The sequence below is a fragment of the Helicobacter sp. T3_23-1056 genome, from assembly GCF_053654535.1.
The window spans coordinates 1-115343 of record NZ_JBSIUU010000005.1; the positions used below are offsets into that span (position 1 = coordinate 1).

At 39.1% G+C, this 115343-nt stretch carries 120 protein-coding genes, 1 tRNA gene and 5 pseudogenes (1 of these 126 running past the window's edge); 57 read left to right on the top strand and 69 right to left on the bottom strand.

Features of this window, described 5'->3' with window-relative positions; all coding sequences use genetic code 11:
• Nucleotides 1-283: 283 nt before the first annotated feature.
• The 5 genes from ACWIUO_RS03375 to ACWIUO_RS03395 all read left to right on the top strand — a co-directional run bounded on the left by ACWIUO_RS03375 (nt 284) and on the right by ACWIUO_RS03395 (nt 4119).
• The gene (locus ACWIUO_RS03375) at nt 284-505 is read left to right on the top strand and encodes a hypothetical protein (RefSeq protein ID WP_454176531.1); all 222 of its coding nucleotides are present in this window, start codon (nt 284-286) and stop codon (nt 503-505) included.
• Complete coding sequence (locus tag ACWIUO_RS03380; RefSeq protein ID WP_454176532.1) at nt 498-1505, top strand: DNA adenine methylase; 1008 nt, start codon at nt 498-500, stop codon at nt 1503-1505. Before ACWIUO_RS03375 ends, ACWIUO_RS03380 begins: the two co-directional genes overlap by 8 nt.
• Nucleotides 1506-1674: 169 nt before the next feature.
• Nucleotides 1675-2274 carry a threonine/serine exporter family protein gene (locus ACWIUO_RS03385; protein ID WP_454176533.1) on the top strand — a complete coding sequence of 200 codons (600 nt, stop codon included), beginning with the start codon at nt 1675-1677 and terminating at the stop codon, nt 2272-2274.
• A gap of 503 nt (nt 2275-2777) precedes the next feature.
• Nucleotides 2778-3740: a hypothetical protein gene (locus ACWIUO_RS03390; RefSeq protein ID WP_454176534.1), complete on the top strand. Its 963-nt coding sequence runs from the start codon at nt 2778-2780 to the stop codon at nt 3738-3740.
• Between the two features lie 118 nt (nt 3741-3858).
• Nucleotides 3859-4119: a TauD/TfdA family dioxygenase gene (locus ACWIUO_RS03395; protein ID WP_454176535.1), complete on the top strand. Its 261-nt coding sequence runs from the start codon at nt 3859-3861 to the stop codon at nt 4117-4119.
• A 334-nt stretch (nt 4120-4453) separates the two neighbouring features.
• On the opposite strand, the gene ACWIUO_RS03400 is transcribed toward ACWIUO_RS03395, so the two are convergent.
• On the bottom strand, nt 4454-4870 hold the full coding sequence (locus tag ACWIUO_RS03400; protein WP_454176536.1) for a DUF4156 domain-containing protein: 417 nt from the start codon (nt 4868-4870) through the stop codon (nt 4454-4456).
• A 492-nt stretch (nt 4871-5362) separates the two neighbouring features.
• Here ACWIUO_RS03400 and ACWIUO_RS03405 point away from each other — a divergent pair, with 492 nt between their 5' ends.
• Both ACWIUO_RS03405 and ACWIUO_RS03410 read left to right on the top strand, forming a co-directional pair.
• Nucleotides 5363-6793 carry an SLC13 family permease gene (locus ACWIUO_RS03405; protein WP_454176537.1) on the top strand — a complete coding sequence of 477 codons (1431 nt, stop codon included), beginning with the start codon at nt 5363-5365 and terminating at the stop codon, nt 6791-6793.
• 221 nt (nt 6794-7014) lie between these two features.
• Nucleotides 7015-7239: pseudogene (locus ACWIUO_RS03410) on the top strand (type II toxin-antitoxin system RelE family toxin); the annotation flags it as partial.
• 258 nt (nt 7240-7497) lie between these two features.
• Here ACWIUO_RS03410 and ACWIUO_RS03415 read toward each other — a convergent pair.
• Both ACWIUO_RS03415 and ACWIUO_RS03420 read right to left on the bottom strand, forming a co-directional pair.
• Complete coding sequence (locus tag ACWIUO_RS03415; protein WP_454176538.1) at nt 7498-8133, bottom strand: hypothetical protein; 636 nt, start codon at nt 8131-8133, stop codon at nt 7498-7500.
• A 96-nt stretch (nt 8134-8229) separates the two neighbouring features.
• Nucleotides 8230-11988: a type IIG restriction enzyme/methyltransferase gene (locus ACWIUO_RS03420; RefSeq protein WP_454176539.1), complete on the bottom strand. Its 3759-nt coding sequence runs from the start codon at nt 11986-11988 to the stop codon at nt 8230-8232.
• Between the two features lie 251 nt (nt 11989-12239).
• Here ACWIUO_RS03420 and ACWIUO_RS03425 point away from each other — a divergent pair, with 251 nt between their 5' ends.
• The 5 genes from ACWIUO_RS03425 to ACWIUO_RS03445 all read left to right on the top strand — a co-directional run bounded on the left by ACWIUO_RS03425 (nt 12240) and on the right by ACWIUO_RS03445 (nt 17914).
• Nucleotides 12240-13697 (top strand): DEAD/DEAH box helicase, encoded by a 1458-nt coding sequence (locus tag ACWIUO_RS03425; protein ID WP_454176652.1) that lies wholly within the window; start codon nt 12240-12242, stop codon nt 13695-13697.
• 84 nt (nt 13698-13781) lie between these two features.
• Nucleotides 13782-14723: a branched-chain amino acid transaminase gene (locus ACWIUO_RS03430; protein ID WP_454176540.1), complete on the top strand. Its 942-nt coding sequence runs from the start codon at nt 13782-13784 to the stop codon at nt 14721-14723.
• An 86-nt stretch (nt 14724-14809) separates the two neighbouring features.
• Nucleotides 14810-15919 carry a prohibitin family protein gene (locus ACWIUO_RS03435; RefSeq protein ID WP_454176541.1) on the top strand — a complete coding sequence of 370 codons (1110 nt, stop codon included), beginning with the start codon at nt 14810-14812 and terminating at the stop codon, nt 15917-15919.
• A 61-nt stretch (nt 15920-15980) separates the two neighbouring features.
• Nucleotides 15981-16928 (top strand): bifunctional phosphoribosyl-AMP cyclohydrolase/phosphoribosyl-ATP diphosphatase HisIE, encoded by a 948-nt coding sequence (hisIE, locus tag ACWIUO_RS03440; protein ID WP_454176542.1) that lies wholly within the window; start codon nt 15981-15983, stop codon nt 16926-16928.
• Nucleotides 16928-17914 carry a DUF2393 family protein gene (locus ACWIUO_RS03445; RefSeq protein WP_454176543.1) on the top strand — a complete coding sequence of 329 codons (987 nt, stop codon included), beginning with the start codon at nt 16928-16930 and terminating at the stop codon, nt 17912-17914. The genes hisIE and ACWIUO_RS03445 overlap by 1 nt, the downstream gene beginning before the upstream one ends.
• A 118-nt stretch (nt 17915-18032) precedes the next feature.
• Here ACWIUO_RS03445 and thiH read toward each other — a convergent pair whose 3' ends face one another.
• The 6 genes from thiH to ACWIUO_RS03475 form a co-directional block, all read right to left on the bottom strand.
• On the bottom strand, nt 18033-19217 hold the full coding sequence (gene thiH, locus ACWIUO_RS03450; protein WP_454176544.1) for a 2-iminoacetate synthase ThiH: 1185 nt from the start codon (nt 19215-19217) through the stop codon (nt 18033-18035).
• A gap of 73 nt (nt 19218-19290) precedes the next feature.
• A complete protein-coding gene (locus tag ACWIUO_RS03455; protein WP_454176545.1) occupies nt 19291-20190 on the bottom strand; it encodes a thiazole synthase in 900 nt (299 codons plus the stop codon).
• Entirely contained in the window at nt 20187-21191 is a 1005-nt protein-coding gene (gene thiF, locus ACWIUO_RS03460) for a thiamine biosynthesis protein ThiF (protein WP_454176546.1), read from the bottom strand. The genes ACWIUO_RS03455 and thiF overlap by 4 nt, the downstream gene beginning before the upstream one ends.
• Nucleotides 21192-21226: 35 nt before the next feature.
• Entirely contained in the window at nt 21227-21418 is a 192-nt protein-coding gene (thiS, locus tag ACWIUO_RS03465) for a sulfur carrier protein ThiS (protein WP_454176547.1), read from the bottom strand.
• Nucleotides 21419-21507: 89 nt separating this feature from the next.
• Nucleotides 21508-21595, bottom strand: a tRNA-Ser gene (locus tag ACWIUO_RS03470).
• 148 nt (nt 21596-21743) lie between these two features.
• Entirely contained in the window at nt 21744-22769 is a 1026-nt protein-coding gene (locus tag ACWIUO_RS03475) for a polyphenol oxidase family protein (protein ID WP_454176548.1), read from the bottom strand.
• A gap of 416 nt (nt 22770-23185) precedes the next feature.
• Between ACWIUO_RS03475 and ACWIUO_RS03480 the strand changes: the two genes are divergently transcribed.
• On the top strand, nt 23186-23377 hold the full coding sequence (locus ACWIUO_RS03480) for a hypothetical protein (protein WP_454176549.1): 192 nt from the start codon (nt 23186-23188) through the stop codon (nt 23375-23377).
• Nucleotides 23378-23936: 559 nt separating this feature from the next.
• Here the strand turns inward: ACWIUO_RS03480 and mnmE are convergent.
• The 3 genes from mnmE to ACWIUO_RS03495 form a co-directional block, all read right to left on the bottom strand.
• Entirely contained in the window at nt 23937-25520 is a 1584-nt protein-coding gene (gene mnmE, locus ACWIUO_RS03485) for a tRNA uridine-5-carboxymethylaminomethyl(34) synthesis GTPase MnmE (RefSeq protein ID WP_454176550.1), read from the bottom strand.
• 42 nt (nt 25521-25562) lie between these two features.
• Nucleotides 25563-26567 (bottom strand): phosphate acetyltransferase, encoded by a 1005-nt coding sequence (gene pta / locus ACWIUO_RS03490; protein ID WP_454176551.1) that lies wholly within the window; start codon nt 26565-26567, stop codon nt 25563-25565.
• A 262-nt stretch (nt 26568-26829) separates the two neighbouring features.
• On the bottom strand, nt 26830-27291 hold the full coding sequence (locus tag ACWIUO_RS03495) for a hypothetical protein (RefSeq protein WP_454176552.1): 462 nt from the start codon (nt 27289-27291) through the stop codon (nt 26830-26832).
• A 357-nt stretch (nt 27292-27648) separates the two neighbouring features.
• Here ACWIUO_RS03495 and gyrA point away from each other — a divergent pair, with 357 nt between their 5' ends.
• From gyrA to ACWIUO_RS03515, 4 genes are all read left to right on the top strand, one after another.
• A complete protein-coding gene (gene gyrA / locus ACWIUO_RS03500; protein ID WP_454176553.1) occupies nt 27649-30147 on the top strand; it encodes a DNA gyrase subunit A in 2499 nt (832 codons plus the stop codon).
• Between the two features lie 477 nt (nt 30148-30624).
• Nucleotides 30625-31590 (top strand): hypothetical protein, encoded by a 966-nt coding sequence (locus tag ACWIUO_RS03505; RefSeq protein WP_454176554.1) that lies wholly within the window; start codon nt 30625-30627, stop codon nt 31588-31590.
• Nucleotides 31591-31605: 15 nt separating this feature from the next.
• Complete coding sequence (locus tag ACWIUO_RS03510; protein ID WP_454176555.1) at nt 31606-32010, top strand: hypothetical protein; 405 nt, start codon at nt 31606-31608, stop codon at nt 32008-32010.
• Nucleotides 32011-32593: 583 nt separating this feature from the next.
• On the top strand, nt 32594-32758 hold the full coding sequence (locus tag ACWIUO_RS03515) for a hypothetical protein (RefSeq protein WP_454176556.1): 165 nt from the start codon (nt 32594-32596) through the stop codon (nt 32756-32758).
• Nucleotides 32759-33203: 445 nt separating this feature from the next.
• Here the strand turns inward: ACWIUO_RS03515 and rplQ are convergent, their stop codons facing one another.
• The 32 genes and pseudogenes from rplQ to ACWIUO_RS03675 all read right to left on the bottom strand — a co-directional run bounded on the left by rplQ (nt 33204) and on the right by ACWIUO_RS03675 (nt 51237).
• Nucleotides 33204-33554, bottom strand: a complete 351-nt coding sequence (rplQ, locus tag ACWIUO_RS03520; RefSeq protein WP_454171635.1) for a 50S ribosomal protein L17 — start codon at nt 33552-33554, stop codon at nt 33204-33206.
• Nucleotides 33555-33564: 10 nt separating this feature from the next.
• Nucleotides 33565-34581 carry a DNA-directed RNA polymerase subunit alpha gene (locus ACWIUO_RS03525; protein ID WP_454176557.1) on the bottom strand — a complete coding sequence of 339 codons (1017 nt, stop codon included), beginning with the start codon at nt 34579-34581 and terminating at the stop codon, nt 33565-33567.
• A 21-nt stretch (nt 34582-34602) separates the two neighbouring features.
• Nucleotides 34603-35229, bottom strand: a complete 627-nt coding sequence (rpsD, locus tag ACWIUO_RS03530; RefSeq protein ID WP_454176558.1) for a 30S ribosomal protein S4 — start codon at nt 35227-35229, stop codon at nt 34603-34605.
• Between the two features lie 9 nt (nt 35230-35238).
• The gene (rpsK, locus tag ACWIUO_RS03535; RefSeq protein ID WP_454176559.1) at nt 35239-35631 is read right to left on the bottom strand and encodes a 30S ribosomal protein S11; all 393 of its coding nucleotides are present in this window, start codon (nt 35629-35631) and stop codon (nt 35239-35241) included.
• Nucleotides 35632-35655: 24 nt separating this feature from the next.
• Nucleotides 35656-36024 (bottom strand): 30S ribosomal protein S13, encoded by a 369-nt coding sequence (gene rpsM, locus ACWIUO_RS03540; protein WP_454176560.1) that lies wholly within the window; start codon nt 36022-36024, stop codon nt 35656-35658.
• Between the two features lie 3 nt (nt 36025-36027).
• A complete protein-coding gene (rpmJ, locus tag ACWIUO_RS03545) occupies nt 36028-36141 on the bottom strand; it encodes a 50S ribosomal protein L36 (RefSeq protein WP_023927895.1) in 114 nt (37 codons plus the stop codon).
• 88 nt (nt 36142-36229) lie between these two features.
• Nucleotides 36230-36448 carry a translation initiation factor IF-1 gene (infA, locus tag ACWIUO_RS03550; RefSeq protein ID WP_454176561.1) on the bottom strand — a complete coding sequence of 73 codons (219 nt, stop codon included), beginning with the start codon at nt 36446-36448 and terminating at the stop codon, nt 36230-36232.
• A gap of 10 nt (nt 36449-36458) precedes the next feature.
• Entirely contained in the window at nt 36459-37217 is a 759-nt protein-coding gene (gene map, locus ACWIUO_RS03555) for a type I methionyl aminopeptidase (RefSeq protein WP_454176562.1), read from the bottom strand.
• A gap of 1 nt (nt 37218) precedes the next feature.
• Entirely contained in the window at nt 37219-38478 is a 1260-nt protein-coding gene (gene secY / locus ACWIUO_RS03560) for a preprotein translocase subunit SecY (protein WP_454176563.1), read from the bottom strand.
• A gap of 296 nt (nt 38479-38774) precedes the next feature.
• A pseudogene (gene rplO, locus ACWIUO_RS03565) lies at nt 38775-39122 on the bottom strand (50S ribosomal protein L15); the annotation flags it as partial.
• Between the two features lie 32 nt (nt 39123-39154).
• Nucleotides 39155-39595: a 30S ribosomal protein S5 gene (gene rpsE, locus ACWIUO_RS03570; protein WP_023927900.1), complete on the bottom strand. Its 441-nt coding sequence runs from the start codon at nt 39593-39595 to the stop codon at nt 39155-39157.
• A gap of 11 nt (nt 39596-39606) precedes the next feature.
• Nucleotides 39607-39963: a 50S ribosomal protein L18 gene (gene rplR, locus ACWIUO_RS03575; RefSeq protein ID WP_454176564.1), complete on the bottom strand. Its 357-nt coding sequence runs from the start codon at nt 39961-39963 to the stop codon at nt 39607-39609.
• Nucleotides 39964-40009: 46 nt separating this feature from the next.
• The gene (rplF, locus tag ACWIUO_RS03580; RefSeq protein WP_454176565.1) at nt 40010-40546 is read right to left on the bottom strand and encodes a 50S ribosomal protein L6; all 537 of its coding nucleotides are present in this window, start codon (nt 40544-40546) and stop codon (nt 40010-40012) included.
• Between the two features lie 48 nt (nt 40547-40594).
• Nucleotides 40595-40990: a 30S ribosomal protein S8 gene (rpsH, locus tag ACWIUO_RS03585; protein WP_454171655.1), complete on the bottom strand. Its 396-nt coding sequence runs from the start codon at nt 40988-40990 to the stop codon at nt 40595-40597.
• Nucleotides 40991-41000: 10 nt separating this feature from the next.
• Nucleotides 41001-41186, bottom strand: coding sequence for a type Z 30S ribosomal protein S14 (locus ACWIUO_RS03590; protein ID WP_454171657.1), 186 nt, complete (start codon nt 41184-41186; stop codon nt 41001-41003).
• A 1-nt stretch (nt 41187) separates the two neighbouring features.
• A complete protein-coding gene (gene rplE / locus ACWIUO_RS03595) occupies nt 41188-41733 on the bottom strand; it encodes a 50S ribosomal protein L5 (protein ID WP_454171659.1) in 546 nt (181 codons plus the stop codon).
• A gap of 2 nt (nt 41734-41735) precedes the next feature.
• Nucleotides 41736-41966: a 50S ribosomal protein L24 gene (rplX, locus tag ACWIUO_RS03600; protein ID WP_454176566.1), complete on the bottom strand. Its 231-nt coding sequence runs from the start codon at nt 41964-41966 to the stop codon at nt 41736-41738.
• A 25-nt stretch (nt 41967-41991) separates the two neighbouring features.
• Nucleotides 41992-42360: a 50S ribosomal protein L14 gene (rplN, locus tag ACWIUO_RS03605; RefSeq protein ID WP_454176567.1), complete on the bottom strand. Its 369-nt coding sequence runs from the start codon at nt 42358-42360 to the stop codon at nt 41992-41994.
• 112 nt (nt 42361-42472) lie between these two features.
• Nucleotides 42473-42739, bottom strand: coding sequence for a 30S ribosomal protein S17 (rpsQ, locus tag ACWIUO_RS03610; RefSeq protein WP_454171663.1), 267 nt, complete (start codon nt 42737-42739; stop codon nt 42473-42475).
• 3 nt (nt 42740-42742) lie between these two features.
• Nucleotides 42743-42931 carry a 50S ribosomal protein L29 gene (gene rpmC / locus ACWIUO_RS03615; protein ID WP_454171664.1) on the bottom strand — a complete coding sequence of 63 codons (189 nt, stop codon included), beginning with the start codon at nt 42929-42931 and terminating at the stop codon, nt 42743-42745.
• The gene (rplP, locus tag ACWIUO_RS03620) at nt 42918-43343 is read right to left on the bottom strand and encodes a 50S ribosomal protein L16 (protein WP_023927913.1); all 426 of its coding nucleotides are present in this window, start codon (nt 43341-43343) and stop codon (nt 42918-42920) included. Before rplP ends, rpmC begins: the two co-directional genes overlap by 14 nt.
• Entirely contained in the window at nt 43343-44047 is a 705-nt protein-coding gene (gene rpsC / locus ACWIUO_RS03625) for a 30S ribosomal protein S3 (protein WP_454171666.1), read from the bottom strand. The genes rplP and rpsC overlap by 1 nt, the downstream gene beginning before the upstream one ends.
• Before the next feature lie 266 nt (nt 44048-44313).
• A pseudogene (gene rplV / locus ACWIUO_RS03630) lies at nt 44314-44664 on the bottom strand (50S ribosomal protein L22); the annotation flags it as partial.
• Nucleotides 44665-44687: 23 nt separating this feature from the next.
• Entirely contained in the window at nt 44688-44969 is a 282-nt protein-coding gene (gene rpsS / locus ACWIUO_RS03635; RefSeq protein ID WP_454151898.1) for a 30S ribosomal protein S19, read from the bottom strand.
• Between the two features lie 14 nt (nt 44970-44983).
• Nucleotides 44984-45811 (bottom strand): 50S ribosomal protein L2, encoded by an 828-nt coding sequence (rplB, locus tag ACWIUO_RS03640; RefSeq protein ID WP_454176568.1) that lies wholly within the window; start codon nt 45809-45811, stop codon nt 44984-44986.
• A gap of 38 nt (nt 45812-45849) precedes the next feature.
• Entirely contained in the window at nt 45850-46131 is a 282-nt protein-coding gene (locus ACWIUO_RS03645; protein WP_454176569.1) for a 50S ribosomal protein L23, read from the bottom strand.
• The gene (rplD, locus tag ACWIUO_RS03650; protein WP_454176570.1) at nt 46131-46757 is read right to left on the bottom strand and encodes a 50S ribosomal protein L4; all 627 of its coding nucleotides are present in this window, start codon (nt 46755-46757) and stop codon (nt 46131-46133) included. Before rplD ends, ACWIUO_RS03645 begins: the two co-directional genes overlap by 1 nt.
• On the bottom strand, nt 46754-47404 hold the full coding sequence (gene rplC, locus ACWIUO_RS03655; protein ID WP_454176571.1) for a 50S ribosomal protein L3: 651 nt from the start codon (nt 47402-47404) through the stop codon (nt 46754-46756). The genes rplD and rplC overlap by 4 nt, the downstream gene beginning before the upstream one ends.
• A 70-nt stretch (nt 47405-47474) precedes the next feature.
• On the bottom strand, nt 47475-47786 hold the full coding sequence (rpsJ, locus tag ACWIUO_RS03660) for a 30S ribosomal protein S10 (RefSeq protein WP_454171674.1): 312 nt from the start codon (nt 47784-47786) through the stop codon (nt 47475-47477).
• 287 nt (nt 47787-48073) lie between these two features.
• Nucleotides 48074-49357, bottom strand: a complete 1284-nt coding sequence (locus tag ACWIUO_RS03665) for an outer membrane beta-barrel protein (protein ID WP_454176572.1) — start codon at nt 49355-49357, stop codon at nt 48074-48076.
• An 8-nt stretch (nt 49358-49365) separates the two neighbouring features.
• Nucleotides 49366-50241, bottom strand: a complete 876-nt coding sequence (locus ACWIUO_RS03670) for an outer membrane beta-barrel protein (protein WP_454176573.1) — start codon at nt 50239-50241, stop codon at nt 49366-49368.
• 9 nt (nt 50242-50250) lie between these two features.
• Nucleotides 50251-51237, bottom strand: coding sequence for a hypothetical protein (locus ACWIUO_RS03675; protein WP_454176574.1), 987 nt, complete (start codon nt 51235-51237; stop codon nt 50251-50253).
• 180 nt (nt 51238-51417) lie between these two features.
• Between ACWIUO_RS03675 and panB the strand changes: the two genes are divergently transcribed.
• The 7 genes from panB to ACWIUO_RS03710 all read left to right on the top strand — a co-directional run bounded on the left by panB (nt 51418) and on the right by ACWIUO_RS03710 (nt 55575).
• Nucleotides 51418-52221, top strand: a complete 804-nt coding sequence (panB, locus tag ACWIUO_RS03680; RefSeq protein WP_454176653.1) for a 3-methyl-2-oxobutanoate hydroxymethyltransferase — start codon at nt 51418-51420, stop codon at nt 52219-52221.
• A gap of 255 nt (nt 52222-52476) precedes the next feature.
• Nucleotides 52477-53496, top strand: a complete 1020-nt coding sequence (gene ruvB / locus ACWIUO_RS03685) for a Holliday junction branch migration DNA helicase RuvB (protein WP_454176654.1) — start codon at nt 52477-52479, stop codon at nt 53494-53496.
• A gap of 137 nt (nt 53497-53633) precedes the next feature.
• A complete protein-coding gene (locus tag ACWIUO_RS03690) occupies nt 53634-54362 on the top strand; it encodes an MBL fold metallo-hydrolase (RefSeq protein WP_454176655.1) in 729 nt (242 codons plus the stop codon).
• A 192-nt stretch (nt 54363-54554) separates the two neighbouring features.
• Entirely contained in the window at nt 54555-54758 is a 204-nt protein-coding gene (locus tag ACWIUO_RS03695; RefSeq protein WP_454176575.1) for a hypothetical protein, read from the top strand.
• A 121-nt stretch (nt 54759-54879) separates the two neighbouring features.
• The gene (locus tag ACWIUO_RS03700; protein ID WP_454176576.1) at nt 54880-55002 is read left to right on the top strand and encodes a hypothetical protein; all 123 of its coding nucleotides are present in this window, start codon (nt 54880-54882) and stop codon (nt 55000-55002) included.
• A 22-nt stretch (nt 55003-55024) separates the two neighbouring features.
• Nucleotides 55025-55345, top strand: coding sequence for a hypothetical protein (locus ACWIUO_RS03705; protein ID WP_454176577.1), 321 nt, complete (start codon nt 55025-55027; stop codon nt 55343-55345).
• Entirely contained in the window at nt 55321-55575 is a 255-nt protein-coding gene (locus ACWIUO_RS03710) for a hypothetical protein (RefSeq protein WP_454176578.1), read from the top strand. Before ACWIUO_RS03705 ends, ACWIUO_RS03710 begins: the two co-directional genes overlap by 25 nt.
• 11 nt (nt 55576-55586) lie before the next feature.
• On the opposite strand, the gene glmS is transcribed toward ACWIUO_RS03710, so the two are convergent.
• The gene (glmS, locus tag ACWIUO_RS03715; protein WP_454176579.1) at nt 55587-57491 is read right to left on the bottom strand and encodes a glutamine--fructose-6-phosphate transaminase (isomerizing); all 1905 of its coding nucleotides are present in this window, start codon (nt 57489-57491) and stop codon (nt 55587-55589) included.
• Between the two features lie 355 nt (nt 57492-57846).
• On the opposite strand from glmS, the gene ACWIUO_RS03720 reads away from it, so the two are divergent.
• The 7 genes and pseudogenes from ACWIUO_RS03720 to ACWIUO_RS03750 all read left to right on the top strand — a co-directional run bounded on the left by ACWIUO_RS03720 (nt 57847) and on the right by ACWIUO_RS03750 (nt 64041).
• Complete coding sequence (locus ACWIUO_RS03720; protein WP_454176580.1) at nt 57847-58881, top strand: peptidyl-prolyl cis-trans isomerase; 1035 nt, start codon at nt 57847-57849, stop codon at nt 58879-58881.
• Complete coding sequence (locus tag ACWIUO_RS03725; RefSeq protein WP_454176581.1) at nt 58882-59040, top strand: hypothetical protein; 159 nt, start codon at nt 58882-58884, stop codon at nt 59038-59040.
• Nucleotides 59025-60335 (top strand): tetratricopeptide repeat protein, encoded by a 1311-nt coding sequence (locus ACWIUO_RS03730; protein ID WP_454176582.1) that lies wholly within the window; start codon nt 59025-59027, stop codon nt 60333-60335. Before ACWIUO_RS03725 ends, ACWIUO_RS03730 begins: the two co-directional genes overlap by 16 nt.
• A gap of 46 nt (nt 60336-60381) precedes the next feature.
• Nucleotides 60382-60840: a ribonuclease HI gene (gene rnhA, locus ACWIUO_RS03735; RefSeq protein ID WP_454176583.1), complete on the top strand. Its 459-nt coding sequence runs from the start codon at nt 60382-60384 to the stop codon at nt 60838-60840.
• A gap of 85 nt (nt 60841-60925) precedes the next feature.
• Nucleotides 60926-61588, top strand: a pseudogene (gene rnc / locus ACWIUO_RS03740) (ribonuclease III); the annotation flags it as partial.
• Nucleotides 61589-61797: 209 nt separating this feature from the next.
• Entirely contained in the window at nt 61798-62976 is a 1179-nt protein-coding gene (gene aroC, locus ACWIUO_RS03745) for a chorismate synthase (RefSeq protein WP_454176584.1), read from the top strand.
• Between the two features lie 114 nt (nt 62977-63090).
• Complete coding sequence (locus ACWIUO_RS03750) at nt 63091-64041, top strand: hypothetical protein (protein WP_454176585.1); 951 nt, start codon at nt 63091-63093, stop codon at nt 64039-64041.
• Between the two features lie 568 nt (nt 64042-64609).
• Here the strand turns inward: ACWIUO_RS03750 and ACWIUO_RS03755 are convergent.
• Nucleotides 64610-65521, bottom strand: a complete 912-nt coding sequence (locus ACWIUO_RS03755) for a BspA family leucine-rich repeat surface protein (protein WP_454176586.1) — start codon at nt 65519-65521, stop codon at nt 64610-64612.
• Between the two features lie 425 nt (nt 65522-65946).
• On the opposite strand from ACWIUO_RS03755, the gene petA reads away from it, so the two are divergent.
• The 3 genes and pseudogenes from petA to ACWIUO_RS03770 form a co-directional block, all read left to right on the top strand.
• A complete protein-coding gene (gene petA, locus ACWIUO_RS03760) occupies nt 65947-66447 on the top strand; it encodes a ubiquinol-cytochrome c reductase iron-sulfur subunit (RefSeq protein WP_454176587.1) in 501 nt (166 codons plus the stop codon).
• A 10-nt stretch (nt 66448-66457) separates the two neighbouring features.
• On the top strand, nt 66458-67717 hold the full coding sequence (locus tag ACWIUO_RS03765) for a cytochrome b (RefSeq protein WP_454176588.1): 1260 nt from the start codon (nt 66458-66460) through the stop codon (nt 67715-67717).
• A pseudogene (locus ACWIUO_RS03770) lies at nt 67714-68322 on the top strand (c-type cytochrome); the annotation flags it as partial. The gene ACWIUO_RS03765 and the pseudogene ACWIUO_RS03770, both read left to right, overlap by 4 nt.
• Nucleotides 68323-69080: 758 nt before the next feature.
• Here the strand turns inward: ACWIUO_RS03770 and ACWIUO_RS03775 are convergent.
• Entirely contained in the window at nt 69081-69362 is a 282-nt protein-coding gene (locus ACWIUO_RS03775) for a hypothetical protein (protein ID WP_454173076.1), read from the bottom strand.
• Between the two features lie 382 nt (nt 69363-69744).
• Between ACWIUO_RS03775 and ACWIUO_RS03780 the strand changes: the two genes are divergently transcribed.
• From ACWIUO_RS03780 to ACWIUO_RS03790, 3 genes are all read left to right on the top strand, one after another.
• On the top strand, nt 69745-69867 hold the full coding sequence (locus tag ACWIUO_RS03780) for a hypothetical protein (protein WP_454176589.1): 123 nt from the start codon (nt 69745-69747) through the stop codon (nt 69865-69867).
• Nucleotides 69868-70193: 326 nt separating this feature from the next.
• A complete protein-coding gene (locus ACWIUO_RS03785; protein WP_454176590.1) occupies nt 70194-70346 on the top strand; it encodes a hypothetical protein in 153 nt (50 codons plus the stop codon).
• A 44-nt stretch (nt 70347-70390) separates the two neighbouring features.
• Nucleotides 70391-72862, top strand: coding sequence for a TonB-dependent receptor (locus tag ACWIUO_RS03790; protein WP_454176591.1), 2472 nt, complete (start codon nt 70391-70393; stop codon nt 72860-72862).
• A gap of 169 nt (nt 72863-73031) precedes the next feature.
• Here ACWIUO_RS03790 and fabI read toward each other — a convergent pair whose 3' ends face one another.
• Nucleotides 73032-73859, bottom strand: coding sequence for an enoyl-ACP reductase FabI (gene fabI / locus ACWIUO_RS03795; protein ID WP_454176592.1), 828 nt, complete (start codon nt 73857-73859; stop codon nt 73032-73034).
• Between the two features lie 174 nt (nt 73860-74033).
• Here fabI and tilS point away from each other — a divergent pair, with 174 nt between their 5' ends.
• A complete protein-coding gene (tilS, locus tag ACWIUO_RS03800) occupies nt 74034-75377 on the top strand; it encodes a tRNA lysidine(34) synthetase TilS (protein WP_454176593.1) in 1344 nt (447 codons plus the stop codon).
• Between the two features lie 65 nt (nt 75378-75442).
• Here the strand turns inward: tilS and ACWIUO_RS03805 are convergent, their stop codons facing one another.
• The 3 genes from ACWIUO_RS03805 to ACWIUO_RS03815 all read right to left on the bottom strand — a co-directional run bounded on the left by ACWIUO_RS03805 (nt 75443) and on the right by ACWIUO_RS03815 (nt 78073).
• On the bottom strand, nt 75443-76006 hold the full coding sequence (locus ACWIUO_RS03805) for an LPP20 family lipoprotein (RefSeq protein ID WP_454176594.1): 564 nt from the start codon (nt 76004-76006) through the stop codon (nt 75443-75445).
• 266 nt (nt 76007-76272) lie between these two features.
• Entirely contained in the window at nt 76273-77175 is a 903-nt protein-coding gene (locus tag ACWIUO_RS03810; protein WP_454176595.1) for a hypothetical protein, read from the bottom strand.
• Nucleotides 77176-77221: 46 nt separating this feature from the next.
• The gene (locus tag ACWIUO_RS03815; protein ID WP_454176596.1) at nt 77222-78073 is read right to left on the bottom strand and encodes an ABC transporter ATP-binding protein; all 852 of its coding nucleotides are present in this window, start codon (nt 78071-78073) and stop codon (nt 77222-77224) included.
• A 174-nt stretch (nt 78074-78247) separates the two neighbouring features.
• Here ACWIUO_RS03815 and ACWIUO_RS03820 point away from each other — a divergent pair, with 174 nt between their 5' ends.
• The 16 genes from ACWIUO_RS03820 (at nt 78248) to pdxA (ending at nt 95904) form a co-directional block, all read left to right on the top strand.
• Nucleotides 78248-79699: an RluA family pseudouridine synthase gene (locus tag ACWIUO_RS03820; RefSeq protein ID WP_454176597.1), complete on the top strand. Its 1452-nt coding sequence runs from the start codon at nt 78248-78250 to the stop codon at nt 79697-79699.
• The gene (locus tag ACWIUO_RS03825; protein ID WP_454176598.1) at nt 79596-80981 is read left to right on the top strand and encodes a fibronectin type III domain-containing protein; all 1386 of its coding nucleotides are present in this window, start codon (nt 79596-79598) and stop codon (nt 80979-80981) included. Before ACWIUO_RS03820 ends, ACWIUO_RS03825 begins: the two co-directional genes overlap by 104 nt.
• 30 nt (nt 80982-81011) lie before the next feature.
• Entirely contained in the window at nt 81012-82580 is a 1569-nt protein-coding gene (gene trmB / locus ACWIUO_RS03830; RefSeq protein WP_454176599.1) for a tRNA (guanosine(46)-N7)-methyltransferase TrmB, read from the top strand.
• A complete protein-coding gene (locus ACWIUO_RS03835) occupies nt 82577-83251 on the top strand; it encodes a cell division ATP-binding protein FtsE (protein WP_454176600.1) in 675 nt (224 codons plus the stop codon). The genes trmB and ACWIUO_RS03835 overlap by 4 nt, the downstream gene beginning before the upstream one ends.
• Nucleotides 83238-84047 (top strand): FtsX-like permease family protein, encoded by an 810-nt coding sequence (locus ACWIUO_RS03840; RefSeq protein ID WP_454176601.1) that lies wholly within the window; start codon nt 83238-83240, stop codon nt 84045-84047. The genes ACWIUO_RS03835 and ACWIUO_RS03840 overlap by 14 nt, the downstream gene beginning before the upstream one ends.
• Nucleotides 84047-85408, top strand: a complete 1362-nt coding sequence (locus ACWIUO_RS03845; protein WP_454176602.1) for a murein hydrolase activator EnvC family protein — start codon at nt 84047-84049, stop codon at nt 85406-85408. The genes ACWIUO_RS03840 and ACWIUO_RS03845 overlap by 1 nt, the downstream gene beginning before the upstream one ends.
• Nucleotides 85409-85475: 67 nt before the next feature.
• Nucleotides 85476-85874: a flagellar protein FlaG gene (locus tag ACWIUO_RS03850; RefSeq protein WP_454176603.1), complete on the top strand. Its 399-nt coding sequence runs from the start codon at nt 85476-85478 to the stop codon at nt 85872-85874.
• A gap of 462 nt (nt 85875-86336) precedes the next feature.
• Complete coding sequence (locus ACWIUO_RS03855; protein WP_454176604.1) at nt 86337-87545, top strand: MFS transporter; 1209 nt, start codon at nt 86337-86339, stop codon at nt 87543-87545.
• Between the two features lie 203 nt (nt 87546-87748).
• Entirely contained in the window at nt 87749-89776 is a 2028-nt protein-coding gene (fliD, locus tag ACWIUO_RS03860) for a flagellar filament capping protein FliD (protein WP_454176605.1), read from the top strand.
• A gap of 42 nt (nt 89777-89818) precedes the next feature.
• Nucleotides 89819-90196, top strand: coding sequence for a flagellar export chaperone FliS (gene fliS, locus ACWIUO_RS03865; RefSeq protein ID WP_454173625.1), 378 nt, complete (start codon nt 89819-89821; stop codon nt 90194-90196).
• Entirely contained in the window at nt 90183-90419 is a 237-nt protein-coding gene (locus tag ACWIUO_RS03870; RefSeq protein ID WP_454176606.1) for a hypothetical protein, read from the top strand. Before fliS ends, ACWIUO_RS03870 begins: the two co-directional genes overlap by 14 nt.
• A gap of 224 nt (nt 90420-90643) precedes the next feature.
• Nucleotides 90644-91501, top strand: a complete 858-nt coding sequence (locus ACWIUO_RS03875; RefSeq protein WP_454176607.1) for an outer membrane beta-barrel protein — start codon at nt 90644-90646, stop codon at nt 91499-91501.
• Nucleotides 91502-91610: 109 nt separating this feature from the next.
• Nucleotides 91611-91796 (top strand): hypothetical protein, encoded by a 186-nt coding sequence (locus tag ACWIUO_RS03880; RefSeq protein WP_454176608.1) that lies wholly within the window; start codon nt 91611-91613, stop codon nt 91794-91796.
• 11 nt (nt 91797-91807) lie between these two features.
• A complete protein-coding gene (gene queF, locus ACWIUO_RS03885) occupies nt 91808-92224 on the top strand; it encodes a preQ(1) synthase (RefSeq protein ID WP_454176656.1) in 417 nt (138 codons plus the stop codon).
• A gap of 17 nt (nt 92225-92241) precedes the next feature.
• Nucleotides 92242-94743, top strand: coding sequence for a hypothetical protein (locus ACWIUO_RS03890; RefSeq protein ID WP_454176609.1), 2502 nt, complete (start codon nt 92242-92244; stop codon nt 94741-94743).
• A gap of 138 nt (nt 94744-94881) precedes the next feature.
• On the top strand, nt 94882-95904 hold the full coding sequence (gene pdxA / locus ACWIUO_RS03895) for a 4-hydroxythreonine-4-phosphate dehydrogenase (protein ID WP_454176610.1): 1023 nt from the start codon (nt 94882-94884) through the stop codon (nt 95902-95904).
• A 403-nt stretch (nt 95905-96307) separates the two neighbouring features.
• On the opposite strand, the gene ACWIUO_RS03900 is transcribed toward pdxA, so the two are convergent.
• The 12 genes from ACWIUO_RS03900 to ACWIUO_RS03955 form a co-directional block, all read right to left on the bottom strand.
• Nucleotides 96308-96487 (bottom strand): hypothetical protein, encoded by a 180-nt coding sequence (locus ACWIUO_RS03900; RefSeq protein WP_454176611.1) that lies wholly within the window; start codon nt 96485-96487, stop codon nt 96308-96310.
• A gap of 197 nt (nt 96488-96684) precedes the next feature.
• Nucleotides 96685-96930, bottom strand: a complete 246-nt coding sequence (locus tag ACWIUO_RS03905; RefSeq protein WP_454176612.1) for a hypothetical protein — start codon at nt 96928-96930, stop codon at nt 96685-96687.
• Nucleotides 96931-97050: 120 nt separating this feature from the next.
• The gene (locus tag ACWIUO_RS03910; RefSeq protein ID WP_454176613.1) at nt 97051-97629 is read right to left on the bottom strand and encodes an outer membrane beta-barrel protein; all 579 of its coding nucleotides are present in this window, start codon (nt 97627-97629) and stop codon (nt 97051-97053) included.
• Nucleotides 97630-98207: 578 nt separating this feature from the next.
• Complete coding sequence (locus ACWIUO_RS03915; protein ID WP_454176614.1) at nt 98208-99641, bottom strand: SH3 domain-containing protein; 1434 nt, start codon at nt 99639-99641, stop codon at nt 98208-98210.
• Nucleotides 99642-99644: 3 nt separating this feature from the next.
• On the bottom strand, nt 99645-100031 hold the full coding sequence (locus tag ACWIUO_RS03920; RefSeq protein ID WP_454176615.1) for an arsenate reductase family protein: 387 nt from the start codon (nt 100029-100031) through the stop codon (nt 99645-99647).
• Nucleotides 100028-100591: a low molecular weight protein-tyrosine-phosphatase gene (locus tag ACWIUO_RS03925; RefSeq protein WP_454176616.1), complete on the bottom strand. Its 564-nt coding sequence runs from the start codon at nt 100589-100591 to the stop codon at nt 100028-100030. Before ACWIUO_RS03925 ends, ACWIUO_RS03920 begins: the two co-directional genes overlap by 4 nt.
• 13 nt (nt 100592-100604) lie before the next feature.
• Entirely contained in the window at nt 100605-101492 is an 888-nt protein-coding gene (locus ACWIUO_RS03930; protein WP_454176617.1) for a hypothetical protein, read from the bottom strand.
• A 41-nt stretch (nt 101493-101533) separates the two neighbouring features.
• Nucleotides 101534-102970, bottom strand: a complete 1437-nt coding sequence (locus tag ACWIUO_RS03935; protein WP_454176618.1) for an N-acetylmuramoyl-L-alanine amidase family protein — start codon at nt 102968-102970, stop codon at nt 101534-101536.
• Nucleotides 102971-102973: 3 nt separating this feature from the next.
• Entirely contained in the window at nt 102974-104065 is a 1092-nt protein-coding gene (locus tag ACWIUO_RS03940) for a nitronate monooxygenase (RefSeq protein ID WP_454176619.1), read from the bottom strand.
• A gap of 22 nt (nt 104066-104087) precedes the next feature.
• Entirely contained in the window at nt 104088-105350 is a 1263-nt protein-coding gene (gene tyrS, locus ACWIUO_RS03945) for a tyrosine--tRNA ligase (protein ID WP_454176657.1), read from the bottom strand.
• 113 nt (nt 105351-105463) lie between these two features.
• The gene (locus tag ACWIUO_RS03950) at nt 105464-107611 is read right to left on the bottom strand and encodes a RelA/SpoT family protein (protein ID WP_454176620.1); all 2148 of its coding nucleotides are present in this window, start codon (nt 107609-107611) and stop codon (nt 105464-105466) included.
• A gap of 151 nt (nt 107612-107762) precedes the next feature.
• Nucleotides 107763-108005, bottom strand: a complete 243-nt coding sequence (locus tag ACWIUO_RS03955; RefSeq protein ID WP_454176621.1) for a DNA-directed RNA polymerase subunit omega — start codon at nt 108003-108005, stop codon at nt 107763-107765.
• A gap of 225 nt (nt 108006-108230) precedes the next feature.
• Between ACWIUO_RS03955 and ACWIUO_RS03960 the strand changes: the two genes are divergently transcribed.
• Nucleotides 108231-109844, top strand: a complete 1614-nt coding sequence (locus ACWIUO_RS03960) for a CCA tRNA nucleotidyltransferase (RefSeq protein ID WP_454176622.1) — start codon at nt 108231-108233, stop codon at nt 109842-109844.
• Nucleotides 109841-110872 (top strand): hypothetical protein, encoded by a 1032-nt coding sequence (locus ACWIUO_RS03965; protein ID WP_454176623.1) that lies wholly within the window; start codon nt 109841-109843, stop codon nt 110870-110872. Before ACWIUO_RS03960 ends, ACWIUO_RS03965 begins: the two co-directional genes overlap by 4 nt.
• A gap of 30 nt (nt 110873-110902) precedes the next feature.
• On the opposite strand, the gene ACWIUO_RS03970 is transcribed toward ACWIUO_RS03965, so the two are convergent.
• From ACWIUO_RS03970 to ACWIUO_RS03990, 5 genes are all read right to left on the bottom strand, one after another.
• Nucleotides 110903-111193: a type II toxin-antitoxin system YafQ family toxin gene (locus ACWIUO_RS03970; protein ID WP_454176624.1), complete on the bottom strand. Its 291-nt coding sequence runs from the start codon at nt 111191-111193 to the stop codon at nt 110903-110905.
• Nucleotides 111190-111477: a hypothetical protein gene (locus ACWIUO_RS03975; RefSeq protein ID WP_454176625.1), complete on the bottom strand. Its 288-nt coding sequence runs from the start codon at nt 111475-111477 to the stop codon at nt 111190-111192. The genes ACWIUO_RS03970 and ACWIUO_RS03975 overlap by 4 nt, the downstream gene beginning before the upstream one ends.
• A 413-nt stretch (nt 111478-111890) precedes the next feature.
• A complete protein-coding gene (locus tag ACWIUO_RS03980) occupies nt 111891-112490 on the bottom strand; it encodes a hypothetical protein (RefSeq protein ID WP_454176626.1) in 600 nt (199 codons plus the stop codon).
• 1 nt (nt 112491) lies between these two features.
• Nucleotides 112492-114237, bottom strand: coding sequence for a hypothetical protein (locus tag ACWIUO_RS03985; RefSeq protein ID WP_454176627.1), 1746 nt, complete (start codon nt 114235-114237; stop codon nt 112492-112494).
• A 21-nt stretch (nt 114238-114258) separates the two neighbouring features.
• Entirely contained in the window at nt 114259-114708 is a 450-nt protein-coding gene (locus ACWIUO_RS03990) for a hypothetical protein (protein ID WP_454176628.1), read from the bottom strand.
• 147 nt (nt 114709-114855) lie between these two features.
• Here ACWIUO_RS03990 and ACWIUO_RS03995 point away from each other — a divergent pair, with 147 nt between their 5' ends.
• Nucleotides 114856-114987 carry a hypothetical protein gene (locus ACWIUO_RS03995; protein ID WP_454176629.1) on the top strand — a complete coding sequence of 44 codons (132 nt, stop codon included), beginning with the start codon at nt 114856-114858 and terminating at the stop codon, nt 114985-114987.
• Between the two features lie 149 nt (nt 114988-115136).
• Here ACWIUO_RS03995 and ACWIUO_RS04000 read toward each other — a convergent pair whose 3' ends face one another.
• Nucleotides 115137-115343: the 3' portion of a tetratricopeptide repeat protein gene (locus ACWIUO_RS04000; RefSeq protein ID WP_454176630.1), read on the bottom strand. The gene runs 795 nt beyond the window's last position; the window shows 207 of its 1002 coding nt (coding positions 796-1002); its start codon lies beyond the right edge, outside the window — the gene reads right to left on this strand; its stop codon occupies nt 115137-115139.

Here is a 115343-nt window from a genome sequence, read left to right on the forward strand (position 1 = left end):
CTGCACAAAGAGAACTTGCTGACTATGTAAAAAAAGCGAAAAAAGAAATGGTGTTTGGCAACCTAACCCACATAATCCCTTGCATAGAAATCTATGAATCCAAAGAATACAACGCCGAAGTGGAAAAAATCATCAAAAAATACTGCAAAGAATGTGAGTGAAAATCTAAAAGATGGCAAAATAGAATATTTCCCCGATATTTCACACGATGAAATCAACGAATATTTTGGAATCACAAACCCAAAAGATTCACAAATCTAAATCAAAATAAAGAAAGGACAAAATGAGCATAGAAATCCGCAATCTAACTAAGCACTTTGATAGGTTTAAGGTTGTGTTGCGATTGACTTCGGGCGTGCTAGATTCTAGATTTTCTCTGCCAAGCGAGAATGCAAAAACATTTATCGCTAAACACAATTTTTCAAACGCGCAAATCACTATGCTAAAACTCTTAAATCTTGAATGCAAAAGCAATAATTTTGAAATATGGATTAACAATGAGTAATTCTTTGTTTGATGATTGTATCGATTCTAGCGTGAAATCTTGTGATAAACCACGCACAAAATCTCACAATAAATCAACATTGATAAAATCCCCTCTGCGCTATCCCGGAGGCAAATCTCGCGCTATCAAATTCTTATCGAAATTTTTGCCAAAGGACATAGATGAGTTTAGAGAGCCGTTTTTTGGTGGTAGCTCTTTTAGCCTTTATCTCGCGCAAAATCCACGCTATAAGCAAACCAAAATCTATGCCAACGATATAAATTCTGAGCTGTTTTGCTTTTGGCAGAGTTTGCAAACGCGCCCAAATGAGCTAATAAACGGGATTTTGGAGCTAAAAAATAGATTTCAAAACGGCAGGGATTTGTATCGCTTTATCCTCTCTAGGCGAGAATCTCCCCTAGACACACTCACGCGTGGAATCGATTTTTTTATCCTAAATCGCATTACTTTTTCAGGCGTTGTCGATAGTGGCGGGTATTCCCAAAAGGCTTTTGAAAGTCGCTTTACGCCAAGCAGTGTGGAGCGACTAGGCACAACGCAAGGGATTTTGGGGAATTTTTGCTTTTCAAATAGCGATTATGCTGGGTTTTTGCAGGGCAAACCTAGCGACAATAAAAGCGTATTTGTATTCCTAGACCCGCCATATTTTAGCGCGAGCAAATCCAAACTCTACGGCAAAAAGGGCATTTTACACACGGCTTTCAACCACAATGAATTATGCCAAAATCTAAAATCCACCAAGCATAAATTTTTGCTAACTTATGATAATAGCGCGTTTATCCGCGAGCTGTATGGGGATTTTTGTCTGGTAGAGTGGGATTTGCAATATGGTATGAATAATGTCAATAGCCAAAATGCCCCCAAAGGCAAGGAACTTTTGATTAGCAATTTTACGCTAGCAAAATGCACTGATGATTTGGCAGGGCAAATGCAGGCAAGCCAAAATCGCATTAGCAAAGAAAATCTTGGTTTGGATTTTGACAAGCAAATCGTGGTTTAAATTTTAAAAGTTAGGGCAAAACGCATAATGCAACAATCTAAAATCACGCAAAATAAAGCAAAAAAATGAAAAGATTTTAAAATTTAAACACAATTTTGCGCAATGTTGCAAAAAAACAAAAAAGCGTGAGTAAAATAGCGAGCAAAATAACACTTACAAGGAAACACAAATGGATTTGAATTTGCACGGCGCGGTTGCGGAGTTTTGGGGAAATCATAGCGAGATTTTGGAGATTTTGCATACCGAGATTTTGCAAGGCTCTTTTACCCAAGAGATTATCGGGCATTTTATTTGCGCGTTTTTGGCGGGCTTTGGCTTTTGCTACGGGCTAAATCCACAGCTTAAAACGCTTGTGTGGAGCGGGGTTTTTGCCGCAGTGGGGCATACTTCGCGCGCTTATCTTATGGAGAGTGGGGCTCTTAGCTTTGCGGGGGCGAGCTTTGTGGCGAGCCTATTTATCGGGCTTTTAGGCACTTTTGTCGCCAAACGACTAAAAGCCCCGATTGAAGTGGTGATTTTCCCTGCTTTGTTGCCGATGTTTCCGGGCAAATACGGGTATCAAAGCATCATTTCGCTGCTAAATTTTATCGAGCATAGGGACGATGCCACGCGCTTAGAGTATCTGCTTAGTTTTTTTGATAATTTTATGATTATGTTCTCCGTCTCGCTCTGCCTTGTGGCTGGCACTCTTGTCGTGCTCTCAATCTTTTATGAGCAAAGCTTTATGATGACACGCGGAATCAAACGGCTAAAAATACGGGAGCATTAAATATTTTTGATTATTAGCGGTTTGATATTGACTCAGAACAACTTAGGGCAGAAATCACATCAATGGCATTAAAAATCTTTAAGGTTGTGCTAGGTATAGATTAGGTGAGTTTAAAGAAAACAAAAAATAGAATTTGATGCTTCATCTAAAACGAAGCATAGTTTTAGATATAATGCAAAAATTAAACAGCAATATTTGTATAAAATATTGCTAAAACTGCTAAGAAGCAATTCGTTTAAGTTGAGTTGAACCAAATAATCACATTAGACATAATCATTGCTTAATATGTTAAAAAAATTTTGATATAGTTCCATATATCCGCATAATGCGGAAATTTAAAGATATGTTTGGATAGGAGTAGTTATGAAAAATGCTAAAAGATTAGAAATAATTAAAGCCATAGAGAAAAAATACAATATTCTATTGATAAATCTATTTAAGGACGAAAAAAATGAATGCAATCAATGTCACAGTAATTGTAATGATTGTGGCTGGGATAGATAGTGCTAAAACTAAAAACAATAAACAGCAGAGATGATTTTTTAAGATACCTTAGCCTTGCTGTCAATAAATTTGCTGGAACAGAAAGTTTCAAGCTTGAAGATTTGGTTTTAGATAAATCTTTGCTCTTAAAATACAAAAAAGATGTAGATAAACTAATTGATGAAACTTTCTTTTTTATAGAACATGACAATGAAAAAGGAAAAAACTTTTATAAAAAAACTTATAGGATTCCCGAAATTTGTCAAAGAACAATACAAGATTTAAAAAATATGAATATCAATCAATATATACTCGATTTTCTTGGTAAGTATCCATTAGTATTGCATACAGAATTTGTAAGATGGCTGGAAACAAAACACAAAAGTATGTTATCGTTTATTTTGGATAAATATTGGCATAATTTTATAATATATTCGTATGAGTATAAATCTTGGTGTCTCGATAATGTTGGTTATTTTGTGCATCATGTGCCAACGCCTAAATACGAACAAACAAACCAAGAATCGGAGGATATTATTTTTGAACACGCCTTATTTTTTTCTGAATACAGAAAAAAGTTCCCTATATCAGAAAACATTCTGTTATACAATATGCCATATAAGATTCTTTCCAATTCTTTACAATTTAAGCAAATTAAAAACATTATTTTTGATCTTGTTTCTGAAATGGTGTATATGCCAAAATTTAGAACAAAAAAGGTAGATGATGAAAAAATAAACAATTTGCTAAAACAGACACAAGAAAACTTAGAGAAAAATGGATTTTATCTAATCAGCAATGGCTTGGATTTTGATGAATATCATATTTTTACTTCACAATTAGGGATTGTCATAAATTATACAAAGATTGAAATAGATAAAACTAGCCCAAGAAAATTCAATAGCCATCGCGCAATGCCGTTACATACGGATGCCAATGATGTTGATATTGTTGCTTGGTTTTGTCAAGAACAGGAAGGATAAGAAAGATGGAAAAATTATTTTAAAAAGTTTGAGGTGTTTTAAAAAGTTTTTTACAAATAATGAGATAGAAATCCTTAAAACTATTCCTATACGCTATCCAATATACAAAAGGTTTTATATGGGTGAATTTCCATTGTTAAAAAATGATAATTTTTATTATGCTCCGTGGCTGGAGCTGGAGTCATATACAGAATCTCAGGCGATTATTTTGAAAAAATTTCGTGATTTTATACAGAATCAAGATGAAATAGTAATTGATATACAAAAAGGTGATATTTTGGTCATTGACAATACAAGCGTTTTGCATGGTAGAAATGCTATTAGTGAAACATCGAATAGAGTCTTATATAGAACACACATTTCTTTACCAAACAACTAAAATGTTTTTTGCCAATATAACAATAAATACGCACCCCAATCACTACACAATTTGACATTATAAAATTCTGTCTCGCCCATATTACTTAAACCTCGTATTATTAGCAATAATTCACTAGCAAAGCATTCTTTGGCGACTTTGCGCATAAACACAATTATTTTTTAAGCATACCACTGCTTGCGTTGGTAGCGTTGTTAAAGTAAAAAGAAGTTTTTTATCAATGCTTAAATTTAATCCCATTGCGTTATGGGACATAAATGCTATCTATTTAGTTTATTTTTTTATCGTTAAAATCTCTCATAATGTTGCTCATAATGATAAAACAATACATTTGTTACTTACATTTATAAGCCACACCTTGAATGTGATATTCGCCCACACTATCGCTAGCGACATACCCAAATCCAAATCCCGTATTTATCATACTCCCACCAGCATTACGAAATCCGCCATCAGAAGCGATAATACTTACCGTGTCGCCACCTAGCGCAAATGCGTTATTTTTTAAATCATTTATTGCAGAGGTTTTAATATCTTTTAGGGAAACTTCTTTTAGAGGGATTCCGCTACAATCGCTGTTTGCAAAACCCTGCACTTCGCCAAGTTTTTTGCAATTACCTTGAGGTGTAGAATTTCCTATTAACTCCACACTTTCAGCACCGCTCACAAGTTGAGTAGGCTGAAAACTACAACACCCACTTAGCAAAATCACAGCCAAAGCAATACTGATTGAAATACTTATCTTATCCATAAACTACCCTTAATATGAAAATTAGCATAAATGACAAGCTATAAATAAGCTACAAAATCTTTATGCCAAAAACGATACTACAAAAAAAAAAAAAAACAGAATCTAAATATGAAAATACAGATTTTGCAATTTTTTACTAATATTTGGATTTTGTGTTTTTGTTGTATTAGTTCATTTTTGTTGTGGTTAGGTTTTGCAAAAAACCAACAAAAAAACAAGAAAGCCCAGATAATAACAAATCATCATTGCAAGCAGTCTTAAAAAAATGCGCACTAACCCATAACTTTAACAAAAATACCTACCCTAAAATCTATTCTAAGATTTTCGCCTTTGTTTTGCCAATGTTTGCCAATCGCACCACAAAACACCTATATAGCATAAAAAATATTGCTATAATTTTGTTTTTTTGCAAAATCATAAAATCTGCGACATAAATCAACAAAATCAAAACACAAAAACAAGCAATACCTCACAAATCACAAAAGGAGCAGTATGCGTCTAAGATGGCGTAATAATCGGCATAACGCACGCAACGAACACGGCGCAAAATTTGCCCTCAAAGGCGCGTTTGCTATTTCTCTTGGGCTTGCGTTTGCGATTTTGTGCGCGATTATCACTGCGCTTGTGAGTATTTTTTCTTTTGATGCGAGCGTGCAGGTGGGCGCGTTTGTGGGGATTCTCGCATTGCTTATAATCCTATGGACAAATCAAGCCCTGCCTCTTGGCATAGTCTCTCTTCTGCCTATCGTGCTTTTCCCAGCTTTTGGGATTTTAGATGTCAAATCCGCCGCGAGCAACTACGCAAACCCCATTATTTTTTTATTTTTGGGCGGGTTTATGCTCGCCACTGCGGTGGAAAAAATCGGGCTTCATAGAATCATCGCCAAATCATTCCTAAGCCATTTCCCTCCCACGCCAAAGGGCGTGATTACCGCGCTTGGCGTGGCGAGCGTGGCATTAGGCAGTGCGCTATCAAACTCCACCGTTGCGCTATTGCTTATCCCTGTGGCGTTGTCCGTGTCAAACGATGAGATTCTAAAAACGCGCTTTTTGCTTAGCGTGGCGTTTGGGGCGAGCATTAGCGGGATTACCACGCCTATTGGCACGCCTCCAAACCTCATTTTCATAGGCTTTTTAGAGACGGTTGGGTTTGAGGGTATCGGCTTTATGACTTGGATTATGATGATGCTCCCGCTTACAATCACAATGCTCTATGCAATGGTGAAAATCCTCTCTTTTGGCTTGCCAAATGACACGCTTCAAATCGAGGTGTTTAAAGAAATCAGCGTGAGTTTTGCGCATAAGCGATTGCTTGTTATGCTTGGCTGTTTGCTGCTTTTGTTGCTACTCAATTCGCCCATTAAGCCCTTTTATGACGGCTTAGGGTTAAATGAAAACGCGGTATTATTGCTATTTGGGCTGCTTATGTTTGTGCCAAAGTTGGGCTTTTTGCAGTGGGAAGATTCTAAGCAGATTCCCTATGAGATTAACTTTTTGTTTGGGGCGGGATTTTGCGTGGCTATGGCGATTTCGGAGATGAGCTTGGGGAGCGCGTTTGCGCCGATTTTTAGCTACCTTTCAAGTTTGCCTATTCTTGTGTTTATCCTGCTTTTGTGCCTGCTTGTGCTGACTTTGAGTATGTTTATTAGCTCTACCGCGCTTATTGCGATTTTGCTCTCCATCATTTTTGCCTCTACAAAGGGCTTTTTAGACCCCCAAATGCAAAGCCTTGTGATGCTTATTGCCACCATTTGCGTGGGCTTTAGCTTTATGTTCCCTATCTCTACGCCTCCAAATGCGATTGTCTTTAGCAAGGGCGGGATAAAGATTTGGGATATGTTCCGCTTTGGGATTTGCCTAAGTGGGGTTGGAATCGTGCTTCTCATCGCCTTTGCGATGCTGTATTGGCGATGGTTTTTGTAGTTTGGGGGCTAGATTTTTGCGTGGTTTTGTTTTAGTTTTTGGATTTTGTGCGTGGATTTTTGTGTGGATTAAAAAATTTACAAGCAAGATTTTGCAGTAGTTTAAAATTTAAAAAGTCTTTTAGTATTATTTTATGATTTTTATTAGGCAGATTTTAGATAGAAACTAGCCTAGCATTTTACAAAACATAAGCATTAAAAGAATGAAATAAGCTAGATTCTAGTGTGCGTTTGCAGTTTAAAAATAAACTAAAAGAGCGATTAGCAAATCCAAAAGTGCCAAAAGATAAGCTAAAAGGTTTTGAAAATGTCTATAAAATCAAGCTAAAATCGCTTGGGTATAGGCTAGCGTATGAGATTGTTGATGAGAGATTAGTGATTCTTGTGCTTGTGGTGGGGAAAAGAGAGAATAACGCCGTGTATGAGGCATTAGCACAACGATTTTAAACAAAACGCATTGCAAAACTCATTGCAAGATAGGTTGCACATATTTTACGCGGATTAAATTTTAAAATCTTATCTACAAGATTTTTGATTTTCTCTATAAGTGTTTTGCTAAGGCATTTTTGATACAGAACTAATGATTTTTGTATCAAGTAATGCGTTTGCTTTAAGTAATATTTAAGTTTTATTGTGGCACAATTCACTCGTTTAGGGGGAGCCGTTTTCCCCACCCTTTCTTTTCTTTCATATTTTCACCCTACTTCATTTTAACAACTCATATATTAAATCATTCAAAAATACTTGGATTTTGGCACTATCTATATTTATGATACATATTGTCATTTTGCTATCATCGTAGATACAGGCATTTAGTCTTGGTTGATTGTTATTATTGAGCTTGTAGAGATTCTCAAAATGAAAAGCGCGATTTCGTATATTGCGTAATAAATGCAATAACAACCTAGATTTATGATAACGCCTTAGCTTAAAACCACTTTTAAATTTGTTTGTATTTTTCACATAGTATCGCTTGAAGTCTAAACTATCCAAAAATGCTTTATCAAAAAGTCTGCCTTCAATTTTGTAGCATTCTGCGATTTTTACCCAAAATCCCAAACTTTGTATAGATACAAGTTTATCGTGGGTGGGGTTTGGCTCTTTTGGCATTTCTAGTGCTGTATCTCTAGGCACGCTATCAAGCCAAGCTATATTATTGGCACACATTATAGAGTCAATTTTATTTCGTAATAAAACCTCTGCGATTCCTATATTTTCACTGATTGAAGCGATAAGTTTGAAGTTTTCAAAATGCTGATTTGGGCTATCATAGCTTAGGATTCGCTTTTTGGAAAATAATGTGTGAATTTTATCTATGCTAAAATTTTTAAAATCTTGCATATTTACCCTTTTTGTCAAATCGCGCTAGATTGTAACCATTTTTAGTTTTGGATTGTCTTAATTTCTTTTAAATCCAAATTATACACTCTAAAACCTCTATTTAGCTTTCAGCTCTGCTTCTAATTTTCTAAAATTGCATTTCAATCCGCCGCGAATATTTTTATCATAATCGCAAATATATTTTAAAGTTTTCATATCAAATCCCAACACTTTCAAACAAATATGATAATCCAACATATCCACGCAATCTTTGATTTGCGAAGTGGCAAAAAAGTTATGTTGCGCATTAAACACACTTTGCATTTTAGCCCAATGATTCAAAGCTAATTTTTCCCACAAATCATTATGTTTTTCTATCAAATCCATTTTTGGCAATCTAAAACTATCCATAATATCTTTGTTATTGTGCCTGCCGTCCCCATAGATTCGTAGCCACCAATAATACACATTTGAATTGATAAGGCAAAACACAAAATATTTATTTTTCACGCTAAAAGATTTTATTTCCGTGCTTTGGTAGGGAATCTCTAAAAACGCGTTATACCAATAATTCCCGCTTGTGCGTATGTATAGAGACTCATCGCCACCAAACAAATCGCCAAGTTTATGTGGCAACTTTTTGAAATAACACAAAAGCTCTAAATTCTTTTCCCCGCCAATTTTTGGGATTCTATGCCTTGTGGCAAAATCGCTACCTAGCTCACTATCAATCAGTAACAAATCACTCACAGGGCTAAATTCTAGTTCCTCGTGCGGAATTTTTTGTCGCACAAAATTGCTCGTTTTAAAAATCGCTTTTTGATTTTCGCCCTTAGAATGCGCAAACAAAATGCTTACGCTTTGAGACATTTTGTCAAACTGCGGAGAGCCATCTCTATCATACGATGAGATTTGTATATTTTTGTAGTTTGAGTGCAAAAGATTTCTAAGCCCGCTTTGTGCCAATGAAAAAGTAAGCGCGTAACTCGTTACAAAACTAAAACGCGCTTTTTGCTTGATAAGATTGTGTGCTAGCTCGGCAAAATTTGAGCTAATCTCGCCAAAATACGAATGCGGAAATGTTGATTCTATAAGTTGTTTTTGATAGTCTTTGTTGAGATTGCCATATGGCGGATTGCCGATGATTAAATCAAAACCCATAAAATCCCCGTTGCTATCCAAAACTTCGGGGAATTCAAACCTCCATTCAAACGCGCCTTTATACTCATCGCCACTTAAAGCAGAATCTAGCCTATGGCGCAGTAGCTTGATATTTGCATAGCTTATCGCTGCTTTTGCCTGCTCATTTTCATTTAGTTTTGTCTCTGCAAAAAGATTGCCCATTCGCCCGCTTAGCCCATCTAGCAGGCTATCATCATCAAGCAAAAAATTCCCAAAATCACGGATATGATTTTTCAACGCTTTTTCTAAGGCTTGCTTTGTTTTAGGGTCTTTGAGCGTTAAGCGAAATGTCGCTTTTAGATTTTGGATTTTAGATTCTATGTCTTTTTTCTTTGGTTTTAGCTCGCTTTGGCTAGAGTGCTTATACTCAAAGACTAGCTTTTGGTAGTCTTTGATTTGCTTGTCGATATTTGGGATATGTCGCAGGCTATCTTGCAGGGCAAATCGACTTATGAGCGAGTTGCCACATTTTATGTTTATATCGATATTTGGGAGGGTTTGCATCTGGTGGCGATGCGCGCTTAAATCTGGCTCATAGCCCTCATCACTACTTGTTAGATAATAGCTATTTTTTAGCAATTCTATCCATAGTCGTAGTTTGCAGATTTCCACAGAATTTGGATTTATATCCACGCCAAAGAGATTATGTTCGATTATGGATTTTTTTAGATGAAAGAGCGTTTTTTGGATAGTTTGGTTATTGTCGTTTGGCTTAGTTGGCTTGCGATAGTCAAATACTTTATCTTGCGCCACATATATGATGATTTCATCATCTTCGATTTTTAGTTCGTATTCGTTTAGCTCATCGCTTAGTCGCAAGTAGTGATAGATGCGCACCATTTCACATAGCACAGAGACTAGGAAATGCCCGCTTCCCACGCTCGGGTCGCAGATTTTCACTTCACGCAAAATCTTTTTAAAATCCTCTTTCCTCTCGCGCTCATCGCGGATTAGCTCGCGCAAATCATCGAAATTTTTGGCATTCCATTTGGGATTTGCTTCGTTAAACTTCTCTACGATGACTTGCTCCAAACTCACACGACACATATAGCTAGTGATAAAATTTGGCGTATAATAGCTCCCCTCTTTGTAGCCATTTAGCTTTTCAAAGACTAGCCCTAGCACATTTGTTTTGATGAGCTCTTTTTGCTCGATGACATTGCTAGATTCCACACTATCAAATCCATCAAATCGCGCACGATTTCGCGCATTATTTTTGCCTGCCTCCCCACTACCATAGTCAAAGCTATCCAAAAACTCAAATATATAATCAAGCAGATTTACGCTCCCAGCCTTTGTCTTGCCGTCTTTTTTGACTTGCGTGGTAGGATAGTAGGCAAATGTGGCGTTATTATCAAGCATAGAGATTTCTAGGATTTCCTCGCATTCTTGCTTCTCAAAGAGGCTAGAATTTAGATGAGGGAGATACGCCAAAGGCGAGCTTGTATCGCGCTTATTATGCGCCTTTGCCAAAATCTCAAAAAACAAATGTGAGAGGGCTTGATAATCTTTTAGCTTAGATTTATTGAGGAAGGCAAGCGAAGTATCATCATTAAAGCGCACCAAATTTGCCTCAATGAGTTTTAAAAATAAGATTCTATTTAGCCATAAAATAATATATTGCATCACAAAATCTAAATCATTTGCTTTGTCCTTGTCGTAGGCTTGCAAATGCGAAAAAATAAGGTGATAAAGCGTGTTGCGCCCCTCTTTGCTCTCTTTGCTAGGTAGGATTAGGATTTTGCCGTTTTTGGTGTATTCAGCAAGCCCTAAGATATAGAGCAATTCATTATAAAATCGCGGGCTTAGCGGGTTGTTTAAGCTAAATTCGCTAAAAAGAAAATCTTTGTGGAAAATCTTGCAAAGCAACTCCACGCGCTTTTTGAGTGCGGGGGTTAGATTTTGGTGGCTAGATTTTGCGTTGCTTTGGGCGATAGATTTTGCGTCTTTTGGTGTGTTTTGCGTGTTTTGCGTTTTGTTGGCGTTTGTCGTGCTAGATTTGTCGCTGTTTTTAAAATTTAAAGATTCCAAATCTATGTAGATTCCATATATTGTCCCCTCAACCACATCAAGTATGTCTTTTGCCTTTGCATAAAAACTGCTTGTGTCGTTTTTGTAGCGAGAAAATGCCTCTTTGATTTTGGAATTTTTTAAAAAAAGTCTATCAAACTCTTTGTAGCTAAAAATAAAAAAACGCGTAAAATCCGTGATGATGATAGATTCTAGCCCATAGTTTTGCTTCTCCCACACTTCGCGCAAATAATACAAAATCGCCTCGTGCAACGCCTTGCAATTCACATTGCTTGGGCTAAACATTTGCTTATTTTTGGTTAGATTTTCGGGCAATTTTGCCTCTATGATGACTTTTGTATGCGCGTTTGTGGCGTTTGAAGTGTCATTTGTATCGCGCTTTATGAGGGCTAAATCAATCGCGCTATTTGCATTTAATGCACCGCTTTCTTGCTCGCTTTGACATTCAAACCCTAACGCATTAAAAAGTTGCGCTAGCTCATTGCTTGCTAGATTGCGCTCGGTGTATTTGGTGGATATGAGATTTTGCTCTAGTTTGTGTTGCACGCTTGATTGGTATGAAGCGATAATGTTTGCAAATTCGCTTAAATGCGTCTTTTCTAATGGCTCTTGGGCGTAGGTAGCATTTATGTCCTCTAGCGCAATGGGATTAAATTTAAGCATTGATAAAAAACTCCTTTAGATTTTGCAATGGTGGTTTTAAATCGTTTTTTTAACGCATTATTCTGTGGAATTTTAGCAAAATTTGACTACTTCAAGGTTTTTATAATAAGTGCATTTGTCGCTCTGATATTTTTAGAATTTGGCACAAAAAGAGCTTGTGATTGTGGCAATATTTTCAATTCTATCTTACAATTTAATAAAACTATAAGAGAGAAGAAGTATAATTACAAATCCAAAACATTAGCCAAGCCATAAAAAATAATAAAATAAAAAGGAAATCAAACAAAGTGGAAGAACAAAAAGAACAAATAAGTTTTGGTGATTTGGGGCTTAAAAAATCCGTGCTAAAGGGCGTGCAAGCGGCTGGGTTTGGCACTCCTAGCCCTATCCAAGCCCAAGCCATACCAGCCGTGCTAAAAGGTGGCGATGTCATCGCCCAAGCCCAAACAGGCACAGGAAAAACCGCAGCTTTTGTCCTGCCAATACTACACAATCTACAAAATAACGGCGAAATCGAAGCGTTAATCATAACCCCCACACGCGAGCTAGCTATCCAAATCAGCGATGAAGCATTTAAGCTAGGTAGATTTTGTCGCACGCGCACGATATGCGTCTATGGCGGGCAAAATATCAAACACCAAATCAGCTTTTTAGACAAAAAGCCACAAATGATGATAGCCACACCGGGCAGATTGCTAGACCATTTACAAAACAATCGCTTGCGCAACTTCGCACCTAGAATCATCGTGCTTGATGAAAGCGATGAAATGCTAGATATGGGGTTTTTAGAATCTATCGAAGAGATTTTTTCATACTTGCCCGAGCAAATCCAAGTGTTGCTATTTTCTGCGACTATGCCAAAACCTATCCAAGAGCTAGCCGACAAACTGCTAATAAACCCTACCAAAATCAAAATCGCACCCGCAGAAGTAACAAACCACGACATCACCCAAAAATACTATGTCATCAATGAAAATGAGCGCAATGAAGCCATAATCCGCCTGCTTGATACGCAAAATCCCACCTCATCTATCATTTTCACGCGCACCAAAAAAGAAGCGGACAATCTAAATGAGTTTTTGCACGCACAAGGATATGATTCTGTGGCGTTGCACGGAGATTTAGACCAGAGGGCTAGGCGAGAGGCGATAAACGCATTTAAAGGACGAAATGCCGATAAAAAACGCACGCCAATCCTAGTCGCCACCGATGTGGCAAGTCGCGGGCTAGATATTAGGAATGTAAGCCATGTGTTTAATTATCATATACCGCTAAACCCAGAGAGCTATATCCACCGCATAGGGCGCACAGGGCGAGCGGGCAAAAAGGGCGTTGCTATCACGCTTGTAAGCCCGCTAGAATATAAAGAATTGCAGCGAATCCAAGATGATGTAGGCTCAAAATTAGAATTATTTGAAGTGCCTATCGACCCCGCACAAGGGCTAAACAAACTGCTAGAAACCAAAATTTCAAATGAAGCGATAGAAGCATATTCACGCATAGGCAATGAAATCGAGCTAAGCCAGCTTTGTCTAAAACTTTTAACGCATTATTTAGAAAAAACAGAAATGCCAAAACTCCCCCAAATGCCACAATCATCTAGCCTAGCAAAAAAAGATTCTAGCAAGTCTAGCCACTCAAAACCATATAACAAGCCAAGAAAAAACCACCAAAACCATAGGCATAGCAACGCTAGCGAGCATTCCTAGCGTGCATTATTTTGGGTATTAAACTTATGTTTGCTAGTGGCTTAAAATCTTAATAAAACAAAAATCTACATAAAAGGAGCAAAAATGGCACTAAAAGAATCTAGCTACATTTGGAAAAATGGCAAACTCATCGCGTGGAAAGACGCTACCACGCATATCCTAAGCCATACGATTCATTATGGAAATGCCGTATTTGAAGGCACTAGGGCGTATATGACGCCAAAGGGACTAGCGATTTTTCGGCTTGATGACCATTGCAAGCGACTTTTAAATTCTGCAAAAATCGCTCGCATAAACTGCCCCTATGATTTAGCGGAGCTAAAGCAAGCGCACATTGAGTTGTTGCGCGCAAATAAGGCGGATTATAAAGGCAATGTCTATATTCGCCCATTTATCTTTCTAGGCTATGGCGTTATGGGCGTGTATCACGCAAACGCCCCTGTGGAGACTGCCATCGCTGCGTGGGAGTGGGGCGCGTATCTTGGCGAAGAGGGCATAAATAACGGAATCAAAGTCAAAATGAGCTCTTTTGCGCGCAATTCTGTGAAAAGCTCGATGGGCAAGGCAAAAGCTGCGGCAAATTATTTCAACTCTCAAATGGCGAAATACGAGGCGATTGCGTGCGGGTGTGAGGAGGCGTTGTTGCTTGATGAGAGCGGGTTTGTGAGCGAGGGAAGCGGGGAGTGCTTTTTTATCGTTAGAGATGGCAAGCTCATCACCCCGCCACACGACTATACGCTAGAATCTATCACCCAAGCCACCACCATAGAAATCGCCCGCGACTTAGGCATAGAAGTGGTGGAGCGCAATATCACGCGCGATGAAGTCTATATCGCTGATGAGGCGTTTTTCACAGGCACAGCAGCTGAAATCACGCCTATAAGAGAGGTGGATTTCTACCCCATAGGCGTGCGAAGTGGCGAAGCAAAGGCAGGTGTCATCACCAAAAAACTCCAAGCAGAGTTTAACAAAATCATCAATGGAGAGAATCCAAAATACGCCCATTATCTTACTTTTATTGATTAAGTTAGATTGATAAAACAAGATATTAGCTATAAATTGATACCCTTGCAAACGCATAAACTAAAATCTAAATCCAAAAGGAGAATCTAATGCCGATTGACTTAAACGAACATTTGAAACGAAAAAATGCCAATAATGGCGCAAACAACCAACATAACGAAAATCCACGCGATTCAAACAACCGAAATAATGGCAACCAAGACAACGATAATAGAAATGGTGGCAAAAATCCATTTCCGCCAAATTTTAATGCAAATTTTGGCATTCCGCCAAATGTGCTAAATTCTCGCTTTGTAACCTATGCCATCGTAGGCATAATCGCCGTGCTACTTTTTGTGATGGCGCGTCCATTTGTGGTGGTAAATTCTGGCGAAACAGGTATCAAAGTAACGATGGGTGCGTATGATTATGAGAATCCTATGAAGCCGGGCTTGCATTTTTTTGTGCCGATTTTCCAAGATGTCATTATCATTGATACAAAGGTGCGCACGCTAAATTTCACTAGCCGAGAAGATATGGGCAATGTCGGCAAAAACCAAAGCATACTGCGAAATGAAGCAATCAATGTGATGGATACAAGCGGTATGACGATTTCTATCGAGCTAACCGTGCAATATCGCTTAGATGAAGCCAAAGTGCCTTTTACGATAGCAAACTACGGGACTGCGTGGGAACAAAAGCTAATCAATCCCGTTATCCGCGACATCGTGCGAAGCGCGGTGGGCAAATATCCCACCGAAGAGCTCCCCACCAAGCGTGATGAAGTGGCAAGCCTTATTTATAATGGATTTAAAACAAGCATAGATGCCGTGCCAAATCAGCCCGTAAAACTAGAATCTATCCAACTACGCGAAATCGTCCTGCCCGAAGAAGTAAAATCTAGAATCGAGGGCGTAGAGCTAGCAAAAAGAGATGCCCAAAAAGCCAAAGAAGAGGCAAATGCCCTGCGTGAGAGAGCAAAAGGTAAGGCAGATTCCCTAGAAATCGAAGCAAAAGGGCAATCTCAAGCAAACCGACTTGTAAATGATAGCCTATCTCAAAGACTTTTAGAACTTCGCCAAATCGAAATGCAGGGCAAATTTAACGAAGCATTAAAAGAAAATAAAGACGCACAAATCTTTCTAACCCCCGGTGGTGCAGTCCCAAATATCTGGGTAGATAGCAAAAGCAAACAGCAAAATTCTGTCATAAGCAAGTAATGATTTTGGCATAAGATTCGCTATTTATCAACACTCAAAGCCCAAAAACAAGGGGAAGTAAATGGCTAAAAAAATCCAAAAGATTCTCTCTCTTTTTGATTGGGATACTTCCCCGCTTATCCCCGCTATCGCCCAAGATAGCGACACAAAGCAAGTCTTAATGCTAGCTTTTATGGACAAAAAAGCATTACATCTTACTTTGCAAAGTGGAGAGATGCACTATTTTTCACGCTCCAAACAGCGCATTTGGCACAAAGGCGAGCAAAGCGGACATTTTCAAATCGTGCAAAAAATCCTAATTGATTGCGATAATGACGCGCTTGTATTTTTCATAAAGCAAAAAGGTGTAGCCTGCCACACGGGGCAAAAAAGTTGCTTTTTTAGAGAAATAGATTTTGACAAATCTAGCGTAAAATCCGCCCCAAAATCCAATCTAAATTCTGGCGTTAATTATGGTGTCATTGATAGTTTATACCACACGCTTTTAGAGCGCAAAAACGCAAACCCCAAAACTTCCTACACCGCTATGCTTTATCAAAAAGGCACAGATACTATCGCCAAAAAAATCATCGAAGAAGCTAGCGAAGTAGCCCTAGCATTCAAAGATTGCGACATTTTAAATGACACTTACGAAAGCGACAAAAATGCGCACGCTAAAAACGACTGCAAAAAATACCGCTTAGCAAAATCTACTACAAAATCCAAAATAGATTCTAGCAATAGCACTGCCAAATCCCAAAATCCACATTCTCATCTAGTCTATGAATGCGCTGATTTGCTCTATCATAGCCTTGTAGCCCTAGCCAAGCACAATATCCACCCAGAGCAAGTAAAAGATGAGCTAGCAAGGCGATTTAATCTTAGCGGACTAGAAGAAAAAGCAAGACGAGCAAAATCCACCACAAAATCTAGCGCAAAATCAAAAACCATAACAACAAAATCTAGAGCAAAATCTAGCAAATCCACCAAGACATACAAAAAAACAAAACCAACAAAGGCAAATAAATAATGTATCCCCCACTATCTTTTGCCCCGCTAAAAGCTATGCTTGTCGCCATAGCAGAGCATATCACGGTAGTCGAGCTAGGCGTATTTATGCTACTTTTTTTAGTCTTTGTTTTTTTCTTTTTTTTATCGCTTGTGTTTTGGCATTTTAGGCGCATACTTTTTGTATTTTTCCTCATAGAAACGGCGATTTTGCTATGTATCCCCTATGGCATTTCCCAAATCTCCCAAAAAATCATCTACCCCATAGAAGTGCGCTATGACAAATTTCGCCCATTTGTCTATACCACAGGGTTTAACTACGACATAGAAATCACTAGCAAAGCAAAGCTCCCCATCAAAGAATGCTTGCTAACCGTTATCCCAAAACGAGCGGGAGCAAACATAATAAAAAAACCAAGACACAGCGTAGAATCTAGCGAAATAGAACCTAACCAAATAGAATCAAATACAAAATCAAATGTGGAATCAAGCACAAAAACAGGCACAGATTCAAATGCAAAATCAAATATCGCTATGGATTCTACCAAACAAGGCGAAGCAGAATCTAGCCAAGCAAATACCACGCAAGAAATGGTGGATTCTAGCACAAAGCAGGATTCTACCAAGACTACACAAGAATCTTTAAGTCAATCTAAAATCGCGCAAAATACGCAAATATCACAAACTAAGCAAGAAAACAACGATGATTCTAAAACGCCCCAACAAACGCAAGAATCTAAAGAATCTGCAAACGCTGAAATGCAAGCCCAAGAATCTAAAGAATCCCAAGAAAACAAAAAGCCCAAAAAACCAAAAACCCCCAAACCCCCCTCACCATACGCCCTCAAAGCCTACAAAATCCTAGATTATCTAGCCCCCATTGACGCATTTGTAGAAGTGCTAACGCTAGACACCCCACTCACATACAACAAAAAAGTCCGCTGGCAAGGAATCATACGAGACTATAAATATGATGAAAACTACGGCGCACAAATCAGCTGTCATTAGCATTTATGCGACACGAAAACACATTGCGTTTGTAACCAAACAAGACAATATTTTTCACGCTAAATTTTTCGCGCCAATCAAAATAATCAAAACAATCAAAAAACGCAAATCACAAACACTACACAAACACGCTATCACTCATCACGGGTTGCAAATTAGATTCTTTAAGCATTGCCAAAATCTCCGCCACACTGCGATTATCGCTTATGCTAAATTGCTCATCGCCTTTTTTGCTTGCTTCTTGCTTTCCTAGCGATTTTTGCTCTAGCGCGCTTCGCTCGCCTATGGCGACTGATACGCCTGCGGAGATTTTGTTTGCGCCTAGTTTTATGGCATTGTTGCGAAATCGCTCCCCCTCCCTGCTAGAAATGGTAATGCTAGCATAAGGCAAAAATAATCGATACGCACATAGCACTTGCAAAAGCCTAGATTCTGTAACGGCTTTTGGGTGGATTTTGGGGTTATTTATGATGGGGCGTAGTCGTGGGATTGATAGGGCGATTTCTGCGTTGGGGTATTTGCGCTGTAAAAAATATGCGTGCAAGGCGCAAGCTAGCGCGTCTTTGCGAAAATCATCTATGCCAAGCAAAGAGCCAAATCCAACCCCCCTCATTCCCGCTAGCAATGCCCTCTCTTGTGCGTAAAATCGATATGCAAACGCCCTTTTTTCGCCCTCTATGTGGATTCTAGCGTATTTTTTGGGGCAATAAGTCTCTTGAAATAGCGTTACAAAATCACAGCCATTTTGTCGCAAAATCTCGTATTCATCGATATTTAGCGCGTAAATTTCTACCCCTATGACTTTAAAATACTCCCTTGCTAGCTCGCAGGCTTTGGCTATGTAGTCGATGCTTGCGTATTCTCTACCCTCCCCACAAAGAAACAAAATCTCTTTTAAGCCACTTTTAGCAATGATTTCTAGCTCGGTTTTGATTTCATCTATTTCTAGCTTTGCGCGCTTGATTTTGTTGCCCTTTTGAAACCCGCAATACACGCATTTGCTCGCACAATGATTGCTAAGATACAATGGCGTAAAAACACTAATAGAATTTCCAAAATATGTTTGGACGCGCTTTTGTGATTCTTTTGCCAAAACTTCAAGCATAGATTCTGCCTCTATGCTAAGCAGAGCGCACAAATCGCTAACTTCTAAAAAATCTTTGCTAAGTGCTAATTCTACTTCTTTTTTGGTGTAGGCGTTTGGGTTATAAGATTCTCTTTTGCTAAGCACGGATTCTAAAATAGTAGAATCTATTTGTTGCATTTGGCTTTGAAACTCCCATACGCTAGCAGAATTTACCATTTTATTTTCCTTATTTTAGCTAGGCTAAATCGCTTAAAATCTAAAAAATACTTTTTGCCAAATGTTAATAATGTCAATCTTGCAAGAAACTTGTAAGTGGTGGATTTTTGCTTACAGGCGAAATATCGCTAAGAGGTGAAGACGCACTAGGGCTAGATTCTTTTGCTAATCCCGCCAAAAAAGCCGTCCTGCCCGCTTCTATGCCAAGTCTAAAAGCCCGCGCCATAAGCGCAATATCATTTGCATTCGCAATCGCAGTATTTGCCATTATCGCGCTTACGCCCATTTGCATCGCCTCGCAGGCTTGAGCAGGAGAGCCAACCCCCGCATCTACAATGATAGGCAAATCTATCTCGCGCAACAAAATCTCTATAAACGGCTTTGTTTGCAAGCCTTTATTTGTGCCAATAGGTGCGCCTAGTGGCATTATCGCGCACGCCCCTGCGTTTGCCATATCGCGCGCTACATATAGCTCAGGATACATATACACAAGTGGCGTAAAGCCCTCTTTTGCAAGCATTTCAGTGGCTTTGGCACTCTCATAATTATCGGGCAAAAGATATTTGCTATCGCTAATGACTTCGATTTTGATTAAATCACTATGGCAAATCTCACGCGCTAAGAGAGCGATGCGCAGGGCTTCATTTGCATTTCTAGCGCCGCTTGTATTTGGTAGTAGCGTGATATTTGGCGGGATAAAATCTAGTATATTTTCGATTCCACCGCTATTTGCTCTGCGCAGGGCAAGGGTTATGATTTGCGCTCCAGCCTCTTTGATAGCAGAATCGATTAGATGAAGTGAATATTTGCCAGAGCCAAGTATAAAGCGCGAAGTAAAGCTATGCTTACCAAGTTGCAATGTATCGCTAGATTCTGCGGGATTTTGGCTAGCTGTGGTGGATTTTGTAGATTTTAGATTTTGGCTAGATTTTAGGTTAGGCTCTATGCTAGAAGTGGTTTTTTTGTCATTCATTTGTTGCCTTTTTTTGCTTTTTTTGTTGCTTGTTTTTGATTGTTTTTGCTTGTTTTGATTGTTTTTGCTTGTTTTGCTTTTTTTGATTGTTTTGATTGTTGTTGCTTTTTTTGCGTATTTTTTATGCCATTTTTAGCACACAAAATCTCTAACACAAGGTTTGCTTGATGTGCAGCACAGATATTTACACGCGGACTCATAAGCCCCCTGCCATAGCCTGCCGCACTAAATAAATCCCCGCACACATAAAATCTATCATTGATTTTGTGCGTCTTTATCGCGTTTGAGTCTCCAAACCCCGCTAGCCCGCTCGCACATATCAAGACCGAATCTGGAAAATGCGCGTGAAAATGCTGTGCTAACATCGCTTTTGCATAAGGATTATCAAACGCTTCGCACACGATTTGAGAGCCACTAAAAAGCGTAGGGATATTGCTAGGCTCTATTTTTTGGGTGAAAATCTGCGTGGTGATAAAGGGGTTTATCGCTTTTATATGCGCTTGCAGGGCTTGCGTTTTTGGCTTGCCTAAATCATCGATATTGTAAGCCTGCCTATTTAGATTGCTAGGCTCGATAATGTCAAAATCAATCAGCACCAAATGCCCTACCCCACTTCTAGCAAGCATTATAGCAATATGCGAGCCAAGCCCTCCAAGCCCGCATATTGCGACTTTTGATTGTTTTAGCGCGTTATGGACTTTTGGCGTGTGTCGCGCGCTCATCATCGATTCTAGCGCGTCTTGTGGTGGCATTTCCCCTTTTTTTATACACCATAGCTCATCGCCATTTTCTAGGACTTTTGGCTCTTTGGTTGCAAAGCCATTGACTATCCATACGCTATCTTGCAACTCGCCTTCTTGCGACACACCATCTTGCCACGCACTATCTTGCAACTCGCCATTTTGCTTGCAAATTTGACTAGCAAAAAAACTAGCAGAATCCACCTTGTCGGTTTGATATTTTTTGCCATTAAAAAGTATGGTTTTTAGGTTGTTTTTCATTTGTATTGCTTTTGTTGCTTTGTTAGATGTTGCTTTTAGCCACCGCCTACGAAGCTAAGGATTTCGACTTTATCGCCTTGCTTGAAAATAATGTCGTTAAATTCATCTTTTGGGATTATCCTGCCATTTAGCTCCAAAGCGATTAGCTCTAAATTTAGCCCTTTTAGTCTTGCGTATTCTAGTAGGCTAAGGCTATCGTGAGTGAAATTCTCGCCATTGATACACATAATAAATCCTTAAAATCCCTAAAATCTAAAAAATTTTGGGAGGTTTTTTTTGAAAATTTATACGCCAAATATTGATAGATTTTGCAATATGGCAGAGAGGAAGGGATTCGAACCCTCGAAAGCTTGCACTTTACACGCGTTCCAGGCGTGCTCCTTCAACCACTCGGACACCTCTCTATCTTAGTAAATCTTGCTACAAACATTTAAAAATCACAGCATTTGTCAATGCCAAAAGTCGCTATTATATACCAAAATAGGCAATTTTTACGCATATTTGTGGGAAATAATGTTTGTAGAAAAATGATGATTTTATCGCAAAATTGCTTTATTTAAAACTTACAAAAAGCCCAAATCTGCCCGTTTTTGCGCTGTTTATAAAATCTTTATCTTGCGTGTTTTTTGCCTTTTTGTATAAATCTTGCACCGCCCTGCGATAAGAAAAAAGACTCTCTTCACAGCAACTACATTTTTGCAACACCTCGATATTTTTTTGCAAAATCCCCGCTTCCTCGCACTCATCTAGTAGCATAGAAACTAAATCCAAAAAATACTTCCCATCTCTTTTTTGGACATATTTTTTGCCAAAATCTATCATTATTTTTTCTGCCAAATCTTCCCCCACTTCATAGCAACACACCCGTATCGAAGCACCGATAAAAACAAGCAGATTTTGGGCTTTTGCGCCATTTTTTAGTAGCTTATAAATTCCATTAGTAAGGATTTTTTGGCATACCCCTGCCCTGCCCGCGTGGATTGCCACAAAGGCATTATTTTCTCTGTCAAAAAGCAACACAGGATTGCAATCAGCCACCAAAATAAGCGCGACAATATTTCTGTCATAATGGCAAAAAATGCCATCGCCCTGCCCTAAATTTTGCTCTTTTGATAAGTGAAATGTTTGATTTTGTGGATTTTGGTTTGAGGATTTTTGGTTTGGCAAATCTTGTAAAATCTCACAATTATCGCGGGGCAAATTTTCATTAGCAAGATTATAGATAGCATTTTGCTGAAGCGTTAAAATCCTATTAGAATGCACTTGATTGCAAAAAATAAGTGTTTTTTGTGGAAAATATTTAGAGAGGATTTGTGCGCGATTTTGCGCGACATTTTGGGGATTATCACCTGTGTGTTGCCCTAGATTTAGGCTATTATAAGAAGCCTTGCTTACGCCACCTAGCCTAGAGCTAAGCACAAAATACACCCCACTATCCCTAAAAAGCGGGCTTTGCTCGCTTGAATAAAAAATAGATTTGTCTTTTGCGTTGCTTGCGTTGCTTGCGTTGCTTGTTTTGTTTATTTTGTTTGTTTTGTTGCAGATTTTGCCTGCGTCTAGCGTTGTTTGGATTGGCATTTTTTGCCTTACTTTTATGGATTTTAGAGGGTGGATTTTAGAAATTCTTTGGTGGATTTTACAATATTTTTGACTCAATCAATCAAACCCAATCACAAACAAAAAAATCTTAAATTGGGTTAGTAGATATTGATAAAAAGCTCATTATTCTAGCAAAACATAGCCAAATGAGTTTTTTTATGCTCATATTTTCTTGTTTATTTTTTGATTTTTTGGGTTTTTTTATTTTTTGATTTTATTTTTATTTCACAAAAGCAAAGTTTAAGTTTATTTTGTTTATAGTTGCGTTTGTGTTTTTACATTTTGCTTGTGAATCTTATTTTCTTAAAATGCTAGACATAATGAGAAAATCACATTTACAAGAATCCAAAATGTGCTAAAAAATTCTGTAAAGATTATGCAAAAAGGGGTTTGAAATGGACACACAAAAATCTAACTATCGATATTTGCAAGACTGCAAATATCGGGCATTAAAATACAGCGCGTTATTTTTGTTTGGCATTTGGAGTATGGTTTTTGCAAATATTGCATTTGCTTCTAGCGTTGCCAACAACGAGAGAGAGAGAGAGAGAGAGAGAGAGAGTAACTCCCGCACAAAATCTTTCTAGCTACAAATCGTCAAAATATCAGACTTACAAAGAAACCTCCGTCATTGCGAGCAAGTCGTAAGACTTGCTCGCAATGACGGAGTGTTTATCATACTTAAGCATAAGCAAAGTATTTCAAAAATATAGATTGCCACGCGTGGCATAAGCCACGCTCGCAATGACGCCCACCACCTAACCCCCTATCCACAAAGGAAGGGGAAAATTTTGTCATTGCAAGCAGATTTTGCAAAAAACCGTGTGGCAATCTATATTTTTGGATATTTCGACTTCTTGCGAAACATTAAGTATGGTAGATTACTTTGTCATTGCAAGTTTTTGTGATTTTTGCAAGTCAAAATCATTGCAAATAAAAAAAGATTGCAGAAAAAAAAGATTATAAAATAAAAAGATTGCAAAATAAAAATGCAAGCAAAAAACTTGCAAGCAAAAAACTTGCAAATAAAAAATTTGCAAACAAAAAAACTTGCAAAAAATTACAAACAAAAATCCTTAGCACGCAAAAAAAACCTTAAGCACGCAAAAATATCCCCTCATACTTTGTGAGATTTGATAAAAAACCTCACTTGCCTAGACAAAATTCGCTAAACATTTTATCTAGCATTTCTTCATTTGTATAAGGCGATGTGATTTGCCCGATAGATTCTAGCGTGTCTTTGATATGGTAGGCAAATAGCTCTAGCTCGCCATCTTTTAGCCTGCCTACTGCCAAATCCAAATGCGCAATGCTAGATTTTATGGATTCTAGCTGATATGGTGCGCTTAGGATTATTTCGCCTTTGAGGTTGCTTTGGGCGATGATTTCTTTTAGTTTGTCGTGCATTATGCGCGCTGTTTGCTCCACTTTTAGCGCGCTTATAGCTAGCGTGGAGTTGCAGATAGATTTTATGCTCTCCACATTGTCGCTTGATAGCGCGTTTTTGCAATCGCTTTTGTTTAAAATGGCTAATATTTTTTTGTCATCTTTGTTTGCGCTCAAAATCTCTAACACTTCTTTATCCTCGCTATTTAGGGCGTTTGAGCTATCAAACACTGCCAAAATCATATTTGCCTCCCTGATAGCTTGTAAGCTACGCTCTATGCCTTTGGATTCTATCGTATCGGTGCTAGCGCGTATCCCAGCCGTGTCGATAAGGCGGATAATGCTCCCATCGATTAAAATCTCTTCTTCTATGCTATCTCTTGTCGTCCCTGCGATATTTGAGGTAATCGCCCTCTCTTCAAGCAAAATCGCATTTAGCAAAGAGGATTTGCCGACATTTGGTTTGCCGATGATTGCTAGCTTCCACGCGTTGCCTATTTTTGCCCTTGTGGTAGAAAAATCATAGATTCTGCGTAGCCGAACTTGCAAGGATTTTAGGTTTGATTGCAATCCATCAATAAAATCGCTAGGGATTTCCTCCTCACTATAATCAATCATCATTTCAGCACTAGCAATGCCTAGCAACAACACTTCGCGCACTTCGCGCACAAAATCCCCCAAAGAGCCTTTTAACTGGGCTATAAGCGCGGTTTGCAAAAATGCGTCCTTTGTGGCTATCATTTGAGAGATGGCGTTTGCTTGGGACAAATCAATCCTGCCATTTAAAAACGCCCTTTTGGTAAATTCTCCCCCGCGTGCTAGCCTCGCCCCATAATGCAAACAAGAATCTAGCACTTTTTGGGCAATGATGTCGCTAGCGTGGCATTGCACTTCGATGACATCTTCGCAAGTGTAGCTATGCGGGGCTTTGTAATAAATAATAATCGCTTCATCTAGTAGGTTTTTATCTTTGTCATAGATATTGCACAGCGTGGCGTAGCGCGGGGCAAAATCTAGGCTAGATTCTTTTGTGGATTTTGTAGAGTTTGCATTGCTTGCGTTTGTAGTGGATTTTGCAAAATCTGTGTTATTTTCGTTGTTTTTGTGATTTTCGTTGCTTGCGTTGATAATAGATTTTGATAAATTTGCGGTGTTTTTTGTGGATTTTGTGGCGTTTGCAGAATGTGTAAAATTTGCAGATTTTGCAGATTTTGTAGCGGGTTTGGCGATTTGTCGTGCGATAAAAAGCGCGTTATCCCCGCTTATGCGGATTATGGCGATTCCCCCTCCTACGCCACTACTTGCTGTGGCAATCGCTACGATTGTATCTTTTGTATATTGCAAAATCTACCCTGTTTTGCGCTGTGATTTTTACATTCTGTCGTTTTATTTATTGCTCTGTGCTTGGAGGGCGGTGAGCGCGACTACGCCTACGATGTCCTCCGCACTGCACCCACGCGACAAATCGTTAATGGGAGCTGCCATTCCCTGCGTGATAGGACCATACGCCTCCGCTTTAGCGAGCCGTTGCACGAGTTTATAGCCGATATTTCCAGAATCTAAATCAGGGAATACCAACACATTTGCCTTGCCTGCGACATTTGAGCCTTTTGCTTTAGATTCTCCCACGCTTGGCACGATAGCCGCATCAAGTTGCAACTCCCCGTCAATAGCGATATTTGGCGCGAGGCTTTTGGCAATATCGCGCGCTTGCGTTACTTTGGTAACATCATCGTGCTTGGCACTGCCATAGGTGGAGTGGCTTAGCAAGCCCACAAAAGGTGTGGATTTTGTGAGCGATTCAAAGCTTTTCGCCGAGCTAATGGCAATGTGGGCGAGCTCCTCTGCGCTAGGATTTTGCACCAATCCACAATCCGCAAACACAAATGTCCCATTTAGCCCAAAATCACAATGTGGCACGACCATCACAAAAAAACTTGAGACGATTTTAGAATCTTTTGCCGTGCCGATGATTTGTAGCCCCGCTCGCAACACATCAGAAGTCGCATTTATCGCGCCCGCGACCATTCCATCAGCCTTGCCACTTCGCACCAATGCCACGCCAAAATACAGCGGATTGCTAAGTAGCAACTCTTTCGCGCCAGATTCTGTCATTCCCTTTGCTCCGCGCAATTCCACAAAAAGCGCGATAAACTCCTCTAAAAGCGGGCTAGTAGCGGGGTTTATAAACTCCGCCCTCTCCACGCTTAAGCTCTTATCCTTTGCGCGCGTGGTTATATCATCTTTATCGCCTACCAAAACTACCTCTGCAAAGCCCTCTTTTAATATTGCACTAGCCGCCTCAAGCGTGCGCATATCACTCGTCTCTGGCAACACGATTTTTTTAAGATTTGCCTTTGCCTTTGCCTTAATGTCGTTGATAAAACTCATTTTACACCTCTTTTTAAGAAATTTTGAGATACAAAAATATATGCTATTTTGGGTAAATTTATGATTAAATCACTGCTTTGTCGCCTGCCAAAATCACAAAAGATTACTTTTATACACATTTTTAATGTGGATTTTGGTTTGTGAAATGTGGATTTTGCAAAAACGGCTAACAAAATCAACCATAAAATATAGCTAGCAAAATCAGCCAAAATCAGATAAAAATCGACTAAAAAAGCATAAGCAAAATCAATCTTTTTGGATTTTATTTGCAGTTTTCACAATAGCAGTCTTTGCAATATTTGCGGATTATTCGCTCTACTTCATCTTGGTATTTTTGTGAGTCATACATCGCAAAGCAGGATAAAAGAGAGCGGATTTTGTGGTGCTTGTCAATGTAGTTTTGCAACTCTTTTAGAGGGCGTTTGCCTCCCCATTTTAACCGCTCTTTTAGAGAATCTATATCTTTTTTGCCCTCTGTATTTGCTTGCAAATCACGCGAATAATTCGCACAATAATCCAACCCCCAGATTTTATAATCCTGCCTTGCAAAAAGTTTAAACATTTCCTTGCCCTCCATATTTACCGACATACTTGTGATATTGCTAAATGGCTTTGCGCAAAAAGCAGGCACAAAAAACCCTGCCAAAATCAAAGCAGGCAATAAAAAAACTGAAAAAATGCTGATTTGTGAAGCAAAAAAATGTTTTGTCCTAAGCGGTGTCATTTGGATTCCCCTTTTTGTGAGATTTGGCAAAGTTTATGGCAAAGATTTATAGTCAAGTTTGTTGCAAAAAAAAGCGATTATAACAAGTTTGCCTAAAAAAATGATAAAGATTTTGTCCCAAAGCACTCGCCAAAAGCACTCAAAAAGCAAAGCGAAAAAACAGATTTTACAAATCACTTGCAAATCACTAAAATCTATCTACAAATCCTTGTTTCACAATCTGCTTTTAAGCAAACTTTGGTTAAAATTTGCGTTTTTTTATGCTTTTTGTTATTTGCGCGTTATTTGGATTCTTGCTTTTGGCGGATTTGATGCGGATTTGGCAAGATGTGATTCTATCTTTTAGGAGTGCTACAAATGGAAAATCTACTTGATGATAAAAATATCATAGACATAAATATCGATGATAGTATCAAAGAGAGTTATTTGGATTATTCGATGAGCGTGATTGTGGGGAGGGCTTTGCCCGATGCAAAAGACGGGCTAAAACCCGTGCATCGCAGAATCCTCTATGCGATGAATGAGCTAGGCGTAAGCTCACGGGCAAGCTATAAAAAATCCGCTAGAATCGTAGGTGATGTCATCGGTAAATACCACCCACACGGCGATACGGCGGTTTATGACGCGCTTGTAAGGCTTGCGCAAGATTTTTCTATGCGATTAGAGCTAGTCGATGGGCAGGGGAATTTTGGCTCAATCGATGGCGATAGCGCGGCTGCTATGCGATATACCGAAGCGCGTATGACGCAAGCAAGCGAGGAAATGCTCCGCGACATAGACAAAGATACGGTGGATTTTGTCCCAAACTATGATGACACGCAAAAAGAGCCAGATGTCTTGCCGACAAGGATTCCAAACCTGCTAGTAAATGGCTCAAGCGGAATCGCTGTGGGAATGGCTACAAGCATACCACCGCATAGAATCGATGAAATCATAGACGCGCTTTTTTGCGTCATAGATAATCCAACTGCTTCGCTAGACACGCTACTAGAGCATATTAAGGGACCAGATTTTCCCACAGGTGGAATCATCTATGGCAAGCAGGGCATAATCGATGCCTATGGCACAGGCAGAGGACGCATACGCGTGCGCGCCAAAACCCACATAGAAAAAACCAAGACAAAAGACATAATCATCATCGATGAAATCCCCTACCAAGTCAATAAAGCAAAGCTAGTGGAGCAAATAAGCGAGCTAGCAAAAGAAAAAGTCATAGAGGGCATAAGCGAAGTGCGCGATGAAAGTGATAGAGATGGTATGCGCGTAGTCATCGAGCTAAAAAAAGATGCGATGAGTGAAATCGTGTTAAACAATCTCTACAAATCCACAACGATGGAAAGCACATTTGGAATCATACTGCTAGCGGTAAATAACAAAGAGCCAAAGATTTTCACGCTTTTAGAATTGCTAAATATTTTTATCTCACATAGAAAGACGATTATTATCCGCCGAACGATTTTTGAGCTAGAAAAGGCAAAGGCTAGAGCGCATATCTTAGAAGGGCTAAAAATCGCGCTAGATAATATCGATGAAGTCATAAAGCTAATCCGCGCTAGCAAAGATACAGAGGAAGCCAAAAATGGGCTTATGAGCAAATTTGGCTTAAGCGAACTGCAAGCAAAGGCAATCCTAGAAATGCGCCTCCAACGCCTAACAGGGCTAGAGCGCGACAAAATCGAAAACGAATACGCCGAGCTACTAAAACTAATCGATGAGCTAAGCAAAATCCTAAAAAGCGAAGAGCGACTAAAAGAAATCATCAAAGAGGAATTAGCCGAAATCAAAGATAAATTCTCCACGCCACGCAGGACGCAGATTGAAGAGGATTATGATAGTATCGATATAGAGGATTTAATCCCAAATGAACCTGTGGTGGTAACGATGAGCCACAGAGGCTATGTCAAACGCGTCTTGCTAAAAACTTATGAAAAGCAAAATCGCGGTGGCAAAGGCAAAATCAGTGGCAACACCCACGAAGATGATTTTATAGAATCTTTCTTTGTGGCAAACACGCACGATACGATAATGTTTATCACAAATCGCGGGCAACTTTATTGGCTAAAAGTCTATAAAATCCCAGAAGCTGGGCGCACCGCTATCGGCAAAGCTGTGGTAAATCTAATCAACTTGCAAGCTGATGAAAAGATAATGGCGACAATCACTACAAAAGATTTCAACAAAGATAAATCGCTAGTGTTTTTCACCAAAAACGGAATCATCAAACGCACAAACCTAAGCGAATACAGCAACATACGAAGCGTAGGCGTGCGCGCGATAAACCTAGATGAAAACGATGAAGTCGTAACCGCTAGAATCATAACCCAAGAAGTCAAAGAGCTATTTATCGCTACGCAAAAAGGAATGTGTATCAAATTCCCAATCGATGATGCACGCGAAATCGGCAGGGTAGCAAGAGGCGTAACAGGTATACGATTTAAAGAAAAAAATGACTGCGTAATCGCAGCCACCACCATAGGAAGCGATGAGGACAAACTACTAACAGTAAGTGAGCGTGGCATAGGCAAGCAAACAAACGCAGGGGCGTATCGCTTGCAATCGCGCGGTGGCAAAGGCGTAATCGTAATGAAAATAGACGACAAAAAAACGGGGAATCTAGTAAGCGTAGTCAATGTAAATGATGAAAAACTAGACCTTATGGTGTTAACAAGCAAGGGCAAAATGATACGCGTAGATACCGAAGCGATAAGAGAATCTGCTCGCAACACGATGGGGGTAAAAATCGTAAATGTGGCAGGTGAAAAAGTCGCATTTGCCGTTACTTGCCCAAAAGAAGACAAGGGAGATGAGGCAGATGAAAATGATGAAAATAGCGAAAATACGGGGGCGGAAGAATAACAAAAAAAATGGAGCGGGATTTTGAGGGGTTTTTGATGGGATTTTGAGGGGATTTTTGGAGGTGGAATTTAGAGGGGTTTTAAAATGGATTTTAGGCAGGCAATTTTAGTCGTGCTATGCCTAAGATTTTGTGTTTGTATATTTTTATGTTTTCATATAAAAATATACGAAAATAATTTAAGTCTAATGTGGAGTTTTTTGTGGTTTTATTATTGTTTATGCGTCTAATAGCTTTAGAGACAAAAATCAATGGTAAAACCGACATAAAATATTGATAAAAAAATAACTAAAGTTGAGTTTATCATAAAATCATAAAAACATTTATGCAAAAAACTATAATTCAAAATCTACACTTCAAAAATCCGCTACAAATACTCCATTCTAAACAAAACACCAAATCAAAAATTACATATTAACAATCTGTTTTTTTTTTTTTGTAGTATTTTTTTATAATTTTTAAAAAAGGGGTAACAAAAAATGGTAGAAACAATTAAAAATGTAGCGACAAATGTAGTAACTTTTGGTGCTAGTGGTAGGGTAAAAAAAGCCCAAGAAAGTTATGAAAAAACATACAACAAATACAACAAAAAGAAAACCGAATGCGAAGCTAAAGCCTCCGAACTTAACGCTTTATTTGAATATTTAATAAAAGTCAAAATAAAAGTCCAAAACAGCGTAAAGAAACTACAAGATATTGTGCCAACTACAGAAAAAGATAGAGACAATACAGCCGAAAATAGTGGCGAAATCAATTTAGAACAGTTAAGCTATATTCATAATAGCCTAGAATCTGGCGAGATTATAATAAACTCCATAAAAGGAACAGGTGTAGCACTATCTGTTGGAGCTGCTGCAGCTCCAGCCGCATTGTGGATAGTTGGCAATTTTGGTGTTGCTTCAACAGGTGTTGCAATATCTACATTGTCTGGAGCGGCTGCTACAAATGCTGCGCTAGCTGTTTTGGGAGGCGGAACTATTGCTGCTGGAGGTGGCGGAGTGGCGGCTGGTGCTAGCGTTTTAGCAACTTTGGGACCCGTAGTGGGACTTGCTGTTGGTGCAGTAGCATTGCCTTTGTTTTCACATTTATCAGCAAATAAAAAAATAAAAGAAATTGAAGAAAAAGAATACGAAATATGGGAAGCAATAGAGAACATAGAATCTCAAATGTTAAAACTTGAAGTTTATGAAAAAAGGACGAATGAATTGATAGACTCTTTAAATAAAGGAATCGATGCATTTGATTTTATTTATAAAAAAACCAAGAAAGAATTGTTGCCATTGGGCTTTATCTCAAAACTATATAGGCGATGTAAATTTATGGTGTTGAAACGCAAAAATCAAATTTATTATTCTCAACAAGAATATGAAAAAATAAACTTGCTTGTAAAAAATGCTAAAGATTTGTTGGTTTTAAGAGATACACCCATAGTGGATAAAAGCTGATAAGAAGGAGTAAGAATGGAAAAAGAAGTCGTAAAAGAAATAGCAAAAAAACTTCCAGCAAAAGCAACTATGACTGCACTTCAAGCCACAGAGGCAATAAAAATGGTGCTAGAGGCACACAAGGAAAATGAAATCACAAAAAGACAAATAGCTGAAATAAACGCCAAAAAAGAAGTGTTAATCACAGAAATAAAGGAGAGATATGATTTTTATAGATATATATTTGATAATGTGTTTAGTGAGAGGAGAGAGGTTATGAATAAACAATTTGAAATCATCGATAAAGGCATAGCAGATAACAATGAAAAACTTGTGTCTATGGGATTAGAAAATCTTTCAAAAGTGGTTTCATCAAGCCCTATTGCCGAAGCCATAAAATTGAAAAATTTAATTGAAAATGGTGGCAAAATAGAATTATAAAGGTTGAATATGACTTAGGTGCAGTTAAGGGATATTCAAATCATCATAGCATTATTAAAAAACAATACTATGTTAAACATAATCTTATGAAATAGAACCTTAAGTATGGCTCACACGATGAAAAATGAGCATATTTTGACAGATAAAAAGCCTTTGTAAAAATTGGTAAGGCAAGAATAAGAGGGGAGATTCTTAACTTTGTTTTACTTTATTTTGATTTGTTTTCTCTTGGGGTTCGTGGCTTGGCAAGAATACTTTATATTAAAGTCGTTAAAATTACAAAAAATTTGTGGAATTTAATAAATTTGCTGACTTGCTTGCGACATTTTCCTTAATCTTACAAACTATATCAAAAGCCGTCTTTGTCGATAGTTTCTCGATGCGAAACATATATTAACAGATTTTGAACAAAAGCACGCCCCTACACGCTATTAAGTCTAGCTTACAAATTTTGAAAATTTTTCAAAAAACTTATCTTGCGTGTTTATTTTTTAGTATGCCACGATTAAAATTTTTTGTTTAAATATTGTTTTTTTTTTTTTATAAAATCTTGGCTTATTAAATTTCTTGCAAAGGATAATTTATGAAACGGATTATTCATATATTTGGCGATATTGTTTTATTTGGTAATATAGGTTTTGCTATATATCATTTTATTGTAGGTGATATTTTTGTAGGCTTAGGGACGCTGATAGGAGGAATTTTTACTGCTGGGTTAATTTATTATTTTATGAGATTCTTTTCTTAAACTTGCGATTCAAGACTCTTTATTATAGTGCTTTTAGCGAATTGCGCACACTGCGTGCTTATACACTAAATCTCACACGAAGTATTTAGCATTTAGTTATTTGCTATTCCTGCGTCCTCTTGTGTGTTTTCTCTGTCTATTATCTTTTTTTTGTTCTTTTTAAGCATTAGGCTAGATAGCCCTTAGCCTAAGTTTTTTTGAATCCTACAAAAATTCCTCTAAAATCCATTTTTCGTTCGTTTTTGTTAGTGTCGATTTTAATAGTAATAGCACAATATTTTTGAGTGAGTAGTGCCTGTACACCAAAAATCGAAACGACTTTTCCTTTTTTGGTGCAATGCGCTAAAATCTCATTAAACCTTTTTTCAAAAAAAGCAACTTAAATTTTCTTGCTTTGATTTAAGTCAAATAAGTCCAAAATACATTTACAACAAGCGTTTAGATTCTACACAAACTCAATAATCGCCATTTGTGAGGCGTCTCCGCGTCTTGTGCGCGTGCGGTTTATGCGCGTGTAGCCACCTTTTCTCTCTTTGTATCGTGGGGCTACTTCGGTGCAAAGTTTTTTAGTAGCGGATTTATTTTGTAGATACGCATACACAAGTCTATGGGCGTTAAAATCCCCTACCCTAGCAGTAGTTACAAGTCTCTCGATATAAGTTTGCAACTCTTTTGCTTTGAATACGCCTGTTTCGATTTTTTCATTTGCAATAAGTGCTATGGCAAGGTTTTTTAGCAATGCTTTTCTATGTGCGCTCGTCCTGCCTAGCTTGCGATAGCCGTGATGATGTCTCATTTTTAGCTCCTTATCTTGTTGTTTTGCCGATTTTTTTGTTAAACGCGGTTTGGACTTCTGGAGGGAGGCTTGAGCCGATAGGATAGCCAAGAGAGCTAAGCTTTTCAGCAATCTCATCAAAGGATTTTTTGCCCATATTTTTGATACCTTTTAAAGCGGATTCTGGCATCATAGCTAGCTCGCCTATGTATTGCACGCCGATTTTGTCAAGGCAATGAAAACAACGGGTGCTAAGGTTTAGCGTATCGATTTTGATAAGCAGAGTTTTTAAATCGATTGGGTCATCTGGCGGGAATTTAATATCTGGGTTTAGCACAGATACTTCACTGCCAAATATATTCATATGCGCTTGGGCTATGGCGATAGAGTTTTTGAACACATCAAGAGGCTCTACTTGCCCGTCTGATTCGATTTCAAACACGACTTTTTCAAAGTTTGGATTATCCTCTACAAGCACATCTTGGATTTCATAGATTACCTTTTTTACAGGTGTGAAATGTGCATCTAGCGGAATCAACCCTATCTCACCTGTAAAATCTTTGTCTTTTCGCACCAAATCATTTGGCTTAAATCCAATAGAACGCTTGACTACTAATGAAAAGCTAAATTTTGCATCTTCGTTGATAGTAGCAAGGTGCTCTTCTTTATTTACGACATCAATTTCATCGTTTGCTAAATGCGCCCCTTTTAGCTCCATAGGACCTTTAAAGTTGTAATTTAGGCGAATTGTATTTTGCAATTCTTTTGTCTTGCTTGCAAAGCGAATCTTTTTTAGATGCATAATAAAAGGTGTTACATCTTCTACTACGCCACGCATAGAATCAAACTCGTGCGAAACTCCATCAATATGCAACATAACAGGGGCATAGCCCGGCGTGCAAGATAGCATAAGCCTACGCAATGGATGCGCAAAAGTGATACCATAGCCCGGCTCAAAAGGCCACACACTTACACGAATACGATTTGTGCCTATGTCCTCTACTAAAATCTCATTTGGAATATGAGGAACTGTCTTAAAAATATCCATATCACCACCTACTTTTTAGCGTTATTTAGAATACAACTCAACAATAAGTCTCTCTTCAATAGGAATCACAACTTCTTCTCTTTGCGGATAGCGAGTGAAAATCCCAAACTTTTTATCCTTATCGACATCAACCCACGCCACAATCCCACTTTGAGCACTCAAATCAAGTGCGCGGATAACTTGTGGGTTGTTTTTAGATTTTTCTTTAAGCTCGATTTTTTGCCCAGCTTTGACAATGTATGAGGGTATGTCTAGCCTTTTTCCATCGACTAAAATATGCCCGTGCGTAACAAGCTGTCTAGCGTTTCGCCTAGTCGTAGCAAAGCCCATACGATACACGACATTATCAAGCCTGCGCTCAATAAGCTGTATAAGATTTTCCCCTGTGTTGCCCTCCAAGCGATTTGCCTCGACAAAAATAGAGCGGAATTGTTTTTCAGAAACCCCATACATAGCCTTTGCCTTTTGCTTTTCGCGTAGCTGCAATCCATAGTCTGAAATCTTGCCTCGCCTCTGTCCGTGCTGCCCCGGTGCATACGGACGCTTATCAAGCGCGCTTTTTCCTGCTAATCGCCTCTCTCCTTTTAATGCCAAAGATACGCCAAACCGCCTCTCTAGCTTTTCTACCGGTCCTCTATATCGTGCCATATTGCCTCCTTATACTCTTCGTCTTTTGGGTGGTCTGCAACCATTATGCGGAAGTGGAGTGATGTCTTTTAGCCATAGCACTTTTATGCCCTCTGTCGCGCCCACGCTTTTTATCGCCGTTTCTCTACCGCTTCCTGGTCCTTGCACCTTTATGCCTACTTCTTTGATTCCGTGCTCTTTTGCTTTTGCCAATGCACTCTCGACCGCTTGTTGGGCTGCATAGGGGGTAGATTTTTTGCTCCCCTTAAAGCCCAATCCCCCAGCAGTAGCCCAGCAAATCACATTGCCCATTTCATCGGTAACGGTTACATTTGTATTGTTAAAAGTCGCAGAAATACACACGATACCTCGCGCAATATTTTTCTTTACAACGCGCTTTTTATTTGTAGTGGTTTTTGCCATATCTTATCCTTTGCTTAATTGCTTTTATGAGCTTTTTGAGCCGACGGTCTTGCGTTTGCCTTTTCTTGTGCGGGCATTATTTTTGGTAGTTTGTCCTCGCACGGGCAGCCCCTTTCTATGTCGCAATCCACGATAGCTCCCCAAATCCATCAATGATTTTATGTCCATTTGCACTTTTTTACGCAAATCCCCCTCAACAATATAGCTCTCTTGTATTTTTTTTGCGATTACAGAAACTTCGCTCTCGCTAAGACTATCAACCCGCTTGTCAAAAGAAATATTTACAGCATTTAAAATATCTCTAGAGCTTTTTAGCCCAATGCCATAGATATAAGTAAGCGCATACTCTACTCGTTTCTTTTTTGGCAAATCTACACCAGCAATTCTAGCCATTTTCTATCCTTGTCTTTGTTTATGTTTGGGAGTGGAGCAAATCACTCGCACAACGCCTTTTCTTTTGATAATCTTGCACTTATCACACATTTTTTTTACAGATGGTCTAACCTTCATTTATCGCTCCTTTTTATGCCAAAATCTTATGCCTTTGATTTTTGAAAACCGAGATTTTACCCAAATTTAGTTTAAAACACGCTTATTTTCACTTATATCGATAAGTGATTCTGCCTTTGTCCAAACTATACGGCGTAAGCTCTAATTTAACCGTATCGCCGGGCAAAATCTTAATATAGTGCATTCGCATTTTGCCCGCTATATGACAAAGCACGATATGCCCATTATCAAGCTGCACGCGAAAAGTCGCATTTGGCAATGCTTCTACCACTTTGCCATCAACCTCTATGACATCATCTTTTGCCAATCTAACCTCCTTAAATTGTTGTTAGGATTCTAGCTTTGCCGCTTTGGATAGCTAGAGTGTGTTCATAGTGGCTACCATTTAGCCCATCTTTTGCTCTAACCGACCATTTATCAGCCAAAATCACAGGTTCGCCATTTTTTTGCGCTATCATAGGCTCTATACAAAAAACCATTCCTTCTTTGATTTTGGGACCTTGCTTTGGGTTTTTTGATTCTAAGTAGTTGGGGATTTCAGGCTCATCGTGTGGTTTTCTGCCTATGCCGTGTCCGCAAAATCCAAGCAAAGGCACAAAGCCTTTTGATTTGATACGCTCCTCTAAAAACAAACTTAGCTCCTTAAAATGCAATCCCACTTTGATAAAATCTATCGCCTCATAAAGCGTATCTTTGGCACAAGCGATTAGCTCCTCATCTTTTTTACTAATCTTGCCAATCCCTACACTTACCGCACCATCGCCATACCAGCCATCACACTCCACACCTAAGTCAATGCCTAAAATATCGCCATCTTTTAGTTTGTAATCCGTGGGGATTCCGTGAATTATGACTTCATTTAACGATAGACAAGTGGCGTTTGGAAATCCATAAAGCCCCTTAAATGCAGGCTTGCCACCATTTTGCAAAATATGATTTTCTAGCATAGAATCTAGCTCTTTTAGGCTAAGTCCAGCTTTTGCGCTTTTGCTAGCTAGATTTAGCGCACTTGCCACGATAGAAGAAGCCTTTGCGATAGAATCTATCTCTTTTTTATTACGGATAACAATAGCCAAACTAGAATCCTACCGCACTAAGCGTCTTGTATTTATTCATATAGATTTGCGCTTCGATTTTCCTCATCGTATCGATGGCGACTTGCACGACAATAAGCACGGCTGTCCCACCAAAATAAAACGGCACGCCAAGTAACTTTACCAAAATCCAAGGTAGAGTAGAAACAAGGGCAAGATATAGCGAACCCCAAAGCGTTAGGTTATTTGCCACAGAATTTAAAAACGATGAAGTCCCCTCGCCCGGTCGCATACCCGGGATATATCCGCCTTGCCGTTTTAGATTATCTGCAATGTCTTTGGCGTTAAACACGATAGATGAATAAAAATACGCAAAAAACACCACAAGCACAAACATTAAAATATTATAAAAATATTGATTTGGGTTTAGAAAATCTGCGACAGCTTGGAGGTATTGATTGCTAGAGGCTTGCAAAATAGTAGATGGAAATACCAAAATCGCAGAAGCAAAAATAGGCGGAATCACGCCACTAAGATTTAATTTAATAGGAATATAATTCATAATTCGCTTATTTTGATTTTGCATAATGACTTTGCGAGCATAGGAAATAGGAATCCTGCGTTCGGCTAGCTCAATATACACGATACAACAAATCGTAGCGATAATAATCGCAATGATAAAAATAAGGCTAAGAATGTTGATTTCGCCTGTATTTACTAGCTTAAATGTCGCAGCAACCGCGCTTGGTATCCCAGAGACAATCCCACCAAAAATGATAAGGCTAATGCCATTTCCTACGCCTCTTTGAGTGATTTGCTCCCCTATCCACATAAGTAGCATAGTCCCTGTCAGCATACAAAAAACAGAAATCACCAAAAATTCACTCATATCAATGAGTATCGCACCATTGCTACCACCACCGATACTTCGTAGCCCAAAAGATACGCTAATAGCTTGAATCACGGTGATAAAAATCGTTACATAGCGGATAATCTGCATATATTTTTGCATACCATCTCGCTCTTTTTTCATCTTGCCTAATGCAGGGAAAGTCGCCGCTAGCAACTCCATAACAATAGACGCGGTAATATAAGGCATAATGCCTAGCGAAATAATGCTTAATCGCTCCACTGCATTGCCACTAAACATATTAAATAAGCCTAGCGCGTTGCTTTGATTGGTATCAAAAAAGTCTTTTATGACGACCAAATCAACACCGGGGATAGTGATATAAGCTAATACCCTATATGCAAAAAGAAATGCTAGAGTAATTAAAATCTTATTTATGATTGTTTTATTCATTGTGCCTTACTCGTATTTTGCGTTATTGTCGTTGTGAATTTTGAATGATAAATATCATCTATATCATCTTGCGCTTGGGGCTACACTTAGCTATCTTTTTTGTCTTTGCTAGGTTTTGCCTTGCGTTTTTCGCCACTCACAGAGATTCTGCTATCTGTGATTTTGCTTACAAGTGATTTTGCGCTTTTGCCGATTAGCTTGACTAGAATCTTTGGCTCTTTTGATACTTGTTTTGCGTTACTTTTTTTTGCCTTTGGCGATTTGGTAGCAGAATCTTTTGCCTCGCTATTCTTGTTTGCGTTAGAATCTAAAGAATCTAAACCGCGTGCAAAACTAGGAAGTTTATGCACGGCAAGGATTGATTCTATGCTGATTTGAGCTAGTTCGGCTACTTGTTTTACTTTATCCACATTGATGGCGTATGGTTTTTGGATATGGCTTACAAAGCCTACTTTTGGGAGTCGTCTTTGCAATGGTTGCTGTCCGCCTTCAAAGCCTCGCTTTGCTTTATAGCCTGTGCGTGCAGTTTGTCCTTTGCCACCACGAGTGGAGGTTTTGCCCATACCACTACCCTGTCCGCGCCCTACGCGCTTAATATCTTTTGTGCTACCCTTAGCAGGTTTAATCAAATGTAAAGAAGCCATAGATTCTCCTTGTGCTTTATATTGTTTTATAATTATGCTTTGATTTTGGAGAGAGCGTCAAAAGTCGCCCTAACGACATTGTATGGATTGCTAGAGCCTAGCGATTTGGTAAGAATATCTTTTATCCCTGCTAGCTCTATCACAGGTCTAGCAGAGCCACCAGCAATCACGCCCGTCCCCTCACTAGCAGGCTTTAGCAAGATTCTGCTTGCGTTGTATTTGTATTCTATATCGTGTGCGATAGTAGTGCCTTTTACATTGACTTTGATGATATTTTTAAACGCATCGTCAATAGCTTTTTTGATAGCATCGGGGACTTCTTTTGCCTTCCCAAGCCCAAAACCTACAAGCCCATTGCGATTTCCAACCACCACAAGCGCATTAAACCGCAAGCGTCTCCCACCTTTTACGACTTTGGTTACGCGCCCGATATTTACGACAACTTCACTAAATTCTTCTCTGTTGATTTCCATTGTTTTCCTTTTTATAGCTTAATGCCATTTTCTCTCAAAGATTCTGCAAACTCTTTTACTACGCCGTGAAACAAATATCCATTGCGGTCAAACACAGCATTGCTAATGCTCTTTTTTTGCAAGTCTTTAGCAAATGTGCTACCGATTTGTTTAGCGTTTTCTTTATTGTTGCCAAGTTTTAGCTTTTTGCCATCAATGCTTGCAATCGTTACGCCAAGCGTATCATCAATGGCTTGAGCGTATAAATATTTATTGGAGCGAAAAATCGTGATTCTAGGGCAGGAAGCTGTGCCTGAAATCTTGCCTCTAATGCGTGCTTTGCGCTTTAATCGCAATGTCTTTTTTAGTTCTAAAATCTTTGGTGTCATTTTGCTATCCTTTTGCTTAAACTTATATCAACATAAACTTGCCGTGCTATTTTTTTGCAGTCTTGCCAGCCTTGCGGATAATCACTTCATCAATGTATTTAATCCCCTTGCCTTTGTATGGCTCTGGCGGACGAAATTCACGGATTTCTGCGGCGATTTGCCCGACTTGTTGTTTGTCATTGCCTTTTATGATGAGCTGATTTTTATCCACGCTCATTTCTACGCCATCAGGGATAGGGTATTTTACAGGGTGCGAAAATCCAAGCGCAAGCTCCAAAACCTTGCCCGAAACAGAGGCTTTGTATCCTACGCCATTTATTTCTAGCGTCTTGCTAAAACCATTTGTTAGCCCTATTACGATATTGTTTGCCAAAGCCCTGTAAGTCCCCCAAAATGCACGAGACTCAGGCGTAGAATCGGTGGCACTAAATGCTAGCTCTTTGTTTTGTAAATCAATCTTTACGCGCCCGTGAGTTTCTAGCTCTTTGCTTGCTTTTGGGCTTTTAAATACGATTTTGCTACCCTCTATGCTTGCTTGGATAGAATCTGGGATAGATATAGGTCGCTTTCCAACTCTTGACATAATCTTTCTCCTTAAATATCTGACTTTGTTATTTGCGTTATTTTGATATTACCAAATACTGCAAAGTGCCTCACCACCGACATTTTGTCGATGTGCCTCATCATTTGCAATCACACCTTTACTTGTGCTAACCACAATCACGCCATAGCCATTTTTAAATCTTTTTAGCTCGCTATGTCCTTTATACACACGGCGTCCGGGCTTGCTGATACGCTTTAGCTCATTGATGATAGGTTTGCCCTGCTCATCATAAGCAAGTTGCACCAAAATTGATTGTTTTCCATTTTTATCATTTATGCTATATCCCTTGACAAAGCCTCGAGCTTTAAATACCTCAAGGATAGAAACGACAATCTTTGCATAATACAGCGTTGTAGATTCTAGTCGCCTCATTGAAGCATTGCGAATCCTTGTGATAGAATCTGCGATAATATCATTTACCATTACCTACTCCTTACCAGCTAGATTTTCTTAATCCCGGGATTAGCCCCTCATTGCCCATCTTTCGCAAGCACACCCTACAAAGCCCAAAGTCTCTATACACAGAATGCGGTCGCCCACATACTTTGCAACGAGTGTAAGCGCGTGCGCTAAATTTTGCTTTTCTTTTTGCCTTTGCTACCATTGATTTTTTTGCCATCTTATCGTCCTTTTGAGAAAGGCATACCAAATAGCTCTAATAGCTTATATGCCTCTTTGTCATCTTGAGTTGAAGTGATTATATTGATATTCATACCGTGCGTTACCATAATATCATCATACACGACTTCGGGGAACATTAGCTGTTCATTCAAACCAAAACTATAATTTCCACGCCCATCAAAGCCATTTCTTGGCACACCTCTAAAATCTTTTACGCGAGGCAGAGAAATGACGATGAGTTTTTCTAGGAAATTATACATTTGATTCCCACGAAGCGTTACTTTTACCCCCACAGGCATACCCTCTCTTGTTTTAAAGCTAGAAACAGATTTTTTCGCCTTAGTGATGATGGCTTTTTGCCCAGCGATGATTGAGATAGTATCTGCGATATTTTGCATAATCTTAGAATCCTTAGCATACTCGCCCGCACCGACACTTATAACAATTTTTTCTAACTTTGGCAACAGCATAGGATTTGTGATATTTAGCTCTTTTTTGAGTTGCTCTTTTATTTCTTGGTTGTATTTTGTTTTGAGCGCAAACATTATTATTCTCCCTCTTTTTTGACATTAGAAATGTGGATAGGCATTTCCTTGCTTACAAAGCCACCTTTTTGATTCTCATCATTTGGCTTAATAGCTTTTTTGGCAAGTTTGCAACCCTCAACAAGAACTTGAGCGCGCTTGGGATATACCGCTAGGATTTTGCCTACTCGCCCTTTGTCATCACCTGCGATGATTTTTACCATATCGCCTTTTTTGATTTTATATTTTGTCATCTATTTCTCCTAACTCGCATTGATTTTACAAAACCTCAGGGGCTAAAGATACGATTTTCATAAAGTTTGCATAGCGCACTTCTCTGCTGACAGGTCCAAAGATTCTCGTGCCGATTGGCTCTTTTTTGTTATCCAAAATCACTGCCGCATTATCATCAAATCTAATCAAAGAACCATTTTGTCTATGAATCTCTTTTTTTGTCCGCACCACAACCGCCTTTACAACTTGCGCTTTTTTGACTTTACCATTGGGGATAGCCTTTTTCACCGAAGCGACAATCACATCGCCAACGCTTGCGTATCGTTTATGGCTTCCACCAAGCACTTTGATACACATAATCTCTTTTGCGCCACTATTATCAGCGACATTTAGTCTTGTAAAACTCTGTATCATACTATTCTCCTGCTATTTTATGTCTGCTACTGCCACACCAAACTAATCCATCTAATCTAATCCAATCAACCAGCGCACACACGCAAAATCCAACACCAACGCTAGCAACGCCCTAAACGCCAACTTGGATTATCTCTTTTAGATTAAAAGATTTTGTCTTAGAGATAGGTTTGCACTCTATCGCAGAAATCACATCTCCCACTTTTACTTGGTTTTTTTCATCGTGGATAGTGTATTTTTTAAATCGTTTAACGATTTTGCGATATTTTGGATGCACCACCTTGCGCTCTACCAAAATCACAGCACTCTTATCTCCAGCTTTAGAGACTACTTTGCCTTGTATGACGCGTTTATGTGGCTGTTTTTGTATATCACTCATTGTTTAGTCCTTTTTGGCAGATATTGCTGTATTGATTCTAGCGATGTCTTTGCGCACCAAAGAAATCTTGCTTGTATTGGTTAGTTGCATTGTCTTAAGCTGTAAGCGAAGCTCAAAAAGTTCATTTTTTTTGTCTTTTAGCATTTTTTCTAGCTCGCTTTTTTCTTTGTCTTTAATCTCAGTAAATTTCATTTTCGCCCTCGCTTGTGATGATTTTTGTCCTAAAAGGAAGTTTGCTTTGTGCAAGCATCAGAGCTTCTCGCGCCATTTGTTCCTCTACGCCTGTGATTTCATAGATGATTCTGCCCGGTTTGATATTCATAACCCATTTTTCCACAGCACCTTTACCTTTACCCATTCTCACTTCTAGTGGTTTTGCGGTAAGTGGTTTGTCTGGGAAAACTCGAATCCAAACCTTGCCCGTGCGCTTGATATGCCTAGTAAGCGCAATCCTTGCAGCCTCAATCTGCCTAGAATCAATGCGCCCAAGCTCTAGTGCTTTTATACCGATATTGCCATAAGCTAGGCTTGAACCACGCATCGCTTTGCCACGATTGCGCCCTTTCATCTGCTTACGATATTTTGTTTTTTTTGGCATTAACATTAGCTTTGCCTCCCTCTTCTAGATTTATGACGAGAGTCATCATATCCGTCATCTTTGCGTTCAGGTTGGATTCCTTTTTGCAAAATCTCTCCTTTGAAAATCCACACTTTCACGCCAATGATTCCATAAGTGGTGTATGCTTCAGCAAAACCATAATCAATCTTTGCGCGAAGTGTATGAAGTGGCACGCGACCTTCCATATACCATTCTGTACGCGCTATCTCTGCTCCAGCCAAACGCCCAGAAACTTTGATTTTGATACCCCTTGCACCAGATTTCATAGCTGATTGCATTACCTTTTTCATAGCTCTGCGAAATGCTACGCGTTTTTCTAATTGCGTAGCGACATTTTCAGCGGCAAGTTGAGCGTTTGCTTGAGGGCGTTTGACTTCTTTTATATTTATAGAAACTTCCTTGCCAATCTCTTTTTTTAGTGCCTCTCGTTTAATCTCTATATCAGCACCCTTTTTGCCGATGATAAGCCCCGGTCTAGCAGCCACCACCGTTACGCGGACTTTGCTAGCCGCTCGCTCGATAATGATTTCGCTAACACCTGCGTAATACAACTCTTTTTTTAGAAATTTACGAATATGATAATCCTCTATAATATTTGCAGGAGTTACCTTAGAGTTTGGAAACCAGCGCGAAGTCCAATTTCGATTTATCCCTAGTCGCAGTCCGATTGGATTTACTTTTTGTCCCATAGTTATTTATCCTCGTCTTTTTTGGTGGTTTTAGATTTTGGTGTGCTTTTTGCCACTTTGGTAGTCTCGCTAGTCTTTGTCTCTTTTGTAGATTTTGTGTTGGCTTTTTTGGTTACCTTTGTTGTAGTGTCCGTTGTGGAATCCACTTTAGATTCCTCTTTGGCTATTTTTGTGTTTGTTGTGGTTTTTGTTGTGCTACCTGCTTTGGTAGCAGAATCTTTTTTAGATTCTGCCTTTGTTTTTGCTTTGGTGGCAGATTTTTTATTGTTTTTTAGCGAAATCTTAAACGCATCAATCTCGCTTTGATTCATCACTTCTACAAGTATATGTGAAGTAGGTTTGCGGATAGGAGTAGCCCTACCTCTTGCGCGTGGCATAAATCTCCTCAAAACAGGTCCCGCATCTACCCTACAAGAATGCACAATCGCGCTCTTTGGCTCATATCCACCATTTGCTATGGCTGATGCGATGACTTTAGCAATGATTCTAGCGGCTTTGTTTGGGGTAAACTCCAAACTTGCAAGCGCAAGCTCTGCATTCATTCCTTGCACTTCTCTTGCTACCAAACGGGCTTTGGTGGGCGATAGTCGTATAAATCGTAACAATGCTTTACTCATTTTTTACCTCTGTTTATCAATCTTTATTTACCGATTTTCTTTTGAACACTGCCCTTGTGCCCTTTGAAAGTCCGTGTAGGTGCGAACTCCCCGAGCTTGTAGCCCACATGATTTTCTGTGATATACACAGGCACAAACGCCCTACCATTATGGACATTAAAAGTTAGCCCAATCATATCAGGGAGAATCGTGCTCCTGCGCGACCAAGTTTTTATAGGTTTGTTGTCTTTTGCCTCTTTGCTTTTGGCGACTTTCTTTGCCAAATGAGAATCTATAAAAGGACCTTTTCTAATCGACCTTGCCATTGTTGCTTCCTTTATTATTTTTTCTTTCTTGAGATGATAAGTCTATCGCTCGCTTTTTTCTTGCGAGTTTTAAAGCCCTTCGCAGGCGTGCCCCAAGGTGATACAGGGTGTCCGCTAGAGCCTGTCTTGCCCTCTCCACCGCCGTGTGGGTGGTCTACTGGGTTCATCGCGCTACCACGAGTTTGCGGGCGCACTCCCAAATGGCGATTTCGTCCTGCCTTGCCGATAGAAATGTTGATAAAATCTTCATTTCCTACCACGCCGATTGTCGCCATACACTCTTCTAAGATATAGCGCATTTCGCCACTTGGCATTCTTAGGATAATGTATTTGCCCTCACGCCCCATTATCTGTGCGCTTGCTCCCGCACTCCTAGCGAGCTGTCCGCCAGCACCGGGGTGCATTTCGATATTATGCACGATTGTCCCTATGGGGATAGCTTTTAGCTTCATTGCGTAGCCTGTCTTTATGTCTAGTCCAGATTCTGCGGCGATGACTACACTGCCTACACTTAGTCCACTTGGCTGTAAAATATATCGCTTATCGCCATCGGGGTAAGAAATGAGCGCGATTCTGCAGTTGCGATATGGGTCGTATTCAATCGCCACCACTTTGCCCTCGATATTAAATTTATTGCGCTTAAAGTCAATGATTCTATAAAGTTTCTTTGCGCCACCTTCTTTGTGTCGGCTTGTGATTCTGCCATTATTATTACGCCCTGCACTCACGGGTAATTTCGTCAAAAGTCCGCGCACGCTAGGTTTAGCCGTAATGTCTTTTGAACTAAGGTTGCTCATAAACCTGCGAGATGGCGTATATGGTTTATAGGTTTTAATTGCCATTTGTTACTCCTACTTTTCACATATTTCTTTTTAAACTTTTAGGCTGTGAGCGCGTCTATTTTTGCGCCTTCTGGGATTTTCACATAAAACTTTTTATATGAATTTCGCTGTCCCACTCTACCTTTAAATCGCTTGACTTTGCCTTCTTGTCGCAAAGAATTTACCCTCACAGGCACGACCCCAAAATATTCCCTAAAAACCTCTTTTAGTTGGTTTTTGGTTACTTTGGTAGAAGTTTGCACCACTAGCACACTTTTTTCTTGCAATGAAAGTGATTTTTCTGTGTAAAGAATAGATTTTATATCAGTTATATCAGCCATTATTTCCCCTTATTGCTAGAATCTAAAAATGCTTCAAACACTGCTTTTTCGATGACTACACTATGAAATACAGACACAAGGTAAGCATTCATCTCGTTTGCATCGATAAAATAGCAATCTTGTAAATTTCTATAAGCCAAAAAAGTTTTTTCTTCGGCAATGCTTTGTGCCACAAATAGCACACTTCTATCCCCGATATTTTTAAGCACGGCAAATGCGTCTTTTGTCTTGCCGCTAGGGATACTTAGAGAATCCACCACATATAGCTTGCCTGCGTTTGCTTTTTGCTGCAATGCACACTCTAGTGCTAAACGCTTTTGCTTTTTGTTGATTTTTAAGTCATAGTTTCTATTGTTGCTTGGTCCGTGCGAGACGCCACCACCGACAAATACAGGCGAAGTGATACTTCCTGCGCGCGCTCTACCGCCACCTTTTTGTGCCCAAGGCTTTTTACCACCGCCACTTACATTGCCACGAGTTTTTGCAAGTGCTGTATTTGAGCGAAGTGAAGCAAGATAAGATTTTACATATAGATACAAATTATGTTCTTTTATATCTTTGTATCGTTGTGGCAAAGCAATCTCACTTTTCTTTTTAAAATTATTATCCAAAACTATTGCACTCATTTGCCACCCTTAATGATAGAGATTTTGCCTTGCGCTCCGTTATATCCAGCTACAGAGCCTTTTAGCACCAAAATAGCATTATCTTTGTCAAAAGATACTACTTCTGCTTGGACGGTTACTTTTTCATTGCCATAGTGTCCAGCCATTTTTTTGCCCTTTTGGACGCGTCCTGGCCACTCTCTATTACCGATAGAGCCTACTCTACGATGAAATCTAGAGCCGTGCGCTGCGGGACCACCTTGAAAATTCCACCTTTTCATTACGCCACTAAATCCGCGTCCTTTTGTATAAAAAGAGGCTTTTATCCGTGTGGCATTTTCTAAAATAGACATATCCAAATCGCTTACTTTTATGTCTTTTTTTGGAGCATCAGTCGCGCTCTCATTTTGCGTAGATTCTTGCGCCTGTGGTGCATCGCCACTCACACGAAGCGTTACAAAGCGGTTAAACTCTTTGCTAAGATTGTATTTTTTTTGTTGTCCAGCTATGGTTTTGTTGTGTGTCTTGCCTCTGTGGTATGCCACTAGGGCTTTGCCATTTTCTAGAGAATCACACACCTTAGCATTGATTACTTTCAGCAAAGTAACAGGAATACTAGGCGAGCCTATCGTCCTACTCATTCCTATTTTTTCTACTAAGAATTCCATTTGTCCTTCCTTAAAATTAAGTAAAAATTAACTAAATTTGACTTGTAATCTATATAAAATCTAAACCAAGCTACTTGCTCATCGAAGTTACTTCGACATCGACTTCAGGTGCTAAATCTAACTTCATAAGCCCTTCCACCGTATCAGGCGTAGCAGACATAATGTCTATGATTCTGCTATGTAGTCGTATCTCAAACTGCTCTCGCGAATCTTTATTGATATGTGGCGAACGAAGCACGGTGTATTTTTTCTTTTTTGTCGGAAGCGGAATCGGTCCGCAAATCTCAGAACCTGTGCGCTTGACTGCATCTACTATCGAAGCTACCGAGCGGTCTAAAACCCTATGGTCATAAGCCTTAAGCTTAAGTCGAATCTTTTCCATAATCTTTCGCCTTTTATTTAAGATAATCTAAAGAGCATTTTGCTTCAAAATCCTTAGACTTAAAAAGCCTTTATGCCAAGCAAATGACAACTCAATCAACTCAATAATGCTACGCAATAAAGACAATTTTAAAGCAGGTTTCGCAAAATCAAAAGCGTAATTCTAGTGAAAAACAAAACTTTAGTCAAGACTTTTTGCCTATTTTTCGCAAAAGTTTGTTGATTTTACTTCCTTAGCATAAGGACACACAAAATCGCAAAATCAAATCCAAACACCAAAAACAAAACCTAAAAAACCTTAATATAATTTACCAAAAAAATCGGCGTGCGCTTAAAGGTAATGTCTTTTGAGAGAATCTCTTTGGAAATGATTTTATCTTTAGTTTGCGAATCTTTTGTGGTTACATTATAGCTTGCGGGGGATTCTATGCCTAGTCGCAGTTCAGATGGCAGTCCTAGCACATCTAGCGGGATTTTTGCGCCAGCTTCGATTTTGCCAAGTATGCCAAGCGAAAAACTAAGCCCCGCATTTAGCCCATAATCCACCTGCACTTGATAGTTCCACAACACATTCGCACTTTTTGTAACGCCTGCTTTGAGAAAATTTTGCATTTCATCATTTGCTTTATCGGTCAAAAACATTACGCCGATATTTATGCCAAAATACCCTCCCAAAGCCACTTCTCTCCAAAATCTATGCTTCACACCAAACACACTTAGAGGCATTTCAGCTAGCAAATCCGCATTTAGCCCGCCAAGCATATAAAAAAAACTCCCCACATTTTTTGTGCCTACTTCTTTAGATTCCATAGATAGATTTCCTCCGCCGATAAGCACATCGCCATAGATTCTGCTACCAAAGTAGAGATTAAAAAAGTTTTGATACCCGCCACTTCCGCCAAACGCCACAAACACCGAGCGTGCGACTAATGGAAAATCCACGCTAGATTTTAACGCGCCTGTGATTTCAGGTATAAATACCCCGTTATCTGTGCTTCCCACGCTATTTTGCCTATTATACTTCCCATCAGCATAAGTTTGCGTGATTCCCGCACTTGCCGCGCTTAGCCCTACGAAAAATCCGCTTTTTTTCCTAGCGCGCATATATTTGTGTGCGATTGCTTTTTTTTCGTCCAACGACTTATTTGGAAAATACATTTCTATATAGTCGCTATCTTTGTAGATAGGCGTTATGCGCACGCCATTTATCTCTAAAAGTGAGCGATAAAAAGCGATTTTTACATCTATGCTTTTGTCTTTTAGTCGCTCATCTTGTGCCTGCATTAGCTCGCTTGGATTTGCTTGAGAATTTTTAAAATCTTTTGGCAAAATCAGCATACCGATTTCCTCATCAGTGATACGACTAGATTTGCTAGATTGTGGTGTTTTTGTTTGCACAGATTTTGCAAGTGTAGATTTTGTAGTCGTTGTCTTGGCATTAGTCGCTCCCAAACTATCGCTACTAAGCACAAAAAATACAAAAATCCCCACAGCCATAACGATACAAAATCTATGAAACTTTGATTGCTTTTGCGCTTTTGGTGTTGTGATTATGTTTTTGTGATTTTGCATTGCATTGCCTAAAATAAATATTGATAGCTCGCTAGATACATAGCACCCAGCAAATATCCATAATCATCTTGGATATTTTGGGTGATACTTGGAGGGATTTTTACCCCTAGCTCTAAGCGATGATGATATTTTAGCGTGGCGGATATGCCAAAATTTAGCACGGTTCCTACGCTGATTTTATCGATATTTTGTCCGCCCTTTTGTGAAAAAAGATTTATCCCAGCACCCACCCCTGCAAACACGCCTATGTAGTAGCCCTCCTCACTGCCTACGGCTTTGTCCCCCACCAAATCCACATTGAAGCTAAACAAATGATTGGTTACTTTATCTGCCACACTTGGAGAAGCATTAAACGCTACTAGATACTGCCCATACACGCGTAGCCCCATAAGTGCTGTGCCTAAAAAGCGCAAATACCCAGCACTTAGCCCAAAAGCAAATGGGTTTATCTCCGCCCCTAAGCCTTTATTTTTGTTGATTTCCATTTGGTTTGTGCCTGCTGTGATTCCAGCAAACCAGCCGTGTTTGGTGCGATTTTTTAGCTCTTGGGATTTTTCATAAAGTAGCTCATAATACCTTCCGCGCAAAAAATATAACTCTTTTTCCTTTTGGTGTTGGCTAAGCTCTTTTAGGCTAGCTTCATCGCCGTGTATGACTTCGATTTCGTCATTTTGCGTTGTTTTTTCTTTTTGTGGATTTTTAGATTCTTTTTTAGATTCTTTTGATTCTATGGATTTTTTAGGGGTTTTAGATTTTGTGCTTTTTGCAAATGCTAGCCCTCCACCACACGCCATAGACACAAAAATCGCCACAAAAAAAACACCACATATTTTTGCTACAAACGCGTTTATAGATTTTGCGTATTTTGGGCTAGATTTTATCACGGAAACCTCCTAAAACACATAGCTATATCCCACCATAGGCATCACCCCAAACCAATCCAAACTTTCATTGATGATGAGTTTTATCTCGCCTTCGATTCTATGCTTGCTTAGTAGAGTGAAACTCGTGCCAATGTTGATAATCCCCCCAAGCCTAGAATCACTGCTAGAATCATATATCATACTTGCTAGCCCAAATCCCGCTATGATTCCAGCTTCTAGCCCGTTTGTAAGTGGCAACACAGGCAAATCTATCATCAAATCCCCGCTTACCCCTATCGCGCTAAATCCAAGCGAAGCCAAATTTAGCTCTTTTGCATTGCTGCCTAGATATTGCAAATAGATTCTGCCACCTACTTTGTTTGGGAAAGATATGCTATCAAATAGCGTGGGATAAAAGCTCTGAAACCCCACTTTTGCGCCATAAGAGAGGAAATTGCCTAGCTCATAGTCTTTGTTTCCAGTGGCATTGTGAAATATCCAGCCACCATAGATTCCCAAAAACACACCTGTTTTTTTGCGCGCCAAATCCAAATCTTTCACAAGGCTAGCGATTTCTTTGTCCGTGATTTTGTGATATGCCATAATGTATGGATAATAATACAAACTAAGCGTGGAATAATCGATAAGTTTTTCATCATTTGCGCCGTCTTGTTTTGGTGGATTTTGGGATTTTTTAGAATCCTTGTCTTTATGATTTTGAGGATTTTGAGAATCTTTAGAATCTTTTGTGGATTTTGCAGATTTTGCTTCATTAGATTTTGTGTCGTTTTTTGCATTGTTAGATTCTTTTGCAAAATCTTTTTTAGCGTCTTTTTTTGGATTTTGTGTTTCATTAGATTTTGTGGATTTTTGATATTTGCTGTATCGTTGCGAATTTGTCGCACTACTCGCACTATGCAAAACCGCACCCAAAATCAAAAAAACTCCAAGCACACCAATAGCCCAAAGCATAATACGGCGTAAAAAAATCTCTAAATTTATGTTTTTTGTATCCAAAATCTAGCCTTTCTAGCTTTTAAAATCGTTTGGCAAAATAACCCACCATTATACACTTTAAACCTTAAATAAGCGAGTTTGGGTATAATAACGCCACAAATTTGCGACTTTTAAACAAATACTTTGTAAAACAAACGCGTTTGCAAACGCATATTTTAAGGAGCAAGCATAATGCAAAAAATATCACTCACCACCCTAAAATCCCAAAAAAATATCCCACCACACATAGGCAAAAATCCTAGCAAAATCACTGCCATCACCGCTTATGACGCGCTTTTTGCGCAAATCTTTGATGGCATAGTAGATGTGATTTTGGTAGGCGATAGCCTAAATATGAGCTTTAATGGCAAAGAGGACACCACAAGTTTGAGCGTAGAAGAAATGATATATCACACAAACGCCGTTTTGTCCCGCACAAAGCAATCTTTTGTCATCGCAGATATGCCTTTTGGTAGCTATGATAGCAAAAAATCCGCGCTAAAAAATGCCATAAAAATCATCAAACAAACAGGCGTGCAAGCCCTAAAACTAGAAGTCCCGCTCCACAAACTAGACATTATCAAAGCCCTTGTAAATGAGGGGATTCCCATTATGGCACACATAGGGCTAATGCCACAATTTGTCAAATTTGAAGGTGGATATAAAATCAAAGGTAAAAATGACGCACAAAGCGCGTATTTGCTAGAATCCGCCCTTGCGTTTGAGGAAGCGGGGGTATTTGGATTGCTTTTGGAGGGTATCATTTCTAGTGTGGCAAAAAAGATTTCTAGCAGTGTAAAAATCCCAACGATTGGGATTGGCTCTGGAGTGGATTGCGATGGGCAGATTCTCGTGTGGAGCGATGCTTTTGGGCTATTTAGTGAGTTTAAGCCAACATTTGTTAGGCAATATTTAGACGGAGCGGGGATTTTTAAAAAAGCATTGCAAAAATACGCCACAGATGTCAAAAATGGCGATTTTCCAAATGAAAAAGAAAGCTATTAAATGGCTATTTAATAGCTATCAAAAACTATGAAAATTATATAAAATGGGCTATCAAAAAGCCAAAATGACATTAAATGAGGTTTAAAACAAATGGCAAAAATCACACTTGATTTAGAAAATCTAGATTCTAGTCCAAAAAGCGCGAATCAAAAATCTAGCCCAAAATCTAACCAAAAATCTAATGCACAAAAATCATCAAACGCAAGCAAGGCAAAATCCACCGACACCCAAACAACCGATGAGCGAGAAGTATCCATACAAAAAATCCGCTTTGATGAAAATGTAGAAATCTCACTTCGCCCAAGCGTGTGGGAAGACTACATAGGGCAGGAAAAAATCAAAAAAAACCTAAAAATCGCTATTTTGGGCGCAAAAAAACGCAAAGAAACGCTAATGCACACGCTTCTTTTTGGTCCCCCGGGGCTTGGCAAAACCACTCTTAGCCATATCATCGCCACGGAAATGGAAGCAAATATCAAAGTAAGTGCCGCGCCTATGATAGAAAAAGGCGGGGATTTAGCTGCGATTTTGACAAATATCAATGAGGGGGATATTTTATTTATCGATGAGATTCATAGGCTAAGCCCTGCGATTGAAGAGTTGCTATATCCTGCGATGGAGGATTTTAGGCTAGATATTATCACAGGGAGCGGTCCTGCTGCCCAAACGATAAAAATTGATTTGCCACCTTTTATGCTCATTGGCGCGACTACTAGGGCTGGAATGCTATCAAGCCCGCTTCGCGATAGGTTTGGTATGGATTTTAGATTGCAGTTTTATGACAATAATGAGCTAAGCCAAATCATCGACAAAGCCGCACGCAAGCTAAAACGCGACATAGAAAAAAACGCCAGCCTAGAAATCGCCAAAAGAGCGCGTGGGACGCCTAGAATCGCGCTAAGATTGCTAAAGCGGGTGCGGGATTTCTCCGATGTCGCGGGCGAAGAAGCGATAAGCCTATCCACCACAAAGCACGCTCTAAGCGAGCTTGGCGTAAATGAGCTAGGATTTGATGAGCTAGATTTGCGCTATTTGGAGGCTTTAGCCCGCGCAAAATCGCCTATGGGGCTAAACACCCTCTCTGCAATCATCAGCGAAGATGAGGGCACGATAGAGGATTTGATAGAGCCTTATTTGCTAGCGCAGGGGTTTTTGGAGCGCACAGCAAGGGGGAGGGTAGCTAGCATAAAGACTTATGAATTGTTGCGACTTAGCCCACCAAAGTGGAATCAAAATCACTCACAAAATCCACAAGATACGCCAAAATTGTTTTAAATCGTAGATTTGAAATCGCAAAAACAAGATTAAAAATCCACATTTTGCTAAACAAGATTTTGCCAAAAATCCACCAAAATCAACCAAACCTAACCAAAATTAACCAACCAAAATCCACCAAAAAGGAAACCCAAACAATGCAAGACAAAAACACCGCAAAATCCCCATACCCGCATCTTTGCAAAGCATTTGGCGCATATCAAACAAATTGCTACATTATAAAAACCCCTAAAGGCGAGCTAATCATAGACCCAGGGATTGGCTCAAGCAAATGGGTGCTAGAAAATGTGCAAAATCCGCTTGCTATTCTCATCACGCACGGGCATTTTGACCATATTTTTGATGTGGCAAAAATAAGCGAAAATCTAAAATCTGTGCCTATTTATTGCCCTAGCAAAGATTCGTTTATGATGGAGAGTGATTGCTTTGACACGGGGCTTATCCCCTGCCCTCCTAGCATAAAAGTCCCGTGCGAAAAAGGACGAAGCGATTTTGAGATTGGCGGGGTTTATTTTTCTTATCTGCATTTTCCCGGACATACCCCGGGGTGTAGTATCATCTGCGTTTGGGGAGAGAGAGGGCTAGATAGCACCACTCACAAAAGCAAGTATGCAAGGATTTATAGCGGGGATTTTGTGTTTAGGCGAAGTATCGGGCGGTATGATTTCCCCTACTCAAGCCCGCAAGATATGGCAGATTCACTAAGACGATTTAGGGATTTGGATTTTAGGCTTGATTTGGGGTTGAGTTTAGATGATGATGAGCTAGAGGAAGTAGGGCAAATAGAAATTTTCCCCGGACACGGCGAATCTAGCCACCTAGCGTATGAGCAACACAATGTCAATCTATGGTTAGAGCGAATGTAGCCACAAAAACGCAGAATCTACAAATAACGCATTTTCTTAAAATAACGCAATTTTGGCGCATAATGTGGCTTTGAAACATAATGTAGATTTGGCACATTATGCGACTTTGACACATAATGTAGCTTTGAAACATAATTTAGATTTGGCACATTATGAGGCTTTGGCACATATTGCGGCTTTGGCGCAAAGTTTTTGGACTTTAGTTTTTTTTTTTTGCAAAACCTTAGTGCGAAACTTAAATATGACAAAAATAAAAAGTCGCAATATGACAACAAACATTCCGTGTCATTGCTAGCAACAACTCTACCTTTGTCATTGCGAGCGTTGCAACGCAATGCGTGGCAATCTATCCGCTTGTCATACGACAAACATTCCGTCATTGCGAGCGAACGCTAGTTAAGCATGGCAATCTATAACAAATTTTGTCATACTGAGCGTAGCGAAGTATCTCTAAAATTCAAAACTCAAACAGAGATATTTCGTGTTCAATATGACAAGCCAAAAACGAAGCCTTAATATGACGAAGAAACTTCCGTCATTGCAAACAATGATTCTACTTCTGTCATTGCGAGACTTCCGCAGGAAATCGTGGCAATCTACATTACAATATAGGCAAAATAGATTGCTACGCGGATTTTGACAAATGCGCTCGCAATGACGGAGTGGCAAATTCTCGTAATTGCATTGCAAATTCTTTCAATGACAGTGTTTACCCTCCATTACGGATTCGCAAATCTCTTATTCCCCCATTCCTTGCGGAGGGGGCTAGGGGGTGGGTATCTTGTCATACTGAGCGAAGCGAAGTATCTCACAAAGCACAAATAAATAGAGATATTTCGCGCTCACGCGCTCAATATGACAAAAAAAATCCGTCATCGTGGGCAAGGATTCTGCTTCCGTCATTGCGAGCAAAACACAAGCCTTCGTGGCGCAACCCCACTGCTCAAGCAAATCGTCATTGCGAACAAATGCGACTTTGTTAAAAGTAGCATTTGCGTGGCAATCTATCCGCTTGTCATACGACAAACATTCCGTCATTGCGAACAAAATGAGCGTAAGCGAATTTTTGCGTGGCAATCTATTTATTGCAAATTGTCATACTAAGGTTTCAAAGCAAACGAAGTATCCCAATTTGCAACAAATATATTGCCTCCACAGCCCACACACGCCGATCCTTACACGCACCACCCACACACACCACACAAAAATCTAAAACAATAAATCCTACTCCACGGTTACGGATTTGGCAAGGTTTCGTGGCATATCCACATCATTTCCTAGACGAATCGCCACTTCAATAGACAACAACTGAAGCACTATCATCATAGAAAAAAACTCCTCCATATAGCTACTAGCAGGGGCTATGCGTATGCAGTCATCAGCTAGGGCAAAATCATCTTGGCATATCGCACAGATAGTCGCATCTCGCGCGCTTAGCTCCTCGACATTTGAGCAGATTTTGTCATACAAGAGGTGCTTTGGCATTAGCGCGATAGTGAAAAGATTAGAATCCACTAGCGCGATAGGTCCGTGCTTCATCTCCCCGCTTGCATATCCCTCCGCGTGCAAGTAGCTGATTTCTTTTAGCTTTAGCGCGCCTTCTAATGCTAGGGGATAAAACACATCTCGCCCGATGAAAAAAAATCCGTGTCCGTGCAAATATCGCTTGGATAGTCGCTTGATTTTTTCGTGCAAAGATGGCGTTACTTTGGTGGCTTGAACGGCTTTTAGCATTATGCTTGCTTGCTTTTTTAGCCCGCTAGAATCTATCTCGCCTTTGATTTTGCCTAGATACGCAGAAAAAATCCACAGCACCATTACTTGCGTGGCAAATGCTTTTGTGCTTGCTACGCCTTTTTCGATGCCTGCGCGCGTTAGGATTGTGGCTTTGCTCTCGCGCACGATTGAGCTATTATCCACATTGCAGATAGATAGCGTGTCTAGCCCGCTACTTTTTGCTAGTTTTAGGGCTTCTAGCGTGTCTGCGGTCTCGCCACTTTGAGAAATTGCGACAAAAAGCTCATCATTGCTTAAAATAGGCTTTGCGTAGCGAAATTCGCTTGCTAGCACGACATTTGTGCGGATTTTTGCTTCGCGCTCTAGCAAATATTTGCCTACAAGGGCGGCGTGGTAGCTTGTCCCGCACGCACAGATGGTGATTTGAGAATACTTTATGGCATTATCGCAGTTTTTAGATTTTGTCTTGCTTTTATCGCTAGTCTTGCTAAAATCTATGCTTTTTATGCCAAGTGCTTCTAGCTCATCTAGGCATATTATGCCATCTACCTCGCCACCTACGCGCCCCATCATCGTTTCTAGCAAAACCTTTTCTTGCTCATAGATTTCTTTTTCCATAAAGTATCGAAATCCATCTTTTTGCGCGTAGGATTTGCTTATGCTTAGAGGTTTTTTGGGCGTAAGCGTATCAAAATCTAGCGAGCTACCATAGCTCCCATCTTGGATATATACGACCTCATCTACAAGCCCGATAAGTGGGGCATCTGAAGAGGCAAAATAGATTTCGGCATTTGTGTTGTCTTTTTTGTCGCTGTTTTTTGCGTAGCTTTTGCCGATGATTAGCGGGGCGGCGTTTTTGGCATAAAAGATTTCATTTGGTGCGACTTTGCTGATTAGCAAGATAGCATACGCGCCTTTTAGCCTGCTAGCGGTTTTTTCAAACGCCTCTCTTGGAGTTTTAGCTATTTTGAGATTTTCTTCAAAAAGATGGACGATGACTTCGGTGTCTGTCTGGCTTAAAAAACTATGCCCGCTAGATTCTAGCTCTGTTTTTATTTCTTTGTAGTTTTCGATTATGCCATTATGCACGACATAGCTAAACTCCCCTGTGTGCGGGTGTGCGTTGATTTCGGTAGGTTTGCCGTGAGTCGCCCATCTAGTGTGAGCTATGCCTAGTCCAAACCCATTTGAGCTAAAATCTTTGGTTTTAGATTCTAGGTTGATTAGCTTGCCAACAGCCTTAAAAGCGTGGATATGCGCTTTGTTTTTGTCAGTGTTTTCTAGCACGGCAAATCCAGCAGAATCATAGCCACGATATTCTAATTCTTTTAGTCCATTTAGCAAAATCTCTTTTTTTTCTTTTTTGCCTACATAGCCTATGATTCCACACATTTGGTTTTCCTTTTGGTGTATTTTGTAGCACGGTGTGTTTTAGCGGATTTTAGCGTGCTTTGGAGGATTTTGGCGTGATTTGGCGTGCCAAAATGCAATTCTACACTATTTTTGTAAAAATATATTTTGCTTTGTGTTTGTGCCGATATTTATGCACTTTTAGGGGATTTATGCGTAGTTGGCACAAAATCTATCATAAAATCTGCGATTAAACAATATGTGTTAGAATCTTAGGTTTTATTTATCTAGCACTTTTAAACTTTTAAAACTCGCGCTTTAAAAAATTTGCGCTCTAAAATGTGCTTGCAAAATCAAAACAAAATAAACGCTAAAATCTCATATTTTAAGGAACAATATGTCAAAGAAAAATATGCAAAATCTAGTAAATGCGTTATGTGATTCTAGTATTTTAAAAATGTTATCTTGCGTGCTATTTGTAGCTATGTCTAGCACCATCGCCACAGCCAAAAACACAAAATCTAATCAAAAATACACCCAAGAAACACAAACTACACAAACCCCCGCAACTGATTTTACGCAAGCCACAAATGATTTAAAAACAACAAAGGATTTGACACAAGCCACGCTTACAAACTCTCCCAAAAAAGAACACATCGTAGGCGGTGTCGCTATCAAGGTAAATGGCGACCCTATCACTTTGTATGAAATCAAAACTATCCAAAAACAACGACATTTTGACAAAGAAAAAGCGATTGAATTTCTTATCGCTCAACGGCTAAAAACCCAAGAAATCGAGCGACTAAAAATCAATGTCGATGATGATAGGCTAGATAGAGAAATCGAAAACATCGCCACTCAAAATCAAATGAATATGCAGCAATTTATGCTAGCCCTAAAACGCGAGGGAATCGAATATGATATGTATAGAGATGAGCTAAAAGACCAGATTGAGACTAGGGAGCTTATGCGAAATGTCCTGCTATCTGCTGAAACTTCTAGCGAAGATGAGATACATAGGTATTATAATGAGCACAAAAGCGAGTTTAGCACGCCAAAAGAAGTCGAAGTCGCACGCTACACTTCCAAAAATCCAAAGCTACTAGAGCGCACCATAGCCAATCCAAACACCTCCATAAGTGGCGTAGAAAAAACCCAAGAAAAATTAGAGCTAAGCGCGCTAAATCCACAAATAGCACAGCTTTTTTCATCGCTACGAGAGGGGAGATTTACCCCTGTGCTAGATGCGGGCGGGGGAAGCTATGTAACTTTTCGCGTGGTAAAAAAGATTGGAAAAAATGTGATGAATTTTGATGAAGCAAGGCACTATATCGCCCAAAAATTATCCCAAAACAATCAAGAAAAAGTCCTAAGCGAATATTTTGAAAAAATCAAGCAAAAAGCACATATACAGACTTTGCGCGAGCCATAAATGCAAACTTGCCAAAAACCAAAATGTGAAAATCAAAAAAGCAATCAAGACGCAAAATCTAGCACGCAAGACAAAATGCAAAATCCTAAAGCACGCAAAAACATAAAATCAAAGCCAAAATCTAACAACAAAAAGAGGCGTAAATGTTTGATGAAATAATGTATTTTTACCACGACCCTCTTTTTGGTGCTAGCATTTTGCTAGGCATTGTGGCGATTATTATTTTTGCGGATTGGGGGAAAAATAAATATCAGGCAAAAAAACGCGAAATGGCGTTGGAGGATTTTGCAAAATCATATAGCGAGGGCTCTCTTAGCGATGAGATTATTGATTTTCTTTCTATCTCAAAAAACCCAACCCCACCGCTAATGCTCCTAGCCAAAACCTACTCTTTGGCAGGCGATAGAGGCTATGCTATCAAAATCTATCTAAGTTTGCTAGAAAAAGCACGCGACACGGAGGAAAAAATCATTATCTTAGAATCATTGGGGGTTACTTATTTTGAAGCGGGATTTTTGCAAAGGGCGAAAGAAATCTTTTTAGAAATCCTAAAATCTTATCCTAGAAATAAACAGGTGCTAGATTATCTAATGCGCGTGTATGAGAGTATGGGCGAGTATGAAGAAGCCCTAGATGCGCTAGAATCTATACAGGAACTAAGCTTAGAAAAAGAGCGAGCGCAAAATGAGCAAATGCGCATATTTTTACATTTTATGCTACTAAAAAATAGCAACTTTTTGTCCCTAGAAAAAAAGCGCAAGGAAATCATCGCGCTTATGAGATATTGCGCACAGATAAACCGCTTGGGGCTAGAATATCTAAGTATGTATGATAGGGAGGCTTTTTGGCAGGAAATCATAAGGATAAATCAAAATCCACAAAATCCTAAAAACAATGCTAATACACTAAAATCTAGCGATGATTATAATGCGGATTTTAATGGGGATTTGATAGCAAAAGATTTTAGTAAACAGCCCGCGATAAAAAACCATTCTCCAACAAATATCGCGCAAAATCCACAACACCAAACGCAAAATCTAGCAAACAACCAAAATAAGATTTTAGAAATGCTAGATATTTTGTGGCGTTTCAAAAAAGAGGAAATCCCATTTGAAAAGCTAAAAAATCACAAAAATATCATAGATATTTTTCGTGCAAAAGGCTATGTCAAAGATGAAATTCAATGCGATGTGTTTGAGCTAGAAGCGTTGCGGATTTTGCTTGCGCATTCACTCCAAAAAGGGGAGCTAACTTTTGAATACCGCTGTAATCATTGCAAAAATATTTTTCCTTTTGACTCATATCGCTGTCCTTTGTGCGCGAATATCGGGCAAATGGACTTGGTATTTAAAATCATAGAATCCACGACAAAAGATTTTAATATGGATTTTGCCAAAAATAGCGCGTTTATCAATAGTGCCAAACAATTTGCAAGCAATTTTTCTACTACATAGTTGCAAGGTCGCAAACGCAATAAAAAAGCCAAAAAAGAAGCAAAAAATGCAAACAAAAACAATTCAAATCCATACTGATGGCTCGTGCCTAAGCAATCCTGGGGCTGGCGGATATTGCGCTATCTTGCTATATAAAGGCGTAGAAAAAATCATCAAAGGTGCACACCCCCTAACTACCAATAATCGTATGGAATTACTCGCCGTCATAGAGGGGCTAAAAGCCCTAAAAGAGCCTTGCAATATCGAAATTTTTAGCGATTCAAAATATGTGTGCGAGGCTATCAATAAATGGCTTCCAAATTGGGTAAAAAAAGATTTTGACAAAGTCAAAAATGTCGAACTATGGCAGGAATATCTATCCATCTCAAAACCGCACAAAATCACGGCTACTTGGGTAAAGGGGCATAATGGCGATACGATGAATGAAAAATGTGATAAAATAGCAAGAGAGCAAGCCAAAAGCGTGCAAAAAACAAAAATAGATTCAAAAATAGATTCTAAGTAAGAATGTAAAAAAAAGCAATCAAACGCCATTATCAACACGATTTTTACGATTTTGCAAAAAAATCTAATAACATTTAAGGAAAAAAATGTCTAAATTCGCCCCCTTAGAATCCGCACTTGGCTATCGTTTTGCAAGCCAAAATCTACTCCAAGAAGCCCTAACCCACAAAAGCTGTGTAAATACCAAAAACAACGAACGATTAGAGTTTTTGGGCGATGCGGTGCTAGATTTGCTAGTGGGGGAATATTTGTTTTGTAAGTTTGAGTATTTTGATGAGGGGAGGTTGTCTAAAATGCGCGCTAGCCTTGTGAATGAAAAAAGTTTTGCTAGCTTTGCTAGGCATTTGGGCGTGGCTGATTTTCTTGTGCTATCTGTGAGCGAAGAGCAAAATAATGGACGGCAAAAAGACTCTCTACTATCCAATGCCTTTGAAGCGATAATGGGGGCGGTGTATTTAGAATCTGGGATTGACAAAGTCCGCGAAATCATACAAAATATTTTGGAGAGATTCTACCCAAATATGCGATTTGAAAACTTGCTTACTGATTATAAAACCGCTTTGCAAGAGCTAACCCAAGAGCGATTTGGCGTCCTGCCTAGCTATGAGCTACTCCACCAAAAAGGACCTGACCATAAAAAAGAGTTTTTTATCCAAGTCTGCATACACAATACCATCTATGCAAAAGCCTATGGCAACTCTAAAAAAAGTGCCGAGCAAGCCTGCGCAAAGCTAGCATATCAAGCACTAACAAACAATCAAAATGCAAAATCTAACAAATCCCAAAAAACCCCCAAACCCGATAAACACGACAAACATAAAAAAGATTACAACAAAGAGAGCCAAAATAGTAAAGAAAGCAAAGCAAAAGATTTTGACAAAAAATCAAAATCTAACCAAAAATCTAGCTTGAAATCTAACCAAAAATCTGCCAAAAAATCTCACAAAAAGGCACAAAAATGAATACTTTTGGAAATGCCTTAAAGCTAAGCACTTTTGGGGAATCGCACGGCACGCATATCGGTTGCATTTTAGATGGATTCCCATCAGGAATCAAAATCAACGAAGCATTGCTAAAAAAAGAGCTATCGCGCAGGCAAGGTGGCAAAAACGCATTTGGCACGCCTAGAAAAGAAGCGGATTTGCCACAGATTTTGAGCGGTGTTTTTGAGGGAGTTAGCACGGGTGCGCCTATCGCGCTACTTTTTGAAAATAGCAATGTAAAATCCAAAGATTATAGCGAAGTGGCAAATGTATTTCGCCCATCTCACGCGGATTTTACATATCAGTGCAAGTATGGGATTAGGGATTATCGTGGCGGGGGGCGAAGCTCGGCTAGAGAGAGTGTGGCACGCGTGGCGGGAGGGGCATTTGCCAAAATGCTTTTAGGGGAGTTTGGGATTTTCACTCAAAGTGGGATTTTTAGCATCGGTGGGTGCAAGGGGGAAAAACTAGATTTTGACTACGCGCTAAAAAGTGAGATTTTCTCGCTTGATAAAAACAAAGAAAATGAGCAAAAAAATATCATTTTGCAAGCGCGAAAAGAGGGGGATAGTATCGGTGGGTGCGCACTTATAAAGGCAAGTGGAAATGCTAGGGTGTTAAGGGGGCTTGGAGAGCCGTTGTATCATAAACTAGATAGTGTTATAGGTGGTGCATTTCTTGGGCTAAATGGCGTAAAAGCCGTAGAAATAGGGAGCGGGGCAGAATCTAGCCAAAAAAAAGGTAGCCAAAATAACGATGAAATGAGGCTAGAATCTAGCAAAACTCTAAAATCTAAAAAGGAATCTAGCCAAAAATCTAATGCAAAATCTAGCAAAGAAAATATGTTTGATAATGCTAGATTTGCTAGCAATCATAGCGGTGGGATTTTGGGCGGTATAGCAAATGGCGAAGATATTATCATCAAAGTGCATTTTAAGCCCACGCCTAGCATATTTTTGCCACAAAAAACGCTAAAAATGGAATCTAAAACCCTAAAACCTTGCACGCTTGAGCTAAAAGGCAGGCACGACCCTTGCATAGCGATTCGCGGAAGCGTGGTGTGCGAGAGTATGCTAGCGTTTATATTAGCGGATATGTTGTTATTAAACACCCGCGCTACATTATCAAATTTGCAAAAAATATATTTGGACTAAAAAGGCTAGTTGTAAGCGCGGAATTGCAAGCGCGATTGAAAATGACAAAATCATTGGAATTTAAAAAAAAATGCTAAAATTTCCACTCAAAATTACCTTTTAAAAGGAGTAGCTATGAAAAAATTAGTAGTCGCAATGGTATTTGGGATTTTTGGTTTTGTGGGGGTTGGATTTGGCGAGGTGGCAGAATCTAGCCTAGATTCTAGCGCACAAACAAACACGCAAACAGAATCTAATGTGGATTCTAGTGTAGATTCTAAGGCGGATTCTACATTAGAATCTAAAGACGCCAAAGACTCTAAAGTCGGCATTCAAACGCAAGAAAAATCCACGCAAAGCGCAGAGGACAGCGCACAAGCATCTAGCGAGCAAACGCAAACTAATGCAGAGTCGCAATCTAGCGCAGAATCTAAAACGGAGTTATCTAGGGCGGAGCTTGATTCTCAAACGCAAGATTTGCAAGCTAAATATCCAAATAGCGATTGGGAAGTGGGAACTGAAATGGAAAATAGCGAGTGGAGCAAAAAAAGCGCGGAATGTTCCCTAGAGGACAAGACAGAGGCGCAGCGCGAAAAATGCAAAGCAGCGCAGGCAAAAAGGCTTCATAGCCTATGCAAAAGCAAGGGGGATAAATACTGCGTGCTAAAAGTCGCGCTTTTTGCTGGGGAAAATAGGTTGATTGAAGACATTGATATTTTATACAAAAGTTGCGACAATGGATATGGCTCAGCTTGCACATTTTATGGAATGGGTGTGGGCAATATGGGCGATAAGGCAAATGAGCTAAGACTATATGAAAAAGCCTGTGAGCTAGGAAGTGCTATGGGTTGCTTTGGCGTAGGTGGCATATATTTTGAAAAAGATAAAGACGCAAAAAAAGCAAAACCATACATCGATAAAGCGATAGATTTGGGCGATATGGGTTGCCAAAATGGTTTTGAAGTGGCGTGCAAATGGCTAGATAATGTAAAAAAAGTAAAAACAGAAATAGAGCTACAAATAGAAGCCCTAAATAAACCACAAGAAGCTGACACAGGCAAAAAGTCTAAAAAATCCAAAAAATAAAAAGGGTTAAAAACCGCTAAAATCCCTCTTTTGCAACCTTTTTTTTGCGTTTGCCTAGATTTTATGCAAAATCATTTTTTTTTAAAAGTGATTTTGCATAATGCGGATTTTAGCTAAAGGGTGGCTTTGAGTTTTTTGGGCGTATCGACTCTCCAAACTTCACTACAATGCTTTTATGTAAAATACTTTTTTATAAAATGCAATGCTACATTTACAAAACTCTAAATCATTAAAAAAGAGTAAGAATCCACAAAAGATAAAAATTTTAAAAAGATTTGCAAGTGTGATAAAGCACGACTTTGCCTAGCGTTGTTTTGCTAGATTTTGATTTAGCCCAAAAACATTTTAGAAAAACATTTAGAAAGAAATTTTAGACAGGCTTTTAGAAATAAATTTAGAAAGAATTTTAGAAAGACATTTAGCGGGACAAACCAAAATCAACGCTTAAAAACCCTTAAAAAAACCAAATTGTAGATTTTGGTTTGCTAGTTTTTTTATTGCAAAATCTTAATTGCAAAATCTTAGAAAAATAGTTTAGCCAAATGGCATTACAAAAATAAATAAAGCGTTATTTTTTTAGCCATTTTGGAGGGTGAGCCTGCAAGGCAGAATCTTTAAACATATCTTTCATTATCGCATCGGGGCGGAGCTTTTCTGCCCAAGCATCAAGATTTTGTTTATAAGAGGGGGTTTTTTCAAACATTTTATTCATATTTTTGACATTGCGGATATTCCACATATCAAGCGGTTGATTAAACGCCTTTGTGCCATAAAACATTCCTTTCATTGAGCGCACCTTGCTTACATCCCATTTATCAAGCGGTTGGTTAAACGCTTCCGCCCCAGCAAACATCGCTATCATCACCTCTACATTGCTTACATCCCAGCTATTTAGTGGCTCATTAAAGGTTTCTAGCCCTTTAAACATTAAACTCATATCTTTGACATTGCTGACATCCCAGCATTCAATCCCCTTAAATTCATCTCGCAAAGGGATAAGATATTCAATATCAGGGTCATCTTCGTCTTCCTCTGCGTCAAAAAATAGACGCTTCATATCCGTGATTTTACTCGTATCAATCTCGCCTAGAGATATGCTCTCATCTCTTACAAGTTTTTTTAGCGCGATTAGATTTTTGGGGAAATATTTTGGCTTAGGGCAACTAAGCTCTTCATCATCATAGTCCGCATCTGTGCCGACTGATTTAGAATCTGCAAATCTTTTAAAATCCACCGACTTTATATTTAGCGATTCTTTTGGGATTTCTAGTTTTGAAATATCAACCTCTTCGTCCTCTTCATCTACCGTAATATCTGGCTCATCATCGATTTCATCGGCTTTGACGCTTGTCGTTTTTTCTTGCTGAAATAGCGCGCAACCTGTCGTGCCAAACGCCACAAAAAAGCCCAAAAACCCGATAAGTAAATATTGATATATTTTGCTAAGTTGTATCCGTGTGTGATTTTGTCCGTGCTGCATTTGTTCTCCTTTGGATTTTTAAGTGTTGCAGAGGTTTGTCATTGTTTGATTTTGTTATGCCTTAGACTACAGAGTCAAAGTCGGTATTGTATAACAAAAATTATCTACATAAGGTAAATCATTTTAAAATTTTAGACAAGATTTTGAGAAAAAAATCTATCTGCATAAACGACACAAAATCTATCACAAAAAATCACCAAACACACAAATGTAACAAAATGTTTCTTAACGAAGCAAATATCCTAAAATCCGCTTTGAAAGCCTATTTGCTGATATTTGCTTAGGCTTTTTTGTGCGTTTTTGATTCTCAAAAAGGGCAAAATTATGATTTTATATAGTTTTTTTATATTTTTGTGTTTATTTAATAAGATTTTTAAATGTTTATCGTTACAATCAACTTTTTGATTTTACAAAAGGAGAACGCAATGGCTGAAGTCAAAAGACGCGATTTTTTAGGCATAGCATTAGGTGGGGTTACCGCTGTGGGTGCTGTGGCTTCGCTAATCGCTATGAAAAAGACTTGGGACCCTCTCCCAAGTGTCGTCTCTGCTGGTATCACAACCATAGATGTAGCAGAATTAAAAGAGGGTGATTTTTCTCGTGTAGAGTGGCGCGGTAAGCCTGTTTTTATCATTAGGAAAGAAGCGCAAGATGGCTTTGATGCGAAGCGAAACTTCAAAATCGGAGATGGGGTTTATACGCTAGGTTTGCAGATTTGCACTCATTTGGGCTGTATTCCTTTTTACAAATCCGATGAAAAAAGTTTCCTCTGTCCTTGCCACGGAGGTAGATTTAGTCTAGATGGTTACAATGTCGAGGGCACGCCACCGCCTAGACCTTTTGACCTTCCGCCATTCAAAATCGATGGCACGGTGCTGACACTTGGTGTTGCTGGACCCGAGTATGAAGCTATGCTAAAAGCATAAAGGAGAGAAAATGGCGACTTTTAACAAATCAGAAGGGCTTATGGATTGGCTAGATAAAAGGCTTGGTGTAAATAAATTTCTAAAGGTAATGATGACGGAATATTGGATTCCAAAAAATATCAATTTCCTTTGGGCTATGGGCGTGCTTTTGCTGACATTATTTACGCTACTTGTGGTAAGCGGGCTATTTTTGCTTATGTATTACAAGCCCGATACGGACTATGCGTTTAATAGTGTGAATTTCACTATTATGAAAGAAGTGGAGTTTGGCTGGCTATGGCGACATATCCACGCAGTGGCTGCAAGTATGGTGTTTGTGATTATTTACATTCATATGTTTGTGGCGATTTATTATGGCTCTTATAAACAGGGGCGAGAAATGGTGTGGATAGGCGGTATGCTACTTTTTGTGGTTTTTTCTGCGGAGGCGTTTAGTGGCTATATGTTGCCTTGGGGACAGATGAGCTATTGGGCTGCGACAGTTATCACAAATCTATTTGGTGGGATTCCCATTATCGGCGATGATTTAGTCGAATGGATACGAGGAAACTATGTCGTAGCCGATGCGACTTTGACAAGATTTTTTATGCTTCATGTGGTGTTATTGCCTGTGGTGATAATGCTACTTATCGCTTTTCACTTCTATTCATTGCGATTCCCCCATGTCAATAACCAAGATGGAGAGGAAATAAACTTTGAAGAAGAAGCAAAAAAATACCAAGAGGGCAAAAAAGCAGAATCCAAAGTGATTCCTTTTTGGCCTGTGTTTATGTCAAAAGACATTTTTGTGGTTTGTGCATTTATGGTGCTATTTTTCTACCTTGTGTGCTATCACTTTGATTTTGCGATGGACCCTGTGAATTTTGACCCAGCGGATTCTCTAAAAACCCCTACGCATATTTACCCAGAGTGGTATTTTTTGTGGAGCTATGAAGTGTTGCGTGGATTCTTTTTCAATGTAGGACCAATCAAAGCTAGCGACATAGGGCTTGCGGCATTTGGCGTGGCACAAGTGGTGTTTTTGCTACTTCCGTGGCTTGATAGAAGCCCTGTGGTAAAGCCAGCCCACAAGCGCAAAGCGTATTTTGTATGGTTTTGGTTGCTAATCATTGATTTAATCGTCCTAACCATATATGGCAAGCTCCCACCAGAGGGAATCAACACATACATAGGCTGTGTAGCTTCGCTTGGATTCTTGTTTCTTATATTTGTAGCGTTGCCTTATATCACTATAAAAGAGCGTAAAGCCGCGCAAGGAGGTGGGCTATGAGAGAAATAAAGATTTTAGCCATTATTGTGGTTGTCATAGGTGTGATTTATTGGGGCGTAGAGCCTTTGGCACATAGTATTATGCACCCAAAAGTAGCCGATGCGCAGTTTGATTTTGTCGCAAGTGGCAAAAGCGATGTGTTTGATTTAAAACAGCTTGTAAAAAAAGCAAATGCAAATCTAGCGCAAGCCCAAAAAAGTGGCAATGAGCTAAACATACAACGAGCGCAAAAAGAGCTGGACAAAGCCCAAGAAAATCTATCTAATTTAGATGGATTTTGGAGCAAGATGGATTTAAAAAACGGCAATGCAGAAAAGGGCAAGCAAGTTTTTATAGAAAATTGTAACTCCTGCCATACGGTAAAATCCCAAGATGACTTAGCCGCTCGTAGCACTGAGCAAAGCGATGAGGAAGTATCGCAAGCCTATGGCGTTATCCCGCCAGATTTATCCACTGTGGCAGCGGTGCTAGACCACAACTTTTTGGCGCATTTTATCAAAAATCCTATTTTGGCTTCTAAGCTATGGCATAAAGAGGACTTAGTCTATCCTATGTCAGGCTATGATTGGCTAGGCGATGAGGCGATAGCAAATATCGTGGCGTATCTAGCTTCTATCGCGCCACAAGAGATTAGCGACAAAGAAGTCTTTGAGCAAGCCTGCTTGCGTTGCCATAGTGTAAATTATGACAAACTTACTTCGCCTAGCGTCATCGGCGATTTGAATCGCTACTTGGGGGCTCGCTCATATATTTATTTTTATATGAGCACAAATTCTAGCACTGATGATTTGGAGAGGTATCTAGGAGCGCGTGCGCCTGACTTGTCTATGATGATGCGTGCGCGTGGAGAGGACTATCTCTACAAATTTATCAACGACCCACAAAAGCTATTGCCCAACACTTCTATGCCACGACTAGGGCTTACAAAAGAAGCTGAGCAAAAAGTCATCAACTACCTAAAAGAAGTAGGCGACACCAAAAAAGAAGAGCGAGAATCGCTAGGCTGGAGAATAATGCTATTCTTTGGCATTATGGCGGTGCTTGCGTATCTTTGGAAGCGCAAAATGTGGGCTGATTTGCATTAGTTTAAGTCGATTAGTCTAAGTTGATTTTTGGAGGGGGATTTTTAAGAGAATCTAGCGATTCTCTTAAAACTTTTTAAAAAAAGTTTATGTTTTTTTGTAAAATCTACATACGCCAAATCTTAATCTACACAAAAATCTGCTTTGCTTGCAAAAACTATTTTTCCCACAAAAACTGCTTTGAGCAAAATCTACCATCATACAAAAACGATTTTTTTGCAAAAATCACTTTAGCGCAAAATCCACCCTACCACAGAATCCGCGTTAGCGTAAAAACCGCATTACAAATAAAACTCACAAATTTGATTAAAATTTTTGTTAGAAATCTTTACGCTACCGATTAGCTCACTTTTGTCAATCTCTATGCCCCTTTTATTTGGCATATACGGATAAAACGAAAACTCCACATACTTACCTTTGATTTGGCACTCCACTTGGCAGGGATTTTTAGAAGTTGAGGAAAATGAACTATCCATTTTTCCAACCGCGTAGCCCTTTTTCTTATCTTTTAGCATAGCCTTTTTCCGCAGAAACTTAAAAAACTGCATTTTTCTCCGTGTCATTACCACCCCTTTATTTATCAAATATTTACGCAAATGCTAATGTTTTATTGCATTTGCAAAACCTAGTATTGTATCATTTTTTAGTCAATTTTATTTGTCAGGTATGTTAGGGTGATAATTAGGCTTGGTAGATTTTGACATTTGCGATATGTTTTGCTATTACCTGCTATTAGCTTATATATAGGACAAACGCCCTAAAATCAACTCACAAACCCCCACGCAAAATCTCACTATTTTCTAAAATAACTTACCATCATTGCCACGCTTAACTAGCGTTTTATCGCAATGACCCACCCCCTAGCCCCCTCCGCAAAGGGAGGGGGAATAAGAGAATTGCGAATCCGTAATGTGAGGGCAAACACTGTCGTTGAAAGAATTTGCAATGCAATTACGAGAATTTGCCACTCCGTCATTGCGAGCGGATTTGTCAAAATCTGCGTGGCAATCTAGTTTTTACCAAAAATGTGTTTTGGCATTTTATATCGATAGATTGCCACGATTCTAGCTTGTTTGACAAAAGCCTAAAATCTTGCAATGAGGGCAATCCTTATTGGGGCTAAATATTGCACAAATTCTAGCAACGACAAATTATTTTTAAAACCTATAAAAACTACAAAACCTGCAAAATCTATAAATCTGTAAAAACCTGCAAAATCCAAAATAACCCCCACAATAAAACAACAAAATTTTCTTATTAAACAAGCATTTTAAGACTTTTATGAGAATTACGCGCATTTTTACTTTTTTGTATTATAATCCCCCGCGTTTTATCAAAGCAAAATAAAAATCGCTTTTGATAAGATATAAATCTATCCCGTAAAGGAACATAAAATGTGTGTAAATCCTACAAACGAAACAAACAAAAATAAGGCGAATGTGTCGCTAAAAATTTCGGCGATTTGTTTTGCATTGCTTTGCCAAAATCTATCTGCTAATGCGATTTTGGCTAATAACGAGAGAGAGAGAGAGAGAGAGAGAGAGTAATTCCCACGCAAAATCTTTCTAACTACAAATCGTCATTGCGAGCGTTGCAACGCAACGCGTGGCAATCCACGACAAAAAATGCGACAGAAAACATAGATTGCCACGAAAATCCTAGCGGATTTTCTCGCAATGACGATAAGAGGGTGGATTGCTACAAATCCGCTAACGCAGATTCTCGCAATGACGGCGACAAAACAAACCCACAAAAATACATAAAACTAGCACAAGTAGATTCTATCCGCACGGATTCTACGCAAATAGATTTTACAAACACCACAGCAAAATCCACGCAAATAGATTCTATACAAATGGATTCTGTGCAAAATGATTCTAATCAAACGGAATCTACAAACACCACAACAGAATCTATGAAAACAGATTCCACCTCGCAAGCATTTGAAAAACCCTCCCGCTACAATAAACTAAAATCCAAAAACGACTTAGAATCAACAAATTTGCAAGCAAAAGATTTAGGCAAAATTAGCGTTACTGCGATAGGGTTTGACACTTCGCTAATCCAAGAGCAAAGAAATATCATCATAATCGACAAAAGCGAGCTGCAAAACAAAGGCTACACCACTATCCAAGATGCCCTTCAAAACACTCAAGCGACTTTTACTTACAATGGATTTAACTCCCCAAATATCGATATTCGTGGACAGGGTGCAAGTGCTTCGCGAGCAGTGAAAATCCTGCAAAATGGCGTGCCTATAAATCTAACAGATTCCCCTTTTGCGTATAATCGCACGCCTATAAATGCGCTTAGCGTCCAAAATATCGAAAAAATAGAGATAATACCCGGTGGCGGAGCAGTCCTATATGGCAATGGCACGCGTGGTGGCGTGGTAAATATCATCACAAAAAAGTCAAATAAAAACTATTTTAGCGCAATGATAGGCGATGTATTTAGCGAGCCAAAAGGCGTAAGCAATATACAAAACTCTCCAACAATAGCCCTGCAAGGTGGAATCAATATAAAAAAAGTATTTGTAGGGCTAAGCGGGGAATACCACGATAAAAATGGCTACCGTGAGGGCGAGAAAAATAGAGGCTACTCTCTAAGTGGTGATATTATCTATGCTATCAATGATTCTCATCGTTTAAGCGCAAATCTAAATTTTTATGAGGAATGGCTAAAATTTGCCGATGGGCTAACTTATGCAGAGCTACAAAGTAATCGCAGGCAATGGAAAAGTGGCAACTCTCAAAATGAAATGAAAAAGACAAATGCGTCCTTGTCGCTAAATCACAACTACCACCAAAACTACGGCAATGATAAAAATCTAACGCTAGATACTACGGCATTTTACGCGTATGACAACAACACTTACCAAAATTCTGCTGGATATTTTTTTGACAACAAAGCAGGGCTAAATTTTAAAAGCAAGTATGGCTACAACAAAAATGGGGAAGTGATACTTGGATATGAAATGCTCTACGCAGAGGGCAAAAGAGGCAGTTTTCAAGATATTAACATTCTCCTCCAAAACACAATGACAAGACGGCAAATCGTGCGAAATATCAACCACCCACGCAAAATCTCAAACTCAATCTTTGGGCTAAATAGACATTATTGGCTAAATAGATTTATAAATGGCAATCACAAAGCATTTTCTACTTCGTTTGGTATGCGCTATGAAAACGCGGTATATTTGCTAGAGCGAAGCACTTATCAATGGGGACAAAACTACAATAATGGCGTAGTTTTGGGGAATCCAACCATAATAGATGACACGCAAAAGCCAAAAAGCACTTCTAATAATCTCGCCATAGAAATCTTGCCTAGTTTTGAATACTCGCTCACAGGGAATGTATATGCCAAATATGAACGCGGATTTGTCTCTCCAAGTCCTAGTGAGCTAACCAACAAAAGCGCGAACCAAACCTACTATGCAAGTGGTGTAAAGCCAGAGACTTATGACACACTAGAGCTAGGCATAAAAGATGAGATTTTGGAGAATCCTATCGGGTTTAGCGTGTTTTATACGCACACAAATGGTGAGATAATGTATGAAGCTCTAGGCAATATGTTTGGTGGAGGGTGGAGATATTATAACCTTGATGAGACACATAGAGCGGGTGCGGAGCTATATAGCAAACAACAATTTTGGAGGCTAAAATTTAGCCAAAATCTAAGCTATATTTTTTCACGCATTGCAAAAGGCAGCAACAAAGGCGCAAAAGTCCCGCTCGTGCCAGATTATAAATTAGCGTTTGATTTTGGTATAGAAGCACTAAAATCTACAAAACATAATTTAACGCTATTTATAAATCCCATATTTTATGGAAATCAACGCGATAGCTACAATGCCAAAATCAAAGGCTATATTTTGACAGATATTGGCGGAATATATGCTTATAAATGGAGTGAAAAAAGCCTAGAGCTAAGCTTTGGGGTGCGAAATGTGGCTGATACCAAATACAACTATTTGCAATATAAAGCGACTAACGGAGAGTATTTATACTTGCCTGCGTGGGGCAGGAGTTTTTATGCAGAAATGCGATTTAGAATCTAGCTTTTTTAGGATAATTTTGATTAGATTTTATGCTAGGTTTTTGCTATATTTTGGGTTTGGTAGCGATTTATCTAGGTGGCAAAATCTTATGCTAGATTTTGTAAAATCTAGCATAAGATTTTTGAAGTTTTTGCAGTTTATTGCATTTGCAAAAAGTTTTATTCATTTTTTATTCATCTTTTTGCTTATCCCAGCAAAGGATTGTCTTTCCCTCGTCATCTTTGGTTACATCGCCCATACCCATTATATTATACCCCGCATCGACATAGTGGATTTCGCCTGTTACGCCATTTGCCAAATCGCTTAGCAGATACATAGCCGAGTTGCCGACATCTTGCGTGCTTACATTGCGCTTGAGTGGGGCGTTGATTTCGTTATACTTTAGTATCATTCTAAAATCCCCGATACCGCTTGCAGCAAGGGTTTTTATCGGTCCTGCGCTGATTGCATTTACACGGATTCCGCGAGTGCCCAAATCCCTAGCAAGATAGCGCACACTAGATTCTAGCGCGGCTTTTGCCACGCCCATCACATTATAATGCGGGACATATTTTACGCCCCCTAAATAACTAAGCGTTAGGATAGATGAGTTGTCTTTGAGGGCGGGCAAACAAGCGCGAGTAAGGGAGAGTAGCGAATACACAGAAGTGCCTAGCGCAATATCAAACGCCTCTTTTGTGGTGTTGATAAACGCGCCTTCTAATGCCTCTTTTGGCGCATACGCTACGGCGTGGACTAGGAAATCTATCTCGCCAAATGTGGATTTTAGATTTTGGGATAGAGAATCTAGGTGGGTTTGGTTATTTACATCTAGCTCTAGCACGCATTTTGAGCCAAACTCTTGTGCGATAGGCTCTACGCGCTTTTGCAATGCCTCATTTAGATATGTGAAAGCCATTTGCGCGCCTTGCTCATAGCAGGATTTTGCTATGCCATAGGCTATGGATTTGTTGTTTGCTACGCCTACGATTAGTCCTTTTTTACCTTTTAGTAGCATTATGCACCCCTTTAGATTTTGGTAATAAATCTACAATTATAGCAAAGAAAAATGACAACTTCGTTATTGCATTTGTGTGGCGTATGGAATCTTTTTTGTTTATTTTATTAGCCTTTATGCCTGCTAGTCATTGCATACCAAAATCTACGATTAAAATAAAAACAAAGAAAACGCGTGAAAAAAACAAAAAATCATTTGCTGGATATTCCATTGTCAAATGCCATTGCCACAACGCTACCGCTTGCATACATCGATACGCATTGCAAAGCTAGCACGACAAAAAATCTGCTTGCTTTTTCTGGTGGTAGCGATTCAGTCGCGCTATTTTTTGGGCTAATGCAAAATGGCGTGGATTTTGACATAGCGATTGTGGATTATGGGCTAAGGGAGCAAAGCAAAGAAGAGGTAAGCTACGCGCTAAATCTAGCAAAAAAGCATAATAAACAATGTTTTGTAAAAAAATCCCCCAAAATCAAATCAAATTTTGAAGCAAATGCGAGGGACTTTCGCTACGAATTTTTTGAAGAATTGATAGCAAAATATGGCTATGAAAATCTACTTTTAGCACATCATTTTAATGACAAAGTGGAGTGGTTTTTTATGCAGCTTAGCAAAGGTGCTGGGCTTGGGAATATGCTTGGGTTTGAGGGCGTAGAAAAAAGAGAAAAAGGGCTTATAAAAAAGGGGGTAAAATATCGCATTATCCGTCCTATGATTTGGATACAAAAGGGTAGGATTTTAGATTTTTGCAAGGCAAATGGGATAAAATTTTTTAGTGATTGTAGCAATTTTGATAGCACATATAAGCGCAATTTTATGCGTTTAAATTTTGTGAATGATTTTGTCAAAGAGTTTGGCAAGGGGGTAATATTTAGCTTTGAGTTGCTTGAATGCGAAAAAAACGCGCTATATGCGGGGCGGGTAAAAGATTTTGGGAAATTTTGCATAATAGAAGCTAGAAATGTGCTAGAGGCACTGCACCATATCGATAAATATGCCAAACAAAATGGCTATGTCATCTCTAGCAAACAGCGAGATGAGATTGTGCGCTGTGGGTTTGCCTGCGAAGTGGGAGGGGCAAGCAGGGCAAAAAATCTCACAAATAAAAATAGCGACAAATCGGCGGGAAGAATCAAGCAAGCTACAATCACGCAGGCTAGAATCACACAAAAAGGATTTATGCTAGAAAATATCAGCAATCTTTTTGAAAATCTATCTAAAAACACAAATGAGGAAAATAAGAAAATCTATATTTTTATAAGGGGGCTAAATATAGCAAACAACACAGAATCTAACAATGCAAAAAACGCCAAAATGCAGAAAATGCCAAAAAACACAAAAACCACAAAACCTCAAAAAACCTCAAACGCTACGAGCTTGCCAAAGGATTTTAAAGAGTTTGCAAGAAAATCAAAAATCCCAAAAAGAATGCGAAAAACCCTATATGATTTTTCATTAGAAAAAGGGCTAAGCTATCAAAAAACCCTAGAATCTATCATTAAATATTTTTGTTTTTGAAAAATTTTGTTTTTTTTTTTTTTGACTTGGCGACAAAAATCTATTGTCGCAAAAAATCCAAATGTCTAAAATCCAAAGATTCTAGACCATACCCGCCCATCTAGTTTTAGCTCCATACTTACTTGGCATATCCCCTCTTTGCACGCGCTATCTCGCACTTGTGCGCCTCGTATCACGGCATTTACTCGCGCTTTTACACGCGAATTTTTAAGCACCATATTATGCACGGTATCATTTGCGCTGATTTTGATACCATACATTTGCTCGCCTAGCTGTCGATAACCATCGACTATCGCTGAACGCTTTGCCATAGCCACTGCTTGCGCTGGCGTGCAACAATCAGCAGGCGCAACCCCTATGCCAACTACCTCGATTTCTATGACTTCATTTTCCTTAGGAAAATCAGCTGGCAATCCGCTTCTAACACTTTTTACGCTAGAAGCTGGGGCACTACTTGTAGAGCTTGGGCTATCATCTTCTACTTCATCTTCTTCATCTTCGTCAAACTCTTCTTCATCATCATCGTCATCATCATCTGTCGCAGCAAATCCCTGCGAAGCAAACACTAGCCCTGCAACAAAAAAGGCTGTCCCAAGTTTCAAACCTAGTTCTTTAAGCATCTGTGCCATATAAGTATCCTTAATAGATTAGGATTTGGTCGATTCCAAAAAATCGGCATTGGGGGGGATTATAGCACTTTTGCTTTTTTATTGTCAAGGTTTTTTAGGCATTTTAGGGCAAATTTTACACTTCAAACGCCCTAAATCACACAAAAGCCACATAATCTAGCTAAAAAATAGCGTAAAATTCCACGCTTTTTTTGGACAAAATCTACTCAATTTTTATAAAACCCAAGCCAAAATCTATACAAAAATCTAAAAAATAAGAATCCAAACTATTCAAGCTCTAATTTTCTAACTATCAAAAATCTAGCTAGCAAGTAATACGCCAAACTTACGAGAATGTAAGACAAAATATTATAAAAAACAAACGAAAATCTAAGTGAGTTTTTAATAAAATCCATAAACAAATCCCCATTATGTGCCATAAGCGAAGGTGCATCAAAAATTTTATCAACAAAACGCAAAATCCCCTCTTTATCAAACGCTTCAGGCAAAATCCCAATACCACTTAACACCACATCAAACACTGCACTTACGATGCCCGTAGCCATAGAAATCCCTATAAAAATGACAATCCCAATCACAAGCCTAAAACTGCTTATGCGCAAAAAATTTAGCACCGCCAAAGTCAGCAAAACCTGCAACAAAAACTCCAATATGCTACAAAGACCATAAGAGAGATTTATCGCAATAAAGCCAATACTAACGCCAAACTCCACTCGACTAAGCCTAGAGATAAACTCACTCACCACGCCAAACAAATTAAAATCTGATAAAAACGCAAGCGCACAAAAACTAAGCACACCAACATACACAAAACTAGCACCCATCAAAACAAAGCACCCAAGCACCTTTGCTAGCAAAATCCTATCAATCCCCAAAGGCAGACAAAAAAGCAAGTATCCATAAGCCCCAAAAAGATTTTTGCCAAAAGCGTTGATGATATTTAGGATTTGCACCACGAAAAATCCTAATATGCTACCCATAAGCAAAAATGTGCATATTGAGGAAAATAAGCCCCAATATAATCCCATAGAACGCGAATCCAAGATAGAGCCAGAAACCATAAATTTTATTATCACCACGACCCCAACTAACCCTATGCCAAACAACACGCCCATAATAATGTAGGGCAAAAATCCCTGTTTTAGTTCGTATTTTAATAGATTTTTCAAATTCGCTCCTTAGATATTATCAAATCCCAAAAACTAGCTATAAAAACTAGCTGTTTTTAAAAAACTCTTTAAATGCCTGCTCTAAGTTGATAGGATTTTGCTCTCCTTGTCGGGTAAAATCCGCCACAGATTTATGCGCTAGCACACTGCCATACGACAAAAATATTGCCTCATCTAAAATCTGCTCAACATCATAGATTAAATGCGTGGCAATCAACACAGATGGCTTATATGGCTTTTTAGCGACATTTATGCTATTTGTATCATTGCTAGATTCTAGGTTAGTTTGGATAGGTTGCAAAGCGGATTGCTCACTAGATTTTGCGCTAGAATCTAGGCTAGATTTTGTGTCGCTTGTGTCGTTTATGTCATTATGTGGCTTGCAATATTGCATTATAAGCGAAAAAACCTCTTCTCTTGCCACAGGATCTACCCCTGCTATTGGCTCATCAAGTATATATAGTCTTGCCTTCCTAGCGAGCGTCAAAAGCAATGCCACTTTTTCTTTATTGCCTTTTGAGAGGGTTTTTAGCCTAGATTTTGTATCGATTTTTAGTCGTTCGCTTAGCTCCCCCGCTCGCTCAATATCAAAATCATCAAAAAAATCCCCAAAAAATCCAAATGCCTCTTTTAGATTCCAATGCAAAGGGATATGATTTTTATCAGGCAAGTAGGCAATATGTGATTTTGCCTTATCGCTTATTTTTTCTCCCAAAAATCTAACCTCCCCGCTATACTGCCTAAGTAGCCCTAGAAGCACTTTGATTAGGGTGGTTTTGCCACTGCCATTTGGACCTAAAAGTCCTATGATTTTGCCCTCTTGCAGATTTAGGCACACGCTTTGAAGCGCTAGCTTTTTGCCATAATATTTTGTCAAATTTTGTATTTCTAAAAGCATTTTTTCTCCAAATGTTTTAAACGATTTTGCGTATAAGCAATCCAAAATGTAGCAAGTAATGAGATTTTGTTTTGGCGTTTTTAGCGCGCATTATAACAACTTTGCATTAAACGCACAAACAAAAACATTCTAAAATATGGATATAATGCGCCAAAAATCTATCAAAGGCTTTTTATGCAAATATGTCTAATAAATGAGCTAGAATCTAACCAAAACAATACACACCCCCAGCATACGCCACCAAACAAAAAACAAAGCCAAAATCTAACCCCCATTTTTTTGCAAACAGCACAAAAAATCCGCCTTGATGAATATCTCGCCAAAACCTTGCAAACAAGCAAATCTCAAATCACAAATCTAATCAAAAAAGGGCTAGTGCGACTAAATGAAAATCCTATCAAAAAAGGTGGAATCTACCTAAAAGAAAATGACAAAATCCATATCAAAAATCCAAACAATCTCACAAAAAAAGACGCCTTAGCCCAAGATGTAAGCCAAAAAGATACTTTAAGCAAAAAAGATTCTGCGTATTTTGGGGTTTTTGGCGGGTTTGACGAGTTTGGGGAGTTTGTAGAGTTTGGAGGGGATTTAGAGATTGATAGAATCTATGAAAATGATAATTTTTTGATTTTAAATAAACCGCCGTTTTTGTGCGTGCATAGCGCACCTAGCCTAAAAGAGCCAACCCTAGTTGATTGGCTAAAAAAGCAAAATATTATGCTATCAAACATCGCAAGTATCGCGGGAGAAGAGAGGGCTGGCATAGTCCATAGGCTAGATAAACAAACAAGCGGGGCTATCATCATCGCCAAAAACAACCAAACACACGCCATTCTAAGTCAAAATCTAAAATCAAAAAATATCGGGCGATACTATCTAGCCATCATAAATGCCCCACTAAAAGAAAAAATCACCATTGAATCAAAAATCGCTCGCCACCCCAAAAACCGACTAAAAATGGCAAATATTGATAGCTTTCACAATGCCTCTAAAAATCTATTAGAATCCGCTCGCTATGCCAAAAGTGAATTTGCCCCTTTGCTATGTGATGAAAAAAGCGGGATAAGTCTAATCGCTGCCAAACTCCACACGGGGCGCACTCATCAAATACGAGTTCATTTAGAAAAAATAAATAGGCATATTTTAAATGACACGACTTATGGTTTTAGCACCCAAAAGATTTTGCAATTTGAAGCATTGCCAAGAGCGTGCAAAAATATGCTTTTAGGCAAAATCAAAGAGTGTGAAATAAAAGCAGGGGAGCTAAACAACAAAGAATCAAAATCAAACAATGATTTTGCCAATTTTATCCCGCGAGTGTTTTTGCACGCATATTTGTTGTATATGCCTTTGGAGCTATTGCAAATGTGCGACTACGCAAAATCTAGCACACTAAAATCTAGCATAAAAAATGCAGATTTTTTCGCAAAATCTAGCACACAAAAATCCCAAGTTTTTTGCGCTAGTGTTTTTGATGATATGCTACAATTTTGCGTAAAAATTTTTGGAGAAAGGCAGTTTGATGAAGCGATTAGGATACCTCGCATTTTACGCGCATTTGATGAATCTTATGATGGGCATTTTGATGAAAAATCTAGCCAAAATTTACACAGCAATTTTTTGTAAAATGACACACAAATATAAATATAAATTTGCGTTTGTAGCGTTGATTTTTGTGGGGATTTTTAGTGGCTGTGCGGACAAAACACAATCGTTTAATTTTCTAAGCAAAGAGGAAAAAATCGATGAGAGTTTGCCAACGATTTTGTCCCACAAAATCCGCTACATAGCCGATGTCAGCTCCATAGCGTTTGAATGGGAGTTGCTAGAAAATACCAATATCAAAGGCTTTGTGCTGTATCAAAACAACCAAAATGGTAGCACCAAAAAAATCGCCACTATAAAAAACCCAAATTCCACGCATTTTGTGCTAGATTCTCTACTTCCAGAGACAGAATATTCATTTCAAATCGCTACTTTAGGGCATAATAACGCTACTTCTAAAAAATCCGCCCCCCTAGTGATAAAAACCTCTTTTATCGACCCTATCGAAACCGTCATCGCCTCGCAAAATAACCCAAAACAAGTCAAACTCATTTGGAGTCCTCACCCAAATCCTAGCATTACGCGCTACATTATCCAACGACAAAATCAAAAAGGAAAATTTCTAAATATCGCCACGGTAAAAAACCGCCTGCTAGTGGAATATTTTGATGAAAATTTAGATGATGAGACAGAATATGTTTATCGCGTAGTAGCCCAAGATATTAACGGAATCAAATCCACCCCTAGCCACATTACAAAAGGCAAGACTAGGGCAAAACCACCGATGATACAAACCCTAAAAGCAAGCAATGACAAACTAAAAGAAATCACACTCACTTGGGAAGCTATCGCAGGGGCAAAAACTTATGAAATCTATGCTTCAGGCGATGATGGAATCACATACAAATCCATAGCCAAGACACGCAAAACAACATACGCCGAAAATGTAGAAAAATTCCAAAAAAGCCAGAGTTTCAAGCAGGGCGATAGCGGGCTAAAAAGATTTTATAAAGTCATAGCTATCGATAAAGACGGCGTAGCAAGCAACCCTCCACAATACCCAGCCATAGGCTACACTCTCCCTCCACTGCCCACTCCAGTAGTGCAAAAAGCCAGCATAGAAGATGAAAAAGCCATCATACAATGGGAAGTGATAAACCTAGAGAGAGTCAAAGCCTACTCTGTATATCGCCGTGAAAATGGCAAAAAATCAACGCAATTACGATTTGCCAACACGACAAATACGACTTTCACCGACAAAGAAATGCAAAGGGGCAAAAAATATACCTACCAAGTCGTATCCGTAGATGAGGAGGGCAATGAATCCTTGCCAAGCAAAGAAGTCTTGCTGATGATAGAATAGATTTTAGAGTAGATTTTGTAAAAAAAGCTTATGCCACATTTTCTAGCCACAAAACAAAAATCTAGCGCATTTGGTGCATTTAGCAAGAATCAAAGCGCGGGGGGAAATGCCCCGTTGCTATGCTTTAAGCGCGATTTAGAGAATCTTTTAGATTTTGATAATATTGATAAAGGCGATAATTTTGATAAAGGCGTATCAAAAAAATCAAACAATGATTTAGCACAAAATCTAGCAAAAAGTGATTCTAGCTTAAAACAAAATCTAGCCATATATCCCAAACTCCATAGCCTAAAATCTAACAAACTAGCCCTTATCCCCATAAAGACGGATAAGACGATATTTTTCCTGCAAGAAATAAAGCGCGAAAATGACTTGCTCATAAATGGACTAAAAATCACTCGCCCAACCCCTGTGGAGTGCCTAAAATCAGCCCTTCGCAGCATAAGCCAAGACTACAAAACCATATCTCACAACCTACACCCAAACAAAGTATATGCTAACTCGCAATTTTTACTAAGCCCAAAAGAGTTGCTAAATCGCGTATTTTATGCAAAATCTAACACACCAAAATCCGCGACAAAATCGCCAAAACCTAACCCAAAATCTAGCGCAAAATCAAATGCAAAATCCCACACAAAATATTGGGCAAAATATTGCGCAAAAGATTTTGCAAACGATTCTACCAAACCCCCCAAAATCTATTTAGAAATCGGCTTTGGAAGCGGTAGGCACATACTTCACCTTGCCAAAAATAACCCACAAGATATTTTTATCGGGCTTGAAGTGCATACGCCATCCATCGAACAAGTGCTAAAAAATATCGCCCTGCAAAATCTACGCAATCTTTTTATTTTGCATTTTGATGCAAGGGTGCTTTTAGAAGTGTTGCCACCAAATAGCCTAGATTGCATTTTTTTGCATTTTCCTGTGCCTTGGAATGACTCAAAAACGCGCCGAGTGTTTAGCGCGCATTTTTTAGAGCTAGCGTTGCGCGCTCTAAAAAAAGATTCAATTTTGGAGCTAAAAACCGATGATGAAATCTATTTTAAAGACGCCATCACTTTGTGCGAAAATCTACCCAAAAACGCGCTAGATTTTGTCGCCCAAAACGCGCAAAATGAGATGAATAATGAGCAAGAAAATATTATTAGCAAGTATGAAGCGCGTTGGCGTAGGCAAAAAAAAGAAATTTTCACGCTACAAATCAAATCTTTGCGCAAAAATCGTGCGATTGTTTTAAAATGCCGTTTTCATTTTGACAAAAACTTGGTAAAATCCGTCTTGACAAAACAGCCAAGACTAACAAGCCTAATCAATCATAAGCAGGTTTTTGAAAATGGATTTTTGCATATTAGCGATATTTTTGCTAGCAGGGAAATGCAAAAAATATCCAAAAAACCAAAATCCAAACAATTAGCCAAAAATAGACTTGCTTTTATTGTAAAAATGGGGGATTTTAGCCAGCCTACAAGTTGCGTAATCGTATTTGAAGAATGTGGCAAAAAGACAAAGGCTATCTATCTAAAAGAGCCTCCCCTCCCCACAAAAGCCACCATACAAGCACATAAACGATTTGTAAAATTATTGGAGAAAATATGAGCGTAATCAAAGCAGAGAATCTTACCTTAGGGTATCAGCGCGAAGAGCCTGTCATCGTAAATGCAAATTTTGAAATCCGCCACAAAGATTTTGTATTTGTATCAGGTCCTAGTGGTAGTGGCAAAAGCACTTTGCTTAGCTCACTTTATGGCGGGCTATTGCCTATGGGTGGGAATCTATCCGTCCTAGATATAAACCTATCCAAACATAATCAACGCTCCATAGATAGACTAAGGCAGCGCATAGGCATCGTTTTTCAAGACTATAAACTAATCGAGGAATGGAGCGTAGAAAAAAATATCGCCCTGCCTATGCACATAAATGGCTACAAAAAAGACGCGATTCACACCCAAACCGAAAAGCTACTAACCCACATAGGACTACTCCACAAAGCAAACAAACGCCCGCTAGAGCTAAGCGGTGGCGAACAACAACGCGTAGCTATGGCGCGCGCTATCGCTCATCGCCCGAGTTTGATTCTAGCTGATGAGCCGACAGGCAATCTTGATGATTTTTCAAGCGATATGATTTGGAGCTTGCTAAAAAGTGCCAATGAGCAATTAGAAATGACGATTATGGTGGTTACCCACCGCGTGCCTGTGCGGATAAATATCAACTATCGCCATTTGATTATTGATGGAGAAAGGAATGCAATCTATGAGCAACATTAAACAACATTTCTTTTTGATTTTGCCTTTGGTGGCTTTGCTATTTGCGTTTGAATGTTTTTTGCTAGTCTCTCGTGCCGTAGAGACCAAAGAGGACAAACTCTCTCAAAACTACTCCATAGTCATCGCAAGCAAACAAAAACTAAGCCTAGATTTTATACGACAAAATATCCCCGAAGCGATGTCAATAGAGCCAATCGACCCTAGCTTTATACTAGATAAAATCCGCACAAATATGAATAATGATGACTATGAAAATGTCAAAAAACAGCTCTCCCTCTACTACACTCTAAAGCTAGAATCTTTCCCCAACCTAAAACGCCTAGAAAAAATCCAAACCACCCTTGATAAAATGCCAAATATCATTAGGACAGAATCGTTTAGCAAGACGCACAACCAAACTTATCGTTTATTGTTTTTAGTCAAATTTAGCACGCAACTTTTTGCCCTTCTTATTGCGATTTTAAGCCTACTTTTGATGACAGACCAAGTTCGTATTTGGCATTTTGAGCATAGCAAGCGCATAGAGATTATGGGCTATATGGGTGCAGGATTTTGGCTAAAAAATCGCTTTTTCTTTAGAAATGCCATTTATGACGCGCTTATCTCTACTTGCATTATTATCATATTGTTTTTGTATGGTGCAAACACCTCTATGGCAGAAGATATTCGTCAAGCCCTAGAATTGCCAAAAGAAATGTTTGCTTTTGCGATAGATTTTGGGATTTTGCTTGTTACTTCGCTAGTAGTTTGCCTTGCCTCTGTGATTGTCGCTATAATGCTACAAAGGCGTGCATAATGGCTAAACCAAGATTTTGCTTTAGGCTAAGTGCGTGCGCGCTAAAAACGCTTATGCTAGTTATGCTAGCAAATGTGCTAAATCCACTTAATGCAAGTCCAAAAAGTATAAAAGACATCGAAAAAGACATACAGGACAACAAAGCAAAACTTCAACAAAAAGCCCAAGCAGAGCGCAAAATCTCTAGCCGTCTAAGCACGCTTGGAAACACCATAAATGAGCGCAAAAAACAAATCACAAAATTGCGCGAGCAAATCACATTTATCCAAAAAAATATCAACCAAAATCAAAGCCAAAGCCAAAATCAAGAAAAAAGGCTAGATGGCTTACGCAAAGCCCTACGAACGCTTGAAGAAGAAAAATCAAAAGTCCAATTTTATATCGCAAACCTCATCATAAAAGACTTAGCATTTCAACTTGTGCTAGACAAACAAAGCATCATCTCACCAGATGATGTCATACTTGAAGATGTGTTTGAGATTTTGACAAAACAGACAAAAGAAAAAATCGTAGTTTTAAGCGAAAAGCAAGGCAAAATCGCCGAGCAAATCGGCTCTATCACCAAAAATATCGATGAAATCACACATCTAATCGGCACACAGCAAAATCGCAAAGAACAACTACAAAAAATGATAAATGAACAAAATCTACTAAATGAAAAACTCCAAGCCGAGCTAAATGACTACAATGAGCGATTGTTGCAAATAAGCAAAGAGCGAGAAGGCATAGATAACATACTCCAAGAGCTAAATATCATCAAAGCAAAAACACAACAAGAAATACAAAAAGAGAAAGAAAAAGCCCTAGCCGCAGAAAAAGAACGACAAGAAAAAGAAAGAAAAGAGCAGGAAAAACAAGCCAAAGCCCAGCAAGGCACTACCCCGCCTCCACCACCTCCCGCTACAAAAGAAGCCCTCAAAGTCTTGCAAGTGGCAAGTAGCTACAAAGATATTCCCGTAATCAAATACACAGGAGCAAAGACAATATCCCCGCTTGAATACTACACGGTGGAGCAATCTTTTGGCTCTGTGTATGACCCTGTGTATAACAATAGATTTTTTCATCAAGATGTAAAACTTTTATCCAAAGTCCCAAATGCAGTGGTGCAAAATATCTTTGAGGGCAAGGTAATCTATGCTAAAGAGCATTCTTCAATGCTAAAAAAAGTCGTAATCATCGACCACGGAAATGATTTTGTTACGATATATTCACATCTTGACAAAATCGCCCCCACGGTCAAACCGGGATTTATCGTAAAAAAAGGCTATACCATAGGCAGAGTATCCCAAAGACTAGGCTTAGAAGTAACCCAAAAAGACAAACACATCGACCCGCTAGAAATTATTGCTAAAAGCAAATAAAAATTTTTTCTAAATAGTCGATACTTGTATTTGTCCTACCAAAATCACTAATAACAAGGAGGTTATTATGGCAGAGTTGAATACTTCACAAGTCTCTACCATTAGAGACACTCTTTATAATATGGCTAGTTCTGCTGGAGAGGCGCGGGGAGTGGATACCGTGCGTGCTTCAAATCTGCGTGCTGCAAGCGCACAGCAAGATGAAAAACGCAAGATTCAGCACGAAGAAGATGTGGCACACACTAAGCAGGATTTAGTCAATCTTAGCAAAGAGATGAATCAAAAAATGCGTGATATTGGCACAGATATAAATTTTAGTTATAGCGAGGATATTCGCGGGCTTGTCGTAACGGTCAAAGAGCCAAATAGTGGCAAAATAATCCGTGAAATCCCTAGCCAAGACGCCATAGAGCTAGCTCGAAAGATGAATGAGACTATGGGACTTCTTTTTGATAAAGAAAGCTAGGATTAAGCAAACGCGATATAATACTTTTTGCTAGCAGACAAATCAAGCGTTTTAAAACAATTCAAGCATTTGAAAATGTTTTGTAGCTGTTTTTTGGCTGTTTTTTAGCCGTTTGTAGCAATGTTTTATAACGATAAAATTTATGCAGAATCTAAATTAGGTTTTAACCAAAATCTATTTTAGATTCCACGCCAAATCACGCTAGATTGCATACACTTCTTATGCCCCTTTCCATACTTGCTTTTATACTTGTTTGATTATCTTTCAGTTATTGCAGTGATTAAGACGCATTTATGATTTTGCATTTGTTATTTTTGGTATTTATAGATTTCCCAAATCCTATGAAAATCTTTTAAAAATGCTAGATAAAATACAAAATCTAAGCTTTTCAAATATTTGCATTTTAAATCTTAGGCATTTTTACAAATTAGCGTTTCAAATACAAGCATTTAAGGATAGCAAATGCAAAAATCCAAAATCCACGACAAACAACCAACCAAAACCCAAAATCTAACCAAAAAAATCTTTTGGCTAAATTGCCTAGTCCTAGTCGCCATCACGATAAATCTACGCGCCCCAATCGTATCCATAGGACCCATAATCGAGGATATAAAATCCATCTATGGCATAAATTCCGCATTAGGGGGGCTTCTTACCTCTTTGCCTCTTATTGCGTTTGGGAGCATTAGCTTTGTGGTGGCATATTTTTCGCCCATTCGCGCACTTTTATTAGGCTTAGCACTTATCGTGCTAGGCGAGATTTTGCGCGGATTTGTCGGGGCGTATGGGCTATTTTTGGGTATGGGATTACTTGGCTGTGGAGTAGCGATTGCAAATGTGCTTTTGCCTAGCTTTGTCAAAGAAAAATTCCCCCAAAAAGTCCCAAAAATGATGAGCATTTATAGCCTTTTTCTAAATCTATCTTCAATTAGCGGAATCTTACTTGCCCTGCCCTTATTGCATTTGTTGGGTTTAAAATTATCGCTTCTTTTTTGGCTTCCTTTTAGCATACTAGCATTTGTGCTATACCTGCCTCATATTCGCAATGGTAGGATATTTCGCACGCCTGCTAAAAAGCTAGATTCTACCAATCTTTTCACGCACAAAAGCGCGATAATCATCACATTATTTATGGGTTCTCAAAGTTTTATTGCATATTCGATGTTTGCGTGGTTTGCGCTTATAGTAAGCGAAAAAGGATTTGGCAGTGCGTTTGGCGCAAATATGCTATTGCTATCTCAAATCGTTGCCGTGCCTGTGGGATTTTTTGCCCCTTTGATTTTAGGTAGGCTAAGGCTTTGCTATCGTCCGCTATATATGGCGATATTATGCGGGCTATATATCATAGGTTTTATTACCCTGCTTTGTTTTGATTCTAAATCTAGCGTAGTTTTTGCTAGCATTTGCATAGGTGTGCCTATGGGTGGGGTTTTTGCCGTTGCGCTGTTGTTTATTTCTACCAAAAGCAAAAATCCACAAATCGCCACAAAACTATCCTCTATGGCACAGGGCTTTGGCTACTTGCTTGCTAGTACTTCGCCTTTTATCTTAGGGGCGTTGCACGACTATTTTGGTGGATTTTATCAGGGGTTATACTTGCTAGTATTTATGGGATTTTTGGTTAGCGTGCTAGGCTTTTTGGCAAACAAAGCAAACACAATAACGACATAAATATCCCAAACAAAAAAACACGCTTTTTAAAAACAATCCCCCATTTAGTCGATAATAGCTTTATCAAACACAAAACAAATAAGATTTTCATACTATGCAAAATCTAAATAAAAAATGGCGTAGATTTTGCTTGCAAATGCGGGATTTTGGCATTTTTAGAATCTGCCTAATATAAAAACTGCAAAACACATAAGGAGTATCAAATGGCAATCGGTAAGATAAACTCTCTAGGTGCGGGAAGCGGGGTTTTAAGCTATGAAGTCATTGACAAACTAAGAGATGCTGATGAAAAAGCGATGGTAAAGCCTATCGAGCGCAAAATGGAGCTAAATGTCGAAAAGCAAAAAACCCTAACCGAAATCCAAACGCTAATCTCTGGCTTGCGCGGTCCTGTAAAAACTTTGGGGGATTATTCAAGCTATTTGGGGCGAAGCACAGAAATCAACAATGACGCCATAAAAGCAAGCGTGGCAAGTGGCGTGCCACCACAAGATATAAAAATCGATGTGCATTCTCTAGCGCAAGGCGATATAAACGAAGTTGGCGGGAAGTTTGAAAGCCGAGATAGCGTGTTTAGCGAAAATGACGCGAAGCTTACTTTTTATACAAAGGGGCGAAGCTACACGATTGATATTTATAGCGGTATGACTTTGGGCGATGTAGCCCAAGCCATAACCGATGCGACAAATGGCGAAGTCATAGGAACGGTTATGAAAACAGGCGGTCCTAAGCCATATCAGCTAATGATGAATTCTAAAGGAATGGGCGATGAGAGCAGAATCTACTTTGGCTCTATGCTCCGCACGGATAATATTTCTAGCAACACGCTTGACTTGCAAGATGGGGATTTGACCCTAACCCTAAAAGACAAAAAAGGCGAATCTAAATCCGTAAATGTAAAGCTAAAAACCGATGGTTTGGGGGATTCTACGCTTGCGCTAAAAGAAGCGATAAAAGAAGCCATAGCCCAAAATGATGAGCTAAAAGATTTGCTAGATAGTCAAATCCATATAGGGCTTGACAAAGATGGCAAAGGGCTTATCATAAACGATGTGCGTGGCAATGAAATCAAAATCGAGGGGGCAAAAGCGCGTGAGCTAGGATTTCGACAAACAAAGACAGATGAAGACCCTATCTATTCTTCAAGCAATGCCGTAAAAGCAGGGAAACTAAGCGGGGTTATTACCATAGGGACGGTTCCGCTTGATTTGGCAAAAATGACGAAAGAAAAAAATTCAAGCGAGCAAAATGCCAAAATCATCGCTGAAGCTATCGAAAATATCGCAGGAATGCACGCCAAAACCGATGGACAGGGGCATTTAGAGCTATACTCCGAAGTAGGCGAAATCCAAATCTCCACAAACACCCCCACAGATAAAAAAGCCCTAGAGGACACAGGGCTTCGCGCAGGTAAGCTCCAAAACTACACCAAGTTGCAAGAATCGCTATTTAAAGTCCGCAATGTCCAAAAGGCACAAGATGCGGAGATTTCGTATAATGGTGCGAGGGTATCACGCCCTAGCAATGAGATAAATGACATCATAAATGGTGTCTCTCTAACCCTAAAATCCACCACAGAAGAAGGCAAACCCGCCATAATCAGCATAGGCAGGGATAATGAAGCCATAATCGAGCAAGTAAAAGATTTTGTCAAAGCCTATAATGAGCTTATCCCAAAGCTAGATGAAAGCACGAGATTTGATGAGGATAGCAAAATCGCGGGTATTTTTAATGGCGTAAGTGATATTCGCTCTATCCGCACTGCGCTAAATAGAGAGATTTCGTATTCTGAACTAGTAAATAACCAACTACGAAGCCTAATGAACTACGGAATCTCCCTAAATGACAAAGGCGTAATGCTACTTGATGAATCCAAGCTAAAATCCCAAGTCGCAACACAACCTCAAGAAACAGAGGAATTTTTCTACGGCTATGAAAAGCAAAACTACAAAGGTGAGGATGTCCATATTGACGGGATTTTTGTCAAAATCGATAAATTTTTGGCTGGTTTGGTCGATGGTAGTGAATCAAGGCTTGAATCATTTAGTTCATCATTAGAGCGCGATGCAAAAAAATTGCAAAAAGACAAAAAAAATGCTAATGAGCTACTTGATAGCAAATACGAAGCGATGGCAAGTCGGTTTGCAGCATTTGATAGCCAAATCGCAAAAACAAAAAATGCGTTTGGCTCTGTGCAAATGATGATAGACCAATCTATCGCTAGAAAATAGCCAAGCCCCACCAAAGACAAAATCCAAAAATAAGGACGCCAAATGAGAAGCAACGCATACGCCCTATACCAACAAAACGAAATCTCTGTGGAATCCCCCGCCAAACTAATCGAAATGCTTTATGAGGGAATCTTGCGATTTTCTGGGCAAATCAAAGTCAATATAGAAAATGGCGACATCGAAAAGAAAATCTACTACATAAACCGCGTAACAGATATTTTCACAGAGCTTTTAAATGTGCTTGACTATGAGCGCGGTGGCGAAGTGGCAGTCTATCTCACAGGGCTTTACACACACCAAATCAAACTACTTACCCAAGCAAATGTCGAAAACAACACGCAAAAAGTGGATATTGTCGTAAATGTGGTAAAAGGCTTGCTAGAAGCGTGGAGGGAAATCCACCCAAATGAATTGGCTTAATGAGCTAAAAATCGCGCTTATCTCTAATGACTGCGATAAGGCAGGCGCGGTGATAGATAGATTCCCTGGCAATGAAGAGCTAGCAAAATGTAGCTTAGAAGAGCTAGAAGAGGCAAAAGAGATTTTAGCCCAAATCATCGAAATGCTCCAATCCCATCAAAATCAAGTCAAATCCCAAATCCTCCACATAAAAGCCGCCAAAAAATTCTTAGAATCTCACTAATCCCACAAAATCTATTCAAAAAATATTTTGCAAAAAAATATTTCACAAAAAAATCTTGCAAAAACTCTCATAAAAAATCACTTGCAAAATCCCCTACAAACAACACATCGTTTAACAAAAAAAAAAAAAACGCGTTATAATTGCCCGTTTTGTCGCACCTAATCAACGCGCAAAAACTACCAAAACCAAAAACTTGCCAAAATCTAACGAAAAAAGGACACATAATGAAACTCTTTGTTTCTTTCATCGCACTCACACTAGGTGCAAGCCTAGCCTTAGCCGAGCCGACAAATTCAAGCGACTCACAAAAACAAAACCAAGAGCTTGAAAAAGAATTAGAGATTTTGCGACTGCAAAAAGAAATAGAATCTCTAAAAAATGCCAACACTACGCAATACGCACATAATCCATCTAAAAAAGAGCAAAAAGCACAAAAACAAGCAGATAGATACGCCAAAAGACAAGCAAGACAAGAAGCAAAGAAAACCCGCCGAAATCTCTCAAAAAACAACTTTTTCTTAGGACTTGAAATAGGCGGATTTGAAGCCCAAGAGAGGTCAAATATAGCCACCACCAACAACAAAACAACCGCAGGCGGGCTTGATTATGGGCTTATGCTAGGTGGTAGCCATTTTTTTAGCAAATATGTAGGCTTAAGATATTATGGCGACATAAATTTTTCACTCAATAAATTTGCGCCCAATACAAACCAAACAATATGGGTTAGACACGGCACGGGACTTGATTTGCTAGTAAATTTTGTCGCTACTGAAAAAAACGCTAAATCCTATCGCTTTGGTGCATTTGCTGGGCTATATGCAGGTCTTTTAAATCTCTCTGCCACGACAAATAAAGATTTTGGGTTTGGCAATGTAAATCTAGCCGCAAATGCGGGCTTGCGAATAGATATAGGAAGGTTTGGGCTAGAGTTTGCCTCGCAAATCCCATTTATCAAATCCACGCATTCTGCTATTTCGTTTGATGATTTTATAAATATTGATGCACAACATCAAAGCGCAAATATCAAATCAAACTCCACAAGAGCGCAAAATTTTAACGCAAGGCTAATTATTCGATTTTAGCCCCTCCAAATCGCATAAATAATATAACTAGATTTTACAAAATCTAGTTATATGTCCCCCCTCCAAGCACCAAACTACATTTTACTTTTGCAAATAAATGCGTTGCGCAATGCGTGGTATAATTTGCCGATTTAAAAGCAAAATAAAAACCACACAAAATCCATATAAAACCCGCCACACCGACAAAAACACAAAGGACACCAAATGCCAAAATCTATCAAAGCAAACACAAAATCCACAAAACCAAAATCTAACAATACCAAATCTAGCACAGCCAAATCTAGCACGCAAGTAAAATCTAGCAAAATACAAAACACGCAAAGACGCTATGGCGAGAGAGAAATCCAAAACTTTGATGCGCAAAAAGATTTAGAGCTATGGAAAAACACCGCACCAAATGACTACATAATCAAAATCACATTACCAGAATTTACCTGCCTTTGCCCGCGCAGTGGCTACCCTGATTTTGCTACGATTTACCTAGAATATATCCCTGATAGATGGCTTGTCGAGCTAAAAGCAATCAAACTCTACATAAATTCCTTTATGTCGCGCCACATAAGCCACGAAGCAAGCATAAACGAAATCTACTCCACGCTAAAATCAAAACTAAAACCAAAATGGATAAAACTAATAGCCGAGTTTAACCCACGCGGGAATGTGCATACCACCATTGAATTGCGAAGCGATTTGGTCGTGCCTAAACATAATAAAAAATCATAAAATCTATTGGATTTGCTATGAAAATGCGCAAGATTTTAGGCTTGTTTTTGAAGCCTTTGTCTAAGATTTTGCGCAAGATTTTGGGTTTTTGGTTTTTGTTTTGCGTGATTTTTGGGAATGTAAGTTTTGGGGTTGATTACACGGATTATTCACTGCCTAGCACAATCACGCTACGCACTAACGAGCAAAGACAAGACGCTACAATATCCGTCAAAGGCAACGGCGAAGCATACTCTTTTAGCGCAAATACCGTGCAAATCATAGGCGCAAGTGGCGCGACTTACGAATTAAAAGCCGACAATAGCGTTACGACATTTTATTTGCGTGGCGGATTTACGCTTAACAATCAAGCAAGATTCGCGCTCACAGGCTATCACACACTTGCTTTTGAAAGCGGTGGCATAAGCGTGGGCGCAAATTCGCAATTATCATACATATCAAGCACACAAAATATAAGCGCAGGCGGCACAGAATACGGCGGAAATCCAAAGGTTAGATTTGGTAGAGGCACAAGCCTTTCACTAGGCACAAATGCAAGTGCAACATTTTCGGATACGAGTATTTTTATCCACGATGGAGGCGTGAATCTTTCGCAAGGTGCGAATCTAAAAATCGAAGCGACAAAATCCATAAGATTCCAAGAGAGTCTCGCTAACAACGGCGGGACAATCACGCTCACAGGTAACACTTACAATATCGGAGGTAAGCGTGGAAATATCCCAAATGATAGGACAACAATCGCAAATTTTCAAAGCACTAACGGCACAATTATAGTGAATGGAAATTTTTACAACGGCGGACAAGCGGACAATGCCGTAGATATTACGGGCAATGCTGGTGGATTCAATGCTTTTGACCCCGCATTTGGCGGTGGTGGGAATCTAAATATTTATGGTGGCAGTATGACAATCAATGGCAGTTTGATTTCCACAAAAGGCGGTGATGGCGTTTGGGGTGGCGATATAATCAATCCGCAAAATTCAAGCATAGGAATCTACGGCGGGACGCTTAGCACCACAGGTGGTGTGCAAAATCTTGTCGGTAGCACTATCACCATCGGCGCAGATAGTGGTGGCAAACTAGGGCAAATCATAGGCAATGTAAGCAATAATGGCACATTTATCATCGATGCTAGCGGGGCAAGCGATGGAAATCATACCTTTATCACAGGCACTCTCACAGGACAAGCCATTTTGCGCAATGGCAATACAGAATTTGCCACTTCAAATTTGAGCGCGGATAAAAAATCACTGCAAGTTACCCTAGACACCAAAAAAATCGCTAGCTTTACTCACACACTAAACCCAAACCAATCCGCCACGCTAAACGCGCTAGGAAGCAGAATCTACACCACAAATGGCGCAAGTAGCACTAGCCTAACCCAACTAGCCCAAAATCTAAACTACGGAGTTTTTAGCGCGTTTGTATCTAGCCCATTTGCTTTTATCTCTTACCTAAAATCTAGCCTAGATTCTACCTCGCAAACCATCACAAATAACCCAAAATCTACCAATAAATCAAACGCATTATCCATAAATCTCATAGGTAGCGGGCTTTCACTTGGCACTAGCACAGATGGGGTAAAATCTGCTTTTGGTGGCAGTGGCGGGGTAAAAATCAGCTTTGCAAAAGATTTGATTTTGGCTAGCCTATCTCGCACGCGCACTTTGCCCGCCACACTCGCGCTAAATGCGGGCTATACCTACACCACGCTAAAAACTTCTAGCCAAAGCAGTATGCTAAACCAAGATATTTCTTTGAATGCGCAAACAGCGGGGATAGAAGCGATATTGTTGCTAGGATTTGCAGACAAACGATTTGGATTTAGCACCAATTTGGGTGGATTTATGTCATTTTTGGAGGCACATCGCACGCTAGATTCTAGCCTAATCTCCGCAAAATCCCCGCTAAAATCTAGCTTTGCGCTATATCAAGTCGCGCTAGATTCTATTTTTAGCTATGATTTTGCCTCTTTTGTGAGCGCAAATAGCGGACTAAATGTGCTTGCTCCATATATCGGGCTTCATCAAAGCATAAATATTTTGCCTAGTTTTGCAGAATCTAGCGATGAAGTCGCACCTAGCCAAATGAAACTAAAATCTAATGACTACACCGCTTATCATTTAGGGCTTATCGCGGGGGTAAAATATAGCTTTTTGTTTAGCAGATTTGCTAGTAGCCAAAGCCTAAGACTAAATGCAAAAATGCAGTATGAATATGTGGCGTATCATTCTCAAAAATCGCTAGATTTTGCCTATATCGCTAGCCAAAGCACGCAAAATAATCAAAGCACGCAAATCCCACAAAGCGCGCAAAATCTATCATTTGGAATGCCACTTGCGCATAAGCTAAATGCAAATCTAGGGGTAGAAAAAGATTTTGCAAATGGGCTAAATTTGGGGCTTAACATTACATTTGACACTTTGTTTGCTAGCCAATACACAAACTCTAGCCCTGAAACCTTGAATCAACAATATTATTTCTACGGGGCAAATGCCACGCTTGGATATAGATTTTAGATTTTGCAAATGTAAAAAATCGCAATGACAATAAATGATAAATTTTGTTATAATCAAAAAATCTAACAAATCCAAAATCATAAAATCCAAAAATCACATAAAAAATCAAAAAAATCTACACAAAAAAAGGAAAACAAAATGAGCCAAAATCCAAAAAAACCCACGCTAGCGATAAGCGTAGGCGATATAAATGGCGTGGGAGCAGAGATTATCCTAAAGTCCCACAAAGCGATTTCTAGCGTTTGTGAGCCGATATATTGCGCTCACAAAGCATTATTTTTGAAAGCATTAAAATACCTAAAAAACACGCAAGATTTTGAAACGCTAATATCCAAAAATATGCGCTTCTCCCACCCTCACAACGCTAGAATCCCTCAAATCTCCCCCTCCACCCTCCAAAAAGCAAGCGGAAAATACAGCTTTGCTAGCTTTATGCACGGACTAGATTTAGTCGATACCTCCAAAGCAGACGCCATCGTAACGCTCCCTATCCAAAAAGCCGCGTGGAAAAAAGCGGGCTTGCACTACGCTGGGCATACGCAAGTGTTGCGAAATCGCTACAAAAAAGACGCCATAATGATGTTAGGCTGTGAGGAAATGCTAGTGGCGTTATTTACCGAGCATATCCCGCTAAAAAGCGTAAGTTCGGCGATTAGCATCGATAAATATGTAAGTTTTTTAATCGCTTTGTATCGCAGTTTCAACTTTGAAGAAGCCCTTGTGCTTGGGTTTAACCCACATTGTGGCGATAGCGGGGCAATCGGTGGCAAGGAAGACAAAAAAATCCAATCCGCTATCAAAAAAGCAAATAAATTTTTTAAAAAAGAGATTTTCTATGGCATCGTCCCACCAGATAGCGCATTTACACCCGCAAATCGCGCTAGATTTTCGCTATTTATCGCCCCATACCACGATATAGGGCTAGCCACGCTAAAGGCATTGTATTTTGAAAAAAGCATAAATGTGAGCCTAAATCTGCCCATTATCCGCACTTCCGTAGATCACGGCGTAGCTTATGACATCGCTTACAAAGGCGTAGCAAGCACACAAAGCTATCAAAACGCCGTGGCATTTGCCATAAAAATGATAAATGAAAAACAGCATATCAAAGACAAAATCTCAAAAGTAAGCCTAAGGACGCAAATACCAAATAATGCTTAATATCATACGCCAAATCTCGCTTCAAATCACACTTAGGGGCGGGGCTTTGCATTGTTGTGATTTTTGTGTTTTTTGTGCTTGTTTGGTTTTTGAGACTTTTATGTTTGTTTGTTTTTACGCCTTACGCTTTTGCGTTTTTTATTTTTTTTTGTTTTATTTTTTGTTTTTGCGTGATTTTGTTTTGTTGTCTTGCCTAAGAAATCTTTGTGCAGCATTGCATAAAATCTAAAAATCCCACGCAAGAAAAATAAAATTATTTACAATGGATTGTTACGGATTTTGCAACTTTTGACAAAATCTAATCAATGGATTAGCACACAAAAACTATCCAAACACGATTTTTTTACTAACGCTATTTTGCTTACTAACACTATTTTTTGCTCACAATTACGACTTTGTATTTTTATTGCCACAATTTTGCAACTTTTGACAAAGTCGTAAAATCTAGCAAAGACAAAAGAAACCCACCTCCATCCAACGGGTTGCTAGGCGTTAGCCCAAGCAAAACCCCCTCCGTGCTAAGGTAGGGTTTAAAAGGCGTTGCCACTCTTGCAAGGGAGGGGATTTTTAATCCCCCAAGCAAATCGTCATTGCGAGCGGATTTGAAAAAATCCGCGTGGCAATTTATTTTACTTAGTTTTTACAAAAAGTGTTTTTTGGCATTTTGTAGCGATAGATTGCCACGCAAGTCTTACAACTTGCTCGCAATGACGATTTTACCCACCCCCTAGCCCCCTCCGCAAGGGAGGGGAACAACAATGGAAAAATAGAAAAAAAAATCTACCTCGTGCTAAGGGAATAGGAAATAAAAAAAGATAACGCAACAAGAGAGGGAGGATACAATATAAAACTCACAGCTTCTAGCAATAACACAAATCCACAAAATACATAAAAACTAGCCCAAATAGATTCTATCCGCACGGATTTTGTCCAAACAGATTCTATAAACTCCATAGCAGATTTTGCCAAAACAGATTCTATAAACGCCACAGCGGATTTTACGCAAACAGATTTAGACAAAAGCACAACAGATTTTGCAAAAATCACGGCAAAATCTACGCAAATGAATTGCCTTCAAGTAGATTTCACAAAACACAGCTGCATTAGCACAAGGTTTGATTAAGCCTTAGTTTTATTCATTAGAAATTAAAATCTATAAGCATAGCTAAAAGTCAAGCCCAAAAAAGACGGATTTGCATCTAATATCGTTTGGGGGGTTTGATATAAATTATATCTATTGTTTCTGGCATTAGTGTTATTAGCAGTTTTATTAGCTTTAAAATTTAACCAAAACAAATGACTTGTATAATACCAATGAAAACCTAGTCGAAGCATTGTCAAATATGCTATTGTGTTATGCTCTATTACAGCACTATTGCTAGTCGGTAAAGTTTGCTCTAAATCGCCACCATTTAACTTGCCCAAAAAACTTACTGCCCCTATGCCAAGTCCAAAATCCATACCCCAAGCAAATTTTTCTTTTGACTTACCAAAATTTAATAAATACGCCATTTCTAGCCCATATTGCACACTATGCAAATCAGCACTAGAGGCGTATCTATCATACAATATTTGATAGTCATAGCTATATCCTAAATTTGCCCTTATTTCTAAACCGTGCCGATGAGTAAAAAAATGTTGATAACCAAAAATTGCATTAAATGGAAAAGTCCGATTTTTATCACCAAAAAAAGATAGAGAATTTACCCCCACTTCAATTCCCACAAAACAACCTGTGAAAGTTTGTTTGCCACCGCAGAATTTTTTAGGGTTTTTTGAGTTTGTATTTATGGGTGAATCACTAGAGAAGTTGGAGTTAAATTGATAAGTGTATTGCGGATTTTGGGATACATCATCGCTAAATTCTTTAGAATCTAGATGTTGATTTATTGCCCCCCCCCATCAATATTTGTGTTATTCTGGGCGTTTGCTATGTTTGCAAATCCGCAAACTAACGCTAGTATGCTTAGGATTTTAAATCGTGCTTGTGTAGCTTTTTGCATTTTGACACTCCATTAAAGATAAAAAATCACATTATATTTTTGCTAAGTTAATGTAAGTTATTTTTGGTAAAAACTAACATTATAAAAAAATCATTAAGCAATAATCCGCTTAAATTTGATTTAGACATAGATTTTAGGCAAAATCATTTTGGCTTAAAAATACTTGCTTTAAACTTGCTTATCAAAAAATTTGCTTGCCTAAAATGCTACTAAACCTACTTCAAAAGTCCCTAAAAGTAGCTAAAAGTAGCTAAAAAAATCATCGCGCTTTGTTCTTGCTTGTTTTTATTTTTGCTTGCTTTATTCTTGCTTATCTTGGAGCTTTTCTAGCAGGTTTGAAATCCCCCCGATTCTATCGATTAGTAGCGTGTAGTTATCTTTTGCGTTGTTTTCTTCGCCTGCATATAGGCTAGTGATTACGACTCCTCCTAGCAGGCTTTTTGTAAAGACACGCTTTTTCTTTGTGCGCACACTCCACGAGCTGTGAGCCACCATAGCTTTGCCTTTATACTCGCCGATATATAGCATTATATGCCCTTTTAGCCACAATATACTTGCAAATGGCACGCCATTTTCTAAGATATATTTTTCTTTTTGCGTCCTATCTAGTTTGTCTAGCTCTACCATATTTCTTGCCCATCTACCTTGTGAATACGAGTTTCTAGGCATATATAGCCCAAAATTTGCAAACACATCACGGATAAACGCCGAACAATCCCTATTGCTTAGATACCCGCCCCAGCCGTATTTATGCCCCATCATTGTGTTTATGATTTGGGCACTTAGCATAGGGGAAAAGCTCTGTGGAAATTTCATAAAATCTTTTTGCTTTACGCGAGCTTCTATAAGTGTGGCTTTGCCTAAAATCTCTCTTTTTGCTATGTAGATTACATAATCGCTTCGCACCTCTTTTGCCACGCCCAAAATCTGCCCGATTCGCGCATAAGTCAAAAAATCACCCTTTCTGTCATAGATAGGGATTTTATCTCTCACAGGCAAGATATAAGTAGAGATTTTGCTTAAAATCTCGCGTTCATTTGCATTGATGATAGCCAAATCGCGCACTTTTACCCACCCATATACAAAGCCACTTTGGATATGCGCCCACTCTTTTGAAGTGTCATAATGCGTAATCATCACAGGCGTATTTGCAAAAATCAGTGAGTTTTGCCACTGGTCAAATGGATAATCATCAGCCCTTTTAAATCGTGGCTTATCGCTTGGCACAGCACGCACATCAGTGGTTTCTGTGATGATAGCTTTTGTAAGCGTGCTAGGGTAGGCTTTGATATTCATTCGCTCATAGATTTCTTTTGTCATTTCTAGGGAGTTTGGAAATAGATTTTCCCCAAATCCTGTGTTTTTTAGCAACGAATCCTGCGCCCAAAATACCGCTTTTTTATCAGGGTTTGCCTTTGTGAGTTCCCACGCCGAAAAATGCTCTTTTATGTAGTTTTTTGCTAGGGATTCTAGTTTTTGTTTGGTTTGTTTATCAGGCGTTTTGTTAGCGTATTTATCAGCTTTGCTAAGGTAGGTTAGCGCATCTTGGGAGTAGATACTTGGGTCTTTTGCAGGTAAGTTTATCTCTTTTATACTACAACCTATCAAAGCAAGACAACAAGCGAGTAAAAAACCATTAGCAATAATATTTTTTATAAAATTTTTAAATGCGTATTTGCATAGTGCGTATTTAGCACTATTTTTCGCATTTTTATAATCGCTAACATTACTCATAAATCAGCCAAAAAAATCTGCGTATTTTGCTTCATCAAAGCCGATGATACAAGAATCTATTTGTAGATTTTGCCCTTTGTCTTGCGTGGCTTTATAGACTTCGATTATGGGGCGTTTGATAAGCGTTGGGTGCTGGCACATAAGGTTGATTTTGGCATTTGTATCTAGGGTCTGCGTGGATAATCCTAGTTTTTTGTAAGTCATTCCTTTGGTATTGATAGTAGCCTCTCCAAATGCGTTAAGCCAACGCGTAATATCCTCTTTGCTAGGTGGATTTATCTTAAAATCAACAAATTCAAAATCTAAACCCCTAGATTCTAAAAATCTAATCCCTTTTTGCACGCTTCCGCAGTTTTTTATCCCATAGATTTTGATTTTTTGCTTCATCATTTTTCTAGTTCCTTTAGCATATTTGTGATTCCCACTTCTAGCATTTCATACACCTTGATAAACCCCTCACTCCCACCATAATATGGGTCAGGCACTTCCTCCCCGTTTAATCCAAAATCCCCCAAAAGAGCGACTTTCCCCCTATCAAACCCAAACTGCAACAAAGAAGCATAATTTTGCCTATCCATCGCCACAAACAAATCTATATCGCTATGGCTATATGGGCTTACTTGCTTGCTTTTGTAGTGGGAAATATCTATGCCGTGCTGTTTAGCGATGTCAATCGAGCGAGAATCTATGCTATCGCCATTATGAAAGCCAGAAGTCCCAGCCGAGCTAAATTCTAGCGTGGGGGTTTGGGGAGAATCTGTGTTTGATTTTGTGCTAGATTTTGGGTTAGATTTTATTTGCTTGGCATACAAATGTCTTGCTATGCCCTCTGCGAGAGGCGAGCGACAGATATTGCCCATACATATAAAGCAGATTTTTTTTGCAGATTTTTTTTGCGCAGATGGATTTTGCAAAGTGGATTTTGTTTGTGTTTTTATAGGATTTTGCATAATAAATTTTCTCTTATGGTTTGGATTTTGTCGCAAGTGATTTTGGCAATAGCTCTTTTAAATTGCTTGGAGCAAATTTGCCATTGATAATCCCGCTCATAAAATCCCCGCACCACGCCATTAGCGCGATGATAAGAAACAAAATCCTAGCACTGCTATAATCCGCTTGTGCAATGATTTTGGAGCTAGCACTAAAAAAGATTATCCCCACTACAAGCCATAAAATATTTGCGTATTCATAAAAAGAAAACAGCTCTTTATTGCGCCAAAGCGATATGATAAGCAGTAATAACGCCACATAAAACAACGCTATATCAAAATAAAAAAAGATATTTTTTTTGGCATAGTAGGGCTGCAAAGCAAGCGCAAATAGCACAAAAAGCGTAGCACAAATGGAGGGCTTATATTTTTCAAGCATTTTTCCCCACTTGCTAAAAGGATTTAGACGCAGTTTAAAAGCAAGCAATAATAATGGCAAAAATATCAAAAATCCATAGCTAAGACAATATAGCCCAATATCAAAAATCTGCCACAATATTAGCCCGCTTATGGTGTCATTTACCGCGTAGTTTATGCCATAGGCTTGATTTTCAAGCTGTCCTTTTAAGATACGCAAAACTAACACGATGCTTACAAAAATCGCTAGCACAATGCTAAGCAAAGATTCTATGGATTTGTGTTGCTTTTTTTTGCGCATATATAGGCAAAATCCAGCACACATAGCCACCCACAAAAAAAGCAAAATATTGCTGATAAAATCAAACGCACGATGAGGCGAAGAAAAAATCAAAAAAAGTTGGTTGAAATTTTGGGAGATTTGAGAAACAAGTAGTGATAAAAACACAAACACTGCAAAGAAAAAGAAAAGTGAGGAAAAAATACGCACACTAGAAAAGCTCATCACTACTCCTTAAAAAATTTATCCAAATGTGATTTAAAATGTTATTTGAAATTTTTTGCCACAAAGCTATCTACGCCATCAGCAATGCCGATAGATAGCACCCTTTGGTAAGAATCATCATTAAGCCTTTGGGATTCTAGGGGGTGAGAATTATACCCTATTTCTACCAACACAGAGGGCATTAACGCGCCCACTAGCACCCAAAAAGGACCCTCCCTCACGCCATTATCTATAATCGTGCTTGGCGGATAGTTTGCTTGTAGATTTTGCTTGATACCTGCTTGTATGTCGATAGCTAGGCGATTTGAAGCGATGATACGATGAGTTTCTAGCGTGTTTAGAAATTGCAATTTTTGATATTTTGCCATCGTCTCTGTATCGGCTTTGTTTTCTTGGTCTGCGACATTTCTAGCATCTTCACTTCTAGCAGCGGACAAAAAATAAGTCTCTATGCCACGCGGCGAGGTTTTGCCTTTGGGGACAGAATTTGCGTGGATAGAGATAAATAAATCCGCTTTTTTGTCATTGGCAAATTTGGTGCGTTCAGGCAATTTGATAAAAATATCCCTATCGCGCGTAAGGTAGCTTTCATATCCGCGCTTTTTTAGCTCATTATGCACTTTTAGGGCGACTTTTAAAACGATATGTTTTTCACATACTTTTGTAACGCCCAATGTCCCACAATCCACGCCTCCGTGCCCTGGGTCGATTACGACTTTTATCCCCTGTCTAGAGCTAGGCGTAGCAAGCATAGTAGATACAATCGTGCGCGGTGTAGGTGGCGCACTTTTGGTGGATTTTGCATTTTTGGCAGGGGGTTTATTTTTGGTAGAATCTTTTTTTAACTTCGTAGAATCTTTTTTTTGGGTTTCTTGTTTTTTGGATTCCTTTTTGGGAGTTTCTTTTTTTGGTGGTTTTTGAGTTTTTTTTGATTCTTGTTTGGTGGATTCTTTTTTTTGATTTTGGGTAGATTTTGCGTCTTTGTCCGCAGCGGCGTTTGGTTTTGTTTGCGCATCTTGGGTAGGTTTTTGCTGTGTGGGTTGGGTTTGTGTGGTTTGATTGGCTGGGGGTTTATTTTGCGTAGATTGCGTGGCTTGCGCGTTTTGTGTGCTTTGCGTAGAATCTACAAATGACAAATACAGATTTTTTTGCATTTGTTTTAACTGATAGCTTGCATTATTGCCATTTGTTATGACTATGCGGACGATTTCTGGGGTGTTTTGAGCGATTGTTACTTGGGCATTGCGCGGGAAAAAATACACTTTTCTGCCAATATCAAGCACGGCTTTTATATCCACATAATATGAGTTTTGATTTAGCTTTATAGGTGTGAGGGTTAGAGAATCTATGTCGCTAGAAAAGACGATTTTTAGGCTACTTGCGCCAAATGGAATCGCATTTATAATGCGTGGATTTTGCGCCACCAAAGTAACCGTGCAAGCAAATAATGCAGCTAGGGCTAGCAAAATCTGCCTCATAGCCTAGCCTTTTGTGAGTTCTTCTATTAGTTCTTTGACTGAGATGATTTTGTCGATTTTGTAGCCATTTGCACCTGTGAAATACAATCCCTCATCAATATCCCCCAAATGCGCCTTGCCAAGAGAATCCGCGATACAATATCCCACTTTTTTTGCCTCTGTGCCTCTTTGACAAGGGGCTACGCAGTTGCTTACGCATTTGATTTTGGGGGCATTGCCCTCTTTTAGTCGCTCTAAGACGCCGATTTTTATCGCTCTTGCAGGGTAGCCCACAGGGGATTTTACAAGCTCTATGTCATCTTTTTTTACCTTTGGCATTATGCGCTGATACGCCTTTGCATCGCATTCAAAAGTGCCTAAAAATCGTGTAGCCATTTGCACGCCACTTGCCCCAAGTGCCAAAAATTTATCAATATCGCTTCTATCCCAAATCCCACCTGCAGCAATGATAGGGATATTTCCCCATTTTTTTGCTTCCTCCACTATGGGAGGCAAAATCGCTTCAAGCTGACATTCTGGCTTAAAGCAATCTTCGTATTTAAATCCTTGATGTCCGCCACTTAGCGGTCCCTCTACGATAAAGGCATCTGGGATTTTTTTGTATCGCTCTTCCCACCTTTTGCAGATGATTTTTATTGCTTTGATGGACGACACGATAGGCACAAGCGCGACATCAGGGAAATTTTTGGTAAATTCTGGCATATTAGTAGGAAGCCCAGCCCCCGTAACGATGATATTTGCCCCCGCTTCGCACGCATCGCGCACCACCCTGCCATAGTCGTTGATTGCGTGCAATATATTTGCCCCCAAAGGCTTATCGCCACAGATTTTGCGAGCGTTTTTAAAGATTTCGTTTAAAGCGATTTTTGAGTAGAAATTTAGCGTTTCAAATGGTTTATTTAGCACAAGTTTTTCTACAAACTGCATTTTGTGATAATACCCCGTGCCAACCGCAGAAATAATCCCTAGCGCACCCTCTTTTGAGACATTTCCTGCTAGATTATCCCAGCTAATGCCAACACCCATTCCACCCTGAAATATGGGTAGTGCTATGCAGTGTTTGCCGATTTGTAATGGCTTTAGCTTGGTTTTCACTTAAATCCTTTGTTGTTTGTGGTTATTTGATGATGGCGTTTAAAAATCTGCGTTTGCCTACTTGGATAATATGAGAGCCTTTGCTTAGTTTTAGATTCTCATCGGTGATTTTTTCTTTGTTGATTTTTAATGCTCCTGCTTTTATCTCGCGTCTTGCTTGTGAGCTAGATGGGCAAAGTCCGCTTTTTGTGAGGATCTCACATATCCAAATCCCGCTTAAATCCGCATTTTCACAATCTTTTATCAAAAATGTGGATTTTGCAATATCGTGCGGAATCTCTTTATTTGCAAAGACTAAATCAAACTCTTCTTTTGCCCTTTTTGCTAGCTCTAGGCTATGAAACCTTGTCGTAATCTCTAATGCTAGCATTTCTTTTGCTACTTTTGGGTGGAGTTTGCCATTTTCTACGCTATGCCTTATGTCCTCTATTTCGCGGATATGCTTTGCGCTAAGTAGCTCATAATACCTCCAAGATAGTTCATCAGAAATGCTCATAATTTTAGCATACATTGTGTTAGGATTTTGCGTAACTCCAATATAATTCCCTAGAGATTTACTCATTTTTTGCACACCATCTAGCCCTTCAAGCAGTGGCATTGTTAAAATGGATTGTTCTTTTGGCAGTCCATAAGCCCTCTGCAAAGCCCGCCCCACAAGCAAATTAAACTTCTGGTCATTCCCCCCTAGCTCAATATCTGCTTTCAGTGCCACAGAATCATACCCTTGAAGCAATGGATAAATAAACTCAATAATGCTAATGGGTAGATTATTTTGGTATCGTTTGGTGAAATCATCGCGCTCTAGCATTCTAGCGACTGAAAAATTTGCCGTAAGATTGACTAGCCCGCCTATGCCAAGCTCATTTATCCATTTAGAATTAAAACAAACCTCCGTGTATTTTGGGTCTAAAATCTTAAATACTTGATTTTCATAAGTCTTAGCATTTTGCAAAACTTCCTCTTTGGTAAGCTGTTTTCGTGTCTGCGTCTTGCCACTTGGGTCGCCGATAGTCGCGGTAAAATCCCCGATTAAAAACTTCACGCTTCCGCCGTATTTTTGAAAAGTAGCAAGTTTATTTAAAAGCACCGTGTGCCCCAAATGCAAATCTGGCGCGGTAGGGTCAAACCCTGCTTTTACGATAAACCTCTCTTCCTTAGAATCTTTAGAATCAGAATCTCTAGAATCTCTGCATTTTGCTTTTTTGCTTTGGAAATATTTTTCTACAAGAGAGGCGATATATTCCTCCCCGATAAACTCGCTAACCCCGCGCTTTATATCCTCCATAGCCTCTAAAGTCTCTTTAGATAATGACGCAGATATTTTCGCAGATAATGGCGTCTTGCTAGCAGAATCTATTTTAGAATCTTTTGGCATTTTTGTCCTTATTTGTTGCATATCTAGCCTTTATAGGCGTCTTTAAAATTGCTAAATTCAATAATACTAAATTTTGTGCTAAGTGTATCCTTAATTTTTTTGTAATTTTTATCTTCTGTGTCAAAAATCACTTCGCAATATGAAGCCGTTTGTGAATTATACCCACTATAATTGATACTTAGCACATTGCACCCCTGTTTTGCAAGGGTATTGATAAATGAAGCTAGCATTCCTTGTTTGTCCTCTAGTGAAACGATGACTTTATGGACTTGCTTGTCGATTTGTGCCCATTTGGTTAGCACCATTGCTTGCCCTTCTTTGATGATGTCTTTTAGTTTGTCGCATAGTTTGTGGTGGATTATGACTTTTTGGTTTGTTAGCACGCCCATTATAGAGTCGCCATATTTTGGGCGACAGCAGTAGTCAAACCCTACGCCATTTATGGTGTGGTTGCTACAAAAGATAAAATTCTCTAGCTTTATTTGCTTTGGGGCTAGCATATTAAAGCGGATTTTGACAAATAGATTTGAGCCTAGCGAAAAACTATCTTTGATTTTCTCACACGCTTCGATTAGATGTTTTTCATCGCTTACGCATTTTACCAAATCCCTATCAAGCCCTTTTATGCTCAAATACCGCCCAAAAATATCAGGGTCTTTGCTAAAAATCGTAGCCAAAATATTGATAGCGGCTTTTTTTTCGACTTCTTTTATGCGATTTTGGGCTTGGATTTTTAGCTGGTTTTTGGCACGAGAGGTTTTGACAGCATCTATCCAAGTGTATTTTGGATTTTCTTTTTCATCGCTTAGGATTCTCACTATGTCGCCACTTTTTAGTCGCTGAAGCAGGGAGGATTCTTGATTGTTGATATAGGCTACTTTTGCGTGGTCGCCTAGCTTTGTATGGATAAGGTAGGCATAATCTAGTGCCACCGCCCCCAAAGGCAAGCTAAAAGTATCGCCATCGGGCGAAAATACGACTATATCCTCGCGGTATAAATCATTTTTTGCTAGCTCATAAAATTCCTCAATGTCGTTATTTTGATATTGCAAGTTTTGTAGCCACTCCAAACTTGGCGCGATAGAGCCATCGCTTTTGTATTTCCAATGCGCCGCCACGCCAAATTCTGCATTTTTGTGCATATCAAAAGTGCGGATTTGCACTTCAAATACCCGTGATTTATCAAATACCGTGGTGTGAATCGTCTGATAGGCGTTTTCTTTTGGTAGGGCTATGTAGTCTTTGAAGCGCGATATGATGGGCTTAAACTCATTATGAATAATCCCTAGCACCTTGTAGCAATCTAGCACACTCCCCACAATCACGCGCAACGCAAGCAAGTCCAAAATCTCATCGATTCCTATGCCTTTTCTCTGCATTTTTAGATACATCGAATAAGGGCGTTTTATGCGATATTCTAGCGTGAAATTTGATTCTGTAAAGCCATTTTGCAATAGCAATGCTTGAATGGTTTGCGAAAAATCATTTAACTGCAAAGTCAAAGGCTGATTATTGTCTTTCAAAAAATCTTGGATTTTGCCGTATTCTTGCGGAAAAATATAAAAAAAGCTTTTGTCCTCTAGCTCATTTTTTATGCTTGAGATTCCTAGTCGATGGGCGATTGGGGCATATACCACTAGCGTTTCTTTTGCGATGCGCAGTCGTTTTTCCTCGCTTAGTGCTTCTAGGGTAAGCATATTATGCAATCTATCGCTGATTTTGATGACTAGCACGCGTGGGTCATTTACCGCTGCGATTAGCATTTTGCGAAAAGTAAGCGCGCTTATGGCAAGTTTTTGGTTGGCATTTTTTGTGCCTAGCTCTTCTTCGCGGATTTCATCGATTTTGGTAAGCCCATCTACAAGCAGGGCGACTGCCTCCCCAAAATCATTTTTGACATTGTCTAAATTGATTTGCGTATCTTCTACCACATCGTGAAGCAATGCCGCACACACCATTGCTTCATCGCCACCATAAAAAGCCACCAAACACGCCACGCACATAGGATGCACGATATATGGCTCGCCACTTTTGCGAAACTGCCCCTCGTGGCTACTTTGCGCACAAAGTATAGCGCGTTTGATATTTGGCGTAATCTTACAAAGGGTGGATAAAAATGCCTTCGCATCGGCAAATGTTTTTAGTTGTTGGATTTGTGTGAAGATTTCCAAAATGGATTCCTAAACAATGAAAATATAAAACTAAGGCAAAACCTAGAATCTTAGAATTTAATTAAAAAATTTTGCATTCAAAGATTCTAATATTAGGGATTTTAGAGCGATTCTATGGGGTTTGCAAATGTATGTAAAATCTACAAAAATCTTAAAAAAGATTTTCGCTTGGGTTGTCTATGCGCTCTAAGATTAGCTTGCCCTCCGCTATCTCGCGCAATGCAATATCAGTTAGCTTTTCTTTTCTAGGGTTTGCTTCTACTAGGATTTCCGCACCATTATTTAGCTGTTTTACGCGTTTGAAAATCATATTTGAGAGAATGTAGCGGTCGTTATTTACCCGCTCTAGCGCAGCTGCTGTGATTTCCTCGCTTCTTTTTGCATTTCGTCTCATTAGGCGTCCTTTTTGTGAGATATTAGCCTAGCCACTTAGCTAGCCTTGTTTTAAAACCGCGTATTATACAACGATTTTACTTTGATATTCCTTTATAATTTGATAATTCCTTAAAGATAATCACTTTATAATTTCGTATTTGATTTTAAGATTTTGCGTGGCGTTTAGAGGCTAAAAAAACGCGTTATTAAGGGCTTATTTAAGATTTTTAGCGTAGGAGTTTTTATGGATTTGTGCGATACATTAAATTTATCAAATTTTTCAAATCTATCAGACGCATTTGCCAAATCCATAGATAGGCAAGTGCTAAGCGCGGTAAATACGCTAGAATCAAAGGGATTTATGGCGTTTTTGGTGGGGGGGTGCGTGCGAGATATATTGCTAGGAAAAAAGCCAAAAGATTATGACATAGCCACAAATGCAACGCCAAATGAGATTTTAGAAATCTTTACTAGCGCAGGGCATAAATGCCTAGAAATCGGCAAAAGCTACGGCACAATCGCCATCTCAAAATCGCCCATAAAGCATTGTAAAAAAACTAAACAAAATCTAACGCAAAATCTTGCACAAAAATTAACGCAGAATTTTACACAAAATCTAGCCCAAAATCTAACACGGCAAAATGCTAAATCTAGCGATTTTATCGAGGTTACGACATTTCGCAAAGATAGCGAATATATCGATGGGCGACACCCAAAAAGCGTAGAATTTAGCGATAATATCGAGCAGGATTTAGCCCGCAGAGATTTTACTATCAATGCCATTGCTTTTAGCCCTAGCAAGCACGCGCTGATTGATACATTTGGCGGGCTAAATGACATAAAATCTAAAACCATATCTTGCGTAGGGAATCCAAATATTCGATTTAGCGAGGATTATTTGCGGATTTTGCGGGCTTTGCGATTTCGCTCTACGCTTGGATTTGGCATAAAATATGCGACAAAAAGCGCGATAAAGACACATATAAAAATGCTAGATTCCCTCTCAAAAGAGCGTCTAAACGCAGAATTTAGCAAGCTGATTTTGGGGGATTTTGCTTGCGAGGTGCTTAGCGAATTTTGCGAGGTGCTAGGCATAATCTTTAAGGTGGATTTCATAAATAAAAAGATTTTAGGCAATATTTATTTGCTAAAACAAACGCCAAAAGATTTGATTTTGCGCTTAAGCGTGCTAAGCTATGGGATTTTTGGCGAGGGGAGCAATGCTAGCAAAAAAGCAAAATTTGCTCTAAAAAATCTACGATATAGTGGCAAAATCATTGAAAGTGTTTGCTTTTTGCTAGATTTTGTGCCTAGTGCGTGGGAGTGCGTCTGTAAGAATGCTACCAAAGACAAACAAGCCCAAAAAATCGCCATAAAAATGTTACTAAAAGATTGTGATAAAAACGGCGAAACCGCGCTAAAAAAGGCAAAATCATTGCTAGATTTTTTAGAAATCATTTGTGAAAAAAATCAAAAAACGCAAGTAAAAAATGCAAAATCTATGTTGAAGCAAATTATGGATTTTCAAAATAAAGATTCTCAAATGACTGATTTTCAAATGACTGATTTTAAAGAATGCTTTTGTTTGTCGCACTTGGCAATCAACGGCGATGAGGTAAAATCTATCCTGCAAAATCACAGCCCAAACGCTCCACAAAATCACACGCAAAATCACACGCAAAATCACACACAAAAACATACGCAAAATCACACGCAAAATCGCAAAATACAGGGAAAACACATTGGCAAAATCTTAGATTTTTTGCTTTTGGGCGTGATAAAAGAGCAAATCCCAAATGAACAATCCGCCCTAAAAAAAGCGACAATAAACTATCTAAAATCTAAGGGGCAAAAATGATAATATGCGGAATCGATGAGGCTGGCAGAGGGTGCTTGGCTGGCTCGCTTTTTGTCGCGGGCGTGGCGTGCAAAGAAGCGATGCTAAAAAATGGCTTAAATCAAAATCTAATCAAAATGGGCATAAAAGATAGCAAAAAAATAAGCAAAAAAACGCGATACGCGCTAGAATCTAGGCTAAATGAGGTGGCGCATTTGCGTGCGTTTGTCGTGGAAAAAACCGCTAGCGAAATCGACACAAAGGGTTTAAGTGCGTGTTTAAAAGAGGCATTAGAAGAGATAATAAAAAGCGTGGTAAAACAGGCGTGCGATAATGATTTGTGCGGAGAAAAGGTGCAAGAAAAGCGTGTGCAAAATCCGCAAAATCCACAAAATTTAAAAACACCGCAAAATCCGCAATTTTTAGAAAATCCACAGAATCAACAGATTTTGCAAAAAGCCCAAAATCTATCTGCGCAAAAATCCCAAACTCCGCAAAATCCACCAAAAAACCAAAATCCACAAGAAATTAGATTTTATTTCGATGGAAATAGCACATTTGGCGCAAGCGTGGCAAACGCGCTAAGACAAGCAAATATCGCGCAACCCCACGACATAAACGCCACGCTAGAATGCGTAATCAAAGGCGATGAGAAAATCCCGCTAATCTCGTGTGCGTCAATCTATGCCAAATGTGCCAAAGACACCCAAAGCGCAAAACTAGCCAAAATCTACCCCCAATACGACTTCGCCACAAACGCAGGCTATGGCACAAAATCCCACATAGATTCTATCAAAAAGCACGGACTATCCCCCGCTCATCGCGCTAGCTTTTGTGTGAAATTTATCGATAATGGGGAATCTAAGTCGCGCGGTGATTCTAGGCAATTTAGCTATTTTGCAAAATCTAGCAACACTAAAAATCTAGCAAGCCAAAATCTAGCAATTATAAAATCTAGCGACACGGATTCTAACAATTTAGATTCTAAAATCATAAAACCTAAGCAAAATCTAAAATCCATAAAATGCGCAAAAAACGCAGGATTTTAAAAACCATTTTTGAGGTTTATACAAAATCAATCAATATTTTTTAAATATGTCTTGGTGTCTGCCTATTCTTGTTAGATAGAGTATATCAGCTTCTATTTTGTAGATTAGCAATAAATTTGGTTTGATATGACACTCGCTAAACCCTGCGTAATCGTGCCTTAAAAAATGATTGCGGTGTCTTGGCTCTAGTGGCTGATTGTTTGCCAAAAGCTGAATAATCTTGTCAATCTCGGCGATTTCTGCTTCTTTGATAAAACCTTGCTTTGTAGCTTTTTTAAAATCCTGCTTAAATGAATTTTTAGAAACAATCTCTTTAATCATTTTTGCGCAAGCTCTTTTAGATAATCTGCGATTTTTTCTACCTTGACTATATCATCGTTTTTGCTGATTGTTTCGCATTTTTTCATCGCTTTGATAGTTTCTTTATTTGGCACATATTTTTCTTTAAGAGCCTTTTTTATTTTGCTTTCTTTTTCTAGCCAAGCATTCAGTTTTTTTTCCAATGCTTTTTTTTCGTTTTGGATAAGCGTGATTTTATTCCTTGCGCTCGCAAGATTATCTAGCAATCTACGCTCGCTGTAATTACTATAATTAGCCGTTGTCATCGTTGTTTCCTCTTTTTTTAAAATGCAACATAATCAAATGGATAAATTTCAAAAGTATAGCACTAGGTATGATAACAATAGCCCAAATATGCACAAAATCTAGCAAAATCTAAAATCCATAAAATGCGCGATAAAGCAAGCGATAAAAAATGCCTTGATTTATGCGTGGGCGGATTTAGTCCTGTTTTTTTGGTGGTTTAAGTCTGTTTTGTGGTGGATTTAAGCCCGTTTTTTTTACTACGCTTTTTTGGCAAATCATTTTAAGGGCAAATCGTTTTAAGCGAATGATTTAAGCCCAAAATCTGCGTGCAAAATCATTGTTACGCAGATTGTGAAACAAGCTATTTTACAAAGCTAAAAACGCTTAAACCCAAACTTGCCAACGATAGCATAATAGCAAGCCACGCTAGAATCTATATCGCAAATTTAAATGCCAAAAATGCCCCCAAAGCGATAGCCACAAAAATAAAGGCAATCTTTATAACCAAGCCAAATTTTTCATTCTGCTTTTTTGATTGCTTTATATTTTGTATTAGCAATCTAGCTTGTTGCTGACTATTTTGGCTTAATTTCTTAATGCGCCCATCTGTATCTTCAAAGCCATTTTTGATACATATTTGCATTTCGCTTATCATTGCAGAACCTAATTTAGCAGATAGTAAGCTAAGCTGAATGCTTACTTGTTGTAATTTTAATAACTCGATATTATGCTCATCTTGCAGTTCGCTTTTATCCCTCAAAATATCCATTATTTTATCGTTTTTGCTTTTGCCAAAAAAGCCAAGTGATAGCGTATTTCTTAAATCCGACTTTGCTTTTCTAGCTTCATAGCTTAGATTTTGCATTTCCTCTTGCATTTCAGTCAATCTCTCAAAATGTTGGCAGATTGTATTTGAGGCTTGTTTTGCTACCTCTTTTATTTCCACTACACTTTGTGGCAACGAATCTGAATCTATATCATTAAATGCCTCTATGCCATAATTTTTTATGTTCTGCACTACAATGTTACTCATTTTATTCTCCTTTTGTTAGATTTTCTAATTCTTTCAATGATTCGTCCAACGAATCTAGCTCTTTATCGACACTTGCACCACTTTGCGCTATTGCAAGTGTGGTATGAGAAATAGAATGTCCAAATCTATCTGCCTCCACCGCAATATAATCAAAGCCATCTTTAAAGGCGAACCAAGTTTGCATAATCTTTAGATTTGCCACTTCACCTGACTTTGTCATAATTTGTAGTTTTAGCCCAGCGATTTTCCTATCATTTGCCCATTTATCCATATAATAAATAGCGATTGTGGATAGCACCGCGCCCAAAGCTGCGCTTATGCAAAGCCCTAGCGCATCGCCTATGTTGGTTACGGGTTTGCCTTCATCATCTACACTGCTAAATGGGAGAGGGAATCCTAAAATAGCATTTAGCCCGGGAATAGTCATTAGAAATTTTGTAATCGCTTCAGCTGATAGCATAGTTACCGCGCTAATAATCCCTGTTATAAGGATTTTAGACGCTTCAAAAAGTCGCTCATTTTGGGGTGTATTTTTGTCAAATATCTTTTTTACCGCTTGACACAGAGAGGCAAATCCTGCGCGGATAATCTGCACAAATTTTTTCAAAGTGGTAAATACGATATTTATCGCAAATACCACTAGATTGCTAAAAAACGCTACGATTCCTGCTTCAAACGAACCTGCGATTATTTCTTTCCATTTTTCGCGCAAAGTCGCCCAGATTTTCTTTAGTCGCTCCGCAAATCGCTTGAAAATATCCTTCAAACTCTCATTGCCAAATTCTTTAAAAAGAATCTTTAGCTCGATGCTCATTCCCTCGATAAACTCTTTTAAAATCACGCCGATAGCGGAGTGAATCGCCATTTTTCCCGCGTCAATCCCACCTGTTACAAGTAACTCACTAGAATATTTTTTCATTTTGTTTTTAAATATGGCACTATTTTGCGCTTTTTGTGCTTTGTCTTGTATTTGTTGCGCTTGTTTTTCATCAATTCCATATTTTTCAAAATTAGTTTTCCCTGTTTCTTTATCTATTTCACGCCCCCATTCCATTAAGTTTTTATCGCTTTTTGAAGCATTTGCACTAGATTCTAGCCATTGCAAATTTTCAGGGAGATTAGCAAGTGTCGCTCTTTCTTCGGCACTAAGAAATAAATGTGCTTCTGGATTGCTATCAAGCTCTTTTACAGAAATGACATGGTCAAGCTGTGCCTTTCCTGTTCCACGCCCTCTTTCCATTGTCTCTCCTGTATATTCGCTATGGACTTCACTTGGAGAGCTATCCCTTATCATATCTTTTCCTTTATCATAATCACAAACGCCATCATTTCGCTGAAAACCACCTTGTTTTTGCTTATTATTATAAGCCTCCCATTTTTCTTTATCGGCTTGGTTTGCTACTATGCTTTTTTCAAAATTATTTCCCGTAGTTACATTTCCGCCGTTCTTGCTACCTAGCACCGCAGCCGCAAGTCCAAAATGCCCCACCACCGCGTCAACCGCATTTTTAGACACTTGGTCAAAAAGTGAGTTCATCTGCTCTTTTGGGAGCTGTGCTTGGAGGGATTGCATCTCTTGCAGGGCGTTTTCTAGCCCGCTGTCAATCTCTATCCGCAATGCCTGCTCTTTGGTAAGTGTTTGTAGCTCCACTTCGATTTCATCAGCCATTTTGTCATAGTCCTCGCGCAAAAATTCGCGCGCAAAATCAATCGTTTCTGCTTGCCGTGTTTGCGTGTTTTGTGCCATTGTTGCTCCTTTGTTTTGGGGTTATTTGACTAGATTTTCATAGCAATGCGGTGGGAAAGAGATAAGATTTTCTAGCGAATTTAGCTTAGAATGTAATGTATTTAGAGAATCGCTATCTAGGCGCGTGAAAGCCTCTTGCTCGCCAAAATGAGAATCCATAATAAAAGCGATTTCTATATCGCTAAATTTTGAAGCCCTATCTTTTGCGATACATTTCGCCACAGAGGGCGGGATAGGCGTGCCATTTTCTAGCAGGGGGAGCATTATTTCTAGCTTGCTAGCGATTTGCTTTTCAAATTCGGTTTTTAAATCTTTGTTGATGGAAGTCGTGCCTTGCGCTAGCTGTGGGGATAGCACGCTTTGCGCGTCATCGCAAGCATTTAGGCAAAATGCACAAATAACAAGCGCAAGATAAGGCAGGGTAGATTTTGTGTGGAGCGTGCTTTGGCGTGCGTGATAGTGTCGATTCATAGATTCCCCGATGCAGATATAAGCCTTTTGGCAAAATCTTGCGTTTTTTTTTTTTTTTTGCAAGATTTTGCAAGGAAAAACGCGAGATAAAAACAAGGCATTATACTAGCCCCCCCCCTGAATGAATAGTAAATGAAAACACAATAAATGATAAAATTTAGGATATTTTTGATTTTGTATGCAGGATTTGCAAAATCTAAATCCACAAAACGGAGGATAAACGCGATAAATGCTACAAAAATGACAAAAAACGATAAAAAGCAAAAAAACGATAAATGAGAATCAAATTAGTTTTTTTAAAGCATTTTGATTGCCAGAATCCACACGCAGTTTTATTGCGCAACATAAGCAAAGCTACAAATTTTTTCGCCTTTTTTTGCAGATTTTTATTTTTTAGATTCTACGCTAATGATATGCAATGCAACGATTTATTGCAGTTCTATCCGCTGTTCATTTAGTTCTTTAAACTTCTCACAGCCTAGCTCCTCCCCCAAATCACAGCCCTTTCCATAATGCTCCTTTGCTTCGAAAAGGCTTTGTCGTATGCTTGCACCACGCTCATAAAACACACCCAAATTTACGCACGATAGCGCGTAGTTAAGCGCGCAAGCGGTTTTATGATATTGTGCTGATAG

Excerpts from the sequence above, each read along its gene's own strand:
- ACWIUO_RS03510 (WP_454176555.1), top strand. The coding sequence starts at position 31,606 with ATGGAAAAAGAAGTCGTAAAAGAAATAGCAAAAAAACTTCCAGCAAAA.
- petA (WP_454176587.1), top strand. The coding sequence starts at position 65,947 with ATGGCTGAAGTCAAAAGACGCGATTTTTTAGGCATAGCATTAGGTGGG.
- rpsS (WP_454151898.1), bottom strand. The coding sequence starts at position 44,969 with ATGGCAAGGTCGATTAGAAAAGGTCCTTTTATAGATTCTCATTTGGCA.
- ACWIUO_RS03785 (WP_454176590.1), top strand. The coding sequence starts at position 70,194 with ATGTGTGTAAATCCTACAAACGAAACAAACAAAAATAAGGCGAATGTG.
- ACWIUO_RS03845 (WP_454176602.1), top strand. The coding sequence starts at position 84,047 with ATGGCTAAACCAAGATTTTGCTTTAGGCTAAGTGCGTGCGCGCTAAAA.
- rpmC (WP_454171664.1), bottom strand. The coding sequence starts at position 42,931 with ATGAAATTTACTGAGATTAAAGACAAAGAAAAAAGCGAGCTAGAAAAA.
- thiS (WP_454176547.1), bottom strand. The coding sequence starts at position 21,418 with ATGTGTATCAATGGCGAGAATTTCACTCACGATAGCCTTAGCCTACTA.
- ACWIUO_RS03415 (WP_454176538.1), bottom strand. The coding sequence starts at position 8,133 with ATGCAAGATTTTAAAAATTTTAGCATAGATAAAATTCACACATTATTT.
- ACWIUO_RS03755 (WP_454176586.1), bottom strand. The coding sequence starts at position 65,521 with ATGCAGCACGGACAAAATCACACACGGATACAACTTAGCAAAATATAT.
- fliD (WP_454176605.1), top strand. The coding sequence starts at position 87,749 with ATGGCAATCGGTAAGATAAACTCTCTAGGTGCGGGAAGCGGGGTTTTA.
- ACWIUO_RS03955 (WP_454176621.1), bottom strand. The coding sequence starts at position 108,005 with ATGAGACGAAATGCAAAAAGAAGCGAGGAAATCACAGCAGCTGCGCTA.
- ACWIUO_RS03505 (WP_454176554.1), top strand. The coding sequence starts at position 30,625 with ATGGTAGAAACAATTAAAAATGTAGCGACAAATGTAGTAACTTTTGGT.
- ACWIUO_RS03990 (WP_454176628.1), bottom strand. The coding sequence starts at position 114,708 with ATGAATCGACACTATCACGCACGCCAAAGCACGCTCCACACAAAATCT.
- ACWIUO_RS03445 (WP_454176543.1), top strand. The coding sequence starts at position 16,928 with ATGTATCCCCCACTATCTTTTGCCCCGCTAAAAGCTATGCTTGTCGCC.
- rpsM (WP_454176560.1), bottom strand. The coding sequence starts at position 36,024 with ATGGCTAGAATTGCTGGTGTAGATTTGCCAAAAAAGAAACGAGTAGAG.
- rpsC (WP_454171666.1), bottom strand. The coding sequence starts at position 44,047 with ATGGGACAAAAAGTAAATCCAATCGGACTGCGACTAGGGATAAATCGA.
- ACWIUO_RS03645 (WP_454176569.1), bottom strand. The coding sequence starts at position 46,131 with ATGGCTGATATAACTGATATAAAATCTATTCTTTACACAGAAAAATCA.
- ACWIUO_RS03780 (WP_454176589.1), top strand. The coding sequence starts at position 69,745 with ATGCAATTACGAGAATTTGCCACTCCGTCATTGCGAGCGGATTTGTCA.
- ACWIUO_RS03725 (WP_454176581.1), top strand. The coding sequence starts at position 58,882 with ATGCAAACTTGCCAAAAACCAAAATGTGAAAATCAAAAAAGCAATCAA.
- ACWIUO_RS03430 (WP_454176540.1), top strand. The coding sequence starts at position 13,782 with ATGGCACTAAAAGAATCTAGCTACATTTGGAAAAATGGCAAACTCATC.
- rpsQ (WP_454171663.1), bottom strand. The coding sequence starts at position 42,739 with ATGAGTGATATACAAAAACAGCCACATAAACGCGTCATACAAGGCAAA.
- ACWIUO_RS03805 (WP_454176594.1), bottom strand. The coding sequence starts at position 76,006 with ATGGCACAGATGCTTAAAGAACTAGGTTTGAAACTTGGGACAGCCTTT.
- rplE (WP_454171659.1), bottom strand. The coding sequence starts at position 41,733 with ATGTTTGCGCTCAAAACAAAATACAACCAAGAAATAAAAGAGCAACTC.
- rplF (WP_454176565.1), bottom strand. The coding sequence starts at position 40,546 with ATGTCAAGAGTTGGAAAGCGACCTATATCTATCCCAGATTCTATCCAA.
- ACWIUO_RS03400 (WP_454176536.1), bottom strand. The coding sequence starts at position 4,870 with ATGGATAAGATAAGTATTTCAATCAGTATTGCTTTGGCTGTGATTTTG.
- rpsD (WP_454176558.1), bottom strand. The coding sequence starts at position 35,229 with ATGGCACGATATAGAGGACCGGTAGAAAAGCTAGAGAGGCGGTTTGGC.
- ACWIUO_RS03375 (WP_454176531.1), top strand. The coding sequence starts at position 284 with ATGAGCATAGAAATCCGCAATCTAACTAAGCACTTTGATAGGTTTAAG.
- ACWIUO_RS03875 (WP_454176607.1), top strand. The coding sequence starts at position 90,644 with ATGAAACTCTTTGTTTCTTTCATCGCACTCACACTAGGTGCAAGCCTA.
- rpmJ (WP_023927895.1), bottom strand. The coding sequence starts at position 36,141 with ATGAAGGTTAGACCATCTGTAAAAAAAATGTGTGATAAGTGCAAGATT.
- ACWIUO_RS03880 (WP_454176608.1), top strand. The coding sequence starts at position 91,611 with ATGCGTGGTATAATTTGCCGATTTAAAAGCAAAATAAAAACCACACAA.
- thiH (WP_454176544.1), bottom strand. The coding sequence starts at position 19,217 with ATGGTAAATTCTGCTAGCGTATGGGAGTTTCAAAGCCAAATGCAACAA.
- rplR (WP_454176564.1), bottom strand. The coding sequence starts at position 39,963 with ATGACACCAAAGATTTTAGAACTAAAAAAGACATTGCGATTAAAGCGC.
- ACWIUO_RS03965 (WP_454176623.1), top strand. The coding sequence starts at position 109,841 with ATGATAATATGCGGAATCGATGAGGCTGGCAGAGGGTGCTTGGCTGGC.
- rplC (WP_454176571.1), bottom strand. The coding sequence starts at position 47,404 with ATGGAATTCTTAGTAGAAAAAATAGGAATGAGTAGGACGATAGGCTCG.
- ACWIUO_RS03720 (WP_454176580.1), top strand. The coding sequence starts at position 57,847 with ATGTCAAAGAAAAATATGCAAAATCTAGTAAATGCGTTATGTGATTCT.
- ACWIUO_RS03525 (WP_454176557.1), bottom strand. The coding sequence starts at position 34,581 with ATGGATATTTTTAAGACAGTTCCTCATATTCCAAATGAGATTTTAGTA.
- ACWIUO_RS03815 (WP_454176596.1), bottom strand. The coding sequence starts at position 78,073 with ATGCTTTTAGAAATACAAAATTTGACAAAATATTATGGCAAAAAGCTA.
- ACWIUO_RS03960 (WP_454176622.1), top strand. The coding sequence starts at position 108,231 with ATGGATTTGTGCGATACATTAAATTTATCAAATTTTTCAAATCTATCA.
- secY (WP_454176563.1), bottom strand. The coding sequence starts at position 38,478 with ATGAATAAAACAATCATAAATAAGATTTTAATTACTCTAGCATTTCTT.
- ACWIUO_RS03405 (WP_454176537.1), top strand. The coding sequence starts at position 5,363 with ATGCGTCTAAGATGGCGTAATAATCGGCATAACGCACGCAACGAACAC.
- rpsJ (WP_454171674.1), bottom strand. The coding sequence starts at position 47,786 with ATGGAAAAGATTCGACTTAAGCTTAAGGCTTATGACCATAGGGTTTTA.
- ACWIUO_RS03890 (WP_454176609.1), top strand. The coding sequence starts at position 92,242 with ATGAAAATGCGCAAGATTTTAGGCTTGTTTTTGAAGCCTTTGTCTAAG.
- ACWIUO_RS03870 (WP_454176606.1), top strand. The coding sequence starts at position 90,183 with ATGAATTGGCTTAATGAGCTAAAAATCGCGCTTATCTCTAATGACTGC.
- ACWIUO_RS03825 (WP_454176598.1), top strand. The coding sequence starts at position 79,596 with ATGAAGCGATTAGGATACCTCGCATTTTACGCGCATTTGATGAATCTT.
- ACWIUO_RS03775 (WP_454173076.1), bottom strand. The coding sequence starts at position 69,362 with ATGACACGGAGAAAAATGCAGTTTTTTAAGTTTCTGCGGAAAAAGGCT.
- ACWIUO_RS03515 (WP_454176556.1), top strand. The coding sequence starts at position 32,594 with ATGAAACGGATTATTCATATATTTGGCGATATTGTTTTATTTGGTAAT.
- ACWIUO_RS03820 (WP_454176597.1), top strand. The coding sequence starts at position 78,248 with ATGCAAATATGTCTAATAAATGAGCTAGAATCTAACCAAAACAATACA.
- rplX (WP_454176566.1), bottom strand. The coding sequence starts at position 41,966 with ATGACAAAATATAAAATCAAAAAAGGCGATATGGTAAAAATCATCGCA.
- ACWIUO_RS03765 (WP_454176588.1), top strand. The coding sequence starts at position 66,458 with ATGGCGACTTTTAACAAATCAGAAGGGCTTATGGATTGGCTAGATAAA.
- ACWIUO_RS03985 (WP_454176627.1), bottom strand. The coding sequence starts at position 114,237 with ATGGCACAAAACACGCAAACACGGCAAGCAGAAACGATTGATTTTGCG.
- ACWIUO_RS03750 (WP_454176585.1), top strand. The coding sequence starts at position 63,091 with ATGAAAAAATTAGTAGTCGCAATGGTATTTGGGATTTTTGGTTTTGTG.
- fliS (WP_454173625.1), top strand. The coding sequence starts at position 89,819 with ATGAGAAGCAACGCATACGCCCTATACCAACAAAACGAAATCTCTGTG.
- ACWIUO_RS03475 (WP_454176548.1), bottom strand. The coding sequence starts at position 22,769 with ATGCCAATCCAAACAACGCTAGACGCAGGCAAAATCTGCAACAAAACA.
- ACWIUO_RS03970 (WP_454176624.1), bottom strand. The coding sequence starts at position 111,193 with ATGATTAAAGAGATTGTTTCTAAAAATTCATTTAAGCAGGATTTTAAA.
- ACWIUO_RS03925 (WP_454176616.1), bottom strand. The coding sequence starts at position 100,591 with ATGCAAAATCCTATAAAAACACAAACAAAATCCACTTTGCAAAATCCA.
- pta (WP_454176551.1), bottom strand. The coding sequence starts at position 26,567 with ATGAGTTTTATCAACGACATTAAGGCAAAGGCAAAGGCAAATCTTAAA.
- rplB (WP_454176568.1), bottom strand. The coding sequence starts at position 45,811 with ATGGCAATTAAAACCTATAAACCATATACGCCATCTCGCAGGTTTATG.
- ACWIUO_RS03840 (WP_454176601.1), top strand. The coding sequence starts at position 83,238 with ATGAGCAACATTAAACAACATTTCTTTTTGATTTTGCCTTTGGTGGCT.
- tyrS (WP_454176657.1), bottom strand. The coding sequence starts at position 105,350 with ATGGAGGATATAAAGCGCGGGGTTAGCGAGTTTATCGGGGAGGAATAT.
- ACWIUO_RS03435 (WP_454176541.1), top strand. The coding sequence starts at position 14,810 with ATGCCGATTGACTTAAACGAACATTTGAAACGAAAAAATGCCAATAAT.
- gyrA (WP_454176553.1), top strand. The coding sequence starts at position 27,649 with ATGGAAAATCTACTTGATGATAAAAATATCATAGACATAAATATCGAT.
- ACWIUO_RS03920 (WP_454176615.1), bottom strand. The coding sequence starts at position 100,031 with ATGATGAAGCAAAAAATCAAAATCTATGGGATAAAAAACTGCGGAAGC.
- glmS (WP_454176579.1), bottom strand. The coding sequence starts at position 57,491 with ATGTGTGGAATCATAGGCTATGTAGGCAAAAAAGAAAAAAAAGAGATT.
- ACWIUO_RS03395 (WP_454176535.1), top strand. The coding sequence starts at position 3,859 with ATGGGTGAATTTCCATTGTTAAAAAATGATAATTTTTATTATGCTCCG.
- trmB (WP_454176599.1), top strand. The coding sequence starts at position 81,012 with ATGCCACATTTTCTAGCCACAAAACAAAAATCTAGCGCATTTGGTGCA.
- ACWIUO_RS03380 (WP_454176532.1), top strand. The coding sequence starts at position 498 with ATGAGTAATTCTTTGTTTGATGATTGTATCGATTCTAGCGTGAAATCT.
- pdxA (WP_454176610.1), top strand. The coding sequence starts at position 94,882 with ATGAGCCAAAATCCAAAAAAACCCACGCTAGCGATAAGCGTAGGCGAT.
- ACWIUO_RS03495 (WP_454176552.1), bottom strand. The coding sequence starts at position 27,291 with ATGACACCGCTTAGGACAAAACATTTTTTTGCTTCACAAATCAGCATT.
- ACWIUO_RS03690 (WP_454176655.1), top strand. The coding sequence starts at position 53,634 with ATGCAAGACAAAAACACCGCAAAATCCCCATACCCGCATCTTTGCAAA.
- ACWIUO_RS03420 (WP_454176539.1), bottom strand. The coding sequence starts at position 11,988 with ATGCTTAAATTTAATCCCATTGCGCTAGAGGACATAAATGCTACCTAC.
- ACWIUO_RS03665 (WP_454176572.1), bottom strand. The coding sequence starts at position 49,357 with ATGCAAAATCACAAAAACATAATCACAACACCAAAAGCGCAAAAGCAA.
- ACWIUO_RS03700 (WP_454176576.1), top strand. The coding sequence starts at position 54,880 with ATGACGAAGAAACTTCCGTCATTGCAAACAATGATTCTACTTCTGTCA.
- rpsK (WP_454176559.1), bottom strand. The coding sequence starts at position 35,631 with ATGGCAAAAACCACTACAAATAAAAAGCGCGTTGTAAAGAAAAATATT.
- hisIE (WP_454176542.1), top strand. The coding sequence starts at position 15,981 with ATGGCTAAAAAAATCCAAAAGATTCTCTCTCTTTTTGATTGGGATACT.
- rplP (WP_023927913.1), bottom strand. The coding sequence starts at position 43,343 with ATGTTAATGCCAAAAAAAACAAAATATCGTAAGCAGATGAAAGGGCGC.
- ACWIUO_RS03930 (WP_454176617.1), bottom strand. The coding sequence starts at position 101,492 with ATGAGCTTTTCTAGTGTGCGTATTTTTTCCTCACTTTTCTTTTTCTTT.
- rplQ (WP_454171635.1), bottom strand. The coding sequence starts at position 33,554 with ATGAGACATCATCACGGCTATCGCAAGCTAGGCAGGACGAGCGCACAT.
- rpsH (WP_454171655.1), bottom strand. The coding sequence starts at position 40,990 with ATGGTAAATGATATTATCGCAGATTCTATCACAAGGATTCGCAATGCT.
- ACWIUO_RS03980 (WP_454176626.1), bottom strand. The coding sequence starts at position 112,490 with ATGAGTAACATTGTAGTGCAGAACATAAAAAATTATGGCATAGAGGCA.
- rpsE (WP_023927900.1), bottom strand. The coding sequence starts at position 39,595 with ATGGAAATCAACAGAGAAGAATTTAGTGAAGTTGTCGTAAATATCGGG.
- ACWIUO_RS03455 (WP_454176545.1), bottom strand. The coding sequence starts at position 20,190 with ATGAATGACAAAAAAACCACTTCTAGCATAGAGCCTAACCTAAAATCT.
- fabI (WP_454176592.1), bottom strand. The coding sequence starts at position 73,859 with ATGCTACTAAAAGGTAAAAAAGGACTAATCGTAGGCGTAGCAAACAAC.
- ACWIUO_RS03590 (WP_454171657.1), bottom strand. The coding sequence starts at position 41,186 with ATGGCAAAAAAATCAATGGTAGCAAAGGCAAAAAGAAAAGCAAAATTT.
- thiF (WP_454176546.1), bottom strand. The coding sequence starts at position 21,191 with ATGAAAAACAACCTAAAAACCATACTTTTTAATGGCAAAAAATATCAA.
- ACWIUO_RS03480 (WP_454176549.1), top strand. The coding sequence starts at position 23,186 with ATGGACACACAAAAATCTAACTATCGATATTTGCAAGACTGCAAATAT.
- ACWIUO_RS03835 (WP_454176600.1), top strand. The coding sequence starts at position 82,577 with ATGAGCGTAATCAAAGCAGAGAATCTTACCTTAGGGTATCAGCGCGAA.
- ACWIUO_RS03935 (WP_454176618.1), bottom strand. The coding sequence starts at position 102,970 with ATGAGGCAGATTTTGCTAGCCCTAGCTGCATTATTTGCTTGCACGGTT.
- ACWIUO_RS03975 (WP_454176625.1), bottom strand. The coding sequence starts at position 111,477 with ATGACAACGGCTAATTATAGTAATTACAGCGAGCGTAGATTGCTAGAT.
- ACWIUO_RS03855 (WP_454176604.1), top strand. The coding sequence starts at position 86,337 with ATGCAAAAATCCAAAATCCACGACAAACAACCAACCAAAACCCAAAAT.
- rnhA (WP_454176583.1), top strand. The coding sequence starts at position 60,382 with ATGCAAACAAAAACAATTCAAATCCATACTGATGGCTCGTGCCTAAGC.
- ACWIUO_RS03850 (WP_454176603.1), top strand. The coding sequence starts at position 85,476 with ATGGCAGAGTTGAATACTTCACAAGTCTCTACCATTAGAGACACTCTT.
- aroC (WP_454176584.1), top strand. The coding sequence starts at position 61,798 with ATGAATACTTTTGGAAATGCCTTAAAGCTAAGCACTTTTGGGGAATCG.
- rplN (WP_454176567.1), bottom strand. The coding sequence starts at position 42,360 with ATGATACAGAGTTTTACAAGACTAAATGTCGCTGATAATAGTGGCGCA.
- rplD (WP_454176570.1), bottom strand. The coding sequence starts at position 46,757 with ATGAGTGCAATAGTTTTGGATAATAATTTTAAAAAGAAAAGTGAGATT.
- ACWIUO_RS03995 (WP_454176629.1), top strand. The coding sequence starts at position 114,856 with ATGATAAAATTTAGGATATTTTTGATTTTGTATGCAGGATTTGCAAAA.
- ACWIUO_RS03730 (WP_454176582.1), top strand. The coding sequence starts at position 59,025 with ATGTTTGATGAAATAATGTATTTTTACCACGACCCTCTTTTTGGTGCT.
- ACWIUO_RS03385 (WP_454176533.1), top strand. The coding sequence starts at position 1,675 with ATGGATTTGAATTTGCACGGCGCGGTTGCGGAGTTTTGGGGAAATCAT.
- ACWIUO_RS03915 (WP_454176614.1), bottom strand. The coding sequence starts at position 99,641 with ATGAGTAATGTTAGCGATTATAAAAATGCGAAAAATAGTGCTAAATAC.